General features: G+C 51.4%; 80 protein-coding genes (1 of these 80 running past the window's edge). 33 read left to right on the top strand and 47 right to left on the bottom strand.

Translation table 11 applies throughout. From position 1 onward, the window contains the following. Positions 1-124, bottom strand: the beginning of a protein-coding gene (locus V7Q49_RS18755) for a sigma-S stabilization anti-adapter protein IraP (RefSeq protein ID WP_077227709.1). Its footprint begins 152 nt before the window's first position; the window shows 124 of its 276 coding nt (coding positions 1-124); it begins with the start codon at positions 122-124; the stop codon falls past the left edge of the window. A gap of 236 nt (positions 125-360) precedes the next feature. On the opposite strand from V7Q49_RS18755, the gene hmpA reads away from it, so the two are divergent. Next, the gene (gene hmpA, locus V7Q49_RS18760; protein WP_262660951.1) at positions 361-1,626 is read left to right on the top strand and encodes an NO-inducible flavohemoprotein; all 1,266 of its coding nucleotides are present in this window, start codon (positions 361-363) and stop codon (positions 1,624-1,626) included. A 711-nt stretch (positions 1,627-2,337) separates the two neighbouring features. After that, positions 2,338-3,246: an HNH endonuclease gene (locus V7Q49_RS18765; protein WP_007374408.1), complete on the top strand. Its 909-nt coding sequence runs from the start codon at positions 2,338-2,340 to the stop codon at positions 3,244-3,246. 407 nt (positions 3,247-3,653) lie between these two features. Here the strand turns inward: V7Q49_RS18765 and copM are convergent, their stop codons facing one another. The 4 genes from copM to silR form a co-directional block, all read right to left on the bottom strand. Next, complete coding sequence (gene copM, locus V7Q49_RS18770; protein ID WP_007871800.1) at positions 3,654-4,004, bottom strand: CopM family metallochaperone; 351 nt, start codon at positions 4,002-4,004, stop codon at positions 3,654-3,656. A 145-nt stretch (positions 4,005-4,149) separates the two neighbouring features. Continuing rightward, positions 4,150-4,581, bottom strand: a complete 432-nt coding sequence (silE, locus tag V7Q49_RS18775) for a silver-binding protein SilE (RefSeq protein ID WP_007374411.1) — start codon at positions 4,579-4,581, stop codon at positions 4,150-4,152. 245 nt (positions 4,582-4,826) lie between these two features. After that, positions 4,827-6,302, bottom strand: coding sequence for a copper/silver sensor histidine kinase SilS (gene silS, locus V7Q49_RS18780; RefSeq protein WP_007374412.1), 1,476 nt, complete (start codon positions 6,300-6,302; stop codon positions 4,827-4,829). Then, on the bottom strand, positions 6,295-6,975 hold the full coding sequence (gene silR / locus V7Q49_RS18785; protein ID WP_000697968.1) for a copper/silver response regulator transcription factor SilR: 681 nt from the start codon (positions 6,973-6,975) through the stop codon (positions 6,295-6,297). Before silR ends, silS begins: the two co-directional genes overlap by 8 nt. Before the next feature lie 189 nt (positions 6,976-7,164). Here silR and silC point away from each other — a divergent pair, with 189 nt between their 5' ends. From silC to V7Q49_RS18820, 7 genes are all read left to right on the top strand, one after another. After that, positions 7,165-8,550, top strand: coding sequence for a Cu(+)/Ag(+) efflux RND transporter outer membrane channel SilC (gene silC, locus V7Q49_RS18790; RefSeq protein ID WP_000475503.1), 1,386 nt, complete (start codon positions 7,165-7,167; stop codon positions 8,548-8,550). Positions 8,551-8,578: 28 nt separating this feature from the next. Then, positions 8,579-8,932 carry a cation efflux system protein CusF gene (gene cusF, locus V7Q49_RS18795; RefSeq protein WP_001246153.1) on the top strand — a complete coding sequence of 118 codons (354 nt, stop codon included), beginning with the start codon at positions 8,579-8,581 and terminating at the stop codon, positions 8,930-8,932. Positions 8,933-9,045: 113 nt separating this feature from the next. Beyond that, positions 9,046-10,338 (top strand): Cu(+)/Ag(+) efflux RND transporter periplasmic adaptor subunit SilB, encoded by a 1,293-nt coding sequence (gene silB / locus V7Q49_RS18800; RefSeq protein ID WP_042946269.1) that lies wholly within the window; start codon positions 9,046-9,048, stop codon positions 10,336-10,338. A gap of 10 nt (positions 10,339-10,348) precedes the next feature. Further along, the gene (silA, locus tag V7Q49_RS18805) at positions 10,349-13,495 is read left to right on the top strand and encodes a Cu(+)/Ag(+) efflux RND transporter permease subunit SilA (protein WP_103793516.1); all 3,147 of its coding nucleotides are present in this window, start codon (positions 10,349-10,351) and stop codon (positions 13,493-13,495) included. A gap of 86 nt (positions 13,496-13,581) precedes the next feature. Next, positions 13,582-14,022, top strand: coding sequence for a DUF411 domain-containing protein (locus V7Q49_RS18810; protein ID WP_002436620.1), 441 nt, complete (start codon positions 13,582-13,584; stop codon positions 14,020-14,022). Between the two features lie 97 nt (positions 14,023-14,119). Continuing rightward, positions 14,120-16,591, top strand: a complete 2,472-nt coding sequence (gene silP, locus V7Q49_RS18815; protein ID WP_139565663.1) for an Ag(+)-translocating P-type ATPase SilP — start codon at positions 14,120-14,122, stop codon at positions 16,589-16,591. 40 nt (positions 16,592-16,631) lie between these two features. Then, positions 16,632-16,829 (top strand): DUF2933 domain-containing protein, encoded by a 198-nt coding sequence (locus V7Q49_RS18820; RefSeq protein ID WP_000843497.1) that lies wholly within the window; start codon positions 16,632-16,634, stop codon positions 16,827-16,829. A gap of 33 nt (positions 16,830-16,862) precedes the next feature. On the opposite strand, the gene V7Q49_RS18825 is transcribed toward V7Q49_RS18820, so the two are convergent. After that, positions 16,863-17,594 carry a peptidoglycan DD-metalloendopeptidase family protein gene (locus V7Q49_RS18825; protein WP_077228014.1) on the bottom strand — a complete coding sequence of 244 codons (732 nt, stop codon included), beginning with the start codon at positions 17,592-17,594 and terminating at the stop codon, positions 16,863-16,865. Between the two features lie 49 nt (positions 17,595-17,643). Between V7Q49_RS18825 and V7Q49_RS18830 the strand changes: the two genes are divergently transcribed. Beyond that, positions 17,644-18,341, top strand: a protein-coding gene (locus tag V7Q49_RS18830) for an IS1 family transposase (RefSeq protein WP_223289738.1) whose coding sequence is annotated in 2 segments (ribosomal slippage) — positions 17,644-17,893 and positions 17,893-18,341 — 699 coding nt in all. Because the reading frame shifts where the segments join, the coding sequence is not laid out codon by codon here. Positions 18,342-18,377: 36 nt separating this feature from the next. Here the strand turns inward: V7Q49_RS18830 and V7Q49_RS18835 are convergent. The 4 genes from V7Q49_RS18835 to V7Q49_RS18850 form a co-directional block, all read right to left on the bottom strand. Next, positions 18,378-19,184 (bottom strand): endonuclease/exonuclease/phosphatase family protein, encoded by an 807-nt coding sequence (locus tag V7Q49_RS18835; RefSeq protein WP_073971254.1) that lies wholly within the window; start codon positions 19,182-19,184, stop codon positions 18,378-18,380. A gap of 86 nt (positions 19,185-19,270) precedes the next feature. Then, entirely contained in the window at positions 19,271-20,899 is a 1,629-nt protein-coding gene (locus tag V7Q49_RS18840) for a PTS transporter subunit IIBC (RefSeq protein WP_062779820.1), read from the bottom strand. A 59-nt stretch (positions 20,900-20,958) separates the two neighbouring features. After that, a complete protein-coding gene (locus V7Q49_RS18845) occupies positions 20,959-22,692 on the bottom strand; it encodes a glycoside hydrolase family 13 protein (RefSeq protein WP_062779822.1) in 1,734 nt (577 codons plus the stop codon). Positions 22,693-22,760: 68 nt separating this feature from the next. Then, entirely contained in the window at positions 22,761-23,726 is a 966-nt protein-coding gene (locus V7Q49_RS18850; RefSeq protein WP_045332106.1) for a LacI family DNA-binding transcriptional regulator, read from the bottom strand. A 248-nt stretch (positions 23,727-23,974) separates the two neighbouring features. Between V7Q49_RS18850 and V7Q49_RS18855 the strand changes: the two genes are divergently transcribed. Next, positions 23,975-24,672, top strand: a protein-coding gene (locus V7Q49_RS18855) for an IS1 family transposase (RefSeq protein ID WP_223289738.1) whose coding sequence is annotated in 2 segments (ribosomal slippage) — positions 23,975-24,224 and positions 24,224-24,672 — 699 coding nt in all. Because the reading frame shifts where the segments join, the coding sequence is not laid out codon by codon here. Positions 24,673-24,996: 324 nt separating this feature from the next. Here the strand turns inward: V7Q49_RS18855 and V7Q49_RS18860 are convergent. After that, positions 24,997-25,446, bottom strand: coding sequence for a copper resistance protein (locus tag V7Q49_RS18860; protein WP_001023257.1), 450 nt, complete (start codon positions 25,444-25,446; stop codon positions 24,997-24,999). Between the two features lie 234 nt (positions 25,447-25,680). Between V7Q49_RS18860 and pcoA the strand changes: the two genes are divergently transcribed. The 7 genes from pcoA (at position 25,681) to pcoE (ending at position 32,530) form a co-directional block, all read left to right on the top strand. Continuing rightward, positions 25,681-27,498, top strand: a complete 1,818-nt coding sequence (gene pcoA, locus V7Q49_RS18865; RefSeq protein WP_000925242.1) for a multicopper oxidase PcoA — start codon at positions 25,681-25,683, stop codon at positions 27,496-27,498. 5 nt (positions 27,499-27,503) lie between these two features. Then, a complete protein-coding gene (pcoB, locus tag V7Q49_RS18870; protein WP_001378118.1) occupies positions 27,504-28,394 on the top strand; it encodes a copper resistance outer membrane transporter PcoB in 891 nt (296 codons plus the stop codon). Positions 28,395-28,433: 39 nt separating this feature from the next. After that, positions 28,434-28,814 carry a copper resistance system metallochaperone PcoC gene (pcoC, locus tag V7Q49_RS18875; protein ID WP_000025662.1) on the top strand — a complete coding sequence of 127 codons (381 nt, stop codon included), beginning with the start codon at positions 28,434-28,436 and terminating at the stop codon, positions 28,812-28,814. A 55-nt stretch (positions 28,815-28,869) separates the two neighbouring features. Continuing rightward, the gene (gene pcoD / locus V7Q49_RS18880) at positions 28,870-29,748 is read left to right on the top strand and encodes a copper resistance inner membrane protein PcoD (protein WP_229692861.1); all 879 of its coding nucleotides are present in this window, start codon (positions 28,870-28,872) and stop codon (positions 29,746-29,748) included. A 54-nt stretch (positions 29,749-29,802) separates the two neighbouring features. Then, a complete protein-coding gene (gene pcoR, locus V7Q49_RS18885; RefSeq protein WP_001188930.1) occupies positions 29,803-30,483 on the top strand; it encodes a copper response regulator transcription factor PcoR in 681 nt (226 codons plus the stop codon). After that, a complete protein-coding gene (gene pcoS, locus V7Q49_RS18890; RefSeq protein ID WP_032638101.1) occupies positions 30,480-31,880 on the top strand; it encodes a copper resistance membrane spanning protein PcoS in 1,401 nt (466 codons plus the stop codon). Before pcoR ends, pcoS begins: the two co-directional genes overlap by 4 nt. 215 nt (positions 31,881-32,095) lie before the next feature. Further along, positions 32,096-32,530: a copper resistance system metallochaperone PcoE gene (gene pcoE / locus V7Q49_RS18895; protein ID WP_004388336.1), complete on the top strand. Its 435-nt coding sequence runs from the start codon at positions 32,096-32,098 to the stop codon at positions 32,528-32,530. A gap of 219 nt (positions 32,531-32,749) precedes the next feature. On the opposite strand, the gene V7Q49_RS18900 is transcribed toward pcoE, so the two are convergent. Further along, the gene (locus tag V7Q49_RS18900; RefSeq protein WP_333854329.1) at positions 32,750-33,046 is read right to left on the bottom strand and encodes a type II toxin-antitoxin system RelE/ParE family toxin; all 297 of its coding nucleotides are present in this window, start codon (positions 33,044-33,046) and stop codon (positions 32,750-32,752) included. After that, positions 33,033-33,293, bottom strand: coding sequence for a type II toxin-antitoxin system ParD family antitoxin (locus V7Q49_RS18905; RefSeq protein WP_333854331.1), 261 nt, complete (start codon positions 33,291-33,293; stop codon positions 33,033-33,035). The genes V7Q49_RS18900 and V7Q49_RS18905 overlap by 14 nt, the downstream gene beginning before the upstream one ends. Positions 33,294-33,606: 313 nt before the next feature. Between V7Q49_RS18905 and V7Q49_RS18910 the strand changes: the two genes are divergently transcribed. The 5 genes from V7Q49_RS18910 (at position 33,607) to V7Q49_RS18930 (ending at position 37,083) form a co-directional block, all read left to right on the top strand. Then, entirely contained in the window at positions 33,607-33,864 is a 258-nt protein-coding gene (locus V7Q49_RS18910; protein WP_333854333.1) for a hypothetical protein, read from the top strand. Between the two features lie 317 nt (positions 33,865-34,181). After that, positions 34,182-34,532 carry a hypothetical protein gene (locus V7Q49_RS18915; protein WP_333854335.1) on the top strand — a complete coding sequence of 117 codons (351 nt, stop codon included), beginning with the start codon at positions 34,182-34,184 and terminating at the stop codon, positions 34,530-34,532. 128 nt (positions 34,533-34,660) lie between these two features. Further along, on the top strand, positions 34,661-35,209 hold the full coding sequence (locus V7Q49_RS18920; RefSeq protein ID WP_333854337.1) for a DUF6884 domain-containing protein: 549 nt from the start codon (positions 34,661-34,663) through the stop codon (positions 35,207-35,209). After that, the gene (locus V7Q49_RS18925) at positions 35,206-35,706 is read left to right on the top strand and encodes a hypothetical protein (protein ID WP_333854339.1); all 501 of its coding nucleotides are present in this window, start codon (positions 35,206-35,208) and stop codon (positions 35,704-35,706) included. The genes V7Q49_RS18920 and V7Q49_RS18925 overlap by 4 nt, the downstream gene beginning before the upstream one ends. Before the next feature lie 597 nt (positions 35,707-36,303). Further along, complete coding sequence (locus V7Q49_RS18930) at positions 36,304-37,083, top strand: TraX family protein (protein ID WP_333854341.1); 780 nt, start codon at positions 36,304-36,306, stop codon at positions 37,081-37,083. A 780-nt stretch (positions 37,084-37,863) separates the two neighbouring features. Here the strand turns inward: V7Q49_RS18930 and repA are convergent. Beyond that, positions 37,864-38,877: a plasmid replication initiator RepA gene (repA, locus tag V7Q49_RS18935; protein WP_333854343.1), complete on the bottom strand. Its 1,014-nt coding sequence runs from the start codon at positions 38,875-38,877 to the stop codon at positions 37,864-37,866. A gap of 663 nt (positions 38,878-39,540) precedes the next feature. On the opposite strand from repA, the gene V7Q49_RS18940 reads away from it, so the two are divergent. The 8 genes from V7Q49_RS18940 to V7Q49_RS18975 all read left to right on the top strand — a co-directional run bounded on the left by V7Q49_RS18940 (position 39,541) and on the right by V7Q49_RS18975 (position 49,492). Next, positions 39,541-40,767, top strand: a complete 1,227-nt coding sequence (locus V7Q49_RS18940; protein WP_333854345.1) for a DUF262 domain-containing protein — start codon at positions 39,541-39,543, stop codon at positions 40,765-40,767. Further along, a complete protein-coding gene (locus tag V7Q49_RS18945; protein WP_333854347.1) occupies positions 40,760-41,530 on the top strand; it encodes an MAE_28990/MAE_18760 family HEPN-like nuclease in 771 nt (256 codons plus the stop codon). Before V7Q49_RS18940 ends, V7Q49_RS18945 begins: the two co-directional genes overlap by 8 nt. Before the next feature lie 155 nt (positions 41,531-41,685). Next, positions 41,686-42,675 (top strand): tyrosine-type recombinase/integrase, encoded by a 990-nt coding sequence (locus V7Q49_RS18950; RefSeq protein ID WP_333854349.1) that lies wholly within the window; start codon positions 41,686-41,688, stop codon positions 42,673-42,675. A 416-nt stretch (positions 42,676-43,091) separates the two neighbouring features. Beyond that, a complete protein-coding gene (locus V7Q49_RS18955; RefSeq protein WP_333854351.1) occupies positions 43,092-44,231 on the top strand; it encodes a DNA cytosine methyltransferase in 1,140 nt (379 codons plus the stop codon). Next, positions 44,224-45,207, top strand: a complete 984-nt coding sequence (locus V7Q49_RS18960; RefSeq protein ID WP_333854353.1) for a DUF4928 family protein — start codon at positions 44,224-44,226, stop codon at positions 45,205-45,207. The genes V7Q49_RS18955 and V7Q49_RS18960 overlap by 8 nt, the downstream gene beginning before the upstream one ends. A gap of 603 nt (positions 45,208-45,810) precedes the next feature. Then, positions 45,811-46,791: a lysozyme inhibitor LprI family protein gene (locus V7Q49_RS18965; RefSeq protein WP_333854355.1), complete on the top strand. Its 981-nt coding sequence runs from the start codon at positions 45,811-45,813 to the stop codon at positions 46,789-46,791. Positions 46,792-47,338: 547 nt separating this feature from the next. Further along, complete coding sequence (locus tag V7Q49_RS18970; protein WP_333854357.1) at positions 47,339-48,664, top strand: hypothetical protein; 1,326 nt, start codon at positions 47,339-47,341, stop codon at positions 48,662-48,664. Positions 48,665-48,772: 108 nt separating this feature from the next. Further along, positions 48,773-49,492, top strand: a complete 720-nt coding sequence (locus V7Q49_RS18975) for an HNH endonuclease (protein ID WP_333854359.1) — start codon at positions 48,773-48,775, stop codon at positions 49,490-49,492. A 167-nt stretch (positions 49,493-49,659) separates the two neighbouring features. On the opposite strand, the gene V7Q49_RS18980 is transcribed toward V7Q49_RS18975, so the two are convergent. The 30 genes from V7Q49_RS18980 to V7Q49_RS19125 form a co-directional block, all read right to left on the bottom strand. After that, on the bottom strand, positions 49,660-50,442 hold the full coding sequence (locus tag V7Q49_RS18980; protein ID WP_333854361.1) for a DsbA family protein: 783 nt from the start codon (positions 50,440-50,442) through the stop codon (positions 49,660-49,662). A 24-nt stretch (positions 50,443-50,466) separates the two neighbouring features. After that, positions 50,467-55,899 (bottom strand): conjugative transfer relaxase/helicase TraI, encoded by a 5,433-nt coding sequence (traI, locus tag V7Q49_RS18985; protein ID WP_333854363.1) that lies wholly within the window; start codon positions 55,897-55,899, stop codon positions 50,467-50,469. Continuing rightward, positions 55,896-58,511: a type IV conjugative transfer system coupling protein TraD gene (traD, locus tag V7Q49_RS18990; RefSeq protein ID WP_333854365.1), complete on the bottom strand. Its 2,616-nt coding sequence runs from the start codon at positions 58,509-58,511 to the stop codon at positions 55,896-55,898. Before traD ends, traI begins: the two co-directional genes overlap by 4 nt. A 334-nt stretch (positions 58,512-58,845) precedes the next feature. Continuing rightward, positions 58,846-59,175: a hypothetical protein gene (locus V7Q49_RS18995; protein WP_333854367.1), complete on the bottom strand. Its 330-nt coding sequence runs from the start codon at positions 59,173-59,175 to the stop codon at positions 58,846-58,848. A 48-nt stretch (positions 59,176-59,223) separates the two neighbouring features. Beyond that, positions 59,224-59,955 carry a conjugal transfer complement resistance protein TraT gene (gene traT / locus V7Q49_RS19000; protein WP_333854369.1) on the bottom strand — a complete coding sequence of 244 codons (732 nt, stop codon included), beginning with the start codon at positions 59,953-59,955 and terminating at the stop codon, positions 59,224-59,226. Between the two features lie 160 nt (positions 59,956-60,115). Further along, positions 60,116-60,673 (bottom strand): hypothetical protein, encoded by a 558-nt coding sequence (locus tag V7Q49_RS19005; RefSeq protein ID WP_333854371.1) that lies wholly within the window; start codon positions 60,671-60,673, stop codon positions 60,116-60,118. Next, complete coding sequence (traG, locus tag V7Q49_RS23580) at positions 60,674-65,248, bottom strand: conjugal transfer mating-pair stabilization protein TraG (RefSeq protein WP_442913082.1); 4,575 nt, start codon at positions 65,246-65,248, stop codon at positions 60,674-60,676. Beyond that, positions 65,248-66,612, bottom strand: coding sequence for a conjugal transfer pilus assembly protein TraH (gene traH, locus V7Q49_RS19015; protein WP_333854372.1), 1,365 nt, complete (start codon positions 66,610-66,612; stop codon positions 65,248-65,250). Before traH ends, traG begins: the two co-directional genes overlap by 1 nt. Further along, positions 66,605-66,874: a hypothetical protein gene (locus V7Q49_RS19020; protein ID WP_148569932.1), complete on the bottom strand. Its 270-nt coding sequence runs from the start codon at positions 66,872-66,874 to the stop codon at positions 66,605-66,607. The genes traH and V7Q49_RS19020 overlap by 8 nt, the downstream gene beginning before the upstream one ends. A gap of 17 nt (positions 66,875-66,891) precedes the next feature. After that, complete coding sequence (gene trbB / locus V7Q49_RS19025) at positions 66,892-67,491, bottom strand: F-type conjugal transfer protein TrbB (protein WP_333854374.1); 600 nt, start codon at positions 67,489-67,491, stop codon at positions 66,892-66,894. After that, complete coding sequence (locus V7Q49_RS19030; protein ID WP_148569941.1) at positions 67,481-67,699, bottom strand: hypothetical protein; 219 nt, start codon at positions 67,697-67,699, stop codon at positions 67,481-67,483. The genes trbB and V7Q49_RS19030 overlap by 11 nt, the downstream gene beginning before the upstream one ends. A 73-nt stretch (positions 67,700-67,772) precedes the next feature. Then, on the bottom strand, positions 67,773-68,555 hold the full coding sequence (gene traF, locus V7Q49_RS19035; RefSeq protein WP_333854377.1) for a type-F conjugative transfer system pilin assembly protein TraF: 783 nt from the start codon (positions 68,553-68,555) through the stop codon (positions 67,773-67,775). Next, positions 68,552-70,411, bottom strand: coding sequence for a type-F conjugative transfer system mating-pair stabilization protein TraN (traN, locus tag V7Q49_RS19040; RefSeq protein WP_333854379.1), 1,860 nt, complete (start codon positions 70,409-70,411; stop codon positions 68,552-68,554). Before traN ends, traF begins: the two co-directional genes overlap by 4 nt. Beyond that, a complete protein-coding gene (gene trbC / locus V7Q49_RS19045; RefSeq protein WP_333854381.1) occupies positions 70,408-71,025 on the bottom strand; it encodes a type-F conjugative transfer system pilin assembly protein TrbC in 618 nt (205 codons plus the stop codon). Before trbC ends, traN begins: the two co-directional genes overlap by 4 nt. Positions 71,026-71,034: 9 nt before the next feature. Continuing rightward, the gene (traU, locus tag V7Q49_RS19050) at positions 71,035-72,036 is read right to left on the bottom strand and encodes a conjugal transfer pilus assembly protein TraU (RefSeq protein ID WP_333854383.1); all 1,002 of its coding nucleotides are present in this window, start codon (positions 72,034-72,036) and stop codon (positions 71,035-71,037) included. A gap of 74 nt (positions 72,037-72,110) precedes the next feature. Continuing rightward, positions 72,111-72,320: a hypothetical protein gene (locus tag V7Q49_RS19055; RefSeq protein WP_333854385.1), complete on the bottom strand. Its 210-nt coding sequence runs from the start codon at positions 72,318-72,320 to the stop codon at positions 72,111-72,113. Between the two features lie 75 nt (positions 72,321-72,395). Next, positions 72,396-72,920, bottom strand: a complete 525-nt coding sequence (locus tag V7Q49_RS19060; RefSeq protein WP_333854388.1) for a hypothetical protein — start codon at positions 72,918-72,920, stop codon at positions 72,396-72,398. Next, a complete protein-coding gene (locus V7Q49_RS19065) occupies positions 72,911-73,207 on the bottom strand; it encodes a hypothetical protein (protein ID WP_333854389.1) in 297 nt (98 codons plus the stop codon). Before V7Q49_RS19065 ends, V7Q49_RS19060 begins: the two co-directional genes overlap by 10 nt. Next, the gene (traW, locus tag V7Q49_RS19070) at positions 73,204-73,839 is read right to left on the bottom strand and encodes a type-F conjugative transfer system protein TraW (protein WP_333854391.1); all 636 of its coding nucleotides are present in this window, start codon (positions 73,837-73,839) and stop codon (positions 73,204-73,206) included. The genes V7Q49_RS19065 and traW overlap by 4 nt, the downstream gene beginning before the upstream one ends. After that, entirely contained in the window at positions 73,836-74,240 is a 405-nt protein-coding gene (trbI, locus tag V7Q49_RS19075) for a type-F conjugative transfer system protein TrbI (RefSeq protein ID WP_333854393.1), read from the bottom strand. The genes traW and trbI overlap by 4 nt, the downstream gene beginning before the upstream one ends. Continuing rightward, entirely contained in the window at positions 74,237-76,837 is a 2,601-nt protein-coding gene (gene traC, locus V7Q49_RS19080) for a type IV secretion system protein TraC (protein ID WP_333854395.1), read from the bottom strand. The genes trbI and traC overlap by 4 nt, the downstream gene beginning before the upstream one ends. Next, on the bottom strand, positions 76,834-77,397 hold the full coding sequence (traV, locus tag V7Q49_RS19085) for a type IV conjugative transfer system lipoprotein TraV (RefSeq protein ID WP_333854397.1): 564 nt from the start codon (positions 77,395-77,397) through the stop codon (positions 76,834-76,836). Before traV ends, traC begins: the two co-directional genes overlap by 4 nt. Before the next feature lie 57 nt (positions 77,398-77,454). After that, on the bottom strand, positions 77,455-77,850 hold the full coding sequence (locus tag V7Q49_RS19090) for a hypothetical protein (protein WP_333854398.1): 396 nt from the start codon (positions 77,848-77,850) through the stop codon (positions 77,455-77,457). Positions 77,851-77,880: 30 nt separating this feature from the next. Then, the gene (locus V7Q49_RS19095) at positions 77,881-78,342 is read right to left on the bottom strand and encodes a hypothetical protein (protein ID WP_333854400.1); all 462 of its coding nucleotides are present in this window, start codon (positions 78,340-78,342) and stop codon (positions 77,881-77,883) included. Continuing rightward, positions 78,336-78,776 (bottom strand): hypothetical protein, encoded by a 441-nt coding sequence (locus V7Q49_RS19100; protein WP_333854402.1) that lies wholly within the window; start codon positions 78,774-78,776, stop codon positions 78,336-78,338. Before V7Q49_RS19100 ends, V7Q49_RS19095 begins: the two co-directional genes overlap by 7 nt. Before the next feature lie 10 nt (positions 78,777-78,786). After that, on the bottom strand, positions 78,787-80,190 hold the full coding sequence (gene traB, locus V7Q49_RS19105; protein ID WP_333854404.1) for an F-type conjugal transfer pilus assembly protein TraB: 1,404 nt from the start codon (positions 80,188-80,190) through the stop codon (positions 78,787-78,789). After that, on the bottom strand, positions 80,187-80,927 hold the full coding sequence (gene traK / locus V7Q49_RS19110; RefSeq protein ID WP_333854406.1) for a type-F conjugative transfer system secretin TraK: 741 nt from the start codon (positions 80,925-80,927) through the stop codon (positions 80,187-80,189). Before traK ends, traB begins: the two co-directional genes overlap by 4 nt. An 11-nt stretch (positions 80,928-80,938) precedes the next feature. Then, positions 80,939-81,523, bottom strand: coding sequence for a TraE/TraK family type IV conjugative transfer system protein (locus V7Q49_RS19115; protein WP_333854408.1), 585 nt, complete (start codon positions 81,521-81,523; stop codon positions 80,939-80,941). Positions 81,524-81,528: 5 nt separating this feature from the next. After that, positions 81,529-81,831 carry a type IV conjugative transfer system protein TraL gene (gene traL, locus V7Q49_RS19120; RefSeq protein ID WP_172693773.1) on the bottom strand — a complete coding sequence of 101 codons (303 nt, stop codon included), beginning with the start codon at positions 81,829-81,831 and terminating at the stop codon, positions 81,529-81,531. A 3-nt stretch (positions 81,832-81,834) separates the two neighbouring features. Further along, a complete protein-coding gene (locus V7Q49_RS19125; RefSeq protein WP_172693772.1) occupies positions 81,835-82,188 on the bottom strand; it encodes a type IV conjugative transfer system pilin TraA in 354 nt (117 codons plus the stop codon). A 196-nt stretch (positions 82,189-82,384) separates the two neighbouring features. Here V7Q49_RS19125 and V7Q49_RS19130 point away from each other — a divergent pair, with 196 nt between their 5' ends. Beyond that, on the top strand, positions 82,385-83,026 hold the full coding sequence (locus V7Q49_RS19130; protein ID WP_333854411.1) for an Arc family DNA-binding protein: 642 nt from the start codon (positions 82,385-82,387) through the stop codon (positions 83,024-83,026). A 38-nt stretch (positions 83,027-83,064) separates the two neighbouring features. Here V7Q49_RS19130 and V7Q49_RS19135 read toward each other — a convergent pair whose 3' ends face one another. After that, entirely contained in the window at positions 83,065-83,451 is a 387-nt protein-coding gene (locus V7Q49_RS19135) for a relaxosome protein TraM (RefSeq protein WP_172693770.1), read from the bottom strand. Between the two features lie 610 nt (positions 83,452-84,061). Between V7Q49_RS19135 and V7Q49_RS19140 the strand changes: the two genes are divergently transcribed. Then, positions 84,062-84,601 (top strand): lytic transglycosylase domain-containing protein, encoded by a 540-nt coding sequence (locus V7Q49_RS19140; protein ID WP_333854413.1) that lies wholly within the window; start codon positions 84,062-84,064, stop codon positions 84,599-84,601. Between the two features lie 27 nt (positions 84,602-84,628). Here the strand turns inward: V7Q49_RS19140 and V7Q49_RS19145 are convergent, their stop codons facing one another. Beyond that, complete coding sequence (locus V7Q49_RS19145; protein ID WP_394854202.1) at positions 84,629-85,450, bottom strand: DUF932 domain-containing protein; 822 nt, start codon at positions 85,448-85,450, stop codon at positions 84,629-84,631. A gap of 11 nt (positions 85,451-85,461) precedes the next feature. Continuing rightward, positions 85,462-85,785, bottom strand: a 324-nt coding sequence (locus V7Q49_RS19150; protein ID WP_333854416.1) for a hypothetical protein, incomplete at its 5' end; no start/stop codon positions are given.

Raw genomic sequence — 85,785 nt, forward strand, 5'->3', positions numbered from 1 at the left:
CATCCAGCCGCATGAGGATGGCAGTAACAACGATATTCAGCGCTTCAGCCTGAATAATAAGTTCTTTTTCAGACTCATGCTGCTCCGCAATAGTATTAACCAGCTCCGCCAGTAATGCCCTCATATTTAATTCCCTGTGCAAGACAACATGAAGCAAATGTATAGCATGTTTTTATTCAGGGTGGGTCTGACCACTTACCCTGACCGGCAGACCTGTAAAAAAATATGCGTCCGCTCGCATAACCCGTCAGACTGAATACAGCGACGGCACGGGATCCATGCGCCGGGTCACACCCTCAGGATGGTTTATGCTTATCAGGACCATGACTGTTTACTGAAACTAATTCCAAGGAGAGACGTATGTTAACTCAAGAGCAGAAGCAACTGGTTAAAGATACCGTCCCGGTGCTCAAGGAAAATGGCGTTGCGTTAACGGATTACTTCTATAAAAGGATGTTACGTAATAACCCTGATTTACAGGAAGTTTTTAACATGGGGCATCAGCGCAGTGGCGCCCAGGCGAAAGCTCTGGCAGGCGCGGTGCTTGCCTATGCAGAAAATATTGACGACCCCGGGGTGCTGGCGCCGGTCATTGAGCTGATTTGCCACAAACACGTGAGCCTGAATATTAAGGCCCCGGATTACAGTATCGTCGGTGAGAATTTACTTTATTCCATCAGCGAAGTGCTTTCCGTCCCGATGGAGAGCCCGCTAATCAGCGCCTGGGGTGCCGCGTATCAGGATCTGGCCGAAATATTTATCGGGGCCGAGAAAAGACTTTACGATGAACGCCGTAACACGCCCGGCAGCTGGCTGGGCTGGCGCACCTTCACCGTCAGCAGGAAAGTAAAGGAAAGCGAGGAGATCACGTCTTTTTATCTGAAGCCCGAAGACGGACAGGCCCTGCCTGATTACCGGCCGGGACAGTACGTGACGCTGCGCGTCCTGGTTCCTGAACTGGGCCTGAAGCAGCCGCGACAGTACAGCTTATCCGCCAGGCCCGGGGCTGACTACCTGCGTATTTCCGTGAAACGCGAAGATCCGCGTAAGGAAGGGCAGGACCCGGGTTACGTCTCATCAACGCTCCATAATGCCGTCAGTGAAGGCGACACGGTGGAACTGAGCGCCCCGGCGGGCAACTTCTTTTTATTAAATCCCGAAGTGGACAATGTGCTTATCAGTGCGGGCGTCGGCCTGACGCCCATGATGTCCATGACCCATCATCTTCTGGCAGAAATAGCCGATCCGAATACTTCCCTGAAAGCGGACCACGCGGCACAGTCTCAGGACAGGAAGCAAATATTTTTCCTCCATGCGGCCCGCAGTTCCGACGTCCATGCCCTGCGCGAGGAGCTGGGTGCCCTCGCTGAGCAGAACAGCAACTTGCATATTTTTATTGCCTATGAACAGGTAAAGGAAACTGAGGTGCGCGGGGAAGATTACCATGTGCTGGGCCGGCTCGATCTCAGCGCTGTGCCGGCGGAATACCTGCCCGAAGACGCCGACTATTACCTGTGCGGCCCGGTTCCGTTTATGCATGAACAGTACCGTTCCCTGCTGGCGCTGGGCATTGCGAAAGAGCGCATCCACAGTGAAGCCTTTGGTACGGGAGGGGTGGGTATCTGAGCCCGGGATGAAACAGATTGCGGGGGGCCTTCGGCCCCCTTTGTAACCGGCAGGAATGTCTGCCAGCACGTTTTACAGGGCTTGCTTCCCACGGCGAGGCCGCCGCTTACCATGTCCTGTTCCCCCCTTCCGGCATTTTGAAACCTTCTGCAACAAAACATAAGTCCGTTGTGTCTGCACCTGCTGCAGGCAGAGATCCGACTCTGCCTTTTTTCGGATCCCGGATGACAAAACGCATGATATTTCCTGTAAATGCAATTATTCATAACATTTATATTCATATATGTTAAAAGTGCGAAATTAGCATCAGTTGTTGGTTATTATTAAGATTTCAGCAACAAACCGTATCCCACCCGCTTCGTTAAAAAAACCGAAGGTCATCAGAAGCGCTCACTGATCGTTCCGGGCTGAGACGGTGGCAGCGTCACGGGTAATGTCTCTATTTTATTGGTCGTGAGGAAGGCCGGATAATGGCCAAACTAAGAAGCCATAGCATTGGGGGCAGCCTGCTGATCTGGTATGATCGAGCAGAGGCTCATCTCAATGAGCAATCCCCGCAACAAATTTTTTCGGGGTGCAACAGACCCTTTAGTGTCCAGGCCTGAAAAAAAAGAAAGCACGGTCTCTGAGAGACTACGGTCCTTACGCAACCATACCGGTTAGCGAGCTTTATATTTTCATTATGACTATCTGTATAACAGGGGAATGAATGTGATTAAAAAAATATGCGAAGTGATTGATGGAGAGTATGTCTGTGACATTGATATCAGTGTGGAAGAATGGAAAACTTTATTAACAAATGATAAAGTTTTTGACACAAAAAGTATTGCAGCGTTAAAAAAATGGTTTATTGAGCCAAATCATTCCTGCACATGCTTCGATATTGGTAAGAAGTACGACCTGCACAGCATGAGTGCTAATGGAGTCATAAACGGACTGGGTGGCAGAGTTCAAAAAGAACTTGGTAGATTCGAGGTTAAAGGTGTCGGAAATATCGCATCCGGTACAAAATTCATTACCGTAATGAAGAGTAAAGAAATCGGCGGAAAACCCAAAAGAAACTTATGGACAATTCGTGAGGAACTTGTTCAGGCAATTAACGAACTGGATTTTTTTGGTACAACAGAAATGGCCAGCAGTGAGTATTACTCTGACGATGAGTTGATCAATGCCATAGAGAAAAGTAATATCTTTGACAACGTTCAGACGTTTGAATATACAGGGGAAGCCAAACCAAAGAAAAATGCAATAGAAGTAAAAAATGGCCTCTCGTATCCCAGGAGTAAAGGCGTATCCCAAAATGCGCTGAATAAAGCAGGTTACAGATGTGAAGTCGATAGTGACCACCCAACATTCAGAAGGCGAAATTCATCCTTAAATTACACAGAACCTCATCACATTGTACCTATGTCCAGGCAAGATGCTTTTGACACATCTCTTGATGTTGAAGAAAATATCATATCTCTGTGTTGCAATTGCCATAAACAAATTCACCTTGGTCAGGGTTATGAAGATATGCTGAAAGAAATATACACTGCGCGAAAAAGGTTATTAAAAAAAGTTGGTATTGATATATCACTGGAAAACTTGATTCTTTATTACAAAATGGAAAGTAAGTGAGATTCAAACGAGAGTGATACCTTCGTTTTATTGGTCGGGATGAACAGCAGATGATGTTTCCGGCAAGTATCGGGTCCAGAAACTTTCTGTTAAAAAAGAGGTAAAAGTAGTCTTGAGCCCTGACTGCGAATTGCCATTGCGCATGACCAGAGAACAGGACGAACCCCTGCCAAACCCAGGCATGAGAAACACCTTTAAAACATAGGCTTAATTAAAATCAGCAATTCCCATCGAAATAATAAGCAAGCAGAATTGGCTCAGGTGAATTTCACTCGGTGCAGTGCATGCGTTGGGGGGGGTAAAAGGAAAAACCCGAAATGAATCGGGTTTTGATTAATTAACGATTAACAGGTTCCCGTGCCCGGGAACACTCTGACTGTACGCGCAATATATTATTTCCGCAATCATTATTTTTGATTACCAAGCCATTTATTCATCTGCTCAATTTCACCTTTTTGAGCTTTAATGATGTCCTGCGCGAGCTTTCTCATTTCCGGATCTTTTCCGTATTTTAGCTCGGTCTCAGCCATTGCTATTGCCCCTTCATGGTGTGCTACCATGCCTTTCGCAAAAGCCTTGTCGGGATCGGACTCTTTTACAGCGGCCATCATTTTGTCATGCATACCTTTCATGCCGGACATATATTCCTGTGACGATGCCGATGAGGATATATCTGACATTTTCATTTCTGAATGTTCTGCGGAAATCGCTGGCAGGGATAACATCAGTATAACAAAAAGCGAATTTGTGATTTTCATATAATAAACCCTTTCAGATGGTTACCGGATAAGTTTAGCTGAGTCAGACAAAAAAGCCCCCTGAAGGGGGCAAAAAATAACAACATATCCGTATAAGGGACAATCTATCAAGGAAAGGGTAACCGCACGGAAACTTCAGTTGTCATCAGCCCGCATTGATCATGCGGCGGTGTGCATCAGCCATAGCCTGATGGGGGCCGGACTGACCGTTATTCGTAAATTCATGGGCAACAGCTGCTCTTTCATGTTCATTCATCGCCGCAAACGAAGTCGCCGGACGGGAAGCGTTAACGGTGCCAGTTCCCATCATCTTCTGATGACTTTCCGCCATTTTTTTATGTGCATCTGCTGAACCATTGTTCATGGTTTCATGAACAATAATAGCCTGTTCATGCTGATCCATACCGGCCATCCGTGGAGCTGCCCCCTGGATGGCGGCTGGAGTTGAAGAAGACTGCATCTGATGGGCCGGAGCCTGAGCATTATTGACACGCTCATGGATATTTACAGTTTCAGTGGCCCAGGCCGTAGAAATTAAGCTCAAACCTAACACTGATGCTAAGACGATATTTTTCATGGTAACTCTCCATTTCTGAATTAGTGATGTCCGTGAATTTCGATCTGTGTCCTCAGTAGTACAACTGACAACTCTACAGACCTTATTCCGCCGGGATGAGGCTTTAATACAACTCCTGGCTTGTGCTGATGCCGTGTATGGATGAAGTAATAACGCCTTCCTGATAAGTTGCACTAATTATATCGAATGGCTTCTGTTTGCTGCATGACAGGCTAATGACATCTTTGTCATTTAAATCTTTATTCTCAGTACTGGGTTTCCGGAATCATTTTCTCCAGTCTGGGCACGGATAGGATAAAACGAGTTGAACGTACGTCCGATTCCACCTGCACTCTTCCGTGATGTGCTTCCACGATGGACTTCACAATCGCAAGGCCGATGCCGCTGCCTTCTCCTTTTCGTTGTCTGGACGGATCTACCCGATAAAAACGGTCAAACAGCCTTGATAAATGCTCTTCAGGGATTGGTTTCCCCGGATTTTCAATCACAAGGTCAAAAAAGCTCTCCTGCTCTCTTATTGAGACGGTGATTGCCTGTCCCTCCGGGGTATAACGCAGGGCATTGGATAACAGATTATTGATCGCCCTTCTGAACATTTGTGGATCTCCCTCAACCAGGCAGGGCATCCCGTTAAATTTGAGCGTGATATTGCGTTCTTCGGCCCAGGCTTCGAAAAACTCGAAGACTTTCATGACTTCCGCTCTGAGGTCAAACATGACCCTGTCAGGTATCAGCTGATTATTATCTGCCTGTGCCAGGAACAGCATATCGCTGACCATTTTGGTCATCCGGTTATACTCTTCAAGACTGGAATAGAGGACATCCTCAAGTTCCCTCTGGGTTCGATCCTGACTCAGTGCGATTTCAGTCTGCGTCACCAGATTGGTGATGGGCGTTCTGATCTCATGCGCGATATCGGCAGAGAAATTGGCCTGGCGGGTAAAGACATCCTCAATCTTTCCAATCATATGATTGAACGAGATAACCAGTTGCTCCAGCTCAATGGGAACGCGTGTCGGTTCCAGTCGCGCATCAAGATTCTCGGAGGTGATGTTTTTAATGGCATTGCTGACATTACGAAGGGGCAGGTGCCCCTGACGGACAGCGATTCGAATGATCAGAACAATCAACAGGCTTATCACGACGGCAATCGCAATCAGGTTCTTTTTCAGCGCATCGAGGTAATGGAGATGGAAATTAATGGATAGGCCAGTCAGCATGACATAGTTCTGCTGTTTGCCCTGAAATATCGCCTGACCAGAGGAGGCGATAATCCTGTATGTTTCCATCTTCATTTCGGACCCGGTATCCATCGGTCCCGCAGGATCCTCCACCGTCCAGAGAAAGACATCCCGTGCGCGGCTGTGCTCGCTAAAATCTGCTGAATTCACTGCCGGGCGTAGTGCCGCCCCCTGAGCTGAGCTAAAGAGCACTTCACCCCTGGGATTGAGGAGCAAAAGGGCAACGTTGCGGTAGCTGGCAATTGATTCCTTTATTTTGCTTATTTTTTTATCATCCGGATCCACCGGGGACTGCAGTATACGGTTCAGTGTGGTGCTGATTTGTTGAAGATCGCTGACATCCTGCTCGGCAAAATGATTTTCAACAGAATGCAGCATAAACCAGGTGAAGGCGATAAAAGCCAGTATCGTGGACAGGCTGATAAAAAAGGTCAGCCGCAGAGCGAGTGAGAAAGGGCGTCTGGAAGGTTTGCTATGCATCCGGGACCTCCAGCATGTAGCCCACGCCCCGGACTGTCTGGATCAGCTTTGTCTCGTAATCGTTGTCTATTTTAGCGCGGAGTCGCTTTACTGCGACATCGATCGCATTAGTGTCGCTGTCAAAATTCATGTCCCAGACCTGAGAGGCAATCAGGGAGCGGGGAAGAACCTCTCCCTGATGGCGAATGAAAAATTCCAGCAGGCTGAACTCTTTACTGGTGAGCACAATGCGGTTTCCGGCGCGACTGACTTTTCTGGATACGAGATCAATCGAGAGGTCAGCCACCTTAAACTGGCTTTCCGTGATCATCGTGTTTCCCCGCCTCAGAAGGGTTCTCACCCGGGCGAGCAGTTCGGCAAACGCAAAGGGTTTAACCAGATAATCGTCCGCACCCAGTTCCAGTCCTTTGACCCTATGTTCGATCGTGCCGAGGGCTGTCAGCAGTAAGACCGGCATACCCTTTCCGGCAGTGCGCAGCATGCGGATGATATCCCAGCCGTTCACATCAGGTAGCATGATATCCAGAATGACTAAATCATACTCGGCTGTCATGGCGAGATGATATCCGGTAAGACCATTATCAGCGTGATCCACTACGAACCCTGCCTCTGTAAGCCCTTTGCTGAGATATTCACCTGTTTTAATTTCGTCTTCGACGATCAATATTTTCATCTTGCTCCCCGGCTGGCTGCTAATGTCATTCTATTGCGCCCACGATCGTTATCAACGGATTACAGCAAAAATGACAACATTGTCATTATCCTGTCACTCGGCAAACAGAGAGCGTTAGGTAAAGTACCCCTATCAATACTCTGGACTTCATTTGAACCATTTACCAGGTCTGCCTGGACGAGAAGCGTTATGTTCAAATTAAAATTACTCAGCATTAGCACGATATTCATCCTGGCAGGCTGCGTGTCGCTTGCGCCTGAATATCAGCGGCCCGCAGCACCGGTACCCCAGCAGTTTTCACTGTCCCATAACAGCCTGACGCCAGCGGTAAATGGCTATCAGGATACGGGCTGGCGTAACTTTTTTGTCGATCCCCAGGTTACCCGGTTGATCGGTGAAGCTCTGACTAATAACCGTGATTTGAGAATGGCTGCCCTGAAGGTTGAAGAGGCCCGAGCCCAGTTCAACGTCACGGATGCAGATCGTTATCCCCAGCTGAATGCCTCATCCGGGATAACATACAGCGGTGGTCTGAAAGGTGACAAGCCGACCACACAGGAGTACGACGCGAGACTGGAGCTCAGCTATGAGCTCGATTTTTTCGGCAAACTTAAGAACATGAGTGATGCTGACCGCCAGAACTACTTTGCCAGCGAAGAAGCCCGTCGGGCCGTACACATCCTGCTGGTCTCCAACGTTTCACAGAGCTATTTCAGCCAGCAACTGGCGTACGAACAACTCCGTATTGCGCGGGAAACGCTGAAAAATTATGAACAGTCCTATGCTTTCGTTGAGCAACAGCTCGTGACCGGGAGTACGAACGTTCTGGCACTTGAACAGGCGAGAGGACAAATCGAAAGTACCCGCGCCGAAATAGCCAAACGAGAAGGCGATCTGGCTCAGGCAAACAATGCCCTGCAACTGGTGCTGGGAACGTACCGCGCACTTCCGTCAGAAAAAGGGATGAAAGGCGGGGAGATCGCACCAGTAAAATTGCCACCAAATCTATCTTCACAAATTTTGCTGCAGCGACCGGATATTATGGAAGCGGAATATCAGCTGAAAGCGGCTGATGCCAATATTGGCGCAGCGCGAGCGGCCTTTTTCCCCTCCATTACCCTGACCAGTGGTCTTTCCGCAAGCAGTACGGAGCTGTCCAGCCTGTTTACGTCAGGAAGTGGAATGTGGAATTTTATCCCTAAAATTGAAATTCCTATTTTTAATGCTGGCAGGAATAAAGCCAATCTGAAGCTGGCTGAAATTCGCCAGCAACAATCGGTGGTTAATTACGAACAAAAAATTCAGTCAGCCTTTAAGGATGTTTCCGACACGCTTGCGCTGCGCGACAGCCTTAGCCAGCAACTTGAGTCACAGCAGCGTTATCTTGATTCACTTCAGATAACTCTCCAGCGTGCCAGAGGATTATATGCAAGTGGTGCTGTCAGTTACATCGAAGTGCTGGATGCAGAACGTTCCCTCTTCGCTACGCAGCAAACCATTCTCGATCTTACCTATTCCCGACAGGTTAACGAAATTAATCTGTTTACCGCGCTGGGTGGCGGTTGGGTAGAGTAAATTTATTTAATTAATCAGGAAATTAAAAATGCGTAATTCACTTAAAGCCGTTTTATTTGGTGCCTTCTCTGTCATGTTTTCTGCCGGTCTTCATGCTGAAACACATCAGCATGGCGATATGAATGCTGCCAGTGATGCTTCGGTACAGCAGGTTATCAAGGGCACCGGTGTCGTTAAAGACATTGATATGAATAGTAAAAAGATTACCATTTCGCACGAAGCAATCCCTGCTGTGGGCTGGCCTGCAATGACCATGCGCTTCACTTTTGTTAATGCAGACGACGCTATCAATGCCCTGAAAACCGGCAACCATGTCGATTTCTCGTTTATTCAGCAGGGCAATATCTCCTTACTCAAAAGCATTAACGTTACGCAATCCTGATTATCAGTCCGGAGCGAATACATCCAGTGCGCCTGAACATTCATTAAGGGATTACTGTGAATGAATGATCGGGCGCATATGCCAGGTGTTTTGATTTTTCAGCGAGAAATTGTATGGCTTCTTTAAAGATAAAATATGCTGCAATAATTATCAGCAGCCTCATAGCAGGAGGGCTGATATCGGTTACTGCCTGGCAGTATGTAAACTCATCACAAAAAACAGTACAAACCGAACAAAAGGCACCGGAGCGAAAGGTACTTTTCTGGTATGACCCGATGAAACCGGATACCAAATTTGATAAACCCGGAAAATCTCCCTTTATGGATATGGACCTGGTGCCAAAATATGCTGATGAAAGCGGCGATAAAAGCAGTGGCGGGATCCGTATCGATCCAACGCAGGTTCAGAATCTGGGATTAAAAACGCAAAAAGTCACGCGAGGAATGCTGAATTATTCTCAGACAATCCCGGCTAATGTCAGTTACAACGAGTATCAGTTTGTCATTGTGCAGGCGCGCTCTGACGGTTTCGTCGAAAAAGTGTATCCCCTGACGATTGGCGATCATGTGAAGAAAGGCACTCCGCTTATCGATATCACCATTCCTGAATGGGTTGAGGCACAAAGTGAGTTCCTGCTGTTATCCGGTACAGGCGGTACGTCAACCCAGATAAAAGGGGTTCTGGAGCGACTTCGTCTGGCTGGTATGCCGGAAGAGGATATTCAAAGGCTGCGTTCAACCCGCACAATCCAGACCCGTTTTACCATTAAAGCACCTATTGATGGTGTCATTACTGCGTTTGACCTGCGCACCGGAATGAATATTTCGAAAGATAAAGTAGTGGCTCAGATTCAGGGGATGGACCCGGTCTGGATCAGCGCTGCAGTGCCAGAATCTATCGCATATCTGCTGAAAGATACGTCGCAGTTTGAAATTTCGGTACCGGCTTATCCGGATAAAACATTCCATGTCGAAAAATGGAACATTCTTCCCAGCGTGGATCAGACAACCCGTACGCTTCAGGTCCGTCTCCAGGTTTCTAATAAGGATGAGTTTCTCAAGCCGGGCATGAATGCCTATCTGAAACTGAATACCAGGAGCCAGGAGATGCTGCTGATACCAAGCCAGGCCGTTATCGATACCGGCAAAGAACAGCGCGTGATTACTGTTGATGATGAAGGCAAGTTTGTGCCGAAACAGATCCACGTTCTGCATGAATCACAGCAACAGTCCGGCATTGGCTCCGGCCTGAATGAAGGCGATACCGTGGTGGTCAGTGGCCTGTTCCTCATTGACTCCGAAGCCAATATTACGGGCGCGCTGGAACGTATGCGCCACCCTGAAAAAACAGAAAACAGTATGCCAGCAATGTCTGAGCAGCCTGTAAATATGCATTCAGGGCACTGAGGAGACGACGATGATTGAATGGATTATCCGGCGCTCTGTCGCCAACCGTTTCCTGGTCATGATGGGCGCACTGTTTCTCAGCATCTGGGGCACATGGACGATAATTAACACGCCGGTCGATGCGCTGCCTGACCTGTCAGATGTGCAGGTCATTATTAAAACCAGCTATCCCGGACAGGCCCCGCAGATTGTAGAAAACCAGGTCACCTATCCGCTTACCACCACCATGCTGTCCGTACCTGGCGCAAAAACCGTGCGTGGCTTTTCACAGTTCGGTGATTCGTATGTGTATGTCATTTTTGAAGACGGCACCGATCTGTACTGGGCCCGTTCGCGCGTGCTGGAATACCTGAATCAGGTTCAGGGCAAACTGCCTGCGGGTGTGAGCTCTGAAATCGGCCCGGACGCCACGGGAGTGGGCTGGATATTTGAATATGCCCTTGTCGATCGCAACGGAAAACACGACCTTTCAGAACTGCGCTCTCTGCAGGACTGGTTCCTGAAATTTGAGCTGAAAACCATCCCGAACGTGGCTGAGGTCGCTTCGGTTGGCGGCGTGGTGAAACAGTACCAGATTCAGGTCAATCCGGTAAAACTGTCCCAGTACGGTATCAGCCTGCCCGAAGTGAAACAGGCACTTGAATCGTCTAACCAGGAGGCCGGTGGCTCATCCGTTGAAATGGCCGAAGCGGAGTATATGGTCCGTGCCAGCGGTTATCTTCAGAGCATTGATGATTTTAATAACATCGTCCTGAAAACAGGTGAGAACGGCGTGCCGGTTTATCTGCGGGATGTTGCCCGCGTGCAGACCGGGCCCGAAATGAGGCGTGGTATTGCCGAGCTGAACGGCCAGGGAGAAGTCGCTGGCGGCGTGGTGATCCTGCGGTCGGGTAAAAATGCGCGCGACGTTATCACGGCAGTGAGGGATAAACTGGAGACGCTGAAGGCCAGCCTGCCGGAAGGCGTTGAAATCGTGACCACCTACGATCGCAGCCAGTTAATCGACCGGGCGATTGATAACCTCAGTTCCAAACTTCTGGAAGAGTTTATCGTGGTGGCCATCGTCTGTGCTCTGTTCCTGTGGCACGTACGTTCTGCCCTGGTGGCGATTATCTCTCTGCCGCTTGGCCTGTGTATCGCCTTTATCGTCATGCACTTCCAGGGACTGAACGCCAATATCATGTCGCTGGGAGGGATAGCGATTGCCGTCGGTGCGATGGTGGATGCCGCCATTGTGATGATTGAAAATGCGCACAAACGGCTTGAGGAGTGGGATCATCAGCATCCGGGTGAGCAGATTGACAACGCCACCCGCTGGAAGGTGATTACCGACGCCTCCGTGGAAGTGGGACCCGCGTTGTTCATTAGCCTGCTGATCATCACCCTGTCCTTTATTCCTATCTTTACCCTGGAAGGGCAGGAAGGTCGTCTGTTTGGCCCGCTGGCATTCACGAAAACGTACTCCATGGCGGGAGCGGCCGCACTGGCCATCATCGTCATTCCTATTCTGATGGGATTCTGGATCCGGGGGAAAATTCCTGCCGAGACAAGTAACCCCCTGAACCGGGTGCTGATCAAAGCGTATCATCCTTTGCTGCTGCGGGTCCTCCACTGGCCAAAAACAACCCTGCTGGTTGCGGCCTTGTCCATTTTCACGGTTATCTGGCCACTGAGTCAGGTGGGCGGTGAATTTCTGCCGAAGATTAACGAGGGCGATCTGCTGTATATGCCGTCGACCTTGCCTGGCGTCTCTCCGGCAGAAGCTGCAGCGCTCCTGCAGACAACAGACAAGTTAATCAAAAGCGTTCCTGAAGTGGCTTCTGTATTTGGCAAGACCGGTAAAGCAGAGACCGCAACGGATTCCGCGCCGCTCGAAATGGTGGAAACCACGATCCAGCTCAAACCTGAGGATCAGTGGCGTCCCGGCATGACAATTGACAAGATTATTGATGAACTCGACAGGACAGTCCGTTTACCGGGTCTGGCAAACCTCTGGGTGCCGCCTATCCGTAACCGTATTGATATGCTCTCAACCGGGATCAAAAGCCCGATAGGTATCAAAGTGTCCGGGACTGTTCTGTCCGATATCGACGCGACGGCGCAGAGTATCGAGGCGGTAACCAAAACGGTACCGGGTGTGGTGTCTGTCCTGGCTGAGCGACTGGAAGGTGGACGTTACATTGATGTGGACATTAACCGGGAAAAAGCTTCCCGGTACGGGATGACAGTAGGTGATGTCCAGCTGTTCGTCTCATCAGCCATCGGCGGTGCGACGGTAGGGGAAACGGTGGAAGGCGTGGCCCGGTACCCTATTAACATTCGTTACCCACAGGATTACCGCAACAGTCCGCAGGCGCTGAAACAGATGCCGATCCTGACCCCGATGAAGCAGCAGATCACACTGGGCGATGTTGCCGATATTAAAGTCGTTTCTGGACCAACCATGCTGAAAACCGAAAATGCCCGGCCAGCCAGCTGGATTTATGTTGATGCCCGCGGCAGGGACATGGTGTCGGTGGTTAACGACATTAAGACGGCCATCAGCGAGAAAGTGAAACTGAGACCGGGAACCAGTGTGGCATTCTCCGGACAGTTTGAACTGCTTGAGCATGCCAACAAGAAACTGAAGCTGATGGTGCCGATGACGGTGATGATCATTTTCATCCTGTTGTATCTGGCATTCCGCCGGGTTGACGAAGCCCTGCTGATCCTGATGAGCCTGCCGTTCGCCCTGGTTGGCGGAATATGGTTCCTGTACTGGCAGGGCTTCCATATGTCAGTGGCGACCGGAACCGGGTTTATCGCCCTGGCCGGGGTGGCAGCAGAGTTTGGCGTGGTCATGCTGATGTATCTGCGTCATGCCATTGAAGCGCACCCGGAATTGTCCCGTAAAGAGACGTTCACACCGGAAGGTCTTGATGAAGCCCTCTATCATGGTGCCGTACTGCGTGTCCGGCCGAAAGCCATGACCGTGGCGGTGATCATTGCGGGTCTGCTGCCAATACTCTGGGGAACCGGCGCAGGTTCAGAAGTCATGAGCCGTATTGCTGCGCCAATGATTGGTGGGATGATCACGGCTCCGCTGCTGTCCCTGTTCATTATTCCTGCCGCCTACAAATTAATCTGGCTGCGCAGACATAAAAAAAGCGTGTCATAACCCTGAAAGGGCGCCCCCAGTGGGCGTCCTTCTGCACTGATTCACCCTGACGTCAGGGTTTATATCGATAATATACAGAGGTGAGTATGAAAAAAGTGGTTCTAATGGCCCTGGCTCTCGGCCTGTCACTGCCTGCAATGGCGAGTGAAAAAGTCATTGATATGTACAAATCTGAAAACTGTGGCTGTTGTTCCCTGTGGGGCAAAGCGATGGAAAAAGACGGGTTCGAAGTGCGAACTCACGTCATGAATGATCAGGCGCTGTCAGCCCTGAAAGAAAAGCATGCTGTTCCTGCTGGACTACGAAGTTGTCATACCGCGGTTGTAGGTAATTTGATCATTGAAGGCCATGTGCCTGCGGCAACGATACATAAGGCCATGCAGTCTGGTTCGGGTATATACGGTCTCGCCACCCCCGGTATGCCAGCAGGAAGTCCGGGAATGGAGATGGGGGCCCGAAAAGAGGCTTACGATGTTATCGCATTCTCACCGGAGGGCAGTAAAAAAGTCTTCCAGCGAATCGAATAGTCAGCGGAACGGCTGATAACGGGACGCCGGCAGCAGGCACTCTTATGCCGGCGGCATTCGTGGTAATCGCATCCATGACATATCCTGAAGACAGAAAATGCTTCAGATATGCATAAGGAGAGTTACTGTGAAAAATGACAATGCAGTGGAACATAACAACCAGACTGCTTCTGAGCAGACATCATCCCCGGACGAGAGTCACGCATTGCATAAGGTGAGAGATCCCGTGTGCGGGATGGTCATCCTGCCTGACAAGGCGCACAGCAGCATTCGATACCAGGACCATCAGCTTTATTTCTGCTCCGCCAGCTGTGAGAGCAAATTTAAAGCCCATCCCGATCATTATTTTACCGAAGATGCCAGTGAACATCACCATCACCACGACCACCATGAAGTCAGCCCTGATAAGATAAAACAGTCTCACCGCCAGGCGGAGAAAGAGATTTCTGAAGGTGTGTGGACATGTCCGATGCATCCGGAGATACGCCGTAGTGGTCCCGGAAGCTGTCCTGTCTGTGGAATGGCACTGGAGCCGCTCGTAGCTACGGCATCCACGGGGACGAGTGATGAACTTCGCGACATGACAAGACGCTTCTGGCTGGGGTTGTTGCTGGCGTTTCCGGTTCTGGTACTCGAAATGGGATCTCATCTGTTTCCCGACTTGAGGAATACAGTACCGCCACAGTACAACACATGGCTGCAGCTGCTTCTGGCCTCCCCTGTCGTGTTGTGGTGTGGCTGGCCATTCTTCGCCCGGGCCGTAATGTCGTTACGTAACCGCTCCCTGAATATGTTTACCCTTGTTGCAATGGGGACCGGCGTAGCCTGGGTTTACAGCGTCATTGCAACCGTCTTCCCCTCCTGGTTTCCTGCATCGTTCAGAAACATGGATGGCCTGGTGGCCGTTTATTTTGAAGCCGCAGCAGTTATTACGGTGCTTGTTCTGCTGGGACAGGTTCTTGAGCTGCGGGCACGGGAACAAACCTCAGGCGCCATTACTGCGCTTCTGAACCTTGCCCCCAAAACCGCCAGACGGCTGGATCATGACGGTCATGAAACGGATATTAATGCGGAAGATGTCCTGCCTGGCGATAAGCTCCGCATCAGACCTGGAGAGAGTATTCCGGTCGACGGTATCGTGGTCGAAGGCAAAACAACCGTTGATGAATCGATGGTGACCGGGGAATCTATGCCTGTTACCAAAACGGAGGGTGACCCTGTCATCGGGGGGACCATTAATCAGACAGGTAGTCTTATCATCCGTGCAGAGAAAGTCGGTGATGAAACGATGCTCTCACGAATTGTTCAGATGGTCGCTGATGCACAGCGTTCGCGGGCCCCCATCCAGAGAATGGCTGACAGCGTTTCAGGCTGGTTTGTTCCTCTGGTGATACTTATCGCGGTTGTTGCTTTCATGATCTGGTCTGTCTGGGGGCCCGAGCCCAGGATGGCGCACGGTCTCATTGCGGCTGTGTCGGTCCTGATTATTGCCTGTCCCTGCGCGCTGGGGCTGGCCACGCCGATGTCGATAATGGTGGGGGTGGGCAAAGGCGCCCAGGCCGGGGTGTTAATCAAGAATGCCGAAGCCCTTGAGCGTCTTGAAAAAGTGGACACGCTGGTTGTCGACAAAACAGGCACGCTCACGGAAGGTTCGCCGACGGTGACAGGGATTATCAGTCTCAATCCGGGTGGGGAAACATCTCTTTTGCGTGTAACGGCCGCAGTGGAAAAAGGCTCGCAGCATCCGCTGGGTATGGCAGTAGTTAAAGCAGCACAGGAAAAGGGGATCGCAATACCCGCAGTCACTCATTTCAATGCGCCGTCGGGTAAAGGTGTCTCAGGCGATGTCGAAGGTCAACGGGTTGTTATTGGTAATGAACTGGCTATGCAGGAAAACAGTATCGTTATTGATAATCAAAAGGCCGTTGCGGATACGTTGCGGATGGAAGGCGCTACCGTTATCTATGTGGCCACAGACGGGCACCTTGCAGGCCTGATAGCTATCTCGGATCCCGTGAAAGCAACCACGCCGGATGCGCTTAAAGCTTTGCGTCAGGCGGGGATCCGCATCGTTATGCTCACCGGGGATAACCAGCTTACCGCTGAAGCAGTCGCACGGAAACTGGGAATAGATGAGGTTGAAGCCGGGATTCTGCCGGATGGCAAAAAAGCAGTGATAACCCGACTGAAAGCGTCTGGCCATGTGGTTGCGATGGCCGGAGACGGTGTGAATGATGCCCCGGCGCTGGCAGCGGCTGACGTGGGTATAGCCATGGGAACGGGTACAGATGTGGCAATTGAAAGTGCCGGAGTCACCCTTCTCAAAGGCGACTTGATGATACTGAACAGGGCCCGTCATCTGTCAGAAATCACCATGAAAAATATCCGACAGAATCTGTTTTTTGCATTTATCTACAACGCACTTGGCGTGCCTGTGGCTGCAGGTCTGCTTTATCCTGTGTATGGAATACTGCTGTCGCCAGTTATTGCGGCGGCGGCCATGGCTCTTTCCTCCGTCAGCGTCATTGTGAATGCGTTGCGTCTGAAAAGTGTCAGGCTCGGGAAATAACACTGAGTGAAGGGGCTGTTACGAACAGAAGGAGTCCAGTATGAAAAGTACCACCTATGCGCTTATTGCTGTCGCCGCGATCGCGGCATTTGCCCTCCTGCGCGAACACTGGTCACATGTGGCAGGTTACTGGCCATATCTGTTATTGCTGGTCTGCCCGCTAATGCATCTTTTCCACGGCCACGGAGGGCATGGAGATCATCAACATCAAGGAAGTGAAAACGATAAAAAAAATTAATCCGGCAGACGGGGCCGCGTCGCGGCCCCGTTATCAGTCCAGGTATCGTTCGTAGTCTCTGGCATGCGCAAAGGCATGCTGTTCAAGTTTGTTATCAGCGGGTGCCGCTGCCCGGAACGCCAGTGAGTTAACAGGATTGTTATTGATGACCAGCTCGTAATGCAGATGAGGACCGGATGAACGTCCGCTGTTACCGGATAACGCAATAGCGTCTCCCCGGGTAACCCTGGCCCCTTTAGTAACGAGTATTTTATTGAGGTGGAGATAGCGAGTTTTAACACCGGCTTTTCCCGTTACTTCAACAAAATATCCCATGGTACTGTTGTATTCGGCCCGGGTGATTTTTCCGTCGATGACGCTGACTATTTTCGTGTTCATGGGCATGGAATAATCAATGCCATTATGGGGACTCACTTTTCCCGATACCGGGTTAAGTCTTGCAGGATTGAAAGGCGAACTGAGTCTTGCTGTGGCCGGTAACGGATAATCGAGACTGCCTTTCCCGGAAGTATCGGAAAGGTTATAGAACTTTTTATCTGATATACGATACGCCGTGTAATTAAATGAACCGGACGTAAATTTATAGGCCACGACACGTGATTTTCCCGCTTTCTTTTGCAGTACGAGTTTTAATGATTCATTTTTTTTCAAATGCCGCAGATTAAACCGGGAAGGCAAGGAGCGCTGAAGAGTAGCGATCTCGTTCGATTCCAGCCCCGAGCGGGTGGCTGAAAGGTAGGCATTTTCTTTTACGACATCGGTAATGCTGCCAACTTACTGATTTAGTGTATGATGGTGATTTTAAGGTGCTTGCGTGGCTTCCATTTCCATCAGATGTCCTTCCTGCTCCGCTACTGAAGGCGTGGTGCGTAACGGCAAAAGCACTGCCGGACATCAGCGCTATCTCTGCTCTCATTGCCGTAAAACATGGCAACTACAGTTCACTTACACCGCCTCTCAGCCCGGTACGCACCAGAAAATCATTGATATGGCCATGAATGGCGTCGGATGTCGCGCCAGTGCACGCATTATGGGCGTTGGCCTCAACACGGTTTTACGTCACTTAAAAAACTCAGGCCGCAGTCGGTAACCTGGCGCATACAACCGGGCAGTGATGTGATTGTCTGCGCTGAAATGGACGAACAGTGGGGCTACGTCGGTGCTAAATCACGTCAGCGCTGGCTGTTTTACGCGTATGACAGGATACGGAGGACGGTTGTGGCGCACGTCTTCGGTGAACGCACTCTGGCCACACTGGAGCGTCTTCTGAGCCTGCTGTCGGCCTTTGAGGTCGTGGTATGGATGACGGATGGCTGGCCGCTGTATGAATCACGCCTGAAGGGAAAGCTGCACGTTATCAGCAAGCGTTACACTCAGCGCATTGAGCGACATAACCTGAATCTGAGACAACATCTGGCAAGGCTTGGACGGAAGTCACTGTCGTTCTCAAAATCGGTGGAGCTGCATGACAAGGTCATCGGGCATTATCTGAACATAAAACACTATCAGTAAGTTGGAGTCATTACCGGTTTAGTCTATGAATAAACATTAAATAATGTCTACTTCCACCAGAACCCCAAAGTGATCCGATACAACCGGATAAAAATCGTTATTAAAAATCACCTGATGCTGCTTTACCACCATCGGTTGATTACTAAGAACCAAATCAATGCGTAGCGCTTGGCTATTTTGTTCCCAACCGTCAATATTTTTAATTACAGTAGTTCCGGAGTCTTTTATTTCTGCTATTTCATAACAATCTATCAAACCGCACTGTAATACATAATCATAACCTTCATTGCGTATATGGCTTGGGTTGTTGAAATCGCCTAATAGAAAGCTCAACTCTGTTGATAATGTTGCCTTTATTCTGTTGAACTGGTCCTCAAATGAGCTCTCTGAGTCACTCCACCAGCCGCAATGACAATTATAAAGATTGAAATCACCTCGTTGAGAAGTGACCTTAATACGCACTGCTCGCCTATGTTTCCAAAAGTTCACATCATAGTTATCACTTAGGTCAATGACCTCATGCTCGACAATCGGCAGTCGCGTCAAGAATGCCAGTCCCTCTTGATATACGTCATAACTTTGATGAACGAAATCCCATGTAAGTTGGTAGTGATAGCCGTATTCCATGAGTTTTTTCTGTAATAAATATCCATAGTTATCAGCGAGCACGGTGTGATTAGTTAATATATTGGCATCAACAGCCGAGCTATTTTGATGTTGATTCACTTCCTGTAATGCAACGACATCGCACCCTTGCTCGATAATGGCTTGCGCTACCACATCCAACTTTTCTAGTTGTTTCTCTTCTTGCCAACTATGGGTATTTAGCGTCATTAACTTCATTTATTATTCACTTATTCATTGTAGCGAGTTAAACGCAGCTCAAGGCTGCGTTTCTCGAGGTTATTTTATCTAGGGTAGAGAATGAATTACGCAGGTTGTGCTGAAAACTTCTCAACTAATCTAGATTTAATGACATCCACTCCTGGACCATAAATAACTTGTACTCCCTGTTCTTTAATTACAGCACCAAGTGCTCCTGTCGGCTTCCATAATGCATATTCAGCAACCAACTGCGGGTCATTAACTGTAATGCGCAAGCGAGTCATACAAGCATCAATCTCAACAATATTGGCACGGCCACCTAAATTCTGAATAATAATGTCCATCTTCTCATCTTCTGACATGGATTCTGAACTTTCATCGAGGTAGTTACCCATACGGCCCGGTGTTGGCAATTTAAATTTGACAATGAGCACACGGAATAATCCATAGTTAACACCAAAGAAAACAATAGAAACCAATGCGAAGCGAACCAAATCACCACCGATTCCCGCTGAAACCATCATAGGTATACGAGTGAGTAACTCAATCAAACCAAAGGCATGTATACGTAGGTCCATCACATCGACCAACGCAAATGCAATCCCTGTTAATACCGCATGCGCAACATACAAAACAGGAGCAATAAACATAAACATGAATTCAATAGGCTCTGTCACACCGGTTAATAACACAGCAAGACACGCAGATAAAAACATTGGCTTGTATTGTGCGCGCTTATCACTATCAACACAGTGATACATCGCAAGTCCAATACCAATCAATGAAGACGCTGCGATAATAACTTGGCCCGCTTTAAAACGTGCTGGATGCACCGTATCTAATAGATGTTGGTAAGTTGTCGGATCGCTTAATTTAAGATTATTTAAATCGCTAACCCAAGCAAGCCATAGTGGATCTTGACCATAAACACTTGCCCCCGCATTCACCCCTGTTAAAAGCTCATAAGTACCACCCAACTCGGTGTAATTCATTGGAATAGTTAAAGTGTGGTGTAAACCAAATGGCAGTAATAAGCGCTCTAACGTACCATACAAGAAAGGAGCAGTGATCGGCGCAGTGTCTTTAGAGGTTGCAATCCATTGACCAAAATCATTAAGCGCACCTTGAATTAAAGGCCATACGATTGATAAAGCAAACGCAATAATCATCGAATAGAAAATAACAACAAAAGGTACAAAACGCTTACCGTTGAAAAATGCTAATGCCTGAGGTAAGCGAGCGAAGTCATGATAACGGTTAAATAAGTTGGCACCTAAATAGCCAGACATAATACCGATAAACACACCCATATTTAGAGCAGGAGCACCCAAAATATTAGTGAAGAATTGAGAGACAGGTAGCTCAGAACCAAATAGGCTCATCACAACCGCCTCGGGATCACTGAGCATAGCGTTATCCACGCCTAATATAACCCCAGTGATACGGTTAATTAAGATGAAGGCGATCAGCGCGGCAAATGCTCCTCCTGCACGTTCTTTAGCCCATGATCCACCAATAGCGACAGCAAATAATAGGTGAAGATTAACTATGATCCCCCAGCCTATGTTTTCCATAATAGCGCCTAGTGTTTCAATGGCACCAATACCACCAGCATACATTGCGACAACTTTACCGAGTGATATCATGATACCAGCGGCTGGCATCACCGCGATAACAACGATAAGGGATTTCCCAAATCGTTGCCAAAAATCAAAAGATAGTAACTGACTCATAAATGATTCCTTGGTTTAAATGCAGGGTAGCCTTATCAAGGCCCTGCGATAAATATAATTTAGTGCTTTCTTGCAAATATATACGCAGCATAAGGTGGGGCAATTTGCGTCGCTATAAAATCTGAGCGAACGTGTTCATTGTTGACATTCTGATTATCAAGCATTAACTCGCCTAATTGCATGCGGTCGATATCAACGATGCTCTCTTGTGGACTTAAATTGGTAATAATGGTCCATGTCATATCTTGTGCAACACGTTGATAAGCATAGATATTAGGGTCGTTAGGTAGCAGCAATTGATAGCGGCCAACCACTAAACTTACATTTGACTTACGCAGAGCAATCAGCTGCTTATAGAAACTCAAAATCGAATTTGGATCTTTCTGTTGTTGCTCAACATTGATATCTGCGTACTGTTGATTGACGGAGAACCAAGGTTGCACCTCAGAAAAACCGGCAAAATCCTGCGCATTCCATTGCATTGGCAAGCGACTGTGGTCGCGAGATACTTGATTTAACAAGGCTAAGATGTCTGCATCGCTTTGACCTTGTTGAGATAGCTTTTGAATTAAATTTCTAGCAGACACATCATTAAATTCATCAAGAGAAGTAAACTGATGATTTACCATACCAATCTCTTGGCCCTGATAAATAAACGGAGTTCCTTTCATCAAGAAATAACAACTCGCTAACGCGGTAGCACTGGCATACCTAGAGGTAGGGTCGGCAAAAGTATCAATGCTACGAGCTTGATCGTGGTTTTCTAAATAAAGCGCATTCCAGCCTTTACCTTCTAATGCATCTTGCCAACGCGATAAAATGCGTTTGAACTCCACTAGATCTAAAGGCACGTTGCTTTGTTCTTCCGACCATAGCTTCATGTGTTCAAACTGAAAAATCATGTTGAAAACACCGCCTTGATCGTGCTCGGTCGCTTCGGCAACCCAAAGTAATGCATTGTCGGCAGTCACCCCATTAGCCTCACCAACTGTCACTATGTTAAAGGGATCAAACGCCTGCTCTTTTAACTCATGCAGATGTTTTTCAATCCCTGCCACATTCATATGATAATCAAACGAAGAGACATACTTTTCACCCTTTGGATTGGGTAAAGAAGGTAAACCTGGTTGTTTCTGAATATGGCTAATTGCATCCACACGGAAGCCATCAATACCACGCTCCAACCACCAATAAATCATTTTAAATAGTGCTTGTTTAACTTCAGGATTTTCCCAATTCAGATCAGGTTGTTTTTTTGAAAATAGGTGCAAGTAGTACTGTGCAGTTTTTTTATCATATTCCCATGCGCTGCCATGAAAAATACTTTCCCAGTTGTTTGGGTCGCAAGTCGGTTTTTCAGCGGTAGGCTCACAACCATCACGCCAAATATACCAATCGCGCTTAGGGCTATTTTTGTTATCTCGAGATTCAATGAACCATGGGTGCTCGTCGCTAGTGTGGTTGATCACTAAATCCATAATAATGCGAATGCCACGTTTATGAGCAGCACTGATTAGTTCATCCACATCCTCAAGGGTTCCAAAGTCAGGATGAATCGCTTGATAGTCACTAATATCGTACCCGTTATCATCATTAGGTGATGCATAGAATGGGCAAATCCATATTAAATCAATGCCCAAATCAGCAAGATAATCGAGCTTAGCAATGATGCCATTGATGTCACCAATACCGTCCTGGTTTGTATCATAAAAACTACGGGGATAAATTTGGTAGGCGGTTGCTTTCTTCCACCACGCGAGTGGTTTTGAGTGCATATTAGGAGCGAGTGTCATCGGTTATACTATATGTGTTATCGTTAACATATATAGTTAAGTAGAACCGATTTGGACTCAACACAATTTCAGAGGAATTGTGAGCTTTCTCTCATCTTTATGTCGAATGTGCCTTCAACAGAACTGAAATCGCGCTTGAGCAATTTTTTGACAGCTTGGTAGCCCACTTGATAGTAGTTAAAAGCGACAGTCGTCAGGCTCGGGACTAACAAATCGCTGTAGTCATAGTCACCCATGCCTACAATCCATACGTTATGACCGATCTTGAGTTGCTGTTCTTTGGCGCGACGATATAAACGAATGGCAATATTATCGGTGGCACAAAAGTAGACATGATTAGGCTGTAATTGAACGGCCTGATAGCCAGCTTTGTCCTCCGAGTTGGCTAGGGCTTGTAGTGATAAATTCAACTCAGGGACGGTGTCGGTAATAGTGGCTTGCATCAACTTAGTGCGGCTAGAAAGCATACGCTCATCATAAATATAATGTACGGCAGCCAGCGGTGCCTGCTGCTGTTTTAACTGAGTGATGGTGTGGGAGACGAGGGCTTTAATCGCTGCATGATCGGGGTAATATAAACAGCAATGGTGGGGGGTATTTTTGCCAATAAATACCACATTGTCTAAGGTTCGATAAAAAGTCTCTTCGACACTGTGCTTTGACGCAATAATAATCGTGCCCAATGCATTTAAGCCGTTAAACTCTCTCACAGCTTGGCATTCTGACTCATGGTTAAACCCTGTGGCATGAAACAGCATTCGTACTTGTGATTCATTGGCAGCAGCCAGCGCCCCTTTAATCACTAAACTGGTCGTATATGACTCAATACGAGGCGCGATGAAACCAATAATATTGGATTGGCTACGAATGGAGCGAGCAAATATATTAGGCGTGTAATGACTCTCTTTGACGATGGCATCAATTTTAAGGCGGTTCTCTTCCGAGACATAACCGCCATTAAAGTAACGCGACACAGTCATTGTTGAAATTCCAAGCTGCCTTGAAATCTCAGCCATGGTCATTTTTTTACTCATTACCTATTTCCTTCAATAATGCACTATTGCCATATCTCCAAGTGACTTCAAGATACAGAATTCAGAGTTGAGTCACTTGGGCATAGTATCCAATATATTGGCTAACAACACAGTAAATAAAACTGGGTGGACGTATGAGTGTTTAATTTTCACTCACAAGATTTAGACCTGAACTCAAGACCAAGGAGCGAGCGGTAATGCTGCCAACTTACTGATTTAGTGTATGATGGTGATTTTAAGGTGCTTGCGTGGCTTCCATTTCCATCAGATGTCCTTCCTGCTCCGCTACTGAAGGCGTGGTGCGTAACGGCAAAAGCACTGCCGGACATCAGCGCTATCTCTGCTCTCATTGCCGTAAAACATGGCAACTACAGTTCACTTACACCGCCTCTCAGCCCGGTACGCACCAGAAAATCATTGATATGGCCATGAATGGCGTCGGATGTCGCGCCAGTGCACGCATTATGGGCGTTGGCCTCAACACGGTTTTACGTCACTTAAAAAACTCAGGCCGCAGTCGGTAACCTGGCGCATACAACCGGGCAGTGATGTGATTGTCTGCGCTGAAATGGACGAACAGTGGGGCTACGTCGGTGCTAAATCACGTCAGCGCTGGCTGTTTTACGCGTATGACAGGATACGGAGGACGGTTGTGGCGCACGTCTTCGGTGAACGCACTCTGGCCACACTGGAGCGTCTTCTGAGCCTGCTGTCGGCCTTTGAGGTCGTGGTATGGATGACGGATGGCTGGCCGCTGTATGAATCACGCCTGAAGGGAAAGCTGCACGTTATCAGCAAGCGTTACACTCAGCGCATTGAGCGACATAACCTGAATCTGAGACAACATCTGGCAAGGCTTGGACGGAAGTCACTGTCGTTCTCAAAATCGGTGGAGCTGCATGACAAGGTCATCGGGCATTATCTGAACATAAAACACTATCAGTAAGTTGGAGTCATTACCTACGACATCGGTAGAATACATTTACTGGAATTCGCCGTTAGCATGAACACTGCGGCGTATGCTAGGGGTTTTCAGGAGGCGTGTCATCTGTCAGTTAATCGGGAGCACCGTTGATGGTCGTCATTTTTGTAACATATCTTGTTTCCCGTTTGCTCCTGAAGCTCTGGGAACTGTATGACCAGCCCGACGGTGATGATTAACGGGACTGAAACAGGTTACGGCAGAGCAATATGGGGCTCATGTCCTGCTACGTAACCCGTCAGTAAAGCCCTGCTGCGCACCTGACGCTAAGCACTAACCCGCCTGCAGTTACCTGGTCGAATACAGCCCGCGAAGCTTTCTTGCCTGCGTCTGATGTGCTTCCGCACCGGCATTATTGACCTGCTCATGCACGAGAGCGGCTTTTTCTCCGGCATTCAGTTCGTTAAAAGAAGAAGACGAGGTCTTTGAATTTGCATCACTGCCGGACAGCATTTTTTTATGTTCCTCAATCATTTTCTGATGCGCATAGGACGCGCTGTTGTTCATAAATGAATGAGCAACAATGGCCCTTTCATGTTCATTCATTTCAGAGAATGAGGGCGTGTTGTTTTTATTAACCCTGTCCGGTAAGTTTTCATGCGTCGAGGAATTCACATGACTGACGGCTGAGGCATTATTAACAAATCGATGTGCTTCATGGGCAATATCACTGGACTGAGCAAAAGCTGCCCCACAAAATAAAGCTGTAAACGCAGTGGTCGTGATTAATATATTCATGTGTAATTACCTTCTGAGGTACATAAAAGATGTCCTTATGATCATATATAAAAATAATCAACCTGTGGGGAAGATGACGTAAATGTAATACAGCTATGTACATTACACGATTGAAATGAATTTGTTTCTTAAGGTGTGCTAGATTCATTTCATTGTAAGTGGATGAACCAGTAATTTAATTTAAATCGGTTCTCGAATTCTGTCAGTAACCATACTTTAAATAAGGGAATGCGCATGCTGTTGAAAACGTCTCGACGAACTTTCCTGAAGGGGTTAACCCTCTCTGGCGTAGCCGGAAGTCTTGGCGTATGGAGTTTCAATGCGCGTTCCAGTCTGAGCCTGCCAGTTGCCGCATCCCTGCAGGGTACTCAGTTTGACCTGACCATTGGTGAAACGGCCGTCAATATCACGGGCAGTGAGCGTCAGGCCAAAACAATCAATGGAGGCCTGCCGGGGCCCGTTCTTCGCTGGAAAGAAGGTGACACCATTACCCTGAAGGTCAAAAACCGTCTTAATGAACAGACGTCCATTCACTGGCACGGCATTATTCTTCCGGCCAATATGGATGGTGTTCCGGGGCTGAGTTTTATGGGCATAGAGCCTGATGATACCTACGTTTACACCTTTAAGGTTAAGCAGAACGGGACTTACTGGTACCACAGCCATTCCGGTCTGCAGGAACAGGAGGGGGTATACGGTGCCATTATCATCGATGCCAGGGAGCCAGAACCGTTTGCTTACGATCGTGAGCATGTGGTCATGTTGTCTGACTGGACCGATGAAAATCCTCACAGCCTGCTGAAAAAATTAAAAAAACAGTCGGATTACTACAATTTCAATAAACCAACCGTTGGCTCTTTTTTCCGCGACGTGAATACCAGGGGGCTGTCAGCCACCATTGCCGATCGGAAAATGTGGGCTGAAATGAAAATGAATCCGACTGACCTCGCGGATGTCAGTGGCTACACCTACACCTATCTCATGAACGGGCAGGCCCCGCTGAAAAACTGGACCGGACTGTTCCGTCCCGGTGAAAAGATACGCTTACGGTTTATCAACGGCTCGGCAATGACCTATTTCGATATCCGTATCCCCGGGCTGAAAATGACGGTCGTGGCTGCAGATGGCCAGTATGTAAACCCGGTTACCGTTGACGAATTCAGGATTGCCGTTGCCGAAACCTATGATGTCATTGTGGAGCCTCAGGGTGAGGCCTATACCATCTTCGCACAATCCATGGACAGGACCGGTTACGCTCGAGGGACACTGGCCACGAGAGAGGGGTTAAGTGCTGCCGTTCCCCCCCTCGATCCCCGTCCTCTGTTGACCATGGAAGATATGGGTATGGGGGGAATGGGACATGATATGGCAGGAATGGACCACAGCCAGATGGGAGGCATGGATAACAGCGGAGAGATGATGTCTATGGACGGTGCTGACCTTCCGGATAGCGGGACATCCTCCGCGCCCATGGATCACAGCAGCATGGCCGGTATGGATCATTCCCGGATGGCCGGAATGCCGGGTATGCAAAGTCATCCTGCGTCAGAAACGGATAACCCACTGGTTGATATGCAGGCGATGAGCGTCTCTCCGAAATTAAATGATCCGGGTATTGGTCTTCGAAATAACGGAAGAAAGGTTCTCACGTACGCGGATTTGAAAAGCCGCTTTGAGGATCCTGACGGACGTGAACCTGGCCGTACCATAGAACTGCATTTAACCGGCCACATGGAAAAGTTTGCCTGGTCATTTAACGGAATCAAGTTTTCAGATGCCGCACCGGTGCTGCTGAAATACGGTGAGCGGCTCAGGATCACGCTGATCAACGATACCATGATGACTCACCCCATTCACCTGCATGGTATGTGGAGCGATCTGGAAGATGAAAACGGTAATTTCATGGTTCGTAAACACACAATAGATGTTCCCCCTGGTACAAAACGCAGTTACAGAGTGACAGCAGATGCGCTTGGCCGCTGGGCGTATCACTGCCATTTGCTCTATCACATGGAAATGGGAATGTTTCGTGAAGTCCGGGTGGAGGAATGATGCGAATGAAGAGAAATTTGAAGGCCATACCTGTTCTGGTCGCCGGTTTGTTTACCTCACAGCTTTCTATTGCGGCGGGCTCCGTCTCTGCAGATCCCCACGCCGGGCACGACATGTCTGCCATGCAGATGCCAGCAGATGAGAATTTCACTGAGATGACGTCAATGGAGCCCATTGTAACTGAGAGCAGAACGCCAATTCCGCCTGTTACCGATGCCGACCGGAAGGCTGCATTCGGCAATTTACAGGGGCATGCGATTCACGACAGTGCGATTAATTATCTGGTTCTGCTGGATCAACTGGAATGGCAACGGTCGGATAACACCAACAATTTCAGCTGGAGTGTTAACAGCTGGATTGGAGGCGACACAGATCGGATTTGGCTAAAGAGTGAAGGTGAACGAAGCAATGGGGAAACGGAGGCGGCTGAAGCGCAGTTACTCTGGGGACATGCGGTTGGCCCATGGTGGGATTTGGTTGCGGGTGTCAGGCAGGATTTCAGACCTGCTTCTGCCCGGACCTGGGCTGCTGTCGGTTTTCAGGGGCTGGCACTCTATAATTTTGAGTCTGAAATTACGGGTTTTGTCAGTAATGGCGGAAAAGCAGCCCTTCGTCTGGGAGGAGAATACGACGTTTTACTGACTAACCGGCTCATACTCCAGCCATCCTATGAGGTGAATTTCTACAGTCAGGATGATGAATCGCGGGGTCGCGGCAGGGGACTGACTGACACAGAGCTGGGGCTCCGGCTGCGCTATGAAATACGCCGTGAGTTTGCACCCTATATAGGCGTTTCCTGGAATCAACTTTACGGGAAAACATCCGATATGGCGAAAAGAGAAGGTGAGAAAGACCATCAGGTAGTATTCCTGGCGGGAGCCAGAATCTGGTTTTAACGCACTGATATAAAACACTCAACTAAACAGGTAAATAAAATGTCGATTTTAAATAAAGCCATTCTTACAGGTGGCCTCGTTATGGGCGTTGCTTTCTCTGCTATGGCCCATCCGGAATTAAAAAGCTCTGTGCCACAGGCTGATTCAGCCGTAGCGGCCCCGGAAAAGATTCAGCTTAATTTCTCGGAAAATCTGACCGTGAAATTCTCAGGTGCAAAATTAACGATGACGGGTATGAAAGGCATGTCATCACATTCTCCGATGCCGGTCGCGGCAAAAGTGGCGCCAGGCGCTGACCCTAAATCGATGGTCATTATTCCGCGAGAGCCTTTACCCGCTGGCACTTATCGTGTTGACTGGCGCGCGGTTTCTTCAGATACGCACCCTATTACCGGTAATTACACCTTTACAGTGAAGTAATATTATGAACGACCTGATTATGATTGTTATTCGTTTTCTTCTTTATCTGGATTTGATGGTAATATTTGGATTGCCATTTTTTCAGATATATGGAATAAGCGGTGTCAGACATGAAACCTATAACCTGACTAATTTCAGGTCGTTTATAACCTTTGCTGTTGTTACAGGCATCATTCTTACTGGCATTAATATGCTCCTGGTATCTAATGCCATGAGTGGAGTAACTGACCTCAGAGAATTATCCATCCATGTTATCGAGATGGTGATAGAAGAAACTGATGTGGGTATTAGCTGGATTGTCAGGCTCTGTGCCCTGTTTACCACACTCGGTGCTTTGTTCCTTTACACTAATAAGAGAGTATTGTCCTGCCTGCTGATGACGATGAGTGGGGGCGTGGCGCTGGCTACACTTGCCTGGGGAGGACACGCCGTTATGCATGACGGTCTGCATTACTATCTCCATTTACTGAGCGATCTGACCCATCTCGGCGCTGCAGGTGCCTGGACAGGTGCTCTGGTTGCATTTGCTATCCTGCTGATGCGCAGAAACGAGCATAATGCACAGAGCGTCATTGTGATATCTGACTCCCTGGCAAAATTTGCCACGGCAGGAACGGTGATTGTTGTAGCCCTGATCCTGAGTGCGCTGGTCAACTATCTGTATATTGCTGAGGGTAACTTAACTCCCTTATTCAACAGTTCCTGGGGGAGGATATTGCTTGCCAAGACGGCTCTGTTTGTTCTGATGCTTCTTCTGGCTGCAGCAAACCGGTTTCACCTGGGTCCCCGGCTTGAAGTTATGGTCAGGGAAGGGAATTATGATCGCAGCGTTGCCCTGATGCGAAACAGCATCCTGACAGAATTCGTTGTTGCGATTATCATTCTGGGCGCCGTAGCGTGGCTCGGAATGCTTGCTCCGTCTCAGGTCAGCTAGGGGACAGCCAAAGCTCATGCGTGAGATTTTTACTTTCATATCAGCGAGTTGACCATGCAGCGTATTTTAATCGTTGAAGACGAACAAAAAACAGGTCGTTACCTGCAGCAGGGACTGGTTGAGGAAGGCTATCAGGCCGATCTCTTTAATAATGGCCGCGATGGTCTCGGGGCCGCGTCGAAGGGACAGTATGATTTGATAATACTGGACGTGATGCTGCCTTTCCTCGACGGGTGGCAAATCATCAGCGCACTGAGGGAGTCCGGGCACGAAGAACCGGTCCTGTTTTTAACCGCAAAGGACAACGTGCGGGACAAAGTGAAAGGACTGGAGCTTGGCGCAGATGACTACCTGATTAAGCCCTTTGATTTTACGGAGCTGGTTGCACGTGTAAGAACCCTGCTGCGCCGGGCACGCTCGCAGGCCGCAACAGTCTGCACCATCGCCGATATGACCGTTGATATGGTGCGCCGGACCGTGATCCGTTCGGGGAAGAAGATCCATCTCACCGGTAAAGAATACGTTCTGCTTGAGTTGCTGCTGCAACGCACCGGAGAAGTGTTACCCAGGAGTCTTATCTCGTCCCTGGTCTGGAACATGAATTTTGACAGTGATACGAATGTGATTGATGTCGCCGTGAGACGTCTGAGAAGTAAAATTGATGATGACTTTGAGCCAAAACTGATCCATACCGTTCGCGGTGCCGGATATGTCCTGGAGATCAGAGAAGAGTGAGGTTCAAAATTTCCCTGACCACACGCCTGAGCCTGATTTTTTCTGCGGTGATGCTTACGGTATGGTGGTTATCAAGTTTTATCCTGATTAGCACCCTTAATGGCTATTTCGATAATCAGGACCGCGATTTTCTGACAGGTAAACTTCAGCTCACCGAAGAGTTTCTTAAAACAGAGACGTTCCGGAACAAAACGGATATTAAGTCATTATCAGAAAAAATAAACGATGCGATGGTAGGGCACAATGGTTTATTCATTTCTATAAAAAACATGGAAAATGAAAAAATTGTTGAACTCTATGCCAAAAATTCTGTTGTTCCAGCGGTCCTGCTTAATAAGTCGGGTGATATTCTCGACTATATGATCCAGACGGAAGAAAATAACACCGTGTACCGCAGTATCTCGCGGCGGGTTGCCATGACGCCGGAACAGGGTAAAAGCAAACATGTCATCATTACGGTTGCCACGGATACTGGGTATCACACCCTGTTTATGGACAAACTCAGTACCTGGCTGTTCTGGTTCAATATCGGTCTGGTCTTTATTTCTGTTTTTCTGGGCTGGCTGACCACACGTATTGGTCTGAAACCGTTACGGGAAATGACCAGTCTGGCTTCCTCCATGACTGTACACAGCCTGGATCAGCGTCTAAATCCCGATCTGGCTCCGCCGGAAATCTCTGAGACCATGCAGGAGTTCAATAATATGTTTGATCGCCTGGAGGGGGCATTCCGGAAACTGTCAGATTTCTCGTCTGACATCGCGCATGAGCTGCGCACACCAGTCAGTAATCTGATGATGCAGACGCAGTTTGCACTGGCTAAGGAAAGGGATGTTTCGCATTACCGCGAAATTTTATTCGCTAACCTGGAAGAACTGAAAAGGTTGTCACGAATGACCAGTGACATGCTTTTTCTGGCACGTTCAGAGCATGGTCTGCTGCGGCTGGATAAACATGATGTGGATCTGGCAGCCGAACTGAATGAATTACGTGAGTTGTTCGAGCCCCTGGCAGACGAAACAGGAAAGACAATCACGGTTGAAGGAGAGGGCGTTGTTGCCGGAGACAGCGATATGCTCCGACGTGCTTTCAGTAACCTGCTTTCCAATGCAATCAAGTATTCTCCCGATAACACCTGTACAGCGATACACCTTGAGCGTGACAGTGACTGTGTGAACGTGATGATTACGAATACGATGTCCGGCCAGGTTCCCGCTAATCTGGAACGTTTGTTTGACCGGTTCTATCGCGCAGACTCATCAAGGTTCTACAACACGGAAGGCGCGGGGCTGGGATTATCAATTACAAGGTCGATCATTCATGCTCACGGCGGCGAGCTGTCAGCAGAACAGCAGGGGCGGGAAATTGTGTTCAGTGTGCGTCTGTTAATGGATTAATACCGTTATTCAGGAGAAACCCGGAAGGTGACAAAAATGTCATCGTTCAGTCACGCGATAAACAGAGGCGGTTTTTTATAATCAGCCATAAATCAGGACAGCGTGATAATTCAATCGCCCGGTTCCTGGCGTGATGATCAACCAGCCCTGAGATCAAATGCTTTCTCTGTTATAAGCATTGATTGTTCGGGTATGAAAACACCGGAGACCCAACCATGAAAAAGATCCTTGTATCCTTTATTGCCATGATGGCTGTCGCTTCATCTGCCTGGGCTGCAGAGACAATGAACATGCATGACCAGGTAAATAATGCCCAGGCGCCTGCCCATCAGATGCAATCATCCGCTGAAAAAAGTGCAGTTCAGGGGGAGAGCATGAAAATGATGGATATGAGCGGTCACGATCAGGCCGCAATGTCCCATGAAATGATGCAAAACGGCAATTCTGCTGCCCATCAGGACATGGCTGAAATGCATAAAAAAATGATGAAATCCAAGCCAGCAGCTTCTAACGAAACAGCAAAATCATTTTCCGAAATGAACGAGCATGAGAAAGCCGCTGTTGTGCATGAGAAGGCGAATAATGGTCAATCTTCCGTTATTCATCAGCAGCAGGCTGAAAAGCATCGCAGCCAGATCACCCAGAATTAACCCGCAGCTCCACTTGTTAGACCCTCATTTGACGCCGAAGTCACTGGCTTACGCTCCCGTCCGGGAGCGTTTTTTTAAACCAAATGAAAGATTATGTCTGTGTATGATTAATCGTAGTCTGCGGCCTGTTATGAACTAAATGAACGACGGACTAAATTTAACATAAGATAGATTATGCGAACTAACTTATTGATTTATATAAATATTTGTCGAAGCTGATTATCTCCACGGATCATGCCTCGTTGTGTCCTGAGACTGACTGAGAATACGGATGATGGTGATCACAGAATGCACTGGCACAAAATAGATCATGTGTTGTGCCACTGGTAGTGAGCAGATATTTTCTCCCAGTTCCGGGCGCCGGCTTCCGATATCATGTGTGGCCAGCACGTCAAATACAGCAGCAATCCGGCCGATATACTCATCAGCCTGAATAACCCCGAACTGTCTGAAGCTGTAGTCCCAGATAGCCTCAAGATCCTCTTCCGCCTTTGGGGTGAGCTCAATTTCTTTCATTCGTTGCCCTGGCTCTGACCTGTTTCAGGAAGTCATCCTTATTCCATGGTTTAGCATCACCGCTGCTGCTCCCTTCGGCCAGCAAATCGCGCAATTCCTGCAGGCGGGATTCAGCCTGCTTTTCACGCAGCAAACGAAGTGCGTCCCGCATAACCTCACTCTGGGTGCGGTAATCGCCGGCCCTGACCAGGGCATCAATGAAATCACGCAACTCATCACCCAAATCTACCGTCATCGTACGGGCCATAAATCCTCCGGTCCAAAATGTAAGATTAGTTCTTACATCATTATACCATCTTACTGCCCTGCTACCATCTCCATCATTTGAGCCAAAGCAATGCGTTTAAATTTGAAGATCCGACTTTGCCTTTTTTCGGATCTGCGTGTAAGGGAACCGGTAAAGGATATGATAATTAAACACAATACATAAAATCATATCTTATGTGATACATATCATTTTTAGTAAAATCATACCTGATATGATATTTACTAATTCAGCAGATAATCATTCTTGATATGAATTTTCACTTAACAGGACATTATCATACGGAGCGTGCAGGATGGATGAAGAAATGAAGTTTTCACTCAGCTATGAGCAGCTGACCCGGTTCGCGGAACAACGCATCCGGGAATGTAAACTAGACAGCGAGGGCCTGGCTTACATCACCGCATCGACCGAAGCCTCCGCCATTCTGGGCTTCTGGCATGAGCTGGCCATTAATGGCTATGCCTCAATGAATACCATAAAAAGAGAAGAGCTCATAGACGCCGATCTTCAGCGTCTCAGAAAGCTCATCTGGCCAGAGACGGATAAGTAATGTTACAGACACGCCGACCATCGCCGCTGCAGAGGCGGGTGCTGATTGTGCTGGCCGCACTTGAGGCACGCCATCCCGGGCCCCCCGTACCTACCCGTCTCATTGAACGGCTGCTGACCGAGGCGGGGGACGCTCCCGTGTACGGGCCAAACCTCCGTGCCTCCTGCCGGCGCATGGAGGCCGCGGGCTGGCTGCGCACCCTGCGCGCGCAAAACCTTCAGCTGGCCGTCGAGCTGACGGATGCCGGCCGCCAAATCGCCAGTCCACTCCTGGAGGCCGAACAGGCTGCAGAATCAGAACGCCGCCGAAGAGAAAGAGTGGTTGTACTACCTGGCGCTAGCGGTACTGACACTGGCAAGCAGACAGACAGAATGGTGGAGCTGGACGGCATCTGTCATATGGCTTGCCGTGCCGACTTTGTGGTGTGCCTTAATGGCCGGACCTGCCTGCAGCTGTGGGACGTCGCGGGCGAAGTTACCCGACTGGAGGGCGATCCCCTTCAGGTGGCGCAGTGGTTCGGCTGCTGCCATGCAGCCGGCATGGCCGTGCGTACGCAGATTAATGAAAGTTCTACTCCGGAAGAAGGTGTTCCGGTACCGGCATCCGATTGCCTGCAGGGCAGTGAGCAGCCCGATTCAGAAGGAAGTGCTTCAGCGGAAAAGTCCTGAGCCGGGCCAGCGGGTCCGGCCGTACTCACCTGATAGTCACCTGCACGCAGCGCAAAACCATAGCAGTCGGTGAGACGGTGTTCCCGTACACAGAAAACGGCAATCCAACTTATATAAACTGGGGTAAAATGCTGAAACGGGCCTTGAGCACTGGGGGAACTCTGCCGGCGGGAGCACTGTACACCGGGCAGCACTGGCGACGGGCTGTGGCCGCAGCCGCCAGTACCGGGGCGGAACTGTGGGTGATTTCGGCTGGACTCGGATTACTTCATGTCACCGACACTATCGTGTCCTATGAAGCGACGTTCGCATCGATGCCATTCTGCCATCGGGAACACTGGTCTCGCCTGACAACATCCCCGCCAACGGCTCGCCGTTGCGCTTCACTGCAGAAGCTGATGCAGGCATGCCCGCACGATCGCTTTGTTATCGCCGCCTCACCTGTCTATCTCCATGCGGTGGAAGAGGATCTGCGTGCAGGAAGCAGGGAGCTTGCCTCTCCAGGGCAACTAACCGTTGTGACCTCAAAAGCGTGGCAGGGTAATCTGAACGCCCGGGTGTGCGTGACAAACGCTGGAATGATGAATGACCTGCGCACGAATATGACGGGATTGAATATAAGCTATGCAGCACATCTTATTCAAAATAAGAACAAATTACAGGGAACAAGTCCATGAGCAATAAGCTAACCGAGAAAAAAGTCGATGACCTTATTGAAACGTTGAATGCGCTTATTTGCGAGGATGATTTACTTAACCGTGAACAGCGTGAAAATATGGTCAGAACGGTGGCAGTACTGGGTGGATTGCATGAAAGGCTGCGTGTCATTTCTGCATCAAAAGAAGCCCGTAAGCAGGCAAAATCTGATAAAATAAAAAAGCCGCGTGAACCAGATGTTGTTTTTCCACGAACCGGTAAAATATGGATCCAGGAAGAATCAGCAACCATTCGCTCCATTATTGATGATATACATGACCATGATATTAATAATCATATCCTCTGGCTTTCAGAGAAGCTTGGAAGAACGCCTTATGCCATTGCAGTGAAAATTGTCAGCGAAGGCCGGATGGATGAAGAGTGGACAAAAACATGGAAGGAAGCCGCAAAAGAGATACGAGAAAGGCATGCGGCTGCGGAAGAGCAGCTTCCGAATACCACCACATCAGATAAATAAGCAGGGGTAAATCAATGAAAGTTACTATGAATGTAGGGAAATTTTGTAAAGTCGTCGGCTTTTTTACTTTAATGGCCTGTGCTGTCTATTCTCTGGTATATGTATTCTTAATCGGAATTAAGATGCTTAACACAGAACCGACCTGTGTAGGGGAATTGTGCTTCTCAAGCCCAATGGATGACCCGGTCCTGGGATGAGTATGTATTTTAATGCCATCTTTTCTACTCTTGTTCCTTTTTTTAAGGGGTTCATAAACCGGGATAACTAAAGCAATAAAGAATGTTATGTAGCAGCTAATGATCGAGAGGATGTTTTTTTGATAAGACATGCAAACTTTAACTTAAACTTTTTTTCCCTTCTGCCGATAATTATAAGGTCAGGAAGGGAAGTAGATGAACGATTTTCATATTTTAAATATCTGTATAAAGAATAAAGATACATCTGGGTGCATGCGGATTCTGCGCGATAAGTCTGAGTTTGCAGCGCGTAAGATCCTTGAAAAACTCAGGGTCAGAATAACGAGCCATACAGGCAGGGCTTTCTGGCTATGGGTTCAGACCTGGCTTCTGAATGCCTGCCGTCAGGAGAGTAAAGACTGTGATTCTGCCAGCCCAAATACGTCAATTAAATCTGTTTCCTGCAGGGATCAGTCCTGCCGCTCTGGACCTGGTAAAGGTTCTGGCACTTATGGCCATGCTGATCGACCACGTCAACACACTGTTTATAACCCCACTCGATCCGCTGATGTATGCGCTTGGCCGGATGGCCTCCCCCCTGTTCACGCTTATATGGGCGATGAACGTGCATGGCAATCCCGAACGGCTGCAGCATCGCGCGAACCGTCTGTGGATGTGGGCATTACTGACCCAGCCGGCGTTCATGCTGGCGTTCCGCCATCAGCTGCCCGGATATGCCCTGAATATTCTCTTCGTGTTTGCCGCCGTAACGCAACTGCTTGCCCTGCAGCATCGATACGGGAAGAAAGGATTGATGACCGGGGTGATGATCGTTGCCGCTTTGATTGTTCCTTTGACACCCGGGAGCTTCGGAATGGCGGGACTGGCTCTGGCCTGTTCTCTGGCCGTCGTTTACTCACCCGCAATGGAAAAATGGCACCGGGCCGCAGAACTGGTGGCCGTTATCTCCCTGGCATGCCTGAACGGTTTTTCGCATCTGGTTTCCGCGCCGGCGGACACTTTGCTTTTTGTCACACTGCCGACCCTGGTTTTGCCTCTCCTTGCCGTCACCCTGGTACAGAAGCACATCGGCGAAGATGGCCAGCGTTTTATGCCACGAAATTTCTTCTACTTCGCCTATGCCGGCCATCTGTTACTGGCAGGCATCCTGCTCTGTCTTCACATGCCCGCAAGGGCATAAAGGCGACAGATATCGGTATGTCAGGCTCTGTCGGTAAGGGTCGCCGTCACCGGCTTCAGCCGCTGCGGATTGATAATTTCTGCCTTAACTGACCTTCCCCCTGCAAGGCCATACCCGCTATAAGCGACTCAGTAGCTTCGGTGCGCGATCGGAGTGGTCACGGCGAGGCTTTGCCGAAGCCGGGGCTTATCTCCGCGTTATGCGGTCCGCAGGGCCGCTTACGAGCGTGTAACTCATTCTTTCCAGCTACGCTAATAAAAGCGACTTTATTTCTAGTTACAACATCCCTCGTAAAGCGATGCTGTGCCGGCCCTTTGGGCCGGGGCGGCGGCGGTTTTGCAGGGGTAAAGTGTGAGCATAATGTCGGGTTCTGGCCAGAACGGGACCCGGCGCTTGCGACGGGGGGAAGCTTTGATTTTATCTGAGCGCGTGGCCGTCAGGCCGCTGCATGCGAAGGCATTATTGATATCCACAAAGTGGCAGAAGACAAAGTTCTACTCTGGAATGTATTGAACAGAGCGATAAATAAATGGGGTTAGATAATTTTGCGGGTTTGATGTTACTCCAGTGCGAAAAATCCTGTTTATCCCTTTGCGGATTCTTGTGTAAAACGTGAATGACCGACGTTCGGATTCATCGGAATGAGGGAATTCGCATCGGGATATCTAGTCTGCCTGTGTGCCAGGAACAAAAAACGCACGATTTTGCGGAAGGAAAGCAGCACGAAAAGCCCCGGTCAGGGGCATGTGAAAAGAGGGCGCTCAGAAATGTGTGTCGTGACTAATCAGGCGGTGACAGAGCCAGATCAAGCTGGTACAGATGCTGCACCGCCAGCTGTGTCAGCCGTTCTGGCGTACACCAGTACGCTTCATCATGAGAAAGGGTTTTGAAGACCCATTTTTCCATGACATGAAGACGTTCATCTGCCGGTAGCTTAATCAGGTTGTTGGCTCGCTTGCGTTCAGCCCCTTTCTTCCGGCGGTAAGTTAGGGCATCACGCCGCTTCTGACCTGACCAGCACTGTCGGGCCTTATGCGGGGTAATATCATCATGTTCGGTCATCGCACCTTCATGAATCAGCCGTTCACGCTCAGCGCTGAGACGAAGTTTCTTCTCCTGCTCTTTCAGCAGTTTGTCCATATTGACACCCAACATCTTAAAACCTGCGGGAGTGATATAGACATAAACAGGGAGCCAGGAGCGGGATTCACGATCCCAGATACGTTCTTCTGCCAGACCCAGCACGCCAAAGCGTACCTGCTCTTCAATAAGGCGTGACAGGCGCGACACCGTCACCTCCGTTTCCGGTATGACGTTGCCTTTAGCATCTTTCATACTCAGTTCTTTCGCCAGGCGAGAAATACACATGCCGACTGTATGCTTGCCGGCATCGCAGAAACTGACGAGCAGGGGCCAGAGAGCATCGATAAGGCGCTGACGTTCGGGACGGAAACCGTATTTTCGGCCTGCCTTCCGGCGACCAGTAACGTAAAGAGGATGGCGCGAGACGTGACTACGCAGCCTGGACTGCCCAGTCGTCCTGTCAAACATCACGAGCCGGTTGTAGGCATGGCCCAGTTCCCCGGAAAGCTTTTTATAATGCGCCGGGCGATACCACACCGGAAATTCACATTTGACATGAGTTGAATGGTCACCGCGCGTACGGCGGGTCCGTTTTTTGGCTGGTACGATGAGAAAATCATCCTGAGTTCCGGCATCGACTTCCTGCCAGAAACGGGTCAACTCATCGGCCGGAAGTTCAGACCAGTGGACAGGTTTTTGATTGTCATTCACGGCGGCCTATTCTTATGGCGGCCGGGTGTTGTTTTCTATGGTGCATGCGTTATAATCCTTCACAGGCATCGCGCCTGCTTTTGGACCCCCTGATATCTGACCTTCCGCCAAGTTGAGAAAGATATCGGGGGGTTTGTGCATTCAGGCTCCGGGAAATCTCAGTAACCTGCTCCTGAGCGTCTTTACGGACACGCCCAATCCTTGTTCCTTCATTCCAGGAGTTCGCACTTCACCTGGAAGAATTTGCAACCCTAACGCCTCACCACAAAGCACCCAAATTAAGAATTTGAGTTAGGTTACAAATGCATGCTTAATCAACGGAATGCCCCACCACAAGGCAACCGGAAACATCTGGAGTTTACCGTTTCACTTTGAGAATTTCCAGACTAAATGATCCTGTGATGTGCCATTATCTATCAAGATCACGGCCATTAGCCGGTTCCAGGGGTGTAACGGCCAAAAGTAAGACAATGTAGTGCACGCCACAAATCATGATGGTAGAGACTTATTAAAAAAGCGGAAAGGAATTGATAATGATTCCGGCAGGAATATGTTGAATTTCATGTGTCAAATTGCCAACCTGCATTATGATTTGAAATATGAAATTCATAGCTTTTGGTTTACAATATAAGGCTGAAATATTTTACATAAAAAGGATAAAGAATGATTGATGATATTAAGCTTTTCCAAGAAGATCCTGAAGAACCGCTTTCAGTAGGGAATGTTGTTGTTCCTTCTGGAATTTCCGACTCCCAAATTGAGAAGCATTATGAAACAGGGCGGTTAAGAGTTGTTCAGGAGAGGAACGACATATTTTTAACTCATGTCCTAAGCTTTATTAGCGAGGAATCCAAAAATAAAATATGGTCTAATATTCGACCAGAATATCAACGTCGCTTAAGGTGGGATAATAAGAAGAAGTCTCAACTGATTGAAAGTTTCATTATGAATATACCGATCCCTCCTATTTTCCTTTATGAAAAATCATTAGGTAGTTTTGAGGTAATGGACGGACAGCAACGGTTGAATGCTATAGCTTCCTTTTATGAGGGGGAATACCCCTTACAAGGTTTAAAAATATGGCAAGCGTTGAATGGAAAAACTTATTCACAATTACCGCCTCTCATTCGCCGCGGTTTAGATAGAGCCAAGATTTCAGCTATAACATTAATGTCTGACAATTCTACTAGCGCAGAAGACAGTATTGATCTCAGAGCGCAAGTATTTGACCGTCTAAACACTGGTGGGGAAAGACTAAATGCACAAGAACTCAGAAATGCCTTGTATGCCGGGCCGTTTAATGAACTTCTTATCGAATTATCAAGAACACCCATGTTCTGTAAAGCTTGGGATATCCCTGTTTATATAGATAATTTAAGAGCAGATGGAACTGTAAGTGAACTCTTGGAAAAAAATGTTTATTATAAACGTATGTCAGATGTTGAAATCGTGTTGAGATTTTTCGCTTTTCGCCACATTGATAATATTTCAGGTTCTGTGCGAGGAATGCTAGACAATACTTTGCGAAATAATAGACATTGTTCCGATCACGAACTTAATGAGATGAGGGACAGCTTTATGAAATCGATCGAACTCTGTAAACACGTGTTCGGTAAAGATGCTTTTAGAATAGTGACTCAAAAAAGAAAAAGTGAAACCAATCTCTCTAAGCCATTCTTTGATGCACAAATGATAGCTATGTTTATGAATATAGATAGAAAAGAGGAAATTATCAAAAATGCAAATGAAATCAAAGATAAAGTTAAACTGTTAACTATCCCGGGCACTATTAATTATGACCTAATGGTGGGTAAAGCCAATACGTCATCATCAATCAAAGAAAGAATCAATGCAATAAATGAAGTAATTATTGAGGTATTAGATGCCTAGTATGCAAAATACATTAGATGTGTCAGAGCTATATTTTTCAGAATTAGAATCTACTGCTTCTATTCGCTCGGCATTTCATGATATTGTTGTTACTAATTCTCAAGTGTTATTTACTGCTTTTTCTCATGATAAAATGATGTTAGGCCGATTAAAGGATTCATTAAGACTTAGATTTGTCGATCAGAACTCTTTGTATAAAGGTCTTTTTATTCAAGCTGTTTCTGTTTTCGAATCATTTATTCGGTCGACTGTTACATATGTTATCGACAATCATGTTACTAAAGAACCTCAATACAGTAAGCTGGAACTAGCTCTGAGGAATTATTATATTTCGAACTCTGGCAAGGCGCTTTCTTACTTTGGAAGTGGTAGCATCAACGGAGTTAAATATGATTTCGATAAACTTACTGAAAGCCTTGCAAGTTGCTTTAATGACTCCGAAAACTATCATATTGAATCTCGTGTATTTACCATATCCATGGGAAACTGTACGTCTAGTCGACTCGAGTCTTTATTCTCAAAATTATTAGTTTCCGACGATATATTTAGTAAAATTAGTAATGATGTGCATTTAAGAAAAGTACTAAATGAAACTAGAAGAAATAATATTAAAGCGCTTATAAAAGATCGTTTAGATAATATTATTGATGTTAGGAATGATATAGCTCATGGTGAAATTACTCGGTCAGTAAGTAAGGATGAATTTGAAGATTGCTTACAATTTCTCCGCGGACTTATAAAAGCGTTAGCCAGTGCATGTTAGACATACTATTAGCCACTCAGAGTGGCTATCACACACTCTACTTACTAAAATGTATCTTTGAAAAAGTAGACTTTCTGCGGTACGCTTTACGGGACCATTTCCCCCGATTTTTCACGCAGCGCGCCGGACGTTTTCCGGCCGGACCGGAGCCTGACATGAGCCTGATACCTGATGACGAGCAGGAACGCACTCTTCCGGCAGCAGCGATCCCGCCTGATGAGGAATTCCTCCTGGTGCCGTCCGGCCGTGACGCCCCGGTTAATCCGGCCCGGGCCTACCTCCTGTCCCTGAACTCGCCGCGCAGCCGGCAGACCATGGCTTCGTTCCTCGGGATCGTCGCCGGGATGCTCGGTGCCGTAAGCGCGGACGCCTGCAGCTGGGGCAGCCTGCGCAGACATCACGTCATGGCTGTCACTGAACTCCTGCGCGATACCGGCCGGGCCACGGCCACCGTCAACACCTACCTGTCGGCCCTCAAGGGGGTGGCGAAGGAAGCCTGGATGCTCCGGCTGATGGACGTGGAGAGCTTCCAGCATATCCGGGCGGTGCGGAACCTGCGGGGCAGCCGGCTGCCGTCCGGCCGGGCCCTGCCGCCGGATGAGATCCGCGACCTTTTTGCCGTGTGTGATGCGGACCGCAGCAGTCTCGGGCCGCGGGACGCCGCCATGCTGGCCGTGATGCTGGGCTGCGGCCTGCGCCGCTCTGAGGTGGTGGGGCTGGATCTCAGTGACGTTGTCACGCAGGACCGGGCTCTGCGGGTGCTGGGAAAGGGAAACAAGGAGCGGCTGGCCTATATGCCGGCCGGGACGTGGCAGCGGTTGCAGTTCTGGCTCGACCAGGTCCGGGACGGGACGCCCGGGCCGCTGTTCACCCGCATCCGCCGCTTCGACACCCTGACGGACGATCGCCTTACCGACCAGGCCGTGTACCATATCCTGCAGGTGCGCCAGCGTCAGGCCGGGATTGAAAAATGCGCTCCGCACGATCTGCGGCGAACCTTTGCCACCGCGATGCTTGATAACGGGGAGGATCTGATCACCATCCGGGACGCGATGGGCCATGCCAGCGTCACCACGACCCAGCAGTACGATCGCCGCGGTGAGCAGCGCCTGCGTGCGGCGCGGGACAGGCTCCTTATGCCCTGATAACTTAACATCCTGTTATCTTGTTAAGTTATCAGGAAAGTATTCCGCCTTAACCCGTTTTTCCCGGTGGTTCCGGATCGCCGTTGCCTGCGCACTTCATGCTTGTTACCCGCAACCGTCTGCCGGGAGGGAGACGTGGCCCCCGGGCCAGTTACTGAAACTCATAAGGCTGTTTTGCCACCTGTCCCCAGATGGCGTTTTAGCTGAGTTACCGGGTATTGCCAGTTGACGGAGTGAGGCTGTCGGCTCGTGCGTTGGTACGCTGGCTGGTGAAATGTGAAACAGCCAGGACATATTATGAGGGCTGATGGCTACTCTACAGACGATGAGCAATTTTGAAGTGACGATCCATCGAGAGTAAGTGCCTGACTGATCACTTTGTGGGATGATACACACATGAAAACGGGAGATATTGAGTGAACATAATACCGATCAAGGGCGATTCCAGATGGACCGCGCTGGAATTCTTTGCGGGTATCGGCCTGGCCAGAGCTGGAATGGAACAGGCAGGTATTCAGACAGTCTGGTCTAATGACTATGACCTGAACAAAAAATCGATGTATGAAGGCCACTGGAAATCTCACGAGCTTTTGTTGGCTGACATTCATACTCTGAAAAGTGAAGATCTGCCAGCCGCAGATGTAGCCTGGGCCTCCTCGCCCTGTACAGACCTCAGCCTGGCAGGTAAACGCGTAGGCCTTCGGGGCGGTCGGGAATCATCCGCTTTCTTTGGTTTTACTGATCTGCTTGCCGGCATGAATGAACGCAGACCTGAAGTGATTGTTCTTGAAAATGTCACGGGTCTTGCCTCCTCTCATAACCGAGAAGATTTGCGAGCTGCGGTTAAAGAGTTTAATACGCTAGGTTATGCAGTCGATGCAATCACCCTGGACGCCCGACGTTTTGTGCCACAGTCCCGGCCCCGGTTATTCCTTATAGGAGCAAAAAATCCGATTGATGGCGGCGAACAAGATACGTGCCTTAGGCCGGACTGGCTCTCCTGGTTGCATAAAGACTCTGAAGTAAGCACCTTTATGATGCCCTTACCTAAAGCCCCCGATCTGCTCAGTCAGGGCTTTACACTGGAAATTGAGACTATGCCCGACAGCGATCCCCGGTGGTGGAATGCTGACAAAATCGCGCTTTTTAAAGAATCGATGACAGCGGTTCAGCGTGAAAGATTAGACCACTTTGTCGCTCTGGACAGTACAACTGCCCGTACAGCCTATCGCCGGACGCGTAATGGCATTCCCGTATGGGAAATGAGGGCTGAAGATATTTCCGGCTGTTTGCGCACAGCGCGAGGCGGCTCCTCCAAACAGGCTGTTGTGATCATGGGTCAGGGTGCGTTAAAAATCCGGTGGATGACAGGGCTTGAGTATGCACGACTGATGGGAGCTGGCTGGTACACGCTGGAAAACTTGCGTGACTCCCAGATCCAATATGGTTTCGGGGATGCCGTTGCGGTTCCTGTTGTTGGCTGGGTGGCACGGCACATGATCCTTCCGCATCTGGAGGCGGCAAAAAAATCGCAGGGAATAAAAGTGAATGAATAAGTCGAATTACAGCGAAGCATACCTTGCAGCGGCGAAATCCTGGTATGAAGGTGAGCGAGCCAGGAACGGTTCGATAAATACCAACGTTATGAATGCAGGGCTAATTGTTTCACGTATGATGGCTGATGGCATGCCCATTACTGACGAACGCCTGTACAGTGAGGGGAAAAGCCAGGTGCGGGGGCTCAGCGGCTCCACCATATCGAAGATTCTGGAACAACATGGCGAAACCCGCATTTTCACTCGTGAAGGGGGGCGCACATCCAGGGGAACCATCTACCTTGCTGCAGCGTTTCGGGATGTACTGAACAGCACTCATGTGAGTGTAAATGAGCCTGTCGACGCTGCGCTGGTTTCAAACCAGCTTGAAGCGTTTTTCACGCAGTGTGTTCGCCTGGACTATTTCGATAAACAGAGGATAACCGTCGACCTGGATTACAACAAGCCTGTTTCCTCGGTGGTAAGCGATATTCTTAAAGCTGCGGCTGAACGTTCTGACAAACCCACCGGTGCGGTCCTCCAGCATCTTATTGGTGCCAAACTTCAGTTACGTTTTCCTGATGTTAAAATTGGCAGTGACAGAGCCAATGCGGCTGATCTGCACACGGATCGTGAGGGTGATTTTCAGGTGGGCACAACTGCATTCCACGTAACCACAGCGCCTATGGAAAAGTTGATATCACGTTGTGTTGAAAACAAGCGTGCAGGTTACAGGCCGGTCATCCTGACCCTTGAAAGCAAGATCATTGCTGCCCGTCAGATGGCTGATAACGTCGGAATGTCTGAGCAGATTTCCGTCCAGGCTGCCGAAACTTTTATAGGCAACAACATTGAAGAGATTGCTATTTATGACGGCGATAAGATCCGAGAAGGTCTCGCAAGGCTTATCCGGACGTACAATGCCCGCATTAATGCCATAGAAATAGATAAATCTCTTATGATCGATGAACCTCGTTGGATCCTTAACATACTCTGACCTGTTTACGAGAGAAAAAAGCGAAACAAGCTCAACGAGCTGCTTTGTTTGCCACCCGCGCTAAAAGAACTGACCTCCCCGTTCATTAATGCCACGATGTCAGTTAAGTCCGATACCAGGCTTCGTGCCAAAAGCGGAAATTTCTAAGTTCGGTCTACATTAATGTGAAGAGAGCAGGCCAAATGAGTCAAGAACGATTTTCGATTAAGTTCTTATCCTGTATCGCGGTGGTGAGGTAATCCCCCTTTTTGAGCATTGGTGATAAGAAGAATCAGGTAAATTAAACTCGCTATAACAAACATACCAGCGATGAAACCATTGATTTGAACGACTGTGCAGGAGAAAGCTCATATACGGTGCGCCAGCACCGGCTTTTTCTTATCCTTTATTAATTTCAGCAGTGCAGGTTTCCGGCTTTGGGATCATCGTTACAGTGCTCTGCATATACATTCTCAACAGCCGAATTAAAGATTACTCAGTCTTTGCCGATATCACCTTGGTCCTTGCTTGTGATGCGTTCAGTGTTCAGCGCTGTTTGCTGTAGCCCTCCGGCCTGATTACAGACCGCCTCTTAAAAGCCCATCCTTACTCTAAAGGGAACTCATGAGATTAAAATACTCAGCACTCTTACTCGTCGTTGTCATTACAGGCTGTGATAACAAAAAAGACGTGATCGGTTGTTCCTCTGATATGACCCAGTCAGCTCTTATGGATTTACTAAAAAAATCTGCTTATGAAGGACTCTCTGAACAGGTCGACAAATACCCTGACGTCACTAACCAGACCAAACGAAGCGCTTTGGACAAGATCAAACTGGCCATCTCTGAAATCTCCACCACCTCAAGTGACACGGGCAGCACAATGAAAACCTGCGAAGGGACTGTGACGATGACCCTACCTGCGAACGAGTACGCCCAGCTTTCAGATGCTTACAGAAAGAACTTTAACCGTAATCTCGACAAGCAGATGGAAAGCCTGTCTCTGGATAACAACGCAAACGTCTTTTCAAAACGCATTTCCTACACCGCGCAGGCGACCGACGATCAGAAAAACGTTTTTGTAAAAGCCTCAACTGATAATCCGATTTCAGTGGGTGCCGCTGCACTGACATCGCTTTCGATCATCAATCCGATCGTTGAGCAGCAGAAAATTCAGCAGGCTAAGGATGCCCAACAGCGTCAAATTGAAGCGGAACAACAGGCACAACTCAGGGCGCAGCAACAGGCTAAGTATGAGGAGGATCAGCAAATTGAGAGGCAGAAACAGCTTCAGATGCATGAAAAGGCAGAGCAGCAATTTCAGCAAACCAATCCACAACAATCCTACCAGGAGCAAAAAACTGGCAGCCTTGATCAATCCCGAATGGCGTATGCGAATGCCGACTCTGATTTGAATATCGCCTGGAGCACGTTAACGCCGGCGAAGAAAAAAGAGTTACTGCCTTCACAGCGCCAGTGGATCAAAAATAAGGATGCCATGTGCGGCAAAGTTTCAATGCAGGGAACAGATGCTCAAGTCGAGAAAATGGTCGACTGCCAGACGCAAATGACCATTTCAAGGACCGTTTTCTTAAGAAATCAATAGTTTATTCTGTCGTCAAGCTGGTGGCCAGTGTTTAGCTGGCACCAAGCTAATACGGGATAATTTCAGCCGTTTGCGCTGTTATGATGTTCTCAACCTTCTCATTTTTGAATAATAATCCAAAATTAACTCGTTAAGACCCACTGCTTTGATTCTTCTTTAGCTTTAATAGTATCATTGACATTCGCCCATTGTATGAATAAACGACGAAGCGAGTGATACCTCCATCGGACTGTACAGATAATGCGAATTTCTACTTTTCGCTCATAGAGGGCTCGACGACTCCTTAGTCTGGTCTGCTTCGTGCCAAAAGCGGACTTTATTCTTTTGCCACAGCACGGTCGGTGAAACCAAGCAATTATGACGTTGCCAGAGCAACTCTTACTGCAAAATTGAGTTGGTGATAATATGAATTAGCGATAACTTGGGCACTATTATGAATGGCCGATTTCTTCTGTTTTTTATAGAGCATCAAGTGGTAATTTCAGAAATTTCAATCACCATCCCTTGACGTTTTTTCCAAAAAAAAGCATAAGTTTAAGGAAAGGATATGGCAAATTTTCAAAATCCCTTTTTCAAAAGCAGCAACAACTTGACTGAAAGACAATATGAAATAGGGGTCAGGTTTCTAGCTGAAAATAAATATATTCAAGCTAATCAACAGCTTAAAATAGCTTCCAAAGAAGGACACGTTTCAGCACTATACAATCTGGCCGTATTGAATGGATCGGGAGTTATAGAACCGTTCGATGTGGATTTCGCGGCAGAGTGCTTCTACAACGCAGCACATGCTGGCCATCCAAACGCTAAGGCTAACTTATTTATGTTAGAGGCAGCGGACAGAGCTGGGTTGGGAACAACTCATTTAGCAAACTTGGCTCTTAACTCTCAACCTGTCGATAATATGCTTCCACACCTAGTAATGATAACTGGATGCCGTTTCTATGCTGCAGTCTGTAAAGCTACGGATGCAACCCAGCAGGTGATAAATTTTGAACTGGACGCAGCCAGTACTAGTGAGCATAAATATATCCAAGACTTCGTTAAACGTTGTGGCGTTCCTGTTTCTGAGTTTTCTGGCGGTATGCAAAGATTACAAAAGGGAGACGCAGCAAATCAGATAACTGACGGCCTGAATCATTTATTTTTGAGCATGAAGCAGGCGGGTTACGCAGATGAACTTTGTCTGATAGCAAGATGCACCATTGTTTCATATATTATCTCTCACTCAAAATATTCAAACTCTGCTCCTGAATTGCATAGCATTAATGTTTTTTTAAATCCTCCATCTTATGGAGAGATGAACAATGAATCAAACAATAAAAGGATCGATAATATGGGATTATCTAGTTTTTTTGGACTTAAGAAAGATACAGTCATTATCGGTGGTATTGAAACTAAACTGCCAGAAACTGATGAGCAAACAATGAATCTGGTGTCGCAACTGGCCCGCCAGTTAGAAATGAAACTTCCAACGGAACAAGATGTTTATTGGTTCGTCATTGAATTCTTTGATCGTACGTCTGCGTTTAATAATTCTGCCAAAGTTATGTTGAATAATTTGCCCTTTCAACTTTATGAAATGGAATATGAAGGACGCCGATCAGAAAATTCATATGTAGGCAAGAAGAATGCAGGGGTCACATATCTTCTTGAAGATATTGGACCTTCATTCAAAAAGGCTGCGTCCCATTTAGGTACTGGTTCGGAACAGATAATAATCACTCTCGTATATGTTATTTTCTGCACTGCCCATGCTGAGATTATTAAGAATTTGCGTCTTAAATATGCGGTCCACTATCACAATAACTGCATTTCGAGCGGAAGTTTTAATAACGCTGATAAATGGGGTGAAGTCATTGAGAGTTTGGAATGATTTATTAGATCCTCTCTAAATTTCACCTTAAGGGATCAGAATACTCTATGGAGTAGTCTGATCTTTTTTATAAATATTACACAATTAACAACTAAAGAAATGGAATAAATGATCAGTTTGCCTGTTCCGAAAAGAAACATACGTATTTACGACCTGCTGAAAATGGCTGGTATGTCATTAGATGATTGGCCACATGCTAACTCACCCAACCACAATCAACGCTGGGCCTGGCTTGAAGGTGATATCGCAGTGGTTAATGTGTGGACCCATAATATCCGGATATCGACCGGCCCGGAAGACACTTACACGACCAGCTACCAGGCTCGGGGACAAGACAGGAAGGGGAAGGAAACCGATGAAATTTATAAGGAGATTATTCGCCGGAGATTGCCAGTCAACGTGCTGTTGAAAGTACGCAATACAAACAAGCGCATTCTGGATACCGAGCAGTGGTCTGCGGCCTACGACGATCTGACCGGCGTATTATTCCTCACCCGGGGGGAAGTCACTCGCTACGAAGACCAGCATGGTGATTTTCGTGAAGACAGCAGTGTGGAAAAATCAGAAGCAGCCCGCAGGAGCAGTGTGTTGCGGCTGAAGGCGTTAAAAAGAAGCCGTGGAGTTTGTGAGTATTGCGGCGAGCCGGGATTTCTGACGATCAAAGGGACACTCTTTGCTGAGGTGCATCATATTCAGCCTTTGAGCAAAGATGGTCCCGATACACTGGATAATCTTGTAGTACTTTGTCCCAATGATCACAGGCGAGCGCACCATTCAACGGAGAGCGACAAAATGAGACTGTTTTTCACCCAGCTCCGTAATGCATAGCCAGAGATGTAATCAACCGACAAGGATGCCGCTAACAAGGAATTTTTTGCGTAATTGCATTTTACTTCACTACCCATGTGCATTTACTTGACGACCGTCTGCGCATCACTTGATCGTCAAACTTAGTAGATTCAGATATGAGAAATCATTTTCTAATTTTTGCTAACTTACATATGTGCTTTTGAAATTGCAGTAGTTATCGATTGTTCGGACACGGCACCGGGGATTACCGTGATGTTTTTCGGCGTGGTGCCAGTTACTGGCATGACGATGATACCCGGCGTGCCGGTTAGACCCAGCGCTCTGGCAAGCGCGTCATTTTTTTCAAGCAGAGGGGTAAAATTGTCTTTGCCGGTATTATGCCAGCCGGCTTTTGCAGCGGCCCGATTGATGTCCTCTTTCGTCAGGTTGCCTTCATTTTTTCCGGTTGCATAAATCGCGTTGTGATACGTGACATACGCCTCTGCCCCTTTCTGTTTCCAGACTGACAGTCCGCGTTCGGCGGCCGCCCGTGAGTTTTCCCAGCGATCGGCAAAAATTGGCCACTCCTTAAAGATGTAGCGCACGTCCGGATGCGTCTTCATCACCTTCTCAAGTTCCGGAGCCACCGAGCTACAGTGAACGCACTGATAATCGAAGAACTCGATGACGGCCACCCTTGCGTTTTCCGGCCCGAAGGCCGGCGTATCCGCCTCGTTCAGCAGGGCCATCTGGTTATCCATGACCCTGACGGCAAACTGCAGCTGCTGTCGCGCCTTCTGCTGCGCCTGCAGCTTCTGGCTGACAGCGACCAGGACCTCCGGGTGTGACACCAGGTATTCCGCGGCAATTTCCCCGATCCTGGCTTCCTGCTCCGGGGTAAATACCGGCTGCGGGGCTGAGGCCTGCGCAACCGAATTAAAGCAAATGTATGTTGTAACTATAAATGACGTTAAGGTATTCAGTTTCATGTTGTGCTCTCTTGAATGTTCGGATTAACGTTCTTTCTGAATGGTGCGCGTGAGGGTCTGCTCTTCGATTTCCGGCATACGGCCACGCCCGCTGTCAGCGGCCTGGCGCACCATATCCTGCTCAACCCGGGCCAGATCCGTAACGACGCGGGAGGCCCGGCTCTCTTCACCGGCAGATTTATCCGGTACCGCGATGTCCTTACGCACACTGTCTGCCAGTTGCAGTTCGCGCCCGTCCGCCTGATCACGCTCACGCACGCTGGCCAGAACATTGCTGTCGGGTATCAGCTGTGCCGGTTTTTCCGGATTCAGTTCTTCCGGGCGCAGCTTCACGGCCTCTTCTGCCGGCAGCACAATGGCGCGGACGTCACTCTGCTGCTGGCGCACAGCGTCCTGTTCGCGGGCCTGCTCTGCCAGCTTCAGTTCGCTCTGACGCTGGAGTTCATCCTGAGCGGTCAGGGTACTCAGGTTCAGCCGCAGTCCTTCATCCTCGCGTACTCCCCCGCTGACCTTCATCAGGTTTGCTGAAGGCGGCTCCTGCCCGGTCTGCCACACCACTCCATCCTTCGGATGCGTTCTGACGGCATCCAGAGCAGCCGCCAGATCGTTTACCACGACCGTATTACCGGACTGGCTTCGCTGCAGGACCGCGCCGCGTGCCCGCTCCGTCATCACCATGCGTACGTCGCCCTGCGTCAGCCTGCCCTCCGGGCTGGATACCAGAGAGACCAGCGCCAGGCCCGCGCTTTTGCCGTTGTTGTCATACACAGGTAACGCCAGCGCCGGCTCCGGAAAACGACGGGTTGCCGGTATAACCTTCGCCGTCAATGAGGCCTCGCCCATTTCCTGATGTCTCACCCAGGCACGACCAATCGCGGTTTTCGTAACGGGCTGCCCCATTGCCCAGATGGCTTTTGCCTGCTGGCGCTGCGTTTCCGGGGCCAGCGCATCGTGCGCTGTTTTGATATCCCGTTCCGGCGCTGCGACTGCTTTTGTCCAGTCAGCCTTGCCGTCGGTGTAAATCTGCACATGCTCCTTTGCACGCGAGGCGGATATGTAGAAGGCCCGCTTGCTGGCCAGCATTTTGCGGCCCCCCTCGGTACCCTCAAGCGAAATGACGTAGTCTGTGCTCGCGCCCTGCGCACCGTATCCGGTCACAGCCCAGGCATAGTCAATGTGCTGCTGCGCCCGGACATTGCCAGGATTGATGGTAACTGTTCCCCTCTCGTCCCTGAGCCGGATATCGCCCGTCTGGCTGACCGCATCCACCGTAAAACGCTGATTACCCGTCTGGCCATGTTCGCGGTCCGTGAGCGTGAAGCGCAGCTGGTCGCCTGTGCGCACCTCTATCTGACTGCGCCGGAACAGCTGCACGTCGCCAGTGATAAGCTCTTTTGGCGAATACAGGCCAATTTTCGCTTCCTCGTCACGCACCGTGACCGTGTTGCCGTTGCGGTCAACGGCCAGCACGTCCTGGTAGCGATCGCCGCGTTTCACCACCAGGTTCGCGTCCCAGGCGGCGGTTTTGTTGAACTCATGCCGGGTGTGCGAAATTTTATCGAGTACCGGTACCGTGACGGCTTCCCTGCCCAGCTCCCCGCGTTTAACCAGCTGGTCATGAATACCGGCATTGACGGCATTACGGTCGGCGTTCAGCTGGGTAATGATGAGCGTGCGCGCCCGGGCATCCGGCGTGCGGCCTGTCCAGTCGCTGACGATGTCGTTTACCGGGCTACCCGTCTCCTCGAATGCGCTTTGTGGCACACTGGCACCGGCTTCGCGGGCGATACGGTCAGCCGGCTGGGCTTCAATACGCTTCAGGGCGGCGCCGATGCGGTTGTCGATAATATCGTGCACCGCACCGCGCAGCTGCACGTCTTTCTGGCGGACAATTTCTTTCATGATGGCCACATCCATCGGACTGCGCTCCTGCATCAGCTTAAACGGTGCCCCGGAATCAACAGCCTCAAACTGGTCTGTATCCCCCATCGAGACCGCGCGACCGCCGCCAGCTGCAATGGCCTGAAACAGCGCGGCGGTGTCCTGGTTCCCGGCCATTGAGGATTCATCGATCAGGAACACCTGGCCCTGATAGTCCGGCTTTTCCCCCGCGGCCTTCGCCTGGTCGTGCTCAACAATAAAGGATTTGATGGTCTGGGCGCGTACGCCAACGTCGCTCATTTCCTTTACGGCCTGGTGCGTCGGCGCAAGGCCGGTCAGCTGCGGTCTCGCATCTGCCGGCAGCGTATCGAGTGCGGCAACCACGGCCTTAATCTGCGTGGTTTTCCCCACCCCAGCATAGCCCTGGATACCGGTGAACTGGTCGGTACTACCGAGAACCAGCGTTGTCGACTGCTTCTGTCCGCTGGTCAGTCCATTCAGCACCGCCTGCGGGACGTTATCGAGCAGCGGCTGCTGCGTGTTTTTGCCCGCCTCCACCGTGCGCAGAATGGCTTTTTCCATCTCCCAGGTGGACCGGGCTATCAGCTGAGGCTCACCCCGCACGGACACCCGCAGCAGCTCCCCGCCCTTCACCATTCCTGCGATTTCATTGCCCACGGCAACGAGATCAGGATGATATTCACTGGCCACCTCCGCCAGCTTCAGTTCGCTGAAGACCACATTGCGCTGGTCATTCACCGCACGCCAGACCGCCAGACCGGCATCGGTGCGTACGGCATCATGCAGGCTTCCCACCGCCTCGCTGACATCCTCTCTTCCGCTGAGGCTGCGGACAAGCTGTACGGGGGAGGCGTTTGTTTTCATGCGCTGCAGACGGGCTTCAGCCCGGTCCTGCACTTCTGCAGTGAACACCTCTGCTCGATGGCCACTTTGTGCCAGCGAGTTCATGGTCTGGGTGGAAATATCACGGGTGTTCAGCGCCGCCAGTACCACACCCGTGTCGTTATCCCGCCCGCCCGGGGCGCTGACATAAGCGTGCGTTACATACAGCGGCTGGTCTTTCGGCAGCGTCAGGGTATCTTCTCCGCGCTTCACCTCAATACCCTTATCGGTAATGGCGGTCACCTCCAGTCGATCTTTTGCCTTCAGGCTGTGTTCGCGGTCACCTGCCACAGCCAGCAGTTTTTCACCGGTGGCCACATTCAGGGTTTCACTGCTGAACAGCCGCCAGTCGGCGCTGACCTCCCCGATTTTCATCCGGGTCAGCACCCCGTCGCCATCTATAAGGGACAGGACGCGCGTATCTTCATGCACCCGGTCAATCATGTAGGATTTGCGCGTTCTTGCATCCCGGCGATCCTCAAGGACCATGCCAGGCCTGTACGAGCCGGGCATACGGCGGGTTTTATTGTCGAGCCAGACCGGTTGCCGGGCTTCAATCTCCGCTCCGTCACGTCCCAGCTGGCCGGCATTCTGTAGTGCGTCGCGTACGAGGCCGGTCAGCTGCGCCTGCTCCCGTTTACCGACCACCACCGCGGTGACGTTTTCACTGCCCCCACTCAGCTCCGCAAAGCGGTTGGCCAGCGCTTCATAGCGGTCGCGCTTGTTGGCAATACTGATCACTTCTGCTTCCAGCCCTGGTGCAGGTTCAGTGCGGCGGGATCGGGCCACGCCTGCTGACTCCAGCACCGACATGGCATTGCCGTTCGCCTGGCGTCCGGCGCTGTCGAGAAAGACCAGCTGCGCATCCTGCGCGCGTGCCTCACCCAGCAGGACCAGCGTCTCCTTGAGTCCCAGACGCTCGGCCCCCTCAATAATCAGCGTGCTCTGAGGTTTGAGGTGAAAATCCCCGCTCAGAATATGCTGCCGACTGAGCAGCCGATCACGCAGCGTGTCAGACCTGGCCAGCGAGATGGCGCGCTCGGCAGAGCTGGCCAGCACCTGAACGTCGCGACCGTTTGCAGCAGAAATATCGGTCAGCTGCACGGTCAGGTCGCGGATCCCGGCCACGCCTGAAGGGGCATTCATCAGGACCAGGGGATCCGTCTCCGCCACCGCCAGTGCAGGCGGCGCATACTGTGCCGGCCGGTTAAAGCTGACAACTTTAGTGGATTTGAGGTGTTCCTGGCTCAGGGCCTGAATGGAGAGTTCATCCAGAAGGTGAATGCGGGAGGTGAAGACCCCCTTTTCGCTGTCCAGGGGCACAATCATGCCGTCCTTCAGGGCTGCATCGATGGCCACACGGATATCCTTGATCTCCGGCAGATGTTCGCTCAGTTCAGCGGTGGTCAGCATCAGCTCACCGAAGGTAAACCGGGTTCTGGCGTCACTTAACTGCGAGATGGCCAGTCGTACCGACTCCACAAGATCAGGCTGAGGTATGTCTGCATGGAGATCCCGCACCGGGGAGGCCACGCTGGGTACCAGAGTTTTTTCAGGTTCCGTCAGGGACGGCTGACGCAGGGTGTCAGCCGGGTGTGATCCGGGCTGGCGTGCCGTGCCGTCCCGCTCCGTCGGCACCTCCGGTGATTCCGGGCTTTTTCCCGTTTTTTCTTCCGGTGCGGAACGAGTCACCGCCCCGGGTTCTGCACGGCCGGTAGGAACCGGTGTAGTCCGGTCTGGCTGCGGGGGCGCATCGCGAATCCCGGACTCACGCGGAACCACGCTCTCCTGATACGCTTTCAGATCGAACCCTTTTTCCTTCATCTGGCCGAGCCAGCGCTCCATCAGACGCAGGCGGGACGGGTCGACTTTCGCCTGGCGGGTATCCTTCGCCGCCACGTCGCGACTGCGCAGCGTGGCCTCTGCCCCGATAGCCCCCTCGATTTCCCGGCCCCGGGAGGAAAACTCCTCCCGCACCGCCTCCGGTACGCCTTTAATCTCCCACATGCCGTGCTTGCCTACTTCCTCCACCTCGTGGCCAAGGGCCTCCACGCGCTGGCGCAGGGCACCCCGGTAGATTTTGCCGAGCGTGACCTGCATCTTCATGACCGTTTCGATAAAACCGGCGTTGTGAATGTAGTCCGTGGCCAGCGCCTTCCATTTACCGTCATGCTCAGTCATGTTGGCGATGAGAAGGTGAGTGTGCAGCTGCGGATCGAGATTGCGCGAGGTGTCGTGGGTAAAGGCAGCCGCCACCATTTTGCCGGTATGCACAATGGAAGTGATACCGTCCTTTGTGGCTCGCGCGGAGATAAGCTTTTCCACATAGCCTTCCGCCACCTGCACGGCATGGTTATGCGCCTCCACCATCTCCTTGTCTCCGCCAATCAGGCCCAGAATCGAGACACTTTTGGGTGCCGAAAACGTCAGGTCATGGCCGGGACGGTGCACATGATTGCCATTAATTTCTCTGCCCAGGCGCGAACCGTCCGGCAGACGGCCTTCGAGCACAGCCGTCAGATCACCGCCCCGGACATTGCCCTCGAGGCCCAGCTCTTTTGCGCCTTCACCCAGCCAGAGACTCTGTAGATTGCCCAGAAAATAGTAGTTATCGGAATTGCTGTAGTAGCCGGCGGCCGAGCCTGCCGAAGCCACGGGGGCGACTGACATCATAGTTCAGGTTCCCTGTCGTAATAGTGTTGATCGTTCTCGTCGTAACCCGGGTCACCCGCGTCACGGTGCAGTAAAATGTTCTCTTCTTCCTGCGCCAGACGACGGTTCGTCCGGTGTGCTTCATCCGGATTTGCCGGGGCGACCGGCTTACCGGCTGTCGTCACGCTCAGGCCACCGTCGGGCAGCGCAGTCACCTTCATCTCAAGATTCATCGACTCGCCGCCGTTGTTGTCCCCGGTCCCGGAGTTACTTTCTGACGGTGCCGGACGCTGACGCGCTTTTTGCAGAATGCTGAGTACGGAGGTGGCCGGCTGCTCTGGAGCAGTAGTGAGGTTGCGAAGGCGCTGCACTGCAGCAGGTAGCGTCGCCTGCTCTGCAGGTGTTTCAGCAACTTCGGGTTCTGAGGACATGGACGGCGCAGATTCATCAGTCTCGGGGGCTTCCGGAGCCGTACCGGCAGAAGAGTTCCGCCCGTGAAGAAGCGAAATAACGTTACTTTCCCCGGACGAGGTGACAGGTGCTGTCACCACTCTGTGGTTGTCAGGCTCAGATTCTTCGATGGTTGTCTGCACTTCGGAAATGACGGGCACCGTCACCGGTCGCAGGTTGGGTATACCCGGCCTTGCACGGGCAGGTTTCTTCCCTGCCGCAGGTTCAGTTACCGGTTTTTCCTCGTGCGGTGTTAACTCTGCAGGCGCGCCGGCAGACGATACCGGGGCAGCACTGCCGGCAGCCGGGGTGGTTTTAGTTCCCTTCTCCAGCACTTCATCCCCGGTCGGGAACGTCAGCCCCGCCGCCGTTGCCGCCCGTTCATTCTCCTGAATGACCTTCTCCAGCTCCGGACTCAGCGCGTCGCGAATATTGCGCTCCATCAGCCCTGCGTGGCGTTTTTTCAGGGCGCGGTACTTCAGCTTCAGGCGGACAACCGGATACTCGCCAGGAAGACGGACGTAAAAGCTGAGGTTCGGCAGGCGCATGATCTGCTCGTAGTCAACCACGGGGTCGTTCACCTCGTCCTTACCGAGCGACACGCCGTCACGCACCTGGTCCAGACCATAGCTGTTCTGCTCGCGGATCTTCCGCCTGCGCTGGTTGCCCAGCTCCTCTTCAACCACTTTGGCCATCTCCGCACTCGGGGAACGCCCGTACATACGGGTGTTCATCAGGTCAAAGATGCTTTTGGCCAGCTCGCGACCGTAGACATGAACCAGCTGCGCCATGTTCTGCATGCCCAGCACGAAGCAGCCGCCGAACTTACGCGCCTCCGCCAGCGTCTCGGCCAGCTCAGGAATACGCTGCAGGCTCGGCGCCTCGTCGATAATGAACCACACGCGGCGATCGCTGTTTTCCCCCATGCTCTGCAGCATCAGCGTGGCCAGTGATACCCACAGCGAGATCAGCGGCCGTACGCTTTTACGATGGCGGGCTTGGGTGGAAATAAAGAGCCAGCTGCTGTCATAGCGCTCCTGCGTCATCCATTCCCGGATGGTGAAAGGCGGTTTAGTCCCGTCGTCCAGTCCCTGCAGGTAGCGCAGGGCTTTGGCGTAGTTGGTCACCACTGAGCGAATGGAGATGGCCGTTTTCTCAATTTTCTCCTCGACCAGGTTGGCCGACGGAGTGTTGGCCAGATAGTCACGGAGGCTTTTCATGCTGAGTGACAGCAGGGTTTTGAGGAATTTTTCAATACTGCGTTGGGGATCTGCTGACATGCGGATCGCCAGGTCAGCGAAGATGGTACGCGAGCTGGAGACCCAGAACGGGTCCGACTCACCTTCCACCGGGATGAGGCTGGCGGCCAGGTTGTCGTAGTCGACCGCATCAACACACTCGCCCCACATCTGCCAGTTGGCACAACGCTCGTCATGGGCATTCAGAATGAAATCGGTGGCCGGGTTGTAATGGGTTTCAGTGAAGGTACAGCCGGAATCGTAGATGATGGCCCGGTCACCGCGTTTGCGAATGTAATCAAGAAGCCAGCGAATGAGGGTCGATTTACCCACCCCGATGGTGCCGTGCATCAGAAAGTTCAGCACCTCCGCCATCCTGACCATGTGCAGGTCGCCCACACGCAGATCGGACAGCTCGCCATTTTTACGCAGCAGGGTGTTCACCTCTGCGGGCTTTTCGGTCAGCTGCATGCCGGAAATGTATTCGTCCTCGCTCTCCTTACGACCGATATCCGCGATAAACCAGGTCACCGCCACGAACACCACCATGCTGAAGATGCCACTGGCCCCGGCGGCCCACTCCAGCTCCCGCAGGCATTGGTCGCCCATCGCCTGCATGTACGGATCGCTGAAAATCTGCGGCAGGGTCATGTTAAGCACCATTGCCGTTGCGGTCGGGGCATACCAGTAGTGAACGTCGTAGATTTTTGGGGTGCCCGTTGCCGGCATCAGATCGATAAAACTGCTGTTCATCCAGGCGAACCACCACAGCGAGCCGTTATTGAGGGTTTCCTGGGGTATGCGCCAGAAAAAAATGGCGGAGGTTAGCGCGGCAAACAGAATGAAAATCCAGAAACCGATCCAGTTATTCACCTGAAGGAACATGCGCCAGCGGTAGGCAGTCATCTGCCCGCCCTGGGTGAGGTTTTTACCAGCGAAGCTCATAGAAATTGTCCGGCAGTCATCGCATCGCCTGAACGGCAATGTGACAGATTGAAAGAGGAAGAAAGCGATCCCAACGCTCGCCGCAGACATGGCTGCGCCTGACGCAGCTATGTGAGGAAGCGGAATATCCCGGGAATCACAGGTAGCACTGACGCACCGGTCCAAAACAGAACACAGCGAAATATCAGGGCAGTGGGTCAGCTAACGATGAGATTTTTAGCTGTATGTAAAGGCTGAAGTAATGCTGAAAGTTACCGCCCTGAGATGAAAGTTTCAGCATCAGCGCGGTAGATTGTCTTGGATTGGAGAGTTAACTCACCGCAGCCAGAGCGGTTCACTGACTAATGATAAACCCTTTTATCTGCATGCAGTTTCTCCAGGCTGAACCAGGGTTGCCCTTATTCAGAAACGTTGATTCAACATATGCCGCCCCTTGAATGGGATATCGTTCCTGAGAGGAGTCACCGACCTTCAAAAAGGTGGAATTATCCTGAAGGGACTTCAGTGTAGTAGTTCCTTTCTTATTTTTTGAGGCGGTATGAATTTGTTCAGAACATTGGCTTGCAGCTGTTAACTCAGGCCTGCCCTGAGAAGGTTTCGCTGTTGAGCAGCCGGATAGTACGGCTAATATTGCAGATATATAAACTAATCCTGATTTTTTCATTGGTCATCTCCTTAGACAGATAATAAACGGAATGAATTAGCAGTCCGTTTACATAATGCCCACGATGGACTTGGCCAGCTGCGCTTCCAGTACGGGTTTAGCCTCTTCAAATTTGAGGTTCACCTTATTCGCATTTGTGACCACGCGGGTCTGGTATTTGGCACGGTTGCCCTGTTCGGTACTGGTCTGCACTTTAACAGCAGAACTTCCCTGCTTCAGGGCCGCCACGCTGTCAGTGGTGACGGTTGCCTTGCTGCGCTCGGAAATCTGCAAATCGGTCACCATCGTGTAGTTGACGTCTTCCACCATCGCATCCGCAGCCATACCAATCAGGCCACTGGCCAGCCCCACACCCAGGGTCGCCCCGGCTGAGGTCGAGTTATAGGCGGTGATACCCGCTCCCAGAGCGGCTCCCATTGCGGCACCTTCATAACCGGTTTTCAGGAAGCCCTGTGATTCACGCAGGTCCATTTTCTCGGCTTTCAGCACGTTGGCCTGGATCCAGTAGTAGGCGCTGTCCGGTGAGCTGGAAACCCGGTAGCCTTTCGCGGTCAGTTCGCTGGTAATCTGCGCCTGCAGACCTGACATGTCCTTATCGGAAGTATTACGGATCTGCAGATAAACGGTCTTCTCGGATGACGGCTCCAGCCAGATAGTTTCACTCATCTGGGTTTTGACATCGAGATTACGTTTCTTCACGGCAGTGGACATGGCACCGCAACCAGAAAGCGCCAGAGTTGAAGCGACCAGGCCTACGACGGCTAATTGTTTTAATTTCATGAATTCATCCTGTGTATAGTAAAACATCCCGGTTAGTGCTTTCGCACTAACCAGAATGTTATCGGCTGATTTGTAAGGAAATTTACACTTGACGGATTAAAAAACCCGCGCTCAGTAGGATGAGGGCGGGTTTTTATTTACTGAATGGATGCAGATTTACTTAATTGAGGATTTTTTTTAGCTTATCAATTAGAGCGCCAACACCGTATTTAGTAACTTGTAGATTTACGATCAGGCTAGCAACGAATGTTGCTAAAAACATAATTATAGGAATTGAGAAGAGAAATATCTCATTTTTAAAGCACGCCAAACTTAAGGCCAGTAAGAGAATTACATATATAAAAACACCCTTAGCGAGTCCTTTTTTGAAAGTAGCGATCAAAGCGGTACTATTTCTAACCTCAACAGGAATTGAATGATAAAGGCTTACATATGGAAGAACTATTATCATTTGTGCGAGGCCAATCACTACTGACATATAAATGGGTATTGCGTCACCTGAAATAATACCATCAACTAATAAGTTAACGGACAACCCTTGTTTACTTAGGTTAGCGCAAACAGCCCAAAAGGTTATAGTCGAGAAAATGACTCCTATCAGTGGGATAACTGACGCTACTTTCAATGCATCCAATTTTGATGGTACTGGTCGATTCACATCTGCAACCCCATCTAATATTGCTTTAAAATCACGATTAACATCGTTGAAAGTTAGCATTTAACCCCACCTTTTCCTTAATTCTTCAAGGTTCTCTTTATGCATCTCAATTTCATCACGCTCAAGGAATGGCATTGCTTTCTGTTTCAGTTCCTCTATCTTCTTACCTTCATGAAACTGGGATTTAATGTTTTCCATCTCATCTTTAAATATATCACTGGATGCCTGAACAGTGGATCGATTTTTGCCAATTTCCCCAGCAGATTCGTTGATATTCTGCTCATTAGCAGATCTTTGTTCTGCGACACGACGCTGAATTTCATTTTGAGGCGCAAAACCTAAGCCCGACCGCTCTGCGAGCTTCGCCTGGTTTTCAGCAAGCGACTTTTGCATACCTTCGGCAGTTATGCGCCCGTCAGGCAGGTTCATCTTCACTGGCTCCGTTGTATGGCGTGAAGCTGGCTCCACTTTTTCCTGCTGCCCTGTTACCAGTTCTGCATGGTGAAGATGGGAATCTTCACGACCGGCAGTTTGCCCGGTAACGCCCGGTTGAGCCTGCTGACCGTTATGCTGTGCCACCGTTTGCTGCTGACCACTCGTTTCTTCAGAATTTACGCCGTGCTTCCCGGCAGGGTGTTGATCGCATGCAGCATCATGTGATTCATGCATCATGCTTTGTACGCTGCCGTCTGGTTGCACAGCTGATGTTTCGCGGGAAACGACCTGATGTGTCTCCACACCTTCCTGGCTATGGCCAACATTATCACCCCGACCCGCAACATGCCGCGTCTGCCCGTGACCGGAAAGGGTATTCGCTGTACCTTCCGCCTGATGCAGGTTATTCCCGGTGCCTGTAACTAGCTGCGATGAAGATGTGCCAGGATGGCCATCTGACGTGAGCAGTTTTCCGTTAGTCTCTGCATTACCCTGACCGGTTTGCTGTGTAGACGTGTGCAGCTGGCTGTCAGCTGTGTTCCGGGTCGCCGTCTGAATGCCAGTACCAGACGGTACGTGAACCGTATCCTGTACGGCATTGTCCACGCTAAGTCCAGACGACTCTCTTTGCCCAGTATTTCCCGGCACTATTGTTTGCCGCCCGTTCAGTTCTGTATCACCCCGGCTGCCGTCAGCTTTATGGTGGCCGGCGGGATACTGCTGACCGCTGTATGATCCACCCGGGTTCTGCTGGCTTTCGTGCGTGTTCCGGTTTGTAGTCAGCATGCCGCTTCCGGACTGCCCCTGAACCGCATCCTGTGACGAACTCCCCACATGCAGCCCGGAAGAGCGTTGTCCGGAATGAATTTCAGTAAGTGGCTGCGATCCGCCACGCTCTGCATGATCCCAACTGTTTTCCGTGCCCTGGCCGGCAGCTTGTCTCTGCTGAGTGTCAAACGAGCCAGGCTGGGTCTGCTGGCTTTCATGCGTGTTCCGGGCAGCGCTATGCATGCCATTACCGGGCAAGCCGGGAACCAATTCCTGCGAGGAGGTTCCGGCATTCAGGCCGGAACTGGTTCTTTGCCCGGACGACATATCGGTACGCTCATAAGATGTTGTCTGCTGGCCATTCGAATACATGTTGCCACGTCCGTCTCCTTTACCCGGGTAGCCGGACTGACCCTGCTGAGTATCATCTTGTTCGGTCCGGTACTGAGGACTGTCCGGATTGAACCGCGATGCGCCTGGCAACGTATTGCTTGCCATGCCCTGTGGTTCATCCTGCACGCTCAGGCTGTCTGAACCTCTCTGCCCGGGGATTATACCGGCGCGCTCAGAAGACAGGCTCTGTCTGCCGCTACCCTGCGGATTTTCAACATACTGGGCATTTACCGGTCGTTGTTCATGCAGCTGTTCGGAATGCCCATACTGATTACCCGAGCCGTTACGGGTTCCGGTCTGCATTCCGCCGCCGGTGTGGCCGGTCATTGAGGCCTGATACGGTTCCATACCGCTGCCGGATTGCGACGTGCCAGACGAGGTCTGCTGCCCTGTAACCGGATATTCATTTGCTTCACCCCCGCTGCGGGTACTACCTGCCGGCAGGGACCCTGCCTGATACGTACCGTTTGACACCGGCTGCTGTCCCTGACTGCTGTTCCCCGGTGAGTTATCGCGACCCGCATCTTGGCGAACGATGTGCTCACCACTGAAGGCAGCATGTTCCGCTCCACTGCTCAGGTCAGAGCGCCCCTGCTGATAATTCCCCATAATTTCGGGTTTGAGTCGTTCGTTCACAAACTCCATAGCAGCTTCCCGGGCAGAAGGCGCGCTGGTAAGCATGCCCTGTGCCTTATCACCGTATTTACCTGCAGCCCAGTCCACAAACTCCTGGGTGTAATTAGTATCGAGGCTGGCGCTCTGGTTCTGGGCCAGCGTGGCCATACGGCTGAACTCGTTACTTTGCGTGGAACTGGTGGTGTACTGATGGTACTGGCTCTGGGCATCATTCAGGGTCGAGGCAAACTGCTGCACATTGCTGGTCGCGGCATTCTCGCTATGGTTTGAACCATCTGTCACCCGGCTGCTGGTCACCATATCCATACCCTGGCGGAAGTCATTAACCGCCTGGCTGTTTCTGTCGTGACGCATATCCTGAGTATCGGAATGGGTTTCTTGGGTGCCGTGAGAGCTTCCGCTGGCACCCTTAACCTCGGCTCCACCATGTCCCTCAAGCGTCACGCCCGTTGCCCATTTGCCAATTTTGCCTAGCGCCTGATCGCCTGTATTAAATTTCACGCTCGCGCCGGCATTAACGCTGCCTTCAACCGATTTGGACATCAGCTGGTTATAGGCTTCCTGGGTGGAAATATTATTGGCTTTCGCATAATTTTCCGCCGCAGACATCATCATGCTGGCACCGCGCGTCGCGTTGGTGGTCTGGCTGTTTTCACTGCCCCGGGTCAGGCTGTCGCTGGTACCGGTCTGCCTGGACAGCTGGGAGAGCTGTGACCAGCCACTGGTGACGCTGTGGTTGTAACCATCCAGTGCAGTTTTAGCCTGCACATCTGACTGGCGTGCGGATTCCTGGAACCCACTGCTGGCCAGCTGGCTGAGCTTCATGTTCACCGGCAGATTCGACATCGCGCCGGAACCGTCAATGACCGTATGGCCACCGGACGTCATGGTCTGGGTGGAGCCATTATCCGCCTGCCACGTCTGCTGCCCCTGACGCTGCATAAGGTTAGTATCCATCTTGTTCTGGCTCACGTTATCCATCGACATATTGTTAAACGACCAGTTGCCATCCGATGCGGTCGCCGCCACACCGGCCGAGCCGAATGCCGCAGAACTGAGCACGCTTCCCGCCACCTGTGAGCCGATGGCTGAGGCCCCTTTGGTCAGGTAGAACGCCAGGATCGGAATGGACATCGCAAGATAACCGGCCAGGTTCGCCACATCCGAATGCTGCAGCGCCACCACGTCTTTGTTGGCCAGAACCAGCGCGGTTCCCCCTGTTTTCGATTGCAACCAGTAATTCGCGGCATAGTTCAGAATGGCGAACATGACCGGCCACATCTGGAAGTAAATAAATCCTCCCGCATACAGCTTCAGGGTGTTCAGGCCAAACAGACTGTGGTTGGCCGCGGCCAGGGCAATCATGAGCGGGAACAGGCACACCAGGATCAGCATCAGCAGTGACTGCGCAAAGGGCAGCGTTCGGGTGGCCAGAACATTACCGGAAGCCCAGCTGAGCCGCTGTTTCGTTGCCGCATTCTCGCTTGCCAGATTTAACAGGTTAGCCGTGTCTGACGAGCGGGCTGCAAACCCTTTTATCCCCTGGCGTACCGCGCTGTTGGTAATGTTGTTCTTCATGATCTGCGCGGCGCTCATGCCGCCCGCGTAGAAGTAGCCGTAGCTTTCTCCCATCGCATTCGCCAGCAGGACAGAGCCATTCACTTTCGTGCCAAAGATTTTACGCGCCAGCATGCTGAACGTGGCACTGCCGGGGTTGGCCTCCATATTGGTTAACGCGTGGATCTGCAACGCAGCGTCCCGGCAGGTCATAAACTCGCGTGAAAAAGGCGTGGTGTGAAAGATGCCCCGCAGCGGGCTTGGGCTACTGGTGATAAGCCCCATCGGATCGGAGGAATTGAGCAGCTGATTCACGGTGTATTTCTGATTAAGCAGGATGTCGCCAATCACGCAGTTTTCCACGTAGTCCGGCAGCATCTGTGCCAGCTCCGGATTTTGCGTGGTGAAGTCGCTGGTTTCCGCCACGATCTGCGAGCCGAACAGCATTCCCGTCTTGCTGTAGGTGACAGAATCAGGCCGCGCCATCAGGGTGTCGTAAACGGAGGACATTTTGAATCCCACACTTGTGGTCAGGGAGGCGATCGCGGCCAGACCCACCGGTACATTATCCGTTTTCCAGACCGCGGCCGGGTCTGAGATATCAATCACCTGCACGGAGCGTTTGGGTGCCAGCAGGATGGTGTTGATCAGCATAAAAATGGCCAGCCACTGCACAAACACCATCGGGTTACGTTGTTTTATAAAGGTCAGCAGTACCGCCAGCACCGCAAAGGTGCCGACCATACGCATCAGGGTACTGAACGTGTTCGTCCCGATCAGGGTGACGACGGCATCGAGCGCCGTTTTCCACATTCCCCCGCCATAGATTGTGTAAATCTCAAGCATCAGCGATCACCCCAGCGGTAGTTGCTCTGATACGAGCCAGAAACGATTGTGGATACCTGCTGCTGCAGGTACTGCATGTTGCGGTCAATGCCATCGAGCGCATTCTGATCGGCAGCTGACTGCAGCTTCATGTCGGCCAGCAGACCCTGGGCGTGGACCACGTTATCCCGCAGCCGGGCGGCTGCTTCTTCCGGAAAGTTCTTTCCGGCCAGCGACAGGCTCGCCTGCTTAACCAGCTCCTGGAGATACTGGATCATCAGGTCCTGGGCGATGAAATCGGACACCTGCAGCAGATACGTCGCGCTCATGCCCATGCTCTGGGCATTGGTCAGGTATTTCAGGACCGGCACCGATGTGGTATTCACAAACCCTTTCTCCTGATCGCTGAGCGCGGTGTCATACTGCAGTTTGAATTGCATAGAGAGCATCAGGTTTTTCACCAGGGTCACCAGGCCGTTGGATTCATTAATCGTCAGGTTGGTCACAGAAGGTGCAAGGCATAATGTCGTCTCATCACAGCCATAGACTTTCGCCGTTCCCCCGCGCATCAGCACTTTGATGAGGTCCCGGTTATCCACTAAGGGCGTCAGAATAGTGACACCCCCGGTGTTGTTGAAAATGATGGACCCGACCGTACTCATGACCAGTTCTTTCAGGGCGCGATCGCCGCTCAGCAGTCCGTATTTGCTGAGCGTGTCCCAGATGAGGTTTTTATTCTTCAGAACCTGATCCTTCTGCGCGTCACTGGCGCGTGCTGTCACGTTGTTGCCCTGCCCCCCTACGGTGCAGCCCTGACGGGAAGCCGCCCAGTCGGAGAACATATTCGTTTCGCCCGCAATGTCCTGACAGATTTTTTGCTGGGAAACCTGCGTCACCGGCCAGAGACCGCCGATGATGCCCTGGGCCGCCTGACAGGAACTCATGTTCGAGGAGTTCACGTCGCTGGCGAGTTTCTGCAGGAAGTCTTTTGCCTGCTTCAGCTCCGGCACCATCGTCTGCAGCCCCAGATCGAAGGCATACCCGGCCGCGTTACTCATGATTTGTTTCACAAAGCGCTGGATCTCTTCACCGCTAATCATGCTGAACGCCCCCAGATAGGCATCGATGCCGCCGCAGCCGGCGTTGAGTGATGGCAGCTGCATGGAGATAAGCTGAACGTTTTTAACGGGGTTACGCAGGTAGACTGAACCGCCGGAGAAATACCCGGCCGCCTGTCCCTGCCATGCCTCTGCCTGAGAGACGTTGCCGCTGTAGCCCAGACTGTTGAAAAAGCCGTTCAGATCGCCGTTCACATCGGCCTGTGCCGGCAGGGCGGCCAGCCCTGTCAGAAAAATCGCGGCGGCCGTCAGCCATGACTTAACCATACCGGGCCTCCTTTGAAGGCTTGTCTTTCAGTGCCAGACGCAGGGCATAATGTCCGGCGGTGGCAAGCATAAATCCGGCGCTCAGCGAGATGAACAGCAGGACCGGCAGGTCCTGAAGAACCATGATCAGGTCCGTCCGGGACAGGGCACGCAGGAGCCGTGCGGCGAGAAAACCATAGAATGACGCGGACACGAGCATCGTCACGCTGAAAAGCAGCCACACGCGCTCGGTACGCGATAACGCATACGAATTTGTAGTCATTTTGTAGTCCGGTTGTATTACTGAGGCGTGAGCTGGGAGCTGGCGGGCATCGGCGGTAACATGCGGGGATCGAGGTTATCCATATCGGCCTGGACCAGGCTGGCCATGCGGCTCTCCAGCGCCGGCATATCCATCACCCCCTGCGTCAGCGGGTACGCCTGCAGGGTATTGACGTTCACCACAAAGGCCGTTGGCGTGGCGATCGGCAGACCGTTACCGAAGAAGGTGACAATCTCATCGGCAATGGGTGACGCAGGGTCAGTTTTACGCGGTACCAGCGGGTGCGGATAGGACACATCCCCGCCGCCGTCCAGGGTGTACGGGTAAACCCGGATATTGTGCTCATCGGCCCATCCTTTCAGCTGCGGGTCAAACTTCGCGCTGTACTGGCAGTGGGCCTGCATAAAGAGCACCACCGCGTAGTCCTTCATGTTGGCCTGCCTGCCATCAGGCAGCTGCATCAGACTTGGGGGCGGCACAACCGGGCTGGCGGCAGGAGGAAGAGCAACTGTCTGGTCGGATTTTTTCGCTTCAAGGGCCATCAGTTCTTCCCGCACCCCGGCATGTGCCAGCACCGGCAGTACCATCAGAAGTGCCATCAGGGTTCTACATTTCATGGCCGGATACCCCATCATGCTTTGCCCGCTGTGCCCTGAAGGCGCGAATACCGCCCTGAACCACCATCCCGGCTGCGGCGGCCCACAGCGCATAACTCAGCCAGACCAGGCCGGTCTGTGTCATCGTGACGGACAACGTCATCAGCTCGCTCAGCACGAGCGCCATCATGCCCCAGAATATGAGGCCGGCAAAAAAACTAACGTTCATCATGGTGCTCCTTTTTATGCAGACCAGACGCATCGCGGTTGAGGATGAAAAGTGAATTTGACATGAAAGGCTCTCAGGAATTGGGTTTAAAGCCAGTGGCCACGTTGAGGAATCGCTTCGACAAATCGTCCTGGGTCATAAACCCCCAGGACAGCGCACGGTAGTTATTGCTGGCCGGATCCACGAGGAACAGGGCCGGGAAATGGGTGATGTTCATCGCGCGGGACTGCCCGGTATCCGGGCGGCTTTGCGGCAGCGTCGCGGCCACCTGACCGTCCACCGACACCGGAATAAGTGAAATCCCGTTTGTTTTCGCAAAGCTGGCCACCACGCCGGCCATCTGCACATCGATCGGGTCGCTGCCCCGGTAAAAATAGAACAGGCCATACTGCCGGGACAGCTTCGTGACCGCATCCTGCTGCTTCTGCTGATCCCGGGTCTGCACAAAGGGGGCCATGCTGTTGTAGTGCGGATATTCCAGGTTGTAATCCAGCTCCGGGTGGCTCAGCTGCGCGGCCGCAAAGGACTGGCTGAACATGGAGGCCCGGTCGGTCCAGAATTTCTGCCAGCGCAGAAACGTTGCCGTGTTCTCCCGGGTGGGATACAGGATGGCGCGGTTAAGCGCCTCCATTGTGTAACCCCGCAGCACCTTTGCCTGCTCCTGGGCGGACAGTTTACTCAGGTCAGGCAGCGTCTGCGGTGCAGGCGGCCGGGTTTTTTCAGGCCGCGACGGGGGATCTTTCGGCTCGTTGTACCAGAACCAGCCCGTAAAGGGTTTGGCTGGCGTGATTAACTCCTCAGCCACTACCGGCCTGCTGATAAGGGCGATAAACAGGATGCTCAGAAGACGTTTCATTTCCCTCCTCCCTGCTGATTGACCTGGGCGGCAATGCGGTCCTTGATCTGCTGCACCTGCGCGCTGGTATCCGGCACGCGCTGATTCTTCATCAGGTCTTCATAAAAATCGGAGAAATTAATCAGGTCAAAATTAATGGACTGCAGCTCCGGTACCGTAATGCCCCGGCAGTCCGGGTTGTCACCGCTGCCGAAACGCACGCCCAGCTGATCGCGGCGGCCCTGCTCCTGAATAATGCGTGCCAGTTTTCCGTCAAAGACACAGTACACCTGACTTTTCTGGATACAGGCACCGAGAACCTGATGATCGCAGCGCTCCCCGATGCTGACGGTAATTTTTTTGGCCTTCGCTTTTCCGATTGCCATTTCATCACTGTTACACGCCGACAGGCCTGCGTCCTGGCCCCATCCTGAGTCCTTGCAGCAGTTGGAGAAGCCGGCAAACGCCTTCCGGCAGCTCATTGCCCTGCCGGTAAAGGCCCTGACGTCAATCGTGCTGTTCGCGTCACGCACATTCTCAGCGGCAGAGGCCAGACCGGCCAGCTTCGCGACAGCCGTATCAAAGCCGCTGCTCCCTGCCCCGTTCGTGTCGTCACAGTCGCCTGACTTACAGATGTAATCCCCGCCACACAGCAGGCCGCCAGACTGGTGTGTGGTCTGGCACTGATACGTATAACTCATATGGGTACACTGCCCGTCCGTCGACTCGGTGCAGGTCTGTCCCGCAGTTGTGCAGGAAGGGTTGCTCATCAGCGTTCCGCAGTTTCCTGTTGAAGCAGAGGGGACAACATAGTTGTCCGTGTACTCCCAGCAGTCGCTGTAGACCTGATAGCTCTGGCCGTTGCTCTCGACGGTTCTGTTCCCGCCAGGTGAGGTGCAGGTCGCTGTGGTCATTGTGGCCCGGGACAAATCCAGGCCGCAGGACGATGTCCAGGTGACGTTCGGGACAAAAGTCGTTTCGGTGGCGTTCATAACCAGCACAAGTGTGAAGCCTGATGCGCCGGACTGAAAGTCAGCTATCTGCTCCCGGATATGCTTCTCACAGCGATTTTTGTTTCCGCTGGTACACCCGGTACTGTTATAGGTGCCGGCGGGTAGGGAGCCCCCCTTAGTCAAAGGCGTAGCGGGTGCTTCAGGCATCTCCCAGTCATACGCCTTCCCGACCATTGATTTACTGATGCCCCACCAGGAGATTTTCCCGGCATTCGTTTCGTGATCAGCCCAGTAAAAATGCGCGCTGATCACCGGACCTGATTCAGGGGCTATAAAACTAAAACTGAAGGAAGTACCGTTATTCGTGAAAACAACATCGCCATTAGCCGCCGTCAGCGTGAAGGTTTTCTGGACACTGGTGGTGGAGGAATACCCGCCGGCTGTTGCCGTTCTGGTACAGGCTTCCACGGAGGCCACATCCTTGTCGCAGCTGTAGTTCTGGAAGGTAGTTTTCGATACCGTCACTTCACTGCACTGTTGTGCAGTTCCGGTAAGCACCCCGTCGGCGCTGGCTTCCGCATTTTTACCGATGGTGATAAACGGCGCGTTTGGATCGATAGCCGGTACCGGATTGGTGCTTCCGGAACTGATAACCGACTGCGCAGCATCATTGCCCGAAAGTGCAGCCTGGCCTTTGCCAGCCAGCCCGCCGTCGCCCCCCGTGACGCCGTTGTAATACCCTTTTTCTGGCGGATTCGGTGTATACCCGGGAATGGCTCCCGTCACCGCCCCGGGATTATTGAGGCTACCGGTGCCTGCCCCGCTTTGGCTTTTGCCAAAGCTGGCCCCGGCATTAAACCCGTCATCAGCCGCAGCGGGGAGAGCCGGGAGTAACAGCAGTGCAATCAACGCAAGATGTTTCATTTACTGCCTCCCGCCAGAAGCTGCCTGGCCGTTGCCGCGCAGTCGCCACTGCGGGCCACTTTCTCCAGCGCCTCCTCCAGCGGCAGGCTGCCACGGATCACGTCATAATGTCCCGGGCAGGTCACAACCAGCGCCGGGACCACCCCGATGTGGTAGTCGCTGTACAGGGTGGGATCAATCTGCACCCCGACCGCCTTGTCCTCTTTGCTGAGTTCGAATATCGCCGCGGCCGTCCGGCGCATGTCGTTATTCAGCAGCCCCCGGATCGTCGCAGGGATACTGAAACGCCGTCCATCCTGGAGCATGGGCAGCAGCCCCTCACGGGGAATACCGAGACTTACAAAGTAAATGGCCGGAAACGTACCGCGCTCAGCCTGCCCTGACTGCTGTGCGGCTATCTCACCCTGCAGACGGCTAATCAGATCGTTCTGTGCGGCCGGCAGGGTCACTGTCTGCTCGCCCAGGGTATTTTTGAATGCGCTGAATGCCTTTTCCTGCGAGGTGATCCATGCCTTATCGTGCGACGTGAGTTCAGCGGGTTCACTGGCCCCGGAAAAAGGCGTGCAGCAGGTCAGAACGCTGAAGAGCAGCGCCCGGAGATGAGCTGTTTTCATATTCAGTCCTTACAGAAAGACGCAGTTACGTTTGCGCCAGAAGAGATAGCCGAAGTTCTTTTTGGAAGAGGGGGAATTGTGCGTGGTACCCCACAGCTGGGTGCTGGCCCCGAAGGGATGGCAGTTGCCGGTTTCGGGATACATATTGACCATCTGATAACGCCAGCGCTCCTTCGGGATGATCGGTGAAGGGTACTGGTTACAGACGGCGCTATCCGCCCCGACAGAGTTCCAGACCAGACCTTCCCTGTGCATCTTGAACGCCATCCGCTCGCTGACCAGCAAAGACGACTCAAGGGGGGAGAACTCTCCGCTGGTATACCCTGTCAGGGGATAAATGGATCCCTGGCTTCCGGCACACCAGAACAGCGCGGATACCGGCACCCCGGCGGAACTCGATACGGCATCAGCCGCGCAGGCCCCCTGGGCGACCAGGTTACCGAACAACGCCGCTTCCGGGTTAATCAGCATCGACAGCGTGCTGTCATTCCAGAGGGGATCCACCTCCGACAGATACGCGATATCCATATCCCCGGTCTGCAGGCAGCCGAGACTGGTAATGATATTGAGCCAGAAAATGAGCGGATATTTATACCAGTGGACATGGTAGAACGTTCCGGCAGCAGGCCGGTCACTCTGGCCCGCCGTTCCGGTCCCGGTTCGCCCGAGATTGATTTTGAACCCGCCCATATTGACCATGACGCCCGGCTCACGGGTAACGTCCACCATCGCCATCGGCTCCCAGAATCCGATAGCCAGGCCAACACGGTACAGCACCCCGACCGGGCAAATCTGGATGGGTGATGACGGGTTTGCGCTATCCCGCTGCGGCCCGGAAGCCAGCTGAATATTGCCGAGTGACATCGGGAACAGGCATTTCCAGCACACATCTGATATGGGGTTAACCCAGCGCCCGTCACCGGCATTGCTGGCATGAGCCGCAGGCGCAGGCGTCAGCGCCCACAACACCAGGGCAAGACAAAAGGCAGAAAACCGGGAACAGGATTTCATGGTAATCAACTCCGTGACAGCCGCAACCACCAGACGGGTGAGAAGGCCAGTGATAAAAACGAATGGATTGTGGCTCAGTGCGTGGCGGCTTTTACGATGATGGCCAGACGCTGTTCCCGCGACATTTCGTACAGGGCGAGAATAGCGCCGCGAAGCACGGATGAAGGGCTGTACAGCGGGTTATCGGTGAGAATTTCATCCAGCCGCAATGCCGAATGTTCGTCATGGCGTACCGCTGTGATGGGAGAAGTCCGGCCCTTTTTACGGTCAGGGTCTTTTTTCATGTCGTTACCTTTTCGTAATGAGAATAAAGCGGGACGGGATCAAGCCCGCTGGAAGGGGGAGTGGAGAAATAAGGCTTACTGAGACCGGGTGATGTACCAGCCCTGCCGCTCACTGCCCCGGATAAGCACATTAAGCCACATGCCGGTGTACCCTTCTTTCGTTGCGGCATCTTCGCAGGCGTTCATCGCCTGCTCAGACAGGGACGGTGAGGTATACCCCTGACGCGCCCGGAATATCTGCCGGCTGATGACACGCCGGTCGGTATCCGGCAACGCCATGCGCAGCGATTCGTTGCGCGTCAGTTCGTAACCTGCCGCAAACAGGGCCTTTTCCATTTCAGCCAGCATTACCTGGTAATACTCCCGGTTGGCGAAGGTGTACATGGCATCGGCATGCTGGCCACTGCCAAATGCCGGAATGACAGGTTTTACCTCCCGGCAACGCCTGTCACGCCGCGCCTCTGCAAGATACTGCAGCGCCAGCCACCCGCCTGTCAGCAACACCACCGCCAGGATACCGGCCAGGCTCTCACTTTCGCGCAGGCACGCCATCACGCCCTGCAGGCCATCAGCGGGAGCCAGGCAGCGGATCACAGCCATAAGCCCATCTCCGCCATTTTTTCCCGGATAAGCCCGACGAGGTATTCAGGGAAACGCTCATCCCGGCTTTCCGGTTCGACCAGCTCCATGTCGTTTTCACTGAGCCACCGGAACCAGGCCTGGGTGGCGAATACCGGGTTCCATGATTCAATCTCCGGATACAGCGCTTTCAGTCGTTCCGCCGTCCCCGGGCGGGTGATTCTGTTTGCGGGTTTGCGCTTGCGGTCATTGCCGGGCACGGCGTTGCGCATTTCGGGGAACAGGTCACCCAACGTTGTCGATGTCATTTTTTTGCTCCTGATACCGGAATTTCTTCCACTTTCAGCACGCGTCCGTCGCGTGAGATACGGGCGGGGATACGTTCAAAGCCAAACTTGCGGGTCAGCACACCGGCCTGATCAAAGAAGATGCGTTCATCCAGTGCATCACTGACGTCTTTGATATTGCCGTTCACCAGGATCACCTTAAAACTCACCTGCCCGGCGATCTGCTTTTTCACCCACGCCAGCTGCTCTTTATCATCGCCATCAATGAAGAACAGCACCTGGTTGTAAGGCACTTTGTCCAGCGGGTTCACCTGGTCACCCTTGCGGGCAATCAGGTTGCCCTGCGTGTCGGTAATGGTTTCCCTGACGGTGAAGGTCGGGTCAAACGAAAACGCACGGTAGTCTGTCGCGGGCGACAGGCCCTCCACTGGTGTCGGGCGAACGGCATGCTTTTTTACCCGCTCCGTTGCCTCTTCCCTGAGCCTGTCCAGTTCCCCTGACTGTTCCATGCCCTGCAGGCGGCTCTGAATAAACAGCAGCATGTCCTGCTCGGCAGGCTCGAAGACGTTGCCCCAGGTTCCCAGGTCTTTCGCCCCGCAGCTGGCTGACAGCGTCAGCAGCGCCAGGACCGTCAGCAAGTGTTGTACTTTCACAGCCCCTCCTTCACCCGCCGGGCGATATCCTGCTGAATCTCTGCGGTGATATCCGTCTGCGCACTCATGACCGCCGGCTTCACCAGAATGATGCCGTTATGGTCAGCCTGCCAGGCATCCAGGCTGTCTGTCAGCGCCGCATTAAAACGCGTCGTCAGCAGCCTGGCCTTGTCCTCATCCATCTGCAGCCGGGCCGACTGCTGCATAAAGAGGTCAACCGTGCCCTTCATGTCGAACACCACCACTTCCGGCGTGGCGCTTTTCATCACCACACAGGCAATCCCGGTCAGGACGAGCTGGGAGACCAGCACATACGCCGCCATTTTTATCCCTCTGGACGACAGTCTGCGGGTCAGTTTCACGCGGGCTGTCTGGTCGTACTGTTTCTGGTCGTCTGTCATGCTGCTTTCACCCACTCTTCCAGTTCACGAAGTTCATCACCGAACTTCTTCTCAGCCAGCAGATACGCGGCTTCCTCTGACGTGGCACCGGCCTTCTGCGCGTTCTGCATATAGGCGAAGTCCTCACCACGCGAACTGAACATGGCGCGCGTAATGGGGTCGACAAACAGACGGTGGAACGAGCTGAACTCGCCGGCACTGATAAGCAGGGAGCTGTAGCCGGTCTGCAGGGCGGGCTGGAAGCCACGGATAACCTCTTTTTCCATGTCCGAGAACTGATCCGGGTTGTCGGAGAGGTACTGCTTGAACGCCCTCGCATCCTGCAACAGCGTGATTTTGGTTGAGCTGTTGTTCCAGGCGGCTTCCGCTTCCTTACTGGCACTGAAGTCCTTGATACCCTGGGTGATGGTGATGAACGAGCCGCGGTGACGGCGCACGGTGCGGTAGCCGGTTTCGATAAAGCGTGCTGCGTGCGGGTTGGAGCCACCGAGCAGTCGCCAGGCTTCGTCGATGATGCAGACTTTCTTCAGATCGCGCGGGCTGTGGTACATCTTTTCCTGAATCGCCAGGATGAGCGAGAACAGGATGGAAGACAGCAGCTTCGGCTTATCCTCAAGGCTCAGCAGCTCCAGCACTGCAAAGCGCGTTTCGCCATCAAGCGTCGGATTGTCAGCGTTGAAGTATTCGCCGTCCGGCCCCCAGGTGCAGTAGGTTTCCAGCAGCATGGCCAGTTCCGCCAGGCGGCTGATGATGGTCGGCTTGTCGGCAAACGCGCCGTTCACGTCCGGATGGGTCAGGTAGTTATGAACGTCATCGATGCGGGCACCCTGCTGCTTTTTCTCCCAGGCGTCCATCACCGCCTTCTGCAGAATGGCCTCACACACTCCGTCCAGCGGCTCAGTAGGGCTGGCCAGCACCGTCAGCAGACGGACAATCCCCTCAGCGGAGTGCTTGATGTCTTTAACGTTGGCAAACGGGTTAAACCGCAGCTTCGCCCCGTCAAGATACACACCGCCGGCCTGCTGACAGTAGTTCTTGTAGCTGTCGCCCATATCGATAACCCAGGCGAAACCGCCGGCATTCAGGACGTCGCGCAGAATGCCCTGCGTCAGGAATGACTTCCCGGCCCCGGAGGTCCCGGTCACCGCAATATTGAAGTTGGTGCTGCCGTTCTCCTCCCCGAACATGTCAAAGAACGCCACCTGGTTGCGGTAGGTGGGCAGCGGCATGCCCACGTGCGACAGCTGGCGCTCAGCCACCACCGGCATCAGGTTCACGGCATTCCACGATTTGCAGCGCAGCGTCGCCCCGGTCATTTTCAGGTCCTCCCACATCCCCTCCTGCATCATGAACGGGAAGCAGGCCAGCCAGTTACGCATCTGCTGGTACTGCACCGTCACCATCTCCAGTTCGTTCTTACGGAACACGTTCACGGCGGCCAGTTCACAGGCCTGCGCGTCCGTATTGTTATCCGGGGTGAACAGCGTGAGGTTGAGATAGGTACGGCAGAAGGCGATCTCATTGCTGGACAGCTGCTCGCGGTTGCGCCGCCACTCATCTGCCGCGCGTTTGGTTCCCGGGAACAGCTGGCCGTAAGCCGAGGCGGCTTTCTTGGACAAATCCATGTCCTTGCGCAGCGCCTCGTTCTGTGTGGCGGTCTGCTCCTCGAGTTCTGTGGTCCAGGTGAGCATAAACGGACACGGGATCCCCAGATCCGGGAAGCGCAGGTTCTGCAGGTTATCGGCCCCCTGCCACAGGGCGAACCGCCGGGGGTTTTTGTTGAGCTGCATGTTGATCACCCGGCAGGTTGACGCCGGCAGGCGTGTCCCTCCGGCATCAATACTTTCAGGCAGTTCAAGGCGAATATGCGACGGGCGTACCCGGACATCGATGGACGGGTCAACAACCTGACGGTTGAGCTTTTCGTCCTCGTTGTACTCACCGCTGGACGTCATGACCTGATCCTGTCGGTAGTTCAGCATCTCGCGCATGGCAGACAGGAACGCGTTCACATCCGTGTTCATGGAGTCGATACGCGCTGCGCTGAGTGAAACGCGGATGGTGTTACGCACCTGCACCAGGTCATCCATGATCTGCTGGGTAAAGCGTTTCGCGGGTTTACCGTACACAATAAAGATGCGGTAGTTTCGCAGATACAGCGGGTATTCCCGCTCGTTGGCCAGTCCCTTCAGCGCCGAGCGCTCCCAGAACGCGCGGGTGATTTTATTGAGGTGATCGGCCATCTCACCCTTCCACATGTCGGTGCTGACGCCACGGGAAATACGCTCCCCGACACACTTGCTGGCCAGCAGAATGACGCTGACCGGCGTTTTGCGCGGCAGCTTCTTGCGCAGCATGTCATCGAGGGCGGCGATCACCTGCTCGTTTGCCCCCGGCAGCGGCGCGGCCTCCAGGATAAACCCGGCGGTACCGGCATTCACGAACAACTCGTTGGCCTCATCGTAATAGCGGTACGGCAGGGCGGCGACCAGGGACGGATAGCCCCATGTCTGCTGAAGGTTGGCCCGGGCCGCCGCCGCCCCGTCCTCCTGCTTCCGGCCTCTGACCAGATCCATCAGGCTGTCGACGACGTTCATTCCCCGCCCTCCCCAATCACGCGATAGCTCTCATCCCAGTGGGATTTGTTGCGGACAAACTCCACCACTGAGGGCTGGTGAAAGTTGTCATCAGTGTCCACCCAGGGGGCGATCCACAGGCGCTGGGTGGCATCCGGAATACGTTCAGCCGTTACGCGGCCTGCCGTGTTAGCCCGGGTCACTGTCGTCAACGGCGTGACATAGCCGGACGTGACACGTGGTGTGCCGGTAAGGCCCGCATCGCCGGACGGCGCGGTCGTCAGCAGACGCGGTGCAGGCCTGGTGGATGGGGTTCCGGTTGCTGCGACAGAAACAGGACGCCACGGATTAACAGCGGGAGCCGTGTTACGCAGTGCCGGCAGGGTTTCACCCGCAGGCTTTTTTGCAGCTTTATCGGCAGTCAGGTCGTCCAGACTTTTACCCTGTGCAGCCAGTTTGTTAGCCTCACCGGTGGTCAGGCACTGGTCGGTCGTCGTCTTGTTGCAGTCGAAATCAGAATTCATACCGGCGCAGCCGGTCAGCGCGCTGCACAGCAGTGCAGCACCCATCAGTGTTTTCATGGGGTAACTCCGGTTTTAATTAAGGGGTGTTCAGGGAGGGATAATGCTCAATACGGATTAACTGTCGATGCGATTCACAACAATGAAAAGTGCCTGCAACAAAGTGCTTGCGGCCACGCCGCCAAAAAATAAGTCCAGCGTCAGAAAGTTCAGGTTCATCTGGATGAAGCCATAAACACTGCCCAGTATCAGCATCACGATCCACGGGATGACTGAACCGAACATAAGGGGCAAGTCATCGTCTTTTTCAAAGGCATAGCCACTAAAGAACACGAGGAACACGTTTATGAGCAGGAATACTCTCCAGTAGACCCAGCCTTTATCACCCAGGCCTTTAAGATTGAGTGTTGCCCACACTGTTAGCTCGATGGTGAATACCAGGGCAGGAATAAGGGTATGGCGATAGTTATACAGGATTTGCTTCAGTGACAATTTTCTGACTGTCGTTGTCATTTCATCTCTCCAGCGCTAAACATACGTAAGTCACTCAACCGACCTTATAGCGCCTGACTGCTGGCGAGTGGCCAACGGCCTGGAGTGCTGCTCCCGGTTCAGATAAATGTCCCCTCTGGCTTGCGAAAGGTTTTCTTTCTGCCATAAGCGGTGGTCGTCACCCTTGCCCTCTAAATTGACTTCCTGCCGTAAGTAGACAAACGCATCCACAATCCGTCCGAGATAGTCATCAACAGAATATGCATAGCCCCGTGCCGGGCTGTCATAGTTCTGCGTTAAGGGCATGTGGGCATCGTGGAGAAAATGTCTGAAATCCTGTTGCGCCTTCCAGGCCGGATAGTTCCCGGCATAAAAATAAATATCGTTAATAAATTTCGTATAAGGACTCAGAAGCTGTTTCAGTTTCTTGTTTTCTGCATATACCCCTCTCAGTTCGTCTTCTGTTATGCCCCCCAGGGCTTTAATCAGCAATCGTCTGACCCGGTTCAACATAACTCCCCCCTTACCTGTCCAACCTCAATGGCTGGCCCTGTGCTGGTTTCAGCATCGAGCCATGCCCGCAGATCATCCTGTTGCAGCTTTCCGGCTACCAGCATGGCCATGCATAAACGGTGATACGCTCCGGGATCCTGCGGCCGGTAGACCTTAAGCTTTTTGCCGATGACCGCTGGCCAGTCGGTGGATGAAAGGGAGGCCATCGCGAACGCCGCCAGGCCGACCAGCACCGTATTGAGTCCGAAAATACACAACGTCTTCTGGTTAGCCGATAACTCAGCCAGGAAGACAAGCAAGGCACCGGCCAGAATCATCCCCCCGCTAAAGTACAGGCTGCATATCCCGCTCTTTTCACTCCCGGACCAGGTGCGCCAGTCATTCTGAATCGCCTGCAGCAGCGCCCTGTTTTCAGGGCTGTCTGTCACACTCATCTGAGCCTCCTCAATTGATGGTGTCACCGAGGCGCAGCTGGCTCGCCTGACGCAGTACGTCATCCGGGTTGATGTTGCCGACGGAAGTGGTGCTGGTTGTCGTCTGGCTGACGGGTTCCGGGGCAACAGCGTTCTGCGCGGCGGTACCGGCTTTCTGCAGTTCCTCTTTCGCCTTCTCTTCCTCAGCATCTTCCAGCGTTTCAAGACGGAAACCTTCCTGGAACACCACCGTGACACGGTTACCCGCACCAATATCAATCACAGGATGGTATTGCTCGGCGCGTTTGATCCAGTACTGGCTCAGGGTGTCAGCAGCCTTGCTTGCCCCGCCGCCGAACCCCTGCTTGAACACATCACCGGCGCTGACATCTGCCGTGGCACCGAGTCCGACAGATGGTGTGGCGGCAGACTTGATACCTTCACCGAAGCCGGACAGAAGACCGGCAGCACCGGCGTAGCCGACAATCATGCCGTTACGCATGACCGGTTTTCCACGAATGCCTCCTTTTCCCTGATAGCTGACGTGACCATTGAACGCCATATCGACGTGCTTGCCATTTTTCAGCACGCAGCTGATGGTTTTCGTGCGAACCTCACCGCGTTCACTGGAAATATCCCCCCAGATTTCACCCACCACAAAGCAGCCCTCTGCGCTGTACTCTTTGTCGTTTGGCATCTGGATGCTCCCCAGCAGGCGGAACGTCACGGGACGGGTATTCTGCTTGCCGGTCACGCTGGCGTTGGCGTCGGCACCTTCAATCATGATGGCGTCAGAAAAGGAGCCGGACGGGATCCAGGGTAACTTCGTGGGTTTCTTTTTAAGCTTATCGTAGCTGAAGGTGGCGGTTGTCAGCCCGCCGCTCATATGCTGCCCGCTCCCCCCCGGATAGAATCCTGCGCCTTGCCCTCTGTTCAGCGTACCAGTGGCGGCCGGTGCGCTTGTGGGGGTGACGGTGTAGGCATCGGGTCGGGGCTGGCCTGCAGCAACCGGCCCCGGCAGTGGAATGCCATCCGGACCGGCAGGTGGTGTCTGCTGGCCGGATGATGTGGTGCCCGGGGGGGTTCTCTGCAGCTGCTCAGTCAAGCGCTGGATTTCCGCATCCTTGTCGGCCAGCTTCTGCTCCGTGGTGAGTTTGTTCTGGGTGACCTGCTGTGCAAGCGTGCCCAGCTGTGCCTCGAGCGCGGAGGTTTTTGCCTGCTGCTGCGCCAGCGCGGACTGGGCAACCTGCTCGTTAAACGCGGCGGTAACGACGCCCGCCATATTGGGGGCGGCGGCAGGAGCAACCTGCTTTTGTTGTTCCTGGTGATGTCCGTACCAGACCACGCCCCCGGCCGTGGCGGCGCCGGTGAGAACAACGCCCGCCAGAATGGCGAGCTGGGTACGGCGGGTTTTCAGGTTTTCATTCAGACTCATGAGTGTGGCGCTCCGTCATCCGAGAAGACAATCCAGGCATACCCCTCGCCACCTGCGTAAAGCTGATTTTGCGAAAGCATTACTGCCCTGACGCCCCTGAGCCAGAAATCCCGTTCACGCAAACTCTGCGTCACGTTTCCGGGGTTGGTCATGCGAAAGCGCACTACCCGAAGATGATGCCCCACAAACTGACGTTCCGGCGTGAGACGAACTCCGGTCGGGGGCGAGTAGGTTTTCATACGACTGACCGGGTATTCCGTGTAGTCGTCCGGAACCTGGCCATTAACAACGGTACGCGCCAGGGTGACCAGCGTTTTTTCGTAGGTCTGTCCTTCCTCCCAGGTTCTGGCGTCGTCGTTCTTACGCACGGGAGGAGAGAGAGGCGTAAACCGCAGCGTTTTACCGCTCCCTGGCTGGGGCCTGACATTCAGGCTGAGTGATGAACCGTGATCGGTCTGGATGAACAGTGTGAAGTTCTGCCCGACAAGCGGGGACAGAATAAGGGCACCCTCTTCGGTGGTGCTCTGGTCATAGGCACCGGAGGGTCCGCTGATGCTGGTAATCAGTTCCCCGTCGACAACAACTTTATTGGGACTGTTATTGCTGAGACTGACATTAAAGGCGGCGTCATTCTCAAACGGGATGGCAGCAGGGGCGGAAGCGGCCCGGAGGCCGCTGGTAAATAAACCTGTTGCCAGTAACACAGCAGCAGCTGCCGGTGAAATGCGGTGATTCATGGGCAGTCCTGTCAGTTAGTGGTGGTGACCGGTTGCAGCTCCGAGAAGTCCAGAAGGTTAACCTGGCCGTTCTCGTAACGTATTTTGAGTCGGTAGCGCTTTTCCTGGTCGGCCAGTGGTGTGGTAATGGCTCCGTTGGTGGTGGAAGATTTCAGCGTGCCGTTGAACTCGACCACACCAGGTTCTGCCATTACGCGAACTTCACGGGTATCAAACCGGGTGGTGATGCCTCCTTTTTTGATGCGTTCCGCTTCAACATCCAGTGCCTTTTTTAGGAGGTCACGTTCAGTTGAAGGGACAAACCCGAGCAGCATCTTCTGGTTGTTGTCGATGTTTTCCGGACTCACGTTCAGCCGCCAGTAAATAAAGGAGGTGGCAAACATGGTCATGCCGGAAGCATCGGCACCAGAAGAATCGGAAGCGAAAGGCTGGTTATAGGACATCGGGGTGGTGATAGTTTTCTGGGTGGTGGCGAAATACCATGCCAGCGACCCCGTCAGTACATTTCCCGCCCCCAGAAGAAAGACTAAGGAGGAAAGCCCAATAAACGCATAACTAAGCTGTTTATCACGCTCACCTTTAACCTGTAACTTCATGGCGATTAAGCTCTCCAGTGTCGGAAACTGGAATCAGGTATCTGGCGAAAGGCGACTTTGAATAACAGAGTTGGAAGATACCAGTAGCAAAAATTCAGCAACCAGTATGACCCCTGCCCTTTTTTCAGATACCTGACCAAGGCCCACAGCAGGCCCGCAATTACGGTAAGCTCAGTTGACATATCATTGAGTACACCGAGCAAAATCAGGGGTGCCACAATAATAAGTTCATCGAGAGGTAAACCTAAATAACGGTCCTGCTGATTGAGCGTTTCCGGGAAGTAGTATTTATCTTCTTCCCCACTCATCTTTTAGCTCGCGATACCGAAAGCAACACGGGTAAAGATAATCGCCATAACGATACCGACGAATACCAGAGGAGAGCGGGCCTTAATATAAATGAAAAGCCCCATGATGATTTCGGCAATATAGAACCATTTCACCAGAGAGGAGCCTGAACCAAAGGTGCTGTTCACGGTGGTTTGCTGAGATGAAAGTAAATCTGTACCTGCCGCCAGTACCGGATGCGCGACCATAAGTGAAATTAAAACCAGGCCCCCGTTTTTGACGAATTTCTTTAACTGGCGGTTTTCACGCGCCTTACTGAATAAAGACGCTACCGCCCGTCCCTTCACGATGTTAAGGGCATTACCTTTAATGGACATGCTTGTTTTCTCCGAAGTAAACAAAAGTGATGTGCGCAAGTCGTTGTTTACGCACGCGATATTGTCCCATGACCTCAAAAAAAAAAAACTGTGACACATGTCACACTTTTAGATATCTTTCGGATTTATCTGAATATAGAAGTGCGTAGGCTTGATTGTCTGGCAGGTGGCTGGATTGCAATGGGGATCTACAGCTATGAAAGTTAAAGAAAAAATGTGGGAAGGCCGTGGCCGTCCGCGCAAGTTCCAGCCGGGTGAAGCGGTGGAATGGCGGCTGCGTATACCGGATAATTTGCTAATGGAGTTACGGATATGTGCCAGGGCAGGGAAAAGAAGTGTTAACGATGAAATTATTGCCCGCCTTTTATTATCCCTTAATTACCAGCCTGATGTACCTTTGATAAAAACTGCAGATGCAGAAAAGCTGATTTCTCTGGCTGTGAAATTTGAGTTATGGCTGAATGGATTGCTGGATGCAGGGAGTGAAGGTACGGAGGCAGAAAATAGTAACCGGCCCCATGATGAACTACTCTGGATGTGGCGGGAGGGCACAAGAACTTTACTTCCCGGGAAAACCACAGGTTATAGTATGCGTATTCCTGAAAATCTTGCAGAGGAAGTCAGGACAATGGCCAGGGTGCATGGCCGCAGTCTGAATGACGAAATGCTGACACGACTAATGACTACGCTGGGTTATTTTACCGCCCGCGTTCTTGACCAGAACGAGGATGCGCAGGCGCTGAAAGTGCTGTGTATGGAGTTTGAAGTCTTCTTAAAAGAAAAAATATCTGATGCGGAGAAGAGCGGGCTGCCCTGGGATAAAAACAGCCCTCAGTGATCGATGGCGGCCGGATTGATTTGGCCGCCAGTAAATTTTTACTTAGAGACAAAATGCTGATTACCTGCATTATCCTCGGCATCGTTAATTGCGCTGATGCTTTGATTAACCAGCTCATCCAGCGACCCTCTGTATTGTTCACCTTTCACCGAAACAAAAATTTCAGATACAAGAGCAGTTAAAATCATAATTCCTTCCCGGGAACCGGACACTTTTTGTATCAGGTCACGACGAAACCCTTCAAGGTCAAAGACTGATGCTTCATCTTTAGATTTGTAGACCATCAACCCCAGACGAACGAGTTCATTAACCATAGAAGAAAAGTTCATGTCTGAGGATGTTGCGCCCTTCTGAATCTCAATATCAAGAATATCCTGAATTTCGCGGTCTATCTTATCTTTAAAGTAGATGTTCTTACGAGGCATCTTATTTTCCTGTAGTTTTCACACAGTGCCTGATGCAGCACTGCAAGGTTGTAATTTGTCTGTGAGTGGCTATGCCTTATCGGCCCATTAAATAAGACAGAGCGAAAATGATGTGTGCTAATCCGGCACTATCATGTGTGCTAATCCGGCACCATTGGGTGTGGGGATACGGCACTGTTATGTGTGGGGTTCCGGCACTGTTTCATTTTAAGTTACTCTAATTATTAACTACACACAATCCCCACACTTTACAGTGCCGTTACAGGCACTGCTGTGTGTGTTAATCCGGCACTGCAATGTGTGGGGTATGACACACCTTTTATGCCTATACACTTAAATCCCGCATTACAGGTTATATTATCCTACTGAATTTAAAGATAAAATCTGCAAGACAACGTCTTGCGTGGGGTGTGATGTTTTAAATGGTTAGTAAAGAGCGGCTCTGATATACCTGCTCCGGTCTGGTTTTGTTTATTGTGGGCGGTTGGTAAACATGTCACTAAAAGCGCTTCCGCGCGTTTGTAGGGAATTAACTTGATTCCGGTGATCTGCCGGGGTATTTTTTAGAACACCTTCCACAGCGCCTTATATTTCGCTAATAGGCATAAACATGAAAATATTGTTGTTCCCTTCAGTCCTGCTGATGATGTCATTGTCTGCGGGTGCGGCTCCTCAGATGTGCTTTGACCAGGCAGGGAAGGATTACCAGATTGACCCGCTGTTGCTGATGTCAATTTCTATTAAAGAAAGCAGACTGAAACCAAAGGCGATCAACGGATCGAATCGCAACGGCACAGAAGATGTCTGCGGTATGCAGGTGAACAGCTCCCATTACGGGAAGCTTAAAGATTTTAATATTAACCGGGAAAGGCTTTTAAATGATCCGTGTATTTGTGTTTACACGGGCGCATGGGTTCTGGCGCATAACTTCCAGTCTTACGGTAAAAACTGGGACAGCGTGGGAATGTATAACACCGGTCCGAACAAAAGGATGATTGATCGCCGTCGTGCGTATGCCCGTGATATCAAAAATATATATCGGGTGTTACTGGCCAGAAAGGATATTCTTGCACAGCGTGCCGGGAGTTCTGGAGAGGTGGTCAGCGGTGCCGGGGTACAGACGGATTCGCTTTCGAAATTGACACAATAAAAAGCCGCTCATCAGAGCGGCATATTTTCAGGCCTTCAGCTTTGCAAATTCTTCCGCCATTTTCCACAGCGCCTGATTCAGTTTAATATCACCATCAATGCCGGTGACTTCACGCGTTCTGGTGCGCGATCCTTTCGCCGTCTTACCGGAAATCCCGCCCTTGATCACGTTTTCCTGAATACGGTTAAACGTGGTCCATAAATCGGGGCTTTTGTCTTCCCAGCGACGGGACTGTAATAACTGGTCAGGAGTGACAGGGGAATGACCGCCATCATATTTGTATTCCAGCGCAGCGGCGCTTAAAAGACGCTGTTCCGGCTCCGACAGCTGGATGCCTTTCATCAGGTCAATATTTCCAGAGACCGTATCGAAGGTTTCCAGAACGGTATAAGCACCCTCAATAACCTGCCCCACAATATCCCCTTTGTGAGGGACTTTAATCTCGCCAAAATTTTTCCAGGCGACCAGACCATTTGTGCAAATCTGACGGAACATGCCGGGGATCATTTTGTAACTGCTGGAGCCATCATGGCTGTTCAGCAGAATAATTTCCGGGACTTCTTTACCCGCGATTTGATCATGGCGACGCAGGCGTAATAAGTGTTTGGTGAACTCACGTTTTTCAACATCGCGGGTTCGTGACTGCGTGGCATAATAAGGCTGGAAACCTTCTTCACGCAGGCGATCCAGAATTTCAATGGTCGGGATATAGGTATAGCGATCTGAGCGTGATTCATGTTTCTCGGCAGAAAATGCGCTCGGCACAATACGCTGTAATTCGTCATTGGTCAGCGGGCGGTTCTGGCGAATTGAAGTAGGTGCGCGGTAACGGTTTGCAAAGCTGATCATAATATTCCCCTTTAATTAGATTTGACTGAAGTTAAAACACGGAAGAAATTTTCTTGCGGCAGCGTAATAGCGACCGGCCAGCTGTCCACAATCCAGATCGAAACACGTTCATCGCTGTATTTATTCAGCATGATCATTTCAAGGCCGCATGCTGGCGGTGTGAAAACGGCTGGCTGCGGTTCGCCTTCGGTTGCTGCCAGTACCCAGCAAAACAGCTCGGTAAACTGGGCAACGGAAAGGGTTGAATCACATCTTCCGGAAGATTCTTGAGCGGCGGTTTTGACGTTGACGTTTCGTGTGTGCATCCTGGTTTTCTCCTGTGGTGATGGTTGTCC

The organism is Leclercia sp. (assembly GCF_036780805.1).
Classification (GTDB): domain Bacteria; phylum Pseudomonadota; class Gammaproteobacteria; order Enterobacterales; family Enterobacteriaceae; genus Enterobacter.

Excerpts from the sequence above, each read along its gene's own strand:
- traG (WP_442913082.1), bottom strand. The coding sequence starts at position 65,248 with ATGCTTGAGATTTACACAATCTATGGCGGGGGAATGTGGAAAACGGCG.
- V7Q49_RS19135 (WP_172693770.1), bottom strand. The coding sequence starts at position 83,451 with ATGCCTCGTAAGAACATCTACTTTAAAGATAAGATAGACCGCGAAATT.
- V7Q49_RS18995 (WP_333854367.1), bottom strand. The coding sequence starts at position 59,175 with ATGAAAAAATCAGGATTAGTTTATATATCTGCAATATTAGCCGTACTA.
- V7Q49_RS18940 (WP_333854345.1), top strand. The coding sequence starts at position 39,541 with ATGATTGATGATATTAAGCTTTTCCAAGAAGATCCTGAAGAACCGCTT.
- V7Q49_RS18970 (WP_333854357.1), top strand. The coding sequence starts at position 47,339 with ATGGCAAATTTTCAAAATCCCTTTTTCAAAAGCAGCAACAACTTGACT.
- V7Q49_RS19055 (WP_333854385.1), bottom strand. The coding sequence starts at position 72,320 with ATGAAAAAAGACCCTGACCGTAAAAAGGGCCGGACTTCTCCCATCACA.
- V7Q49_RS18845 (WP_062779822.1), bottom strand. The coding sequence starts at position 22,692 with ATGACACTCGCTCCTAATATGCACTCAAAACCACTCGCGTGGTGGAAG.
- traN (WP_333854379.1), bottom strand. The coding sequence starts at position 70,411 with ATGAAACATCTTGCGTTGATTGCACTGCTGTTACTCCCGGCTCTCCCC.
- V7Q49_RS19115 (WP_333854408.1), bottom strand. The coding sequence starts at position 81,523 with ATGAAGTTACAGGTTAAAGGTGAGCGTGATAAACAGCTTAGTTATGCG.
- V7Q49_RS19100 (WP_333854402.1), bottom strand. The coding sequence starts at position 78,776 with ATGAGTGTGACAGACAGCCCTGAAAACAGGGCGCTGCTGCAGGCGATT.
- V7Q49_RS19095 (WP_333854400.1), bottom strand. The coding sequence starts at position 78,342 with ATGTTGAACCGGGTCAGACGATTGCTGATTAAAGCCCTGGGGGGCATA.
- V7Q49_RS18965 (WP_333854355.1), top strand. The coding sequence starts at position 45,811 with ATGAGATTAAAATACTCAGCACTCTTACTCGTCGTTGTCATTACAGGC.
- V7Q49_RS18810 (WP_002436620.1), top strand. The coding sequence starts at position 13,582 with ATGAAAAAAGTGGTTCTAATGGCCCTGGCTCTCGGCCTGTCACTGCCT.
- trbC (WP_333854381.1), bottom strand. The coding sequence starts at position 71,025 with ATGAAAACAGCTCATCTCCGGGCGCTGCTCTTCAGCGTTCTGACCTGC.
- traT (WP_333854369.1), bottom strand. The coding sequence starts at position 59,955 with ATGAAATTAAAACAATTAGCCGTCGTAGGCCTGGTCGCTTCAACTCTG.
- traI (WP_333854363.1), bottom strand. The coding sequence starts at position 55,899 with ATGATGTCAGTCGCCCCCGTGGCTTCGGCAGGCTCGGCCGCCGGCTAC.
- V7Q49_RS19145 (WP_394854202.1), bottom strand. The coding sequence starts at position 85,450 with ATGATCAGCTTTGCAAACCGTTACCGCGCACCTACTTCAATTCGCCAG.
- V7Q49_RS19020 (WP_148569932.1), bottom strand. The coding sequence starts at position 66,874 with ATGACTACAAATTCGTATGCGTTATCGCGTACCGAGCGCGTGTGGCTG.
- silS (WP_007374412.1), bottom strand. The coding sequence starts at position 6,302 with ATGCATAGCAAACCTTCCAGACGCCCTTTCTCACTCGCTCTGCGGCTG.
- pcoC (WP_000025662.1), top strand. The coding sequence starts at position 28,434 with ATGTCGATTTTAAATAAAGCCATTCTTACAGGTGGCCTCGTTATGGGC.
- silP (WP_139565663.1), top strand. The coding sequence starts at position 14,120 with ATGCTTCAGATATGCATAAGGAGAGTTACTGTGAAAAATGACAATGCA.
- V7Q49_RS18960 (WP_333854353.1), top strand. The coding sequence starts at position 44,224 with ATGAATAAGTCGAATTACAGCGAAGCATACCTTGCAGCGGCGAAATCC.
- V7Q49_RS18920 (WP_333854337.1), top strand. The coding sequence starts at position 34,661 with ATGCTGAAACGGGCCTTGAGCACTGGGGGAACTCTGCCGGCGGGAGCA.
- V7Q49_RS18950 (WP_333854349.1), top strand. The coding sequence starts at position 41,686 with ATGAGCCTGATACCTGATGACGAGCAGGAACGCACTCTTCCGGCAGCA.
- traK (WP_333854406.1), bottom strand. The coding sequence starts at position 80,927 with ATGAATCACCGCATTTCACCGGCAGCTGCTGCTGTGTTACTGGCAACA.
- V7Q49_RS18945 (WP_333854347.1), top strand. The coding sequence starts at position 40,760 with ATGCCTAGTATGCAAAATACATTAGATGTGTCAGAGCTATATTTTTCA.
- trbI (WP_333854393.1), bottom strand. The coding sequence starts at position 74,240 with ATGACAGACGACCAGAAACAGTACGACCAGACAGCCCGCGTGAAACTG.
- cusF (WP_001246153.1), top strand. The coding sequence starts at position 8,579 with ATGCGTAATTCACTTAAAGCCGTTTTATTTGGTGCCTTCTCTGTCATG.
- silA (WP_103793516.1), top strand. The coding sequence starts at position 10,349 with ATGATTGAATGGATTATCCGGCGCTCTGTCGCCAACCGTTTCCTGGTC.
- traF (WP_333854377.1), bottom strand. The coding sequence starts at position 68,555 with ATGAAACGTCTTCTGAGCATCCTGTTTATCGCCCTTATCAGCAGGCCG.
- V7Q49_RS18820 (WP_000843497.1), top strand. The coding sequence starts at position 16,632 with ATGAAAAGTACCACCTATGCGCTTATTGCTGTCGCCGCGATCGCGGCA.
- copM (WP_007871800.1), bottom strand. The coding sequence starts at position 4,004 with ATGAAAATCACAAATTCGCTTTTTGTTATACTGATGTTATCCCTGCCA.
- hmpA (WP_262660951.1), top strand. The coding sequence starts at position 361 with ATGTTAACTCAAGAGCAGAAGCAACTGGTTAAAGATACCGTCCCGGTG.
- V7Q49_RS18980 (WP_333854361.1), bottom strand. The coding sequence starts at position 50,442 with ATGAAACTGAATACCTTAACGTCATTTATAGTTACAACATACATTTGC.
- pcoD (WP_229692861.1), top strand. The coding sequence starts at position 28,870 with ATGGTAATATTTGGATTGCCATTTTTTCAGATATATGGAATAAGCGGT.
- V7Q49_RS18840 (WP_062779820.1), bottom strand. The coding sequence starts at position 20,899 with ATGAGTCAGTTACTATCTTTTGATTTTTGGCAACGATTTGGGAAATCC.
- silB (WP_042946269.1), top strand. The coding sequence starts at position 9,046 with ATGGCTTCTTTAAAGATAAAATATGCTGCAATAATTATCAGCAGCCTC.
- V7Q49_RS18900 (WP_333854329.1), bottom strand. The coding sequence starts at position 33,046 with ATGAAAGAAATTGAGCTCACCCCAAAGGCGGAAGAGGATCTTGAGGCT.
- traD (WP_333854365.1), bottom strand. The coding sequence starts at position 58,511 with ATGAGCTTCGCTGGTAAAAACCTCACCCAGGGCGGGCAGATGACTGCC.
- traB (WP_333854404.1), bottom strand. The coding sequence starts at position 80,190 with ATGAGTCTGAATGAAAACCTGAAAACCCGCCGTACCCAGCTCGCCATT.
- pcoA (WP_000925242.1), top strand. The coding sequence starts at position 25,681 with ATGCTGTTGAAAACGTCTCGACGAACTTTCCTGAAGGGGTTAACCCTC.
- V7Q49_RS18925 (WP_333854339.1), top strand. The coding sequence starts at position 35,206 with ATGAGCAATAAGCTAACCGAGAAAAAAGTCGATGACCTTATTGAAACG.
- traL (WP_172693773.1), bottom strand. The coding sequence starts at position 81,831 with ATGAGTGGGGAAGAAGATAAATACTACTTCCCGGAAACGCTCAATCAG.
- pcoB (WP_001378118.1), top strand. The coding sequence starts at position 27,504 with ATGAAGAGAAATTTGAAGGCCATACCTGTTCTGGTCGCCGGTTTGTTT.
- V7Q49_RS18850 (WP_045332106.1), bottom strand. The coding sequence starts at position 23,726 with ATGAGTAAAAAAATGACCATGGCTGAGATTTCAAGGCAGCTTGGAATT.
- trbB (WP_333854374.1), bottom strand. The coding sequence starts at position 67,491 with ATGAAATGTAGAACCCTGATGGCACTTCTGATGGTACTGCCGGTGCTG.
- pcoR (WP_001188930.1), top strand. The coding sequence starts at position 29,803 with ATGCAGCGTATTTTAATCGTTGAAGACGAACAAAAAACAGGTCGTTAC.
- V7Q49_RS18860 (WP_001023257.1), bottom strand. The coding sequence starts at position 25,446 with ATGAATATATTAATCACGACCACTGCGTTTACAGCTTTATTTTGTGGG.
- silE (WP_007374411.1), bottom strand. The coding sequence starts at position 4,581 with ATGAAAAATATCGTCTTAGCATCAGTGTTAGGTTTGAGCTTAATTTCT.
- V7Q49_RS19125 (WP_172693772.1), bottom strand. The coding sequence starts at position 82,188 with ATGTCCATTAAAGGTAATGCCCTTAACATCGTGAAGGGACGGGCGGTA.
- V7Q49_RS18910 (WP_333854333.1), top strand. The coding sequence starts at position 33,607 with ATGGATGAAGAAATGAAGTTTTCACTCAGCTATGAGCAGCTGACCCGG.
- silC (WP_000475503.1), top strand. The coding sequence starts at position 7,165 with ATGTTCAAATTAAAATTACTCAGCATTAGCACGATATTCATCCTGGCA.
- pcoE (WP_004388336.1), top strand. The coding sequence starts at position 32,096 with ATGAAAAAGATCCTTGTATCCTTTATTGCCATGATGGCTGTCGCTTCA.
- V7Q49_RS19005 (WP_333854371.1), bottom strand. The coding sequence starts at position 60,673 with ATGCTAACTTTCAACGATGTTAATCGTGATTTTAAAGCAATATTAGAT.
- traC (WP_333854395.1), bottom strand. The coding sequence starts at position 76,837 with ATGAACGTCGTCGACAGCCTGATGGATCTGGTCAGAGGCCGGAAGCAG.
- V7Q49_RS19090 (WP_333854398.1), bottom strand. The coding sequence starts at position 77,850 with ATGACAACGACAGTCAGAAAATTGTCACTGAAGCAAATCCTGTATAAC.
- traV (WP_333854397.1), bottom strand. The coding sequence starts at position 77,397 with ATGAAAACACTGATGGGTGCTGCACTGCTGTGCAGCGCGCTGACCGGC.
- silR (WP_000697968.1), bottom strand. The coding sequence starts at position 6,975 with ATGAAAATATTGATCGTCGAAGACGAAATTAAAACAGGTGAATATCTC.
- V7Q49_RS18905 (WP_333854331.1), bottom strand. The coding sequence starts at position 33,293 with ATGGCCCGTACGATGACGGTAGATTTGGGTGATGAGTTGCGTGATTTC.
- V7Q49_RS19030 (WP_148569941.1), bottom strand. The coding sequence starts at position 67,699 with ATGAACGTTAGTTTTTTTGCCGGCCTCATATTCTGGGGCATGATGGCG.
- traU (WP_333854383.1), bottom strand. The coding sequence starts at position 72,036 with ATGAAATCCTGTTCCCGGTTTTCTGCCTTTTGTCTTGCCCTGGTGTTG.
- traH (WP_333854372.1), bottom strand. The coding sequence starts at position 66,612 with ATGGTTAAGTCATGGCTGACGGCCGCCGCGATTTTTCTGACAGGGCTG.
- V7Q49_RS19140 (WP_333854413.1), top strand. The coding sequence starts at position 84,062 with ATGAAAATATTGTTGTTCCCTTCAGTCCTGCTGATGATGTCATTGTCT.
- V7Q49_RS18975 (WP_333854359.1), top strand. The coding sequence starts at position 48,773 with ATGATCAGTTTGCCTGTTCCGAAAAGAAACATACGTATTTACGACCTG.
- V7Q49_RS19130 (WP_333854411.1), top strand. The coding sequence starts at position 82,385 with ATGAAAGTTAAAGAAAAAATGTGGGAAGGCCGTGGCCGTCCGCGCAAG.
- V7Q49_RS19065 (WP_333854389.1), bottom strand. The coding sequence starts at position 73,207 with ATGACATCGACAACGTTGGGTGACCTGTTCCCCGAAATGCGCAACGCC.
- V7Q49_RS18835 (WP_073971254.1), bottom strand. The coding sequence starts at position 19,184 with ATGAAGTTAATGACGCTAAATACCCATAGTTGGCAAGAAGAGAAACAA.
- V7Q49_RS19060 (WP_333854388.1), bottom strand. The coding sequence starts at position 72,920 with ATGGCTGTGATCCGCTGCCTGGCTCCCGCTGATGGCCTGCAGGGCGTG.